This is a genomic window from Streptomyces olivochromogenes, from assembly GCF_021538895.1.
GTDB lineage: Bacteria > Actinomycetota > Actinomycetes > Streptomycetales > Streptomycetaceae > Streptomyces > Streptomyces olivochromogenes_A.
In genome coordinates, this window is the sequence record NZ_JADDRL010000020.1 from 1 (window position 1) to 108,205 (window position 108,205).

Consider the following 108,205-nt stretch of genomic DNA (forward strand, 5'->3'; position numbering starts at 1 on the left):
GACCGCGCCGTACGACGTGCTGAACTGGGAAGACTGTCCGGCCTGCCGAATCCCAGAACTCCTGCCGTTACCACCGGGGCTTCTACGCCAGGCCCGATGCCGCGGATACTGACTTCGGCATTTCAGGGTTACGGCGGTGGGAGGCCGAGCGAGAGCCCGATGAAATCCACCGCCTCGAAGCGCCAAGTCAGTAAGGGCCCCTCGCTCACGGCCGAAGAGCGAAGGGCCGTCCCATTGCCCTCGTCCTCTACGGCAGGCCGGTGCGGTTCGCCATCACGCGCAGCGCCTCATCCAGCGCTGTTCGTTGCTCCTCCGTCAGCCCGGCCACGACCTCCTCGTCCAGGGTCCGCGCGATGGACGTGCAGCGGTCCAGCAAGCCTTGCCCCTCCTCGGTGAGTGTCAGTACCTGCCGTCGGCGGTCCCGCGGATCCCGGACCCGCTGAACCGCGCCGAGACCCTCCAGGTAGTCGGCCAGCGACACCATCAGGCTGGGCGCGACGCCCATCCGCGCGGCCAGTTCCTGCTGGGACGCCACGGCAGCAAGGCTGAGCGCGGCCATCAGGCCGACGTGCTTGGGTTTGAGGCCCAGCCCCTCAATCTCCCGTGTGAACCGGTCGGTGACCACCGTGCCGAGAGTGCCGAGCCTGAACACCACGGTCGAGGTCAGGCCCGAGGCATCGTCGGCCATCGCCCCATTGACATCGCTCATGCCAAAAATGATAGCTTCAAGAAATCATTCACAATCAGAATGATTCACGGGGAGATGTAACTATGAGCTCGTCCACCGTCCAGGCCATCCTCATTGCCGCCAACGGCCTCGCCTCCCTCACCTCGGCTGGCTTCTGCATCGCCGGAATGGCTAGGCCCGGCCTCGCGCTACCCAAGGGCATGGCCGTCAACGGGGGCACACATCTCTACGCGAACGCCTACGGAGCCCGGGCGATCCCCCTCGCCGCCGTCACCCTCGCTCTGTTCGCCATGGGCGACCGGTCTACCGTCGCCCCCGTTCTCGCCATCGCCGGACTGGCCCAGATCGGCGACTCCGCGATCGGCGTACAGCAGCGCAACAAGGGCATGGCCATCTGCGCCAGCCTCTTCGGTTTTCTTCACCTCGCGTCGGCGTGGTGGTTCCACAGGCACTGAACGCTCCGCGGCCTGCGAGATCCTTTCGCTATCGGCTTCTCGGGGCTCTGGATTGGTGCTGCGTGGCGGCCGCTGGGTGACCCAACTCAGGGGGTGGGCCGACGTAGTCGAGGCCGTAGCCGACGACGAACTCGTTGGGGATGTCGAAGCCAACCCATTCCACGTCGATGGCGACCTTGGCGGCGTCGGGCTTGCGCAGCAGCGTGCACCGGCCCCGTCCCACCAGCCCCAACCGCCTTGCTGGCCCAGGGCCTTACGAGCCATCCGTTCCTGGCTCACCCCCGCCATCACCCTCAACCGGTGGTGGTAAGCATGGACGGACACGGACCCACCCTCCGAACTCCAGGCCCTGATCGACGCGGTCACCACCGGACACGGCATTGACCTCTACTGCAGGATTTAACGAACTACCGGTAGCTGGAGATGCGGCGTGGGCTGCGGGCGGTGTCGGGGTGGCGTTCTTCGGCGATCCACTGGGCGAGGGCTGCCAGTGTGGTTTCGGCGCTGTCCGCCATGTAGTCGCGCAGTGCGTCGAGGTCGGCGGAGGTGGTGCCAAGCACCGGGTCGAGGCGCAGGAGCTGCCAGGACTGCTGGACGAGGGTTCCGCGTCCTCGGGGCTCGAAGGTCCAGCTCCATCGCACGATGCCGTCGTCGGCGCCGCCGACGATGAAGGTGAAGGCGGTGCCGGGTTCGGCCCGCGTGATCTGGGAGCGAGTGGTCCACTGCTTGCCGTTCCTGTGGTTGCGGCCGCTGAACCAGGCGCCGACCAGGGGGCCGGCGTTCTGGTCGTAGGCGACGTCGGTGGCGTTGGGGCTCCACCGGTGGATGGCGGACACGTCGCTGATGAGGTCGTAGACCCGTGCGGGGGCGGCGCCGACCCATGCGCGCCTGGTGAAGGCGAAATCCGACGCGTTCAGGATTTCGAAGCGGTCGTGTTCGCGGGTCGTGCTGCTCAAGGCGTTCCTCCTGTACGAGTGCGGGATGCGGTGGACTCAGCTCATCGCCGCTCGGGCCGGGGAGCCAGTCCCGCTGGTGCCTATCCCCGGCGGGGAGAGGCTCTGCGTCGCGGGTCGGCACATACTCGGTGCCATGAACGGGACATCACAGCTCGGGGACTTCCTGCGGACGCGGCGCTCCCAGCTGCGCCCCGAAGAGGCCGGCGTGCCTACCTACGGGGAGCGCCGGCGGGTGCCCGGTCTTCGCCGCGAGGAGCTGGCACTGCTGGCGGGGGTGAGCGCCTCCTACTACGCCCGCCTGGAGCAGGGGCACTCGCTGGGCGCCTCGCCCGAGGTGCTGGACGCGATCGCCCGAGCTCTGCGCCTGGACGAGTCCGAGCACCGGCACCTGCACGACCTGGCCCGACCGGCCAAGCCCCGTAGCGGGCGGCGCCCCGCGCCGGAGCGCATGACGGAGGCGACCGCCCAACTGCTGGACGCCCTCGGGGACGTTCCCGCTATCGTCATCGACCGGCGCAGTGACGTCCTGGCGTGGAACCGGCTGGGCCACGCGCTGTTCGCCGGGCACCTCGACCCCGGTGCACCGGACGTACCGGCGCAGCGCCCCAACATGGCCAGGCTGGTATTCCTTGACGCCCATATCCGAGACCTGTATGCGCACTGGCCGGACAAGGCTAGGGCGGTGGTGGGGAATCTGCGCCTGGTGGCGGGCCAGTACCCGCAGGACGCCGCGCTGCACACCCTGCTGGGTGAGCTGAGCACGAAGAGCGAGGACTTCGCCTCGATGTGGGCCGACCACCGGGTCAAGGCCTGCGCGGTAGCCAAGTACGAGATGCGTCACCCGCTGGTCGGCTCACTGACCGTGATGCAGCAGACCCTGAGCCAGGGACCGGGCCCCAGCGTCGTCGTGGCAACCACCGCGGCGGACTCACCCTCGAGAGCCGCCCTGGAACTCCTCGCCCAGGCCACCACCCGGGACGCCCCTGCCCGTTCGGACAGTCGGCTCAGCACCGGCTGACCCCGTATCCCTCCCTCCCGTCGGCACCCGCGCATGCTGGTCCCGGCCGGGCATCTTTCCACCCTCCGTCCTCATGCGTCGGCGTGCCGCTGCCGCATGCCCGAAAGCAGTGAAGGAACCCCGTGTTCACCAAGCTCTCCAAGTCCGCCGTGTCGGCCGCCGTCCTGGCCGCCGCGGTCGCGATGGCCGCTCCGGCCCCGGCGTCGGCCGCCTCCGACCCGCTCAGGTGCGCGCGTACCGTCGTGCACTTCGACCTGGCCAAGGGCCAGACGCCGGAGAATATCGCCCTGGGCCCGGACGGCACCGCGTACGTCAGCCTCGCCAAGGCCCGCCAGGTCGCCGCGGTCTCCCGGCACGGTGGCGTACGGATCCTGGCCACCCTGCCCGCACCCGCCGACGGCGGCATCCACACCCCGGCGCTGGGCTTCCCGCTGACCACCGGCGTCGTCCGGGCCCAGGACGGCACCTTGTACTTCCTGTACGCCACCGGCACTGCGGACCTGACCGGCGTATGGCGCCTACGCCCGGGCGGCCGGCCGCAGCGCATCGCCGCACTGCCCGCCGCCGGCCTGCCCAACGGCCTGGCCCTGGACACCCGTACCCGCACCCTGTACGTCACCGATTCCACCCTGGGCACCGTCTGGCGCGTGCCCGCCTCCGGCGGCACTGCAACCGCCTGGTCCACCGACCCGGCGCTGGCCCCCGCCGGGTTCCTCGGCGCCAACGGCCTGAAGATCCACAACGGGGCGCTCTGGGCCACCAACCTCGACAAGGGCACCATCGTCCGTATCCCGACCCTGGCCGACGGGCGCGCCGGCACCGCCCGGGTCGCCGCCACCGGCCTGACCGGGATCGACGACTTCGCCTTCACCGGCCACGGCGACCAGATCATCGCCGCCCTCAACACCGTCAACCAGGTCGCCCTGATCCGGCCCGACGGCACCCGCACCACCGTCCTGACCGCCGCCGACGGCCTCCAGGGCCCGACTTCCATCGCCCTGCGCGGCAACACCGTCCACGTCGCGAGCGCCGCCTACCTCACCGCGAAGGACCCCAACCTCGTCCTCGCCCACCTGGGCGGCTGAGCCCCGCTCAGCACAACGCCCGTCAGCGCACCCCGGCCCGGGGAGCACACCTCCCCGGCCGGCACCGATCAGCCCGCACCCTACGGAGAACCCCATGCCCGACATGCACGAGACCATCCTGGGCGACGTCACCGTCACCCGCGTCGAGGAAATGCACGGGCCGATCATGCCCGCCGACCAGTTCTTCCCCGACCTGCCCGAGCAGGCGTGGAAGGACCACCGCGAGCCGCTCGTCCCCGATCACCTGGGCGCGGACGACGCCATGGTCCACGTCGCGATGCAGACCTGGCTGCTGCGCAGCGAGGGCCGCACCATCCTGGTCGACACCGGCGTCGGCAACGACAAGTCCCGCCCGACCGTCGCGGCGTGGGACCACTTGCGGCTGGACTACCTCGGCACCCTCGCCCGGGCCGGCGTGCGGCCCGAGGGAGATCCGGAGCTTATCCGGGGTCCATAGCCAAGGGCTGTCCGTGAACACCACGGGATCGCAGGACGGGTCCAGGATCCCCAGCCCGTTCGACAAGCCGATCCACCCCTACAGCTCACTGCGGCGGCCCGTCTCCTCCCGCGCCCAGGTTGTAAAACTCGGACCCACCGCCCGTGTCAGGGCGCGGCCGACGCAACTTCATCCGAGCCTCGCGCCATATATGCGCCAAGTGACGATGTAGGCACCGCCGGCTAGCGGTATGGCAGCCACCCACACCAACAACCGCGCAACCGTCCACCACGTCGTTTCTGCCGACCCAATCCAGCTCAGCTGACCCAACCGAAACAGGGAGGCTAGAACGCATGAGAACGGGGGTCGTGCGTCGATGGCGTCAAGGCTGCCGAGGGGCAGGGGAGCCGAGGCCGTCCGAACGGCAAGTGTTTGTCAGATGAGGTCCGGCGCACCCCGGTTGCCGAGGTTACCGGTGAGTTGTTTCACGGGCGGGTGTTCGATCGTCAGCAGAACCGCAGGCGGGGCATCCGTCGTGACCTACTCACGTCGAAGACCACCGGCACTGCGCCGGACTGATCCAGGGGGACAACCACTCATGCGTCTGCGTACTGCCACCTTTGTGACGGCCGCTGTATTCGTCGCCAGCCTCAGCCTTACGGCCTGCAATTCGGGGACCGACGAAGCCAAGACCGAAGACACCTCCAGCCCGGTCGCCACGGCCTCGCCGACCTCGAAGGCCTCTGCCACCGCCGGCACGTCCACAGGCAAGACAGGCGGAAGCCAGGCCTCTGCGACTGCGGCCGGCTCGGCCGGCTCCGGGTCCGGCGGAGGTGCTGTCAGCGCGTGCACCACGAAGACGACCACCGTCCAGTTCATCGCCTCGGCCGCACACGCCAGCGAGTCGGAGCCCGCCACTGCCACGGTCAAGGTCACCAACACCTCGGGCAGCACCTGCACCATCGTGGGCGCGACCTCCCTGACCGCCAAGGACGACCAGGGCAAGGCCGACCCCATCGAGACCGACAACTCGGCTGCCGGCACCGACTCCGTTGACCTCGCCCCCGGCGCCTCCGCCACTGCCGACGTCCTCTACACGGACCTCAACTTCGACGGCAGCCAGTCCGCCCGCGAGGTCTGCGCAGTACAGGCCTCCAAGGTCGAGATCGCGCTCCCGAAGGACGTCGCACGCACCGTGAAGGTCACCAAGGCAAGCGGCTCGACCGGGATCTTCAACGTCTGCACCCAGGACGTGAAGTTCGGCTCCTTCCACTCCTAGGGCGTGTGATGTCGTGGTCGATCTTGCCGATCCGGATCCGGTAGGAAGACGGTCATGGCGCACAGGCAACTCACCTACCAGCAGCGGAAATTGTTCGAGCCGTTCCTGCCGATAGGCGAGTACGCCTCAGCACCACGACCACGAACACCGCTCAGGGCGTGGTCGCCGTCAACCGCACCCGCAACAACGTCAGCTGACTCCGGGCACCCCGCCCGGTCCTCGCCTCACCGCGACCCGCAGGCGGGCGAGGACCGGGAAGGCTTCGTTGGCCTCGCGGGATCCTTGGCCCAGCTCGCATCGCTGCCATCGCATCCAGCAGGGGCCAGGCGCCAGTCGTCACCGAGCGGTCAGCGGTCCCTCTTCCGGAAGATTAGTAGTGCCCGCTCTTGATCTGCGTCGACGGTGTAAGTACTCATCCGGTCCAGCTGCCAGCCCTCTTGCTCGACCAGGTGGATCGCCTGAGACACCTGATCCTGTACCGCCCTCTTCGGGTCCACGCCCTGCCACCCGATGCCGCGTCCGATGAGGGGGACGATCGCCGAGTAGATGGTGCAGTCCGTCAGACGCTGCCGACGGGCGCCTTCCGCAATGGCGTTGATGATCGGATCAAGCACGCTGCCTCCTCGCCCCGGCACCGATGGTAGGTGGCCTTCTCCGGACTACGTCTTGGGGTGCACCGATCTATTGCATCGCGGGCGTCCGGCGTCGCGATTTACGATGATCGGATGCTGAGGTTCACCGATGTCATTCTCGACTGTCCCGACCCCTGGAAGCTGGCCGAGTTCTATGCCGAGCTGCTGGGCTGGGAGATCAACACGGACATCAGTCAGAAGGACTGGGTCAACCTGCGCAATGACGGCGTCGAGCTGTCGTTTCAGCGGGTGGAGAACTACCAGCGGCCCTCCTGGCCGGGTCAGGAGCATCCGCAGCAGTTCCACCTCGACTTCGAAGTGGACGAGTTCGAGCCCGAACAGCGCCGGGTGATCAAGCTGGGCGCCACCTTCCAAAAGAGCTTCGTCGGCGAGTCCGGCTACGGCTGGCAGGTCTACACCGACCCGGCCGGGCATCCCTTCTGCCTGTGCCGCAACCGTCCCCAGCCCTGACCGCACACGACGAGAAACCGCCCCGGCCACGGATGGAGCCGGGGCGGCTGCTTATCCCCGCACGAACTGGGTGTTGCGCATGAGCATCGCCGGAGGTGACAACCGTCCAGGTCACGAAGGCTCCGTCGATGCGGCCACTGCAGTGGTGCGAGCAACGATCTCCCGGAAGGCGGGAATTCCCCAGTTGGCGGACTCCTGCTGCCGGGAGATCTGCGCGTCGAGGTGGGTGAGCTTCTCCTCGGCGTGGGTCAGGCTGTTCTGCAGGCCTTGGATCTCGCCGAGCCAACCCTCGCGTTCGGCTTCCAGGATGCGCGCGAGGAGGTTGCCGCGGATGCCAACGAGCCGCGCTGCTGTTCTGTCGCGTGACGCTGCCCTGCGCGGATACTGAAGGGGCCTTGCCTCGGTGACGCCAAGGAGCGCGTGCCGGCTTGTGCGCCAGCTTCATCCACACCATGCAGTCCCGGGCGTCCTCCCGGGTTGCGCGGTCCCCCTCGATCCCGAGTCCCCACAAGAACCGGAACCAGGGCAGCAGATCCATGCCGTACGAGCGTGGCGTCAGCGGCAAGCCGTCTGTCGCCATCACTTCCTTGAGGTACAGCACGGTGGGCTCGACCGGTCTCCCGACCGAATCGAGGACCCTGTACGGCTCCCCGGGGTTCCCGTCTCCAGTAGCCGGCCCAACTCGGGCAGGACGAAGTCCCTCGGATCCCTTCCGGGACGTTGCTCATCAAGAACGTCGACAGCTCGCAGACACCCCATCTGATCTGCGAAGACTCATGAGTTAGTTCGGTCAACAGGCCTGGACTGCCACGACGGCACCCCGGCAGACCCGGGCAGTTGCCGCTCCCCCCGCGGACGCCCCGGCCCGGGGAAGGTCGTCAGCCCACGCGATGTATGCCCGGACACCGGCCTGGCCCGCTCTCCTACGGCCAGGCCCGCGCACTGCTGAACGAGCACACCGCCGTGCGCGGGCCAGGAACCGGCTGGGACCTGCACGAGTACCGCCACTCCGCCCTCACGCACCTCGGTGAACAGGGCGCCTCTTTACTAATGCTGATGGCAAAGTCGAGGCACAAGAAGTCGGAAAACGTCCGCCGCTACTTCAAGCCGTCCCCCGAGGCGATCTCGGAGCCGACAAGCCTCCTCGCCCCTGGTGACGCGCGGCGCTGAGTCACCCGTTCAAATCAAATGCGCGAACTAGAGCCCTTTCAAGTCAACTTGAAGCGGTCTTACTGTCGCCATTGCCCCTCGCCGCTCAGACTGTCATCGGCCACTGCTGGGGTGGCCCTGGCAAGCCGGGCGGAGCGGGTCAATGGCGTCCCTGGACATTTCGAGGATCGATCGTCGTGTGCGGGATGAGGTGAAAAAGCGGGGCTTGTTCCTCGTCTCACCCGACGAGATTCCTGGCGGAGTGGACGTCTTCGTCTTCGTGTGTACCGACCCGAACCCGAAAGACTGCGGGTTCACGAGGGTGGGGCAGGTGGTCGGGACCGGGACGTCGGGCAATTTCTTCCGCCCCTACGTGATGGACGGTGTGAACACGAAGCCGGCGGTGTCGCTCACGAGGCTCCAGGGGTTCTTCACAAGCTGGGAAGACGGGATCAAGGCTGTGCTCGTTGCGTACGACGATTGGCACTGACGTGGGCCACGACTTCGACCTCACAGACGCCACGTTCGACGGCGGAGACCTCTCCGGCGCGGTGTTCTCCGGCGGCACGGTCAGCTTCATCGGCGCGCAGTTCTCCGGCGGCGGGGACAGCGCGGTCGACTTCGTCGGCGCGCGCGGTATGGCGCCGACTCACCTGGTCCCGCCGAGGGGGTCGCCCTTGCCGACCGGGCTCAGCCTGCCTCCTGCGTGGTACCCCGCCCCAGTCTGAGAAGGCCTATCCCGGGGGCATGAGGCTGGCGGACTACAGCTGCGGGGGCTGGCCGTACTCGCCGGCGCCCGGCTCGGGGCCGTCGTGCTGGGTGATTAGAACAAAGTGGGAGTCTCGACCGCAGCGGCGGCAGGCACGTCTTCGGGGAGCTCGTCCTGAATGGCGAGTGCGTCGGCTGCCGGAACGTGGACCATCGAGCAGGGACACAGCACCCGAGCGCGGGGCGTGCGCTTGTGGGCGATGCCCCGTAGGTCCGGTCATATCTCCTCTCCGTCCTGCTGCTGGTCTTGCCGCAACTCCGCGAAAACGATCACCGGATCGTGTCACCCTCCGCCTGTCCCTCTCATCAGGGTTTCGTTCGTGAGGAGTTCCCCATGTCCCAGCCTCCGGCTCACGTCGTCTGGCGGAAGAGCAGCTACAGCAGCGACTACACCGGCAACTGCGTGGAGGTCGCCGCGCTGGGTGCGTCCGTGGGCATCCGGGACTCGAAGCAGTCCCGTGGTCCCGTCCTCACGGTTCCGCGCAAGGCATTCGCCGTTTTCGTCGCCCACGCCGTGCAGGACGCGTAGCTACCGGTCAGCGTCTGTTGCCCCCCATTGGGCCCAATGGGGGGCAACAGGGTTCAGCGGGACTGGCCTTGCTGCCGAGCCTGGTCGGTCGTCGGCCCCGGGGCGAATGCCGATGGCCCGGGCGCGGGGCCTAGGCCGGTGCAGCCGCCCGCTAGCGACGACTTCTCTGTCAAGTCCAGCGTGTTGAGCAAGAGCTGACCGAACCCTCTGACCTGACGGGGGCGCTGAGCATGATCACGGCTTGGACCAGTGCATGACGCTGCTCACGAGCCGTGGTGCGTGGTGAGCAGTCGCGTCTCTTGGGCCGCTCGTTCCCTCTGCCGCCAGGTTCCGGGCGGTTCTCCGTGGTGGCGGCGGAAGGCAGCGGCGAAGGCGAAGGGGGAACCGTAGCCGACGGCGTCGGCGATCTGGGGCAGAGTGAGATCATCGGCGCGCAGGTGGTCGCGGGCGATGGTCATGCGCCATTCGGTCAGGTACTGCATGGGGGCCTGGCCGAGTGCCTCCCGGAACACCCGCGCGAAGGCGGCCCGGGACAGGCCGCTGATCTCGGCGAGTTCGGGGACCGTCCACGGGTGAGCCGCGTTGTCGTGCATGGCTTGGAGCGCGGTACCCAGCCGCGGGTCCGCGGATGCCCGGTACCAACGTGGTGCGGTCGTGCTGCGGCGGAAGTCGCTGCGGATGGCCAGGACGAGGAGCAGGTCCAGGAGGCGGTCCAGGACAATCTGCTGGGCGAGTTCGGTCCGGACCAGTTCCCGGGACAGCAACGTGATCACGTCCCGTAGGGGATCGTCGTCGGCCGCCGAGAGGGTCATGACCTGGGGCAGTGCGTCCAGGAGCCCGCTGCCGACGTCGCCGGAGAATTGGTAGGCGCCGCAGAGGAACACGGTGGCCTGCGGGTTGTCCCCGGGGCTCATCTGGGCGTGGCGTGCCCGGAACTCCTGGGGCTCCAGGCATTCGGCGCCCGGCTCATGTCCGATGTAGTGGTTCGGCCCGCCGCGTACCAGCGTGACGCTTCCTGGTATGAGCTCCACGGTGCTGCCGGGGGTGTCCAGCCAGAGGTAGCCGCGGCCGCGGACGACCGTGTGCACCGACAGCTGTATCGAACCACCCAGCCGCAGTCCCCACGGCGGTTCGGCGACCGTCCGCGCGAACACCGCGCCGGTGGCGCGTGCCCGCACCAGGTGGTCGGTCAACAGGTCCATGGGGTCAGCTTGACCAGCGCGAACACCCAGGGTCAAGGTGTGAGAGCTTCACGTAAAAAGACAAGCGAATCACGCATGGAGGATCTCGCTCCGAGCTTCGAGCATGGAGTCATGAACAACGAAGCCTCCACCGCACTCATCCTTGGCGGAACCGGCCGGACCGGTTCCCTGCTGGCCGACGCGCTCGCCCAGCGAGGAAGCATCACCCGTACCGCGGCACGTAGCGGAGCGGACGTCCGGTTCGACTGGGACGACCCGGCCACCCACGCGGCCGCTCTCGCCGGAGCTGACCGTCTCTATCTGGTGACACCCACCATGCGCGTCAGCTACGCCGACCAGGTCGGCGCCTTCCTGGACCTCGCCGAGGCGGCCGGCGTGCGCCACGTCACCTACCTGAGCGTCTACAACGCCGACCATGCGCCGACGGGGACCGACATCGCGGCCGTCGAGGCCGATCTGGCATCCCGGGGCGGCATCACGCACTCGGTCCTGCGCCCCTCGTGGGTGATGCAGAACTTCGCCGACGATCACCTCCCGGTCATCGACGGAGTGATCACGGCCCCGAGCGCAGGCGGAAGGGAAGCCTTCGTCGACGCGGCCGACATCGCGGCGGTCGCGGCCGAGACGCTGCTGGACCCCGAAACCCACGCCGACACCACCTACTCGCTCACTGGCCCGCAGGCCCTCACCTTCCAGGACATCGCGGACGCCATCGCCTCCGTGAGCGGCCGCCCCGTCACCTACCGCGACATCGACCAGGAGACGTGGATCAACGGCGCGCTCGCCATAGGCGTCCCCGCCGACTACGCGGTGATGATGCGCTGGCTCACCGGTGCCATCGTCGCCGGCAACGGTGCCACGCCCACCGGCGACACCGAGAAGGTCACCGGCCGGCCGGCCACCACCTTCCGCGAGTTCGCCGAGCGCAACGCCCACGCCTGGACCTCGGAGGCGAAGTGACCAAGACCGTCAGCGACGACACTCCCCTGGTCGGGGCGAACAGCCCGTTCTTCCGCATCATCAAGCAGGGGCTGGATGGCCTGGCCGACGGGGACGACTACTACGACCTGCTGGCCGAGGATGTGGTCTTCGAATACGTGATCACCGTGCCGGGCTACCCCCGGCGGGTCGAGGGACGCCAGGCAATCACCGACCTGTACAGCGACTACGGCGACTACGTGACGCTGCACGGTGCGGACAACCTGCGCGTCCACCGGGACCCCGAGACATCGGTGGTGGTCCTGGAGTACGAAGTGCACGGCACGTCGGTCCAGACGGGGCGGCCGTACGACAACCGCTTCGTCTCCGTCGTGACCATCAAAGACCGCAAGGTGACGCACTGGCGCGACTACCTGGACCCCATCGCCGTATTCGACGCCCAGGGATGGCCGCAAGTCCGCCGCTCGTAACAGCCAGCGCACCCGCCGAGGCCGCTGTCACCCAGGCGATCCGCCTTCCTCGCCAAGGCGCTGACGCCTGCGCCCTTCGCACGCCCGCGTCTGCTGCAAGCCGACGCGGGCGTGCGGCCTTCAAGTGACACCGAGTCACTCAACCGCGCGCATCATCTCCTGAACGGACCGGAGATATCCATGAGGCACAGGTGCTTCCGACCGCTCTCGGCCGCGGTCCTGGCTCGGGCAGGCATCAGGATGGAACTGACGGTGCATCAATCGGGCATCGGATGCGATGCCGATGTGCTGTCGTCGCCGTACGGCGGCGAGGGTCCTGCTCAGGCCGACCGGTGGTGTCGTGGACGCTGCGGATGGGGCCACAGCCGGTCTGGGAGCGTCCCGGCTGCGGCCCGGGGCCGCCTCACTTGCCCGCGCGAGGCGGGGGCTGCGGGGTCAGGGAAGGAGGACGACCTTGCCCTCGTTGCGGCGGGCTTCGATGTCGGCGTGGGCCTGCGGGGCCTCCGCCAGGGGGTAGGCCCGCCACACCGGGACGTCGAGCTTGCCTGCGGCGATCAGGCCGGCCAGCTGCGGCAAGGCCTCGGGGAACCGGTCGGCGGGGTCCATGCCGGTGAAGCGCACCCCGTGCTGGGCGAAGGACGGGTCGGCGATGGTGATGACCTGGCCGGCGTCGCCGGCCAGGGTGACGGACTCGGCGAGCACGCCCGCGCCGGAGGCGTCGAACACGAAGTCCACCCCGTCCGGAGCGGCGGCCCTGACCCGCTCCACCCAGCCCTCGCCGTGGCCGACGGCGGTGGCGCCGAGGCCGCTGACGCGCTCGATGTCCTGCTCAGCGACGGTGCCGACCACGGCGATGCCGCGGGCGGCGGCCAGCTGCACCGCGATGGTGCCGACGCTGCCGCCCGCACCGTGGATCAGCAGGGTCTGGCCCGCCTCGACCCCCAGGTGCTCCAGGGCGCGGTAGGCGGCCTCGCCGACGGTGATCAGGCCGGCTGCGGTCTCGAACGACAGCTCCTTCGGCTTGGCGTACGGCCGGTCCAGTAGCGCGTATTCGCTGTAGCCACCGACCGAAGCGACGCCGAAGACCTCGTCGCCGACCGCGAAGCTCGCGTCCTCGCCGACCTTGTCGACCACACCGGCGACGTCCCAGCCCGGGATCATCGGGAACTCGACGGGGAAGACGCCCTGCATCATCCCCGCGCGGATCCGCACGTCGATGGGGTTCACGGCGGCGGCCCGCACCCGGACGCGGACCTGGCCCGGGCCCGGCTCCGGCGCCGGGACCTCCGACAGCGTCAGCACGCCGGGCGCGCCGTACTCGGAGAAAGTGATCGCAGTGGACATCAGGAACTCCCACAGGGAAGGGAAACTGCACACATCCTGAATCATTCAGTGCGTGTGATTACCCTTCCTGTGTATCACACGTGACGTGTGATTAATGAAGGCCGGCGGCCGTGACCCTCATCACACGCCATGTATGATTCTTGGGTAGGATGGCCTCATGTCCTCCACGCCCGTCCACCGCCGCCAGCCGGCCCTGAGCAACCCGCGAGTCCAGCGCACCCGCGCCCGCATCCTCACCGTCGCCCGTGAGCTGCTGCCCGAGGTCGGGCCGACCGGACTGACCTACGCGCTGCTGGCCGAGCGGGCCGACGTCACCCGCCAGACCCTCTACCGGCACTGGGCCAACCGCGCCGCCCTGCTCTTCGACCTCATCCTCGAAGGACCCGACCTCGGCGCTTACCCCGAGCCGGGCAGCGACGTGCGCGCCGTGGCCACCGCCTGGCTGAAGAGCCTGCGCACCGGCATCAGCGACCCCGCCATCCGTACCGCCGTCCTCGCCGTCACCGCCCAGGCCGACCACGACCCCGACAGCGCCCAGGCCCTCGTCCGCATCGGCGAAGACCGCCACGCCGCGCTGAACAAACTGCTCGAACCCTCCGGCGTCCAGATCAGCAACGACGAGTACACGATGCTCTACGGGCCCGTCCTCGCCCGGCTCTTCCTCGACCGCGGCCAGGTCACCGACACCTTGATCGACACCGTCGTCACCCAGTGGCTCACCACCCTCGAACACCCAGGCGCACTCCCGCAGCCACACCCCCCGACCAGAGCCTGATCACAGAGCACCACCCGGACCTAGCCGCCGCACTCCTCAGAACGGCTGTCCGCGTCGGGCAGATCGCAGAGCAATGGACCTCAGGGAGGGGCATCACGCTGGCAGTGTCGGTTTCTTCGGGAGTCTTTTTGCGGCGAGCATCAAGATCAATCTCAGTGACTCTTAATGTCCCTCAGGTGCTGCGGCGCCGCCCGCTTGGTCGTGATGAGAGCCGGGACATCCCGTCAAGGGCATCCGGGGTCGGTCCACGATCGTGCGGCGGATCACGGGCTTCGGCTCAGCGCCGCGATACGTCCGCACCGCATGCCCACACAAACCCGACGGGTACTTCCTCGGGCGAACCTCAGGCCCTGATGCCACCCGAACGACACTGTGAGGTTCCTCGGTGCATCGATCTTTTCGTGATCAACTCTGACCGGACAAGCGGAAGTCACGCGGCCGGAAGTGCCGTATTACCCGCGATCGGCTAGGAGTGTCTCGGCATGCGTAATTTCGGATTGCTCGGTCGGAGTTCCGTGGCAGCCTTGAGTGCGGTTGTGTTCTCCGCTCCCCTGGCTTCAGCTGCTGCCGCCTCATCCCTGGCCGACGGCCAACAGGGCGAGCAGGTGCTGTCACTGATCGCGAAGACCACTCAGTTCACACCGAACGGCTCGGGCGATGCCCAGGGCAACGGGTTCACGCTCGCCAACGACCTCTACCGCGACGACCAGAGGGTCGGCTCCGGCGCCGGAGGCTGCACCATTGTCCGCCTTGAGGCAGGTGCGAGCACCGGCACCTTGCAGTGCCTCATCACCTTTGCCCTCAGCGACGGTGACATCACGGTCCAGGGCTTTGCTCCCTACGCCCCGCCGCCTCGCGACTTCAATCTATCGATCAACGGCGGCACGGGGAGCTACGCGGCAAGCCGGGGCTACGTGCACGGGCACACTGTGGACGACACGACCACCGAACTCACATTCCACATCACGCCCTGAACGACGCGCTCACCCCGGAAGCCGTGACGCCGAGCCTGAACAGGCGGCGGATGTGGGACGAGGTTGATGAGGCGCAGGCCGCGTTTATCCTCGGCGCAGCCTCCAGGATGATGAGGTCTGCAAGACTTGGCGGGCGCCGCAATCCGAGCGCGCCCCCTCCCGTGTGGCGCTCGGTCAGCTGGCCTGGGCTTGTTCGGCTTGGGCCTTGGTGTGAGCGAGGCGGTAGGACTCGCTGCCGGTCTGGATGCTGGCGCCGTTGAAAGTCGGCCGGTCGACGATGGCCGCGGCCAGCAGCTTCAAGGCCTGCCGGATGTAGTCGAGGCCGGAGGAACGCAGGATGGTGCGTCAGGGCCGGCGGGGTGGCGGTTCGATCGCCTCGATGCGAGCTGCCAAGTCGCTGTAGAGGGCTTCCAGCCTTCTCACCCGCTCGGCAAGGTCTGCTTGTGGTTCGCCTTCCGTGTGTTCGGGGCCAGGATCGAGAACGTACGTGTCCCGGTACTCGTCATGCAGTTGCAGGAGCCCGGCCCTGCGTAGCTCCCGGATTGCGTTGCCGATGTCGTCCTCCGGTACCCCGTATTGGTCCCGCACTTCGGAAACTGTCGGCAGAACGTCACCGAAGACGTAGCGGCGTTGCGCCAGGCCGTCCCGGATGTGGTGGACGAACTCCTCGCGTGCTTGTTCCCTCTCGCTCGTCGTCGGCCCCGGCAGACGGATCGTCTTCAGCTGCGAGGGCCGGTCGTACTTCCTTTCCGGCATCGTTCAAAGCCTCCCCCTGGTCGTCGACACCCTGCCCCGCTCCAGCGTCTCGGTTACGGCGCACTGCGGGTCAGGGAGCGGGCGATGAAGGCCCGCGGATGACAATCGGTTCTTCGGCCTCGGCGCGGGCGCGGGCCATAGCGCCCTCGACCTCGTCGCGGGTGACTTCCTTGTAGAAGCGTTCCCCGTGGGCGTCGGTGATGTCGATGACGATGCTGGTCCATTCCTCGGCGGGCTCCTCGGGTACATGCCCGAGCTGGTATTCGGCATCCCGGAGCAGTTCCTCCGTCACCCGAACCCCGGTCAGCCGCTCGGCGAGAGCGAAGACCGCCGCCTTGGTGTCGACGCGCCCGCTCGTCTCGCCCTCGTCGTCGGCAAGTTGGAATCCGACCTCACGCATCACCGAGTTGAGGGCATCGGGAGTGCTGCCGTCCCTGGCTGTGGGCCACTCGAAGGTGGTCCGAAGTACCCCGTCCTCATACCAGTGGAAGAAGTGCATGGGCTTGCCTCCATTGCTGGAGTGCACCACGGCGCGCCCGCCCGCGGACAGGGCCTCCAGGAAACGCGGCTGCATCCCCATGCCGCCGTCTCCGACGTGCAGGACGAGCGTCCAGTCGCCGCCTTCGCCCGGGACGGTGAACGCGCCGGCGATGAAGGACTCGTCCCAGTAGTCCGCCGGGTCGAGCAGTTCATCCCGCCGCTCGATCAGCGCGTCCGCGCCTGTGCACGTGCCTTGGGGTTCCGCCTGCATCACCCGTAGTACCTCCGTCGGGGCGACGCCTCGCACCAGGGTCAGGGTGTACCCGGTCTCCAGCGCGTAGCGGAGCAGCGGGGAGGACCGTATCCAGGCATAGTCATGTGCGGTCGCCGACGTCATGCGTCACAGTCTGTCTGCTGTCACTGACATGGCCGTGAAACAGGCGGGGCGCCGGCGCAGCCCGTGCCTCGTGGTTCGGGACGCAGGCCCGCACTCACCGGCCCTGACGACTGGCCACATAGGTGAGATCGGAGAATGTTTGTAGCCGAGTGCGAGAAGCGTTGGCTCGCCGTCGGAGCTTGGGGCACGCAGCAGCCAGCAGGACAGGAGTGCTCGGTGGGGACGATCCTCAAGGGGATGAGCCGCGTGCGGTGGCACGAGCTGACGCACGCCTACGGATCCGCACAGGACGTTCCGGGCCAACTGTCGAGGGTGGCGTGGGGCGACGCCAGGACGAGCGAGGATGCGCTGGGCAATCTCGGCCTGTGGCTCGGTGAGCTGGCTGTCTTCGACGCGACCGTCGCGGCGGTTCCGTTCCTGTGGGATCTCGCTGTCGCCGGGTCGGTCACCAGCCGGCCCGGAGTGATCGAGCTGCTGCAGGCGATCCTCGAACACGGCAATCAGCAGATCGAGGTGCAGCGTGCGGCACATCAAGCCGTGATCAGCGCCAGGGACACTGCGAACGTACTGGCCACCGACGAGAACCCGGCGGCACGGGCAGCGGCTCGCACCCTGGCGGCAGCGATCGACAGCCACACCTGCGATGCGTGCCATCCAGCCTGACTACCGTTGGCAGGCCCCGGCCCGCTCATGCCTCAGGCGGGAACTGGCCGCCAGTAGCTCCGGATACGGTCGGCCAGACGGGCTGCGGTGAGGGCCTATTCCCGGAGTGATCGGCCACTGTTCACAGCAATTGGTGACTTTGTGCCGAGCCCGGGAGACGGCACCTGCCGGAATCTGGCCGAGTGCTGGCACAAAGCCTCCAAACGTATCGAAGAGACGCCGCCCAGTTGATCCCGGCGGGCCCCGTATCTGACCTAGCGCCGGGCCAGCGCCAGCACACTCAATCCGAACATCAAGCAGCCCAGGGGGAGATGGACCGACGGGACGTGCGCGATGCCGAGTACGACCTGGACCGAGGCGAGTGCGAGGAAGCCTGTCGCGTGCCAGATGGGTCGGGGCGAGCCGCCACCCGGCTTCCACGCCAGCACCGCCGCGAGCACGTACAGCATCGTCGCCCCGTACATCACTCGGGCTCCGACACTGTGCAGCGTCTCTCCGTAGGACGCGGTCAGCAGCAGTCCGGCGGAGACCGCTTGAAGGAAGATGGTCAGGGTCTGCAGGGCGATCGCGATCTGCAGGAACGAGGAGCTGCGCTGTGCGTTTGCCGTCGTCGTCAGCTCAGTGGCCATGTCACAGTCCCCTTTTCCCGCCCTCGGGCAGTAGATCGATAAGGTCTCACCAGCCCGACGACGCGGGCCTGCGAAAGGTAAGGCGGGGGCGGCCGGAACCATGGGGACTGTCGGGACCAGCACGGATGAGATAGCCGGCGAGCGACGCCAACTGATCAATGTCGCCTATCGGTTGCTCGGTTCCGTGACCGAGGCCGAGGACGCCGTACAGGACGCCTACGCGCGCTGGTACGGGCTGCCACCGAGCCGGCAGGAGGAGATCCTGTCCCCCGGCGCCTGGCTGACGACGGTGACCGGCCGTATCTGCCTGGATCTGCTCGGGTCGGCGCGGGCCCGCCGTGAACGCTATGTCGGCGCGTGGCTGCCCGAGCCGCTGCCCGACCGTACCGAGTGCGAGCACGCGGACGGCGCCAGGCCCACCGGCCCCGCAGACCCCGCCGACCAGATCGTCCAGGACGAGTCGGTGGCCATGGCCTTCCTCGTCGTCCTGGAGTCGATGACGCCCGCCGAGCGGGTGGCGTTCGTCCTGCACGACGTCTTCCGGTACCCGTTCGCCGAGATCGCCGGCGTTCTCGGCCGGACCCCTGCGGCCTGCAAGCAGCTGGCGGCCTCCGCCCGGCGGCGGGTGAGTCCCCCGCGCGCTCCGGTGACGGCGACCGGCCAGGCCGACGTGGTGCGGCACGTCAAAGAGGCATGGGAGACGAAGGACATCGCAGCCCTCGTGGGTCTCCTCGACCCGGCAGCCGTGATGACCGCCGACGGCGGCGGCATGGTCGGCACCGTCCTGCGCCCGGTCGAAGGCGGCCCGCGCATCGCCCAGTACATGCTCGCCATCGCCGACAAGGCTCCGGGACTCGAACTCCTGGAACGGTCGGTCAACGGTGTGCCGGGCCTGGTGGCCCAGAGTGCCGGCGTCGTCATGACCGTAGCCTCGTTCGATGTCTCCGAAGGGCGCGTCACCCGGATCTGGGCGGTCCGCAACCCGGAGAAGCTGCGGCCGTGGGCGCGGGAGGGCTACTGAGGTTTTCGGTCCAGGGTGACGTCGTGGCGGGACGCGATCAGCTCGCCCTCCTTGTAGGCCACCCCTCGCAGAACGCCCACCGGTGGTGCTGCAACGTCCACGTGAGAGTCAAGTGGTGATTACGCTGTGGCCGTTGATCTACGTTGCGGTTGGGGCCCGCTTGGGGTGTGAGCGGGTGGGGCATCACTACGACGTCCGGAGGGTGCTGCAGGATGAAGGGTGATCCCAGCCGCGCCGGCAGCTCGCGACGTCGGGCGTCGGTGGCGTGCGGCCTTGTCTTGATCTTGAGTCTGGCCATGACCGGTTCCGTGCCGGCAACGAGCGCCGAGCAGGGTCCCAGGCCGCGGGGATGGGCCCGGCTCTGCGACTCGTCGTTGAACGGGCCTGCCTCTGAAGCTCTGGTACGCCTCACCGGGCGCAGGCACGTGCAGGAGTACCCGGGGATGCACGCCTCGCTCGCAAAGGCTGCTGACAGTGTGCGGGGATGGGATGCGGACGGCTTCGGTATCTGCACGCTCTACACCCGGAAACGGTACGCTCCGGCAGAGTTGGAGATGGCCGCCGACGTCTGGGTCGGCACAACCTCGTACCCCGTGACGAACAGATCGGGCGAAGAGGGTTACCTGTATTTCGGTATGGGAGAGACCACCGAAACCTTCGCTGTCGCCGGAGCTGTCGCCGGCCGGTCTGGGCGTCGCGCATGGCTCGACTTCCACTGTCAGGGCATGGGGCGGGACTCGGTACGGATGGCACTCACGGTCCACTCGACCTTTCGCGGCGATGCCCGCCGGCAAGCTGTCGACATGGTGACCGTGGTCCACTCCGTGGCCCTGAAGTTCAGTGAGGAGCTGGGGTGCGGCCCGGAGACGGAACTACCGGCAATGCCGCCGACCGAGCCGATCGAGGAGGCCGCACCCTGACATCACCCGAGCCGAAGTCCTCCGCGAGCGGCTGCCCCAGCGCATCAGGGATCATGCGGCATGCGCCCGGATGACTGGCACCTCACCGAAGACGTCCACGACTTTCTCGCCCGAGCCGGAGACTTCCTGTGCTCGCGCCCCGTCATGCACAACACGCCGCTGACAACGCTTGAGAAACTGCGGACGCGTGGTGCGGACGCATACGGCGCCGAAGCCACCGTCTTCGGCCGGCTGGAGTCAGGGGGCGAGGTCCGCGCCATCTTCTACCGCCTTCCGACCCAACGTCTCACCCTCACCACCCTCTCCCCCGAGCAGGCCGACACCCTCGCCGCCCGCCTGGCCGGCCTCGGCCACTCCTTCTCCGGCGTCACCGCGGACCACGGCACGGCCACCGCCTTCGCCGGGGCATGGCAGCGGCGCACGGGCGCGGCGCCGGTACGCGACTGGCGGGGCCGTCTCCATCGGCTCGGCACGCTCACCCCGCCGCGGCCGCATCCGGAAGGTCAAGGTCGCGTCCTGGGCGAGCAGGACCAGGAGCACCTCATGCGCTGGTGCCGTGAGTTCGCCGCGGACGTCGGGGAGGCCGTATCCCTCGACGCCGCGTCCTGGGCTGGCACGCGCTTCGCCGAGAAGCGCTATACGTTCTGGGAGACCCCGGGCGGCATGCCCGTCTCCATGGCGGGCGTGAACCCGCTGGTCGGTGGCCAGGTCCGGGTGGACCCCGTCTACACCCCAGCCCACCTCCGCGGCTGCGGCTATGCGGGCGCGGTGACGGTCGAGGTGAGCCGGGCCGCGCTCGCCGCGGGCGCCAAAGAGGTCGTGCTGTTCACGAACCCGGCCAACGCCACCAGCAACGCCCTCTACCAGCGCCTCGGATACGTCCCGGTCGCCGACTTCACCGGGTACACCTTCTCGTACGACGCACCAGAAGCCGACTAGACGGGTGTTCCTGCCGGGACGGCTCTCAACAGCGACTCAAGCGACCGAGGAAACGAATTGGCCTACCTGGCCAAAAATGGGCAGTTCGGGGGTGCGATGCCTACATGCCGGTTCAGGACAGGCGGCTGAAATACTCTGGCCATGGATGCCGGGGGATGAGCGGTACACGATTGGTGCTGCGTTCTGCGGTGGCGGCGGACATCGAGGTGATCGCGGAGTTGCGGGCCAGGGTCATGCCTGCGGACCTGGAACGCCTCGGGCGCTATGACGAGGACCGGGTACGGCAGCGGTCAGGGCCGAGGATCGGGTCCGCTGTGCTGCGCACGATCCTGGAGCGAACGGACGCGCAGGGCATGACCTGGGACGGTGCGACGGCCTCGGCTCGGTCCGCGAGGCGGTCTTCCTTGAGTACGCGAGCGCGCCAGTAGTCTCTTGACCCTGCCACCGTGTGAGGGCCGACACTCGAAGGCGTCATGTTCACCATCGGAGACTTCGCCAGGCATGGACGTGTTTCTGTTCGCATGCTCAGGCACTACGACGCCATCGGTCTGCTGCGCCCCGCGCATGTCGACCAGTCCAGCGGCTACCGCTTCTACGAGGCAGCCCAGCTGTCCCGGCTCAACCGGATCGTCGCGCTGAAGGGCCTCGGCTTCACGCTGCAGCAGGTACGGACGATCCTCGACGAGGACATCAGCGTCGAGGAGTTGCGCGGAATGCTGCGACTGCGGCGCGCCGAGCTGCAAGCGGCCCTGGCGGAGGCGGCGTCGGGCCTGGCCCAGATCGAGGCGAGGCTCCGGTCGATCGAGAACGAGGGTTCCATGCCCCAGGAAGACGTCGTCGTCAGGCAACTTCCCGCGGTCCAGCTGGCTGAGCTGAGCGCGATGGCCACGAGCTTCAGCCCTGACGAGACCGGCCCGCTCATCGGCCGGCTCTTTGACGAGCTGCGCCTACGGCTCAGCTCTGCAGGAGTCGCTCCGACCGGCCCCCGCACCGTCTACTTCGAGACCCCTGACGAAGACGACTACGGGATCGTCGTGCACGTCGGCCTCCCTGTCCCCGCGGGAGTCACCGAACACGCGGACCTCCAGGTCGTATCGCTGCCCCCGGTGGAGTGCGCCGCCACGATCGCGCACCGCGGTATGGCGCACGGCTTTCTGAGCACCAGCCAGCTACTCGTCCGCTGGGTCGACGCGCACGGCTACCGGTTCGACGGGCATGCGCGGGAGGTCATGCTCAACTCCTCCGAGAATCCGGACGAGTCGGTGGCCGAGCTGCAAGCGCCCGTCGTCGCGATCTGACCTTGGCCACTGCCACGTCGCCATCGTCAAAAAGGCTGCCCAATCCGGTGCGTGGCCTCACGAAAGCCGCCCCGCCCCAGGACAGGTGAAGCACTAGGCCGTCCGGCCCCTCTGATTGCCCCTATAGCGCGATGATCGTCAGGGCTTGTTCGGGCGTTGACGACTCATTGGATAGATATGGCGCGCTAGATGATCACGTGGTCGGAGGAGCAGGCATGAAGGTTCGCAACGGTGTGATGATCTCGGTCGCGGCGATCGGGGTCGTCATGGCCACAACTACCCCTTCGACGGCTGCCGATACGGTGACCACCTTCACGGTGACCGCAACAACAGGTCTCACCATCAGCGCGCCCGGAACCGCATCGCTTTCGTCGGCCGCTCCGGGCGGCTCGGCGACCGGCTCGATCGGCCCGGTGACGGTCAACGACCAGCGCTCCCAGCTCGGTACCACCTGGACCGCCACCGTGGCGCTGAGTTCCGCGTTCACGACGGGTGGAGCCACGGCCGCCGAGACCATCACGGGCAGCAGCGTGACGTACGACCCCGGCTCGGCAACCTCTGAGACGAACCCGCCGCACACCGCCGGTAGTGCGGGGACCCTGGCCAGCGCCCGCACCGCGTTCTCCCGGGCCAGTGGCGACGGCGCCAACTCCGTCACCTGGAACCCCACGTTGACCGTGGCCGTGCCGGCATCAAAGGTATCGGGTAACTATTCAGGGACCGTGACGCACTCCGTGGCCTGAGGCCGAAGCTGTGCACAAGTCAAAAACATCGTCCCTTCGCGCCGTGACCGCGGCCGTGGTCGTCCTGGCGGGTTCCGTCGCCCACGCGCCGACGGCGGCCGCCACCGCGGACTCGTCGACCGATACCGGGTACGTCGGTTTCCGGCTGCTCGAAGCCCCCGTCGTGCGGCATGACGACCCACGGGCGTTGAAGTACATCGTCGACCATCTGAAACCGGGAACCGTCATCTCACGCCGGTTCGAGGTGGCCAACAAGTCCAACACCGGACGGGAAGTGCAGCTGTACTCGGGTGCGGCGCGGATCAAGCACAACAGGTTCGTGTTCGCCGAGGGCAACCGGCCCAATGAACTGACCCGGTGGACCCGGGTCAGGCCCTCGATCGTCAGGCTCAAGCCGTGGGAGAAGGCCGAGGCGAAGGTCACGATCAGGGTGCCGGATGCAGCGAGGCCGGGAGAGCGCTACGCCGTGGTGTGGGCGCAGAGCGAAGCGGCACCGGATGCCGAGCACAACGTCGGCTCCATCATGCGCGTGGGCACCCGGGTGTATCTGGACATCAGCAACAGCGGGGAGTACGCCGACTTCCGGATCAGCAAGATCATCGCTCTGCGCGACAAGAAAGGGGTGCCGAGTATCGTCGCCCATGTCCACAACACGGGAAAGCGGGCGCTGGATCTGAGGGGGAAGTTCAGCCTCTCGGACGGCCCCGGCGGGCTGAGCGCCGGTGCGCGTCCGGTCACCGAGGGCACCACGCTGCCTCCCGGCGGTTGGGGAACGGTCAGGGTGGACGGTCTGGACAAAAGTCTGCCCGCCGGACCGTGGACGGCGCGCATGGAATTGGAAAGCGGAATGGTGCGCCACAGCCTTTCCGTCCGCCTGACGTTTCCGAAGCCGGGCGGTTCGTCCGTCTACGACATTGTCATGTCGTCCGACCGCAGACTCTGGGCGGCCGGTGCTGGAATTATGCTGGCCGTCAGCGCAGCCTCCATGTCGTTCGTGCGATACCGGCGCCGACGCGCGGCCAGAAATCGGACGTGAGTTCTCCGTACGTCCTCTCGGGAGTGAATCTGGCGGAGCCAATTGAAGATGGCGGCGGACGGCGCCTTCCGCTCGTCGAGAATGCAGCGAACTCGTCGGGTGAGTAAAAGGAGAATGAGTGGGTTCGCGATCCCTCTCATGGCCGCGCGTCTCTTTGCGAATCGGCATCGGAGGAGTGTTGGGTGCGACCGGTCTGATTCTGCCTCCGGGGGAATCTCAACAGGCAGAGGCCATGACGACCACCGCGCTGTTCACGATTCCCGAGGCGCTCCTTGCCCCCGCGGTCACGGCTCCGGCGTCGGCCAACATCGGGTCGGCGCAGCCGGGAAACACGACGACCGTGCAGATGGGGCAGGTGAAGGTCACGAGCAGTGGCGTGATGCGCTGGACCGCGACGGTGTCGGCCACCAACTTCACCACCGGAAGCGGTCTTCCCAGCCAGACGATCGCGCGAGGAAACCTGTCGTACTGGTCCGGTCCCATCGTGACGAAAACGGGGCCCGGAACCCCTGTTCCCGGTCAGCCGACCAGCGCCGACAAGGTGGCGCTGGACACGGCCCGTACGGCGTTCACGTACAGCACGGTCAACACGAACAGCAGCACGGTGATCTGGCAGCCGACGCTGGTCATGACGGTGCCCGCCAGTGCAGTGGCGGGCACCTATACCGGGACTGTGACCCATTCCGTCGCCTAGCTGCCGTACAGCAGACCGCCGGGCGACGCCGGCGTCACGGGGTCGTGGTGTTGAGCAGGACGGACACCGTGTCATCGGTGTAGTTGGCAGTCGTCACGTCAGGGCGCGAGTCCTCGTCGAAGTCCCCCACGGCAACGCCGAACGGCGCCTCTCCGACGGCGAAGTCGGCCTTGGTGTCGAAGGTGCCGTCTCCGTTGCCCGGCAGCACGGAGACCGTGGCGTCGGCGGTGTTGGTCGCCACGAGGTCGAGGTTGGTGTCGCCGTCGAAGTCCGCCACCTCCAGCGAGACCGGCGCGTTGCCCACCGTGTAGTCGACCTTGGAGTCGAACGTGCCGTCGCCGTTGCCCAGCATCACCGACACCGACGCGTCGTCCAGATTGGGGACCGCGATGTCGAGGTTGGTGTCGCCGTCGAAGTCCGCCACCTGGACGCGGGTGGGTTCGCCCCCGGTCCCGTAGTCGGTCTTGGTGTTGAACGTGCCGTCGCCGTTGCCCAGCAGCACCGACACCGTGTTGTCGCTGTCATTGGAGACGACCAGGTCGAGGTTGGTGTCCTTGTCCACGTCCTTCGACACGATCGAGAACGGAAAGCCTCCGGTGCCGTAGTCGACCTTGGTGTCGAACGTGCCGTCACCATTGCCCAGCAGCACCGACACCGTGTTGTCGGCGGTGTTGGAGGCGACCAGATCGAGGTGACCGTCCTTGTCGAAGTCACCGGCCTCCACCTTGTAGGGGGCCAGTCCCGTGCCGTAGTCGACCTTGGTGTCGAACGTGCCGTCACCATTGCCCAACAGCACCGACACCGTGTCACCGCCCAGGTTGGCGACCGCCAGGTCGGGATCGGTGTCCTCGTTGAAGTCACCGACCACGACACCGGCCGGATAGTTACCCGTGCCGTAGTCGACCTTGGTGTCGAACGTGCCGTCGCCGTTGCCGAGCAGCACCGACACCGTGTCGTCCGCCGAGTTGACCACGGCCTGGTCGACGTGGCCGTCCTTGTCGAAGTCGCCCACGCGCACCGCCTGAGGTGTGTCCCCGGTCGCGTAGTCGGCATGGGTGGCAAAAGTCGGGGCGGCGGCCCACGCGGTGCCCTGAGCCGTGAACAGCACGGTCACGGCAGCCAGAACGGGGAATAGGTACCTTCGGTTTCTCCGGGCCTGCTTGACGGGTCTCTCCTGCGGCATTTCTTTCTCCTTCGCCTGCATACCAGTCCGGGAGCAACGACCCGAGTCGTACCGCAGTGCTGACGACCCACCAGGCTGCTCGATTCCCGGCCTTCAGAATGACATTCATGCACCTCCGCCCGGCAGCAGTAACACAATCCGAGAAAAGGCAGCCCGTCGGCGCAGAGAATTGGCAGCGGCCGGACTTCGCTGAAGGGTCCCCCGAGGGAACAATCCGCCACTCTGAAAGCCCTCACACGGTCCCGCACCACTGACATACCGTCAATGGAAAATGAACCGCCCAAAGGAGCGAGTTGGCGCACGAAGACATTTCGCGAAGGTGGTGAGAAACTCCTCGGCGCGCGCCGGAGCGGACAACGCGGGCGGCACGGCCCGGGGCATGAGCGAGTACGCCCGAGGACAACCGGTTCTGGAGGATTCCGCAAGGAGCGCGAGGACGCCGGCCAGCAGGATGAGCCCGGCGCCGTACATGGCGTACTGCGCGACGTCGAGCAGTCGGCGCACCAGGTCCGGAGTCGGCCCAGGCTGGGGTGGGGAGCCGCAGTTGCGGGCCCTCCGGAGGAGTACGCGCGGCCGTCGCGCCGCGGTAAGTGGTCGCGCGGGACCGGCGGTGGTCCTGCCGCTCTACCCGCCTACCGCGATCCGGGCTTCGCGGATCGGTCGCGCAGCAGGTGCGTGGTGAGAAGTGCCAGGTCCGTTGCCAGGGCGACAGCGGCCAGGGCCGTCTGCCAGGCCGGGCCTTCGGATACGACGTTGGACACCAGGTAGCCGAGGAGGATGACCGCGAGGGCCGTCGCCTGGACGTCGTTGCGCGTCCACCACTGTGCGCGGGGGGCCGACTCCTCCTCGGCGAGCTTGAGCGCGTACAGCTCCGCGGGCCCGAATTCGTCCTCGGGGTCACGTCCGGTGGCTATGAGGTGCTGGGCCGCCTCCCGGGTGAGTTCGGCGGACCGGGCACGGGAGAGTCCGTGCCGTTCTTCGAGCAGGCGGGGCAGGTCGATCAGCCAGTTCTCGGGGTGGGTCCGGCAGTTCATGGTGGGCCCTTCGCGGTCGGCGGTCGGTGAGAAGCGGGCGGCTCCCCAGAGCAGCAGGACGCCCAGCACGCACAGGGCCGGGGCGGGGAGCCGGCCGAGGGAGGTGGTGGGCAGGGTGGTGAAGGCCGTGGCCGCCAGAACCAGCGCGGCAAGGGTGGCCGCTCCCCAGCCGGCGGCGCCGCGTGCTCGGGAGCGTGCGAGGCTCGCCGTCAGGCAGGCGCTCAGCAGGGCAACGCCGGTGAGCGCAACACCGGTTGTGCCGGCGAGGGTCAGGGACAGCATGGTGCCGTATCCGGCCCACAAGCAGGCGCCGGCCAGGACGGCGGCGATGCCTGTCCGGGTGACAGCCGCGAAGGCGTGGTCCGCGCGGGTCAGGCCGTCCCAGCGTCGGCCCGTGCGTTCCTCGGGCGGAATGCGGTCGCGGACGACCGCGGCCGCGTACTCCTCCGGCTTGCCGAATGCGTCCTCGGGTGTCTCACCGCTGTGTGCGCAGTGCTGCTCCACCTCGTCGAGGACCAGGCCGGCGGTGGCCCTGTCCAGCGACTGCGCCGCCAGCGCCAGCCTGGCTTTCCAGCGGGTGTCCGTATCGGTCACGGCTCCTCCTTCGTTCCCTGCCGCAAGAGTTGGTCCATCGAGTCGGAGAACCGCTGCCAGTCGGCGGCTTCTTCGAGCAGTCGGGCCCGTCCGGCGTCGGTGAGCCGGTAGACCTTGCGGCCCGGTCCGCCCTCCCCGGGCTCCCAGCGGGCCTCCACCAGCCCGTCCGTCTCCATCCGGCCGAGCACCGGATACAGGGCGCCGCCGCGGATGGTGCCGAATCCGTGGGCCGCCAACTGCTGCACCAGCGCGTACCCGTGCTGGTCGCCCTGCGCCAGTACGGCGGCGAGCGCCAGCGGCAGCACGCCGCGCAGCCAGCCGGATGAGGGTTCCTGCACAGGCATCCCCGTACTCTCTCCTGCTCTCTACTCCAAAATCTTGACTAGTTCGGATTCAGAGTAGTGGTCTTGTCGATCTCGTGTCCAGGCACGGCCGGTTCGGGGCGTGGCGCGCACACGAACGGGGCGGCGCACTCCGACGGGGTGTCGGTGTACGCCGCCCTCGGGTGGGACGGGCTGCGGGGGTGGCCCGCGTCGTCACGGCGGTTACTTCGGGTCGTTGTCGAACTTCGCGGTCGACCAGAAGTAGCCGAGCACCGCGAGGCCCAGGCACCAGGCGACGGCCAGCCAGCCGTTGTTGCCGATCTCGGTGCCGAGCAGCAGGCCGCGCAGGGTCTCGATGGCGGGCGTGAACGGCTGGTACTCGGCGATCGGCTGGAACCAGCCCGGCATCGAGTGGAGCGGGACGAAGGCGCTGGACAGGAGCGGCAGCAGGATCAGGGGCATGGCGTTGTTGCTGGCGGCCTCGGCGTTCGGGCTGACCAGGCCCATACCGACCGCGATCCAGGTGAGCGCCGTGGCGAACAGGACGAGCAGTCCGAACGCCGCGAGCCACTCAAGGACGGTGGCATCGGTGGAGCGGAAGCCGATGGCCACCGCGACGGCGCCCACGAGGACCACGCTCATGACCGACTGCAGCACGCTGCCGACGACGTGCCCGACGAGCACCGAGGGACGGTGGATCGCCATCGTGCGGAAGCGGGCGATGATGCCCTCGGTCATGTCGTTGGAGACGGAGACCGCGGTCCCGATCGTGGTGCTGCCGATGGTCATCAGCAGCAGGCCCGGCACGATGTAGGCGATGTACTTGGCGCGGTCCGGTCCGCCGCTGCCGATGCCCGCGCTCATGGTGTCGCCGAAGATGTAGACGAAGAGCAGCAACAGCATGATCGGGGTGAGCAGCAGGTTCAGCGTGAGCGACGGGTAGCGCCGGGCGTGCAGGAGATTGCGGCGCAGCATCGTGGAGGAGTCGCGTACGGCCAGGGCGAGCCGGGTCGGGCGGGCGGGAGCCAGGGGGGTGCTCATCGGACGGCCTCCTTGGACTGGTTGGGGATGCCGGCGCCGCCGCCGGTCAGGGCGAAGAAGACGTCGTCGAGGTCGGGGGTGTGCACGGTCAGCTCGTCGGCCTCGATGCCGGCCGAGTCCAGCCGGTCGAGTACGGAGCGCAGCTCGCGCTGGCTGCCGTCGCTCGGGACCCGCAGGGCGAGGGACTCGTCGTCCCGGGAAGCCCCGGGCAGGGCGGAGGCCGCGCCCTGGTACGCGACCGGGTCGGTGAAGCGGAGCCGGACGTGACCGCCGGGGACGATCCGCTTCAGTTCCTCGGCGGTGCCCTCGGCCGCGATCCCGCCGTTGTTGAGCACGGCGATGCGGTCGGCGAGTTCGTCGGCCTCCTCCAGGTACTGGGTGGTGAGGAAGACGGTGACGCCGCCCGTGACGAGCTCGCGGATGATCTGCCACATGTTGTGCCGGGAACGCGGGTCGAGGCCGGTGGTCGGCTCGTCGAGGAAGATGATCCGCGGGTTGCCGACCAGGGTCATGGCGATGTCGAGGCGGCGCTTCATGCCGCCGGAGTAGGTGGTGGCCGGCTTCTTCGCGGCCTCGGTGAGGTCGAAGCGCTCCAGCAGCTCGGCGGTGACCCGCCGCCCCTCGCGCTTGGAGAGGTGGTGCAGGTCCGCCATGAGGAGCATGTTCTCCTCGCCGGTGATCAGGCCGTCGACGGCGGAGAACTGTCCGGTGACACCGATCGCGGCGCGCACGGACTGCGGGTCGGCGGCGAGGTCGTGACCGCCGACGCGGATGGGGCCGCCGGCCGGATCGGGCGAGATGAGGGTGGAGAGGATCTTGACGACGGTGGTCTTGCCGGCGCCGTTCGGACCGAGCAAGGAGAAGATCGTTCCTTCCTCGACGGCCAGGTCGACGCCGTCGAGCACGGTCTTGTCGCCGTAGGACTTGCGCAGCCCGTTCGCCGCGATGGCCAGGTCGGTCATGAGTAGTGCCCCCTCTTACTGACTGCGGATTTACAGGCTGCGAGCGGTGATGTCGCCGTGCGAGGTGGTGGCGCGGATGTCGAGTTCGGCGGTGCCGTCGTTCTTGAGGGCGTTGCTGATACGGCCGTGGCCGGTGCCGGCGTCCAGGGCGGCCGAGACGCCGGCCGCGGCGCCGACCGAGATGCTGCCGGACTGGGTGCGGAGCACGACCGTGCCGCGCACGGCCTCGGCGATCCGGATGTCACCCCGTGCGGTGCTGATCTCCGCGGGCCCGCCCAGCCGGCCGACCTCGACGTCGCCGTCGACCGCGGTGAGGCGGACGCTCGCGGCCTCGTCGATCTTGACCTGGCGGTACGCGCCTTCGAAGGCGACGTCGCCCAGGCGGCCGACGCCGCGGAGCTCGGCGGCGGCGGTCCTGGCCTCGATGCGGGAGCCGGCGGGCAGCTGGATGGTCACCTCGACGGATCCCGAGTTGCCGAGGATCCGGTTCTTCGTGGCCGGGGCCTCGACCCGCAGGACGCCGTCGCCGTAGGCGACCTCGATCTCCTCCGCCGCCTTCACGTCGCGGCTCTTGGAGGCATCCGCGGGCAGTACCTCGACCGTGGCGTCGGTCCGGTCGGCGGCGATGAACCGGATGCGTCCCGCGGGGATGTCGAGGACGGCGAAGACCGGGGCGGGGGTGTCGAACTTCTGCATCGTGCGCTCCTTGAGCTCGTCGTTTCCGATGACGGAAAAGCTACGTTGCATTCATAGATTCGGCAACGCCGTCGTTGCGCAAGATTGCCATCATCGCAGGTGAACGCATGGAAATCGTTGCAACGGTTTTGAATCTAACGCAACAGCCTGCGCGTTGCTCGTTGCAATGGATTGGGAGTGAACGCTATGCTGGAGGCACCAGGAACCAGGGAAGAGCACGAGGGAGACCGCGATGCCGGGAGGCAGACTCACCCAGCCGGAACGCCAGCAGATCGCGCTGGGACTGGCCGACGATCTCGCCTACGCGGAGATCGCCAGACGCCTCGACCGGCCGACCTCGACGATCACGCGCGAGGTCATGCGCAACGGCGGCCCCACCGCCTACCGCGCCGACCTGGCCCACCGCGCCACCGAACGCCGCGCCCACCGCCGCAGGCAGACCACGCCCCGGGACCCGAACACCCCCGCACAGGCCCACGGACGCGACGCCGACGCCGTACGCGAGTACGAGGAGGCGTTCACCACCCTCCTCGTGCAACAGGGCCTGCCCAAGATGATGTCCCGGGTGCTGACAAGCCTCTACACCACCGACGACGGCAGTCTCACCGCGTCCGAACTCGTCCAGCGCCTCCAGGTCAGCCCGGCGTCCATCTCCAAAGCGATCACGTTCCTCGAAAGCCAGGGACTCATCCGCCGGGAACGCGACGAACGCCGCCGCGAGCGCTACCTCGTCGACAGCGACGTCTTCTACCAGTCGATGATCGCCGCCGCCCGGTCCAACGCCCAACTCGCCGAGACCGCACGGCAGGGTGTCGGCGTCCTCGGCCGCGGCACCCCGGCCGCCGCCCGCCTCGAGAACATCGCCCGCTTCGTCGACTTCGTCTCCGAGAGCCTCGCCCGCGCCGCGGAGCAGGCCCGCGACATCCTCTACACGAAACCGGAAACGACCCCGGACAGCACCGACTGAGCCGCGTTCAGATGAGGACCTGGGGGACCGGAACCATGCCGCACAGCCATCGCGCCTCGTTCCGGGGTCAGCGCACGAGGGTGTGGACCGGGCTGCGCCAGAAGCGGCTGGAATCTCCCCCAGGGGGAGGTTCTACCGTCCTGACCGACCGCACGGGCGATGCTTCGAAAGAGGTCTGTCATGACGACGTTTCTGCTGGTCCCGGGGCTTTTCATGGGTGGCTGGGCCTGGGCGGCGGTGGCCGCCGAGCTGACCGCGCGAAGACACCGGGCGGTTCCGGTCACCTTGCCCGGGCTGGCCGAGCGGGCGGGTGAGGACCCCGTCGGCGTCGGGCTGGGCGAGCACACCGACGCCGTGGCGGCGCTGCTCGACGCCGAGGGCCCGGGAATTGTGCTGGTGGCGCACAGTTACGGCATCTTCCCCGCCCTCGCGGCGGCCGACCGGCGCCCCGGACAGGTCGCCCGGGTGGTGTTCGTGGACACCGGCTTCCCGGAGCCGGGTGAGTCGGTGGTGGCGCAGATGCCGCAGCTCGGCCTGCTGGACCGCGCCCTCGACGGCGTCGTCCCGGTGCCCGAGGAGATCCCGGCGGTGCACGCCGTCCCGCCGGCGGAGCTGGAGCGCTACCACCGCCTGGCCACCCCGCACCCGGTCCGGACCGTCACCGAACCGATCGAGCTGACCGGCGCCTGGCTCAAGCTCCCGACCACCGGGGTGTTCTGCCTCGCGAACGGTCTCAGCCTGGAGTTCGCCCGCACGCTGCACGACACCGGCCTGCCGCGGTTCGCCAAGCTCGCCGAGCCCGGAGTCACGTTCTTCGAACTGGCCACCGGCCACTACCCGATGCTCTCCACCCCGGTGGAGCTGGCCGACGTCCTGGTGCGCGCTGCGGCCGGCGAGGGTGTCGGCCTGTACGAGGGCCGACCGTCCGCCATCTAGAACAAAAATAGACCCAGTTGTTTCCTATCGTCGCTGTTGTCAGCCGACTTCAGCGAGAGAACCGCGATGCCCGAGCAGACCAGCACCGCGCCGGAGGGCTACACCACCGTTGCTCCCTGGGTCGTCACCGACGACACAGGGGCCCGGGGCGGCGTCATTCAGGGGATCTGTCCGGTTTGATCACGTGACGCCCAGCGTGGCGAGTGGTGGGGTGACGTCGCGGGCGTGGTGGCGGAGGCCCGCGGCGATGTTGGTGTGACCGGTGAGCCGGAGGGCTCCGATGGCGAGGTTGCGTAGGGCGGCCGAAGGGGGTGCGGGGGATGTTATGTAGCAGTGGAGCAGGCGGTGCGGACAATGATGCGGACGCGGGTTTCGTGGAGACCGAGCAGCACTGAGTGCTGCGCTGAGGGTCGAGGGGAAGCCGGGAAGGCAGAGGAGCTGGCGATTGAGGCGACCCGGCCTCTGTGGATGCCGTCAGTTGCCGGCCAGTCCCTCGGCCGCGTTTCGCCCAGCGTCGGCGGTACGGCGGAGGAAGTCGGCGAGCCGTTCGAGCGCGGCGTCGTCGAAGTCGGCGCAGATCTGCTCCACCGCGGAGTTCATCCCGGCGAAGAGCTCCAGCAGTTCGGCGTTGCGGTCGCGCAGGGCTCGGACCAGGAAGGCCCGGCGGTCCGCCGGGTCGCGGTCGCGGGTCACCCAGCCGGCGCGTTCGAGCCGGTCGAGAACCCCGGTCGTCGTGGCGGCGTGCAGCCCGGCTCGTCGCGCCAGGGCGGTCGGGCTCAGCGGACCGTGGGTGTTGATGAGGTCGAGGCAGTCCAGGTCGATGTCTTTGAGCCCGAGGCGGGTGCTGACCCGGCGGTTGAGCAGAGTCAGCTCGGCGCCCAGCTCGCGCAGTCCCTGCTTGACCTCGACCGTGGCCCGTCGACGGCGAGCCGCATCCCCAGATGCTACGGGAACCATAATGTACGCCTCTCAAATCAATATGCTACGGTTCTCGTATATTACGGCACTCGAACGACGGGGCCGGAGCGAGGGGGCATCGACATGATCGTGGTGATCGGAGCGACCGGGAGCGTCGGACGTGAAGCGGTGAACCTCTTGCTGGAGGCCGGCGAGAAGGTGGTGGCGGTAACCCGCGATCCAGCCGCCGCCGTGCCCGGTGGTGCGCAAGTAGTGAATGGGGATCCGTCCAGGCCGGACAGCCTCACAGCATTGCCGGACGGCATCGAGGCGGTCCTGCTCAGCCCGCGCGCTGTCGGTGGAGCCGCCGCTGAGCTGCTGTCGCTGGCCGCGGCTCGGGGCGCGCGACGGGTGGTGGTGCTGTCAGCCGCGACCCTGGAGCACCCTGCCGGCCACCGGCGGTTCGCCGACGAGTTCAGGGCGGTGGAGGAAGCCGTCAGGGACTCCGGCCTGCAGTGGACGTTCCTGCGGTGCGCCGACTTCGCCGCCAACGCGCTGGCCTGGGCTCCACAGATCCGCGCGACCGGCGTCGTGCGTGGCGCCTACGGCGACGCGGCGACCTCGCCGATCCACCAGCGCGACATCGGTGAGGTGGCCCTACGGGCACTGGCGGGCCCCGGGCACGCAGTGCACGCGGGGCGCGCCTACCTGCTCACCGGCCCACAGTCACTCGACCAGCGGGACAAGGTCCGCATCATCGGCGAAGCCATAGGCCGGGACCTGTCCTTCCAGGAGCTTGCTCCCGAACAGGTCCGCCAGGCCATGCTCGCCCAGGGCCTGGCCGAGGACATCCCCGACCGGCTTCTTGGCTCCCTGGCCGACTATGCGAACGCGCCGGGCCCGTCCACGGGCACCGTGGAGCAACTCCTGGGCCGCCCCGCACTCACCTTCGCCGCGTGGGCCGCCGACAACATCGCCGCCTTCGCGGCCCCGACCGGCTCATGAGCCCACGGCCGCGACAGGGAGGAACAAACGTGCCGAACAGTCCGGTTGCCAAGGTCGCGCGGTGGGCCAGCCTGTTTTTCTCGGGCGTCTTCGCGGGCTTCCTCGTCGCCGTGCTCGTCCTCGAACTGTCCCTGCGGGGCTTCGACCGTCACGTGTACACCCAGGTCCGCCAGGTCGAACTCGATTCGCTGGACAAGCTCGCGGTCGTCACGCTCCTGCCGGCACTGATCACCACGGCATTGCTCGTCGCCTTCACGTTCAAGGCGAGAGGGCTCACCCCCTGGTTGACGCTGGTGGCCCTCACCTTGCTGATCGGGATCCTCGCCCTGACGCTCGTGATCAACATGCCCATCAACGCCGACCAGCTCGACTGGAATGTGCAGGCGCCGCCCGCGGACTGGGCGACCGTACGTGATCACTGGCAGATCGCCCACGGCGTGCGGACAGGCGCGGCCGTGCTCGCGTTCGGAGCCTTGATCGCCAATGCGACGGGAACATCGCACGGCACCCACCAGGCGACACCGACGTCGCCGCACCACGGACTCCCCGCCGCATCAGAAGATTCCCCGCTGCACCGACGGAAATGAGGGAGATCGACATGAGGGAGATCGAACTGTCCGCCGGGACAATCGAATACGAGGACACCGGCGGCGACGGCCCTACGGTTGTGCTCCTGCACGGGCTGATGATGGACGCCTCGCTGTGGGACGGACCGATCGCCGACCTGTCCGCCGACCACCGGTGCGTGGCACCGACGCTGCCGTTCGGCGCGCACCGTCGTGCGATGCACGCCGACGCCGACCTATCGCTGCCCGGGGTGGCACGGCTGGTCACGGAGTTCCTCGACCGCCTCGATCTCCACGACGTCACCCTCGTCGGCAACGACACCGGCGGAGCACTTGTCCAACTCCTCATGTGCGACGACGCTGCACGCGTGGGACGGGCTGTGCTCGTCTCATGCGATGCGTTCGACAACTTTCCGCCAGGACTGACAGGCAAGACGCTCGTGCTCACCGGCAAGCTCCCGCCTCGGATGTTCGGGCTGTTCATGCAGCAGATGAGGCTGCGGCCGCTCCGGCGCCTCCCGATCGCGTTCGGGTGGCTGACCCTGCGCGGAGACGCCGCCACCGCCCGGTGGACGAAGCCGGTCATGAAGCAGCCCGAGATCCGCCACGACGCCGTACGAACACTGCGAGCCGCAGCGGCAGACACCAACCTCCTGCTTGCCGCTGCCGAACGTCTGCCGAACTTCAAGTACCCCGCCCTCGTGGTCTGGGCAAGCGGAGACCGCGTGATGCCACCCGAGCACGGCCGACGCCTCGCCGAACTCCTCCCCCACGGACGGCTGGTCGAGATAGCGGACAGCTACACCCTCGTCCCCCTGGACCAGCCGGCAAAACTCGCACAACTCATCCGGGAGTTCACCCACGCATCCGACGCAACCTAGGACGGAACCGCAGCCGCGTAGCCCGACTTTGTACCTGCCAGTCAAGAACCGATTCTCAACGCACATCGGTGCAGACAGGAGCAAATAATCATGGTCAAGGTAGGACTCTTAGCGGCCTGGATCCGGTAAGCGCGCCTGGATCAAGGCTCGCTCGCGCCGCAGGGCGGCGTGAATGACGCCGCCCTGCACAGGGGCCCTCCTCGATTTCATCGCACAGGCGTTCGACGGTGAGGAGCTCGGGCGGGTGCTGACCGAGGACGGCTTGATCGGGCATGGTGAGATCCGGGTCGGCGACACCGTTGTTCTGGCCTTCGACCGACACGCTGACTGGCCCGTCATGCCGAGCCTGCTGCGCGTGTTCGTCGCCGACGCGGACGAGGCGTTCTCCCGAGCCCTCGCGGCCGGCGGCCAGGTCGTCACTTCCCTGGCGGACAACGCCTTCGGACAGCGCGGAGGGCGTATCAAGGATCCCTTCGGCAATATCTGGTGGGTGGTCAGCCACGTCGAGGACGTCGCCGAGGAAGAGATGTGGCAGCGACTGCAGGACCCGGCATACGCCGAGGCCATGCACGTGGCTCAGGAGACCCTCGACGCCGAGCTCAGCGGTCGACGCCACGGACGCAGCAGTGCACCCGTCAGGACGACCGGCTGACCCGATGACCCTGGTCCGACCCGGCTGAACCGGGCCTGCTGCCCGACCGTGACCGCGCGTTCCGGCGAGCCGCGGCCGCCTGGTCGACGACCCTGTCCTCCGTCGGGCGCGGGTCGGCGAGGAGGCGCGCAGTCGGACAATTGGTGTGGGTTATTAATTAAGAAACGCTCTCACCAGCGTTTATCCTACGCCAGGGTCACTCATTTGCCGCGCATCTGGAGGAGGGGAAGCGGTGTTATCGAGGTATGACCAAAGAATGGCCCCACGACTTGCCTCGGCGCGGCGCGAGGACGGACAGCCCGCTCGCGAGCCGCGATATGACAGCAGGTAAATATACTTACACGCCTGGCGTGGCCTATTCGGCGCTCGGGGCCCGCGGCATCCTGCGGCGGGGGGACGGCGCACGGGTCGAGCTCTCGGTCACCGAGCCGCTGCTCCGGGAGTTCCTGACGCTGCTGGAGTCGGCCCAGGAGGAACTGAATCAGCGGTGGAACGGTCAGGGGACGCCCGGCCGCCACGTGGAACACGCGTAACGGGGGCGGATTTCCATGAACCACGAGTATGCGGATCCCCTCTTTGTGCGGCGTGATTTGTATTCCGATGCGTACTCTTACGGGCCGGGCCCGGAATGGCAGGGCGGTCCCGGCAATGCCGTGCACTCGGGGACCCCGTTGGTACCACCCGACTCGGGCTGGGACCCGGTCGAGGAACTCGCCTATCTCCTCCAGGAGGCCGGGCCGACGGAGCAGGCGACCACGGTTCCGCCGCTGCGCAGCGAGCCGTCGCAGGGCGTCGACCTCGACGACCCGATGGAGAACCTGGCGCAGATCACCGCCCAGTTGCCGCCCATCCGACATTCCTCTGCCGGGCACCGGAAGGTTCGAGTCCGGAAACTCCGCCAGGTCGGGTGGCTGCAGACCGGGAGCTACATCATCGTAGCCATCGTCGCCGTCATCGTCGCCATGGTGAGTGTCTTCGGCGGCATGGTGGCCTACGCGCCGTTGCAGAACATCCCCGCCGGTTCGAAGACCGGGGACGTTCCCTGGTGGCCTCTTCTCGTGTACGGCCCCTGGATGGTCGCCTCTTTGTCCATCCTGCGAGCTGCCCTGCATCAGCGGCGAGCCATGCATTCGTGGTTCATCGTTCTGCTGTTCTCGTCCGTCGCGATGATGCTGTGCGTGGCCCAGGCCGAACGGACCTTCACCGGCGTCGCCGGAGCCGCCCTGCCGTCACTCGCGTCTCTCGCCTGCTTCCAGCAACTCGTCCGACAAATCACACTGACCCTGCCGCCACGACAGAGCACGCGTTCCCACCGGCGGTAGCCCGGAGTCGAGGACTCAGCTCTGCAGGAGTCGGCCGGCATGCTCGGCCTCGTCGTCCAGGACGCGGCCGCGACGTGCGCTGCGCAGCCGCCAGCGGGTGGTGACTCCGTCCGGGCCGTCGAAGCCGGGCTGGGACAGGGCCGCCTCGATCCGGCTACGGACCTCGGCCTCGGAGACCGGTTCGGCGACGAACAGCACGCGCAGCCGCAGCTCGTCGCCGGAGCGCGTCGCGCTGGTGTGGTGCGGTGCCAGCGGACACGGCGGCTCATGCTCCCAGTGCCCGCACAACGCGACCGTGACAGCCGCACCGGGCGCGCCCACGTCGCCGCCCGGTTCCATCAGCACCACCGCTTCGTGGACGAACGCCTGCCGCATCAGGTCAGTATTCACCCGGCCTGCCCGCCCCCGCACCGGCGAAGCGTGGTCAGGCTGGGGCCTGGGCCGCGAGTGCGGTTCTCAGGTGCCGCAGCGAGTCGCGGAGGGTTGCCCGCAGGTCCGACGGGGACGCGGTGGTGGTCCAGTGGGCGTAGGCGACCTTGAAGACGGCGATGCCCGTTTCGGCGGTCAGGCTCGCGGTGAGGTCGGGGACGCCTCGGGCGCGCAGGGCGTCGGCCATCGTCGTGACCAGGGCGGCGAGTTTGGTCAGCTCGCGCTCTCGCAGGTCCGGGTTGGCCGAGACGATCGCTTCGCGGAGTCTGACGCGCTCGGGGTTCTCCTGGAGCACGGCGGCGAAGGCTTCGAGGGCGGAGGTCACCACGTCGACCGGCGGAGTGCCGGGGGGTGCCTCGGCGACCGTGCGGGCCAGTAGGTCGTGGGCCATTTCCGTGCCCGCGAAGAGGACTTCGCGCTTGTCGGCGAAGTGCCGGAAGAAGGTGCGCTCGGTCAGGCCGGCCCGTGCCGCGATCTCCGCCGCCGTCGTCTTCTCGAAGCCCTGCTCGGCGTAGAGCGTCAGCGCTGCCTGTGCCAGGCGGCCGCGCGCGTTCGGCTCCCATCGACCCATGCGGTGATCATACGTGATGACAGTTACTGACATCAGAGCTATGGTGATGACAGTTACTGACGTCATCGGTCGGAAGGTTCTGTCATGCGCGTATTCGTCACGGGTGCGTCCGGGTGGGTCGGCTCGGCGCTCGTACCCGAACTCATCGGCTCGGGGCATCAGGTCCTCGGGCTGGCCAGGTCGGACTCCTCGGCCGCCGCCGTCGCCGCCATGGGAGCCGAGGTGCTCCGCGGCGACCTGGAGGACCTGGATGCCCTGCGTGCCGGGGCGATCGGCTGCGACGGGGTCGTCCACCTCGCCTTCATCCACGACTTCACCCGGTTCGCGGCCTCGATACAGGCCGACGCACGCGCCGTCGAGGCGATCGGCGCCGCCATCGAGGGCTCCGGCAAGCCGCTGGTCATCGCCTCCGGCACGCCGGCCGTACCCGGCAGCGTGGCGAGCGAACGCGACGAAAGTGCGCCCGGTTCACCCGCGGCGGGCCGGGAGGCGACCGCCAGGGCGGTGCTCAAGATGGCGGAGCGCGGTGTGCGGTCGTCCGTCGTGCGGCTGCCCCGTACGGTGCACGGCGACGGCGATCACCACGGCTTCATCGCCCGATTGATCGCCACAGCCCGTGACAAGGGCGTGTCCGGCTATGTCGGCGACGGGAGCGGTCGCTGGCCCGCGGTGCATGTGCTGGATGCCGCGAGCCTGTTCCGGCTGGCGGTGGAGCAGGCCCCGGCGGGATCGGTGCTGCACGCGGTCGGCGACGAGGGCGTGCCGGTTCGGGAGATCGCCGAGGTCATCGGGCGGCACCTGGGGCTGCCCACGGCTTCCGTGCCGGCCGAGGACTTCGGTTTCCTGGGCCAGGTCCTCGCGGTCGACCAGCCGGCGTCCGGCGCGCTGACCCGCGAGCTGCTCGGGTGGCGGCCGGCCCGGCCGGGACTCGTCGAGGACCTGGACAAGGGCCACTACTTCGGCTGAGGAACTGATCCTTCCGGATCTCTTGGCGATCACTCGTCCGGCTGTTTGACTGCGCGGATGACGAGCTTTCTCTGCGGTCTTCTGAGCGTCTTGTTCGGGGCGCTGTACCACCACAGGCGAGTGCGGCGAGCCCTGGCTCGGGCCGATGAGGGGCGCATGGTTCGCTTGCCGGTCTCGGCCAAGCGGCCGGGGGCGGGTTTCCGGTGGACCATCGGCTGGGTGTGGGCCAACGCCGGGGAGTTCGCATGGGAGCCGCGCTGGCCGTGGGCGCGGCTTCGGGAACTCCCGGCGGATCTGCGCCCTGTCCGGACACGCCAGGCTCAGGGGTTCGAATCGTGGGTGATCCCCTACGACGCCGTGGTGATCGAGTGCGAGTCCGGCGAAGGACCGACCTGGCTGGCGGTCCTGCCGATCCAGGTGGACCGTACGCTCGCGATGATCAACCGCGGCTGACCGCGGATCCTGTGGTTCGACCACGGATCCGTGGTTCAGGTGGGCTGCGGCCAGGTGCGCAGTTGGGCCGCGATCCTCGCGGCGGTGCAGGACGGGTCGCGCAGCAGGTCGCGCAGGGCCACCGCGTCCTCGCGGGTGGGCTTGACCGGGATGCCGGAGGCCTCCAGGTACATCACGCCCGTCGCCGCGGCGACCGCCATGTTGGAGCGCTCCAGCCAGCGGCAGCGGCCGAGGACGTGCACCAGGGCGGCGGCTCTGGCATACGGCCCGTCGTAGACGGGCTGGTCCAGCAGTTCGGCCTGGTGGCAGGCGACCGCGGCCACCGGTACCCCGTAGTCGTCGGGGGACGGATCGCCCGCGCCGGCGATCTCCGCGACCTGGAGGATCCAGGGGACGTCGATGTGAAGGTCCATCAGGCGGCGTGTGCTCCCGGGGTGTGGCGGTCGGCGTCCTCGGCCTCGTCGAAGACCGCCTGGTGCTCGTCGAGGAAGCGGCGCGCGGCGTCCAGGCCGCGCTGGCGCAGGCCGTCGGTGTCGTCCCGTACGAGCGAGGCGATGTAGTCGCCGACGCTCAGTCCGCGGTCCTTGGCGCGGGCCTTGGCGAGTTCCGCGATCTCGTCGTCGACGCGTGCGCCCAGCTGTGTCTTCGCCATGGCCCGATGGTAACAGCTGTTACCAGGCGGCGGGAGGCCCGCGGACGGCTCACAGCAGGGCCGTGAGCCGTTGTACGTTGCGGTCGCCCTCACGTCGTACGCCCAGGGGGATCAGGGCGGCGCGGGGCGGCAGCCGCACGCCCCCCGTGAACGCGACCCGGGTGCCGGGGCCTTCGGGCGTGGCCGCCACGCCGATCAGCAGGAACCGGCTCTGCAGCCAGCACCAGCCCGGCCGCTGGACTCCGCGCAGCCGGGCCCGCATCCCGTACCTGCTGCGTGCCAGCGCCTCGACGCGTTCGCCCTGCCGGCGGACCACGCGCAGCCGTTCCATGTCGGTCACGACCTGTCCGAACCCGCCCTCCAGATCGCCCAGCAGGGACCAGACCCGCTCGAAGGGCGCGTCGACGTGTGCCTCGGTCACGTGGGCGCCGCGGATGCCGGCGGCGAGGGCGTGCAGGCGGCGTACGGGGTCGAGGTCGGTGGTGGGCCAGAGCTCGTTCATGACGTCCACGCCTTCCGGAAGGTGTCGCGGGCCCGGTGCAGCCGCGACTTGACGGTGCCGGTGCGCACCCCGAGCAGGGCGGCGGCGGTGCGCTCGTCCAGGCCCTCCAGGTCGCGCAGCATCAGCACCGCACGGTGCTCGGGTGACAGCCGCGCCAGTACGTCCCTGATGTCGGCGCCGAGTTGGGGGTCGCCGCGGGCCGGGAGCGCGCTGAGGTCGGCCGATACGGTGCGGGCGGCGCGGTGCGCGGTGCGGACCGCCTCGCGCACCGCGATGGCACGGACCCAGCCGTGCAGGGCGGCCGGCTTCTTCAGGGTGCGCAGCGACTTGAAGACCGCGACCAGGGCCTCCTGCGCCGCGTCCGGCCCCTGGTCCAGGGCGATGGGCGTGCAGACCCGGACCACGAACGGGGCGAGGAGGTCCAGGAGTTCGGCCATGGCGAGGGTGTCGCCGCGCTGGGCGCAGCGCACGAGCCGGACCGTTCGGTCGTCGGGTCGCTCATCGGGCACGGGCCTGATCCTTCCACCGCGCCACGCGCAGGGCGGCCACGGCCAGGACCGCGCACAGCGGGGTGTAGAGCGCGAGGTTGAGCCAGTAGAAGGCGGTGCCGGTCTCCTTGGCAAACAGCCAGTAGATCCCCGCGAGGGCGCGCAGCGAGAGGCCCGCGGCCACCGCCAGGGTCCCGAGGCGCAGGATCAGGTGGCGGGGGCGGCGGGCCTGGGCGAGGACCAGGGCGGCGGCGGTGAGCAGGAGGGCGACGAGCGGGAGCAGGATCGGCGGCGTGAACGGTACGTCCGTACCGAGCACCGCCCGGGACAGGCTCCCGTCGTCGGCCGCGGGCCAGGTGGCCCCCGTCGTCCAGTACAGGTGGAGCAGGGCGTCCACGGTGAGCACCGAGGTGACGAGCGCGGCGGCGCGGGTGGGGGCGGGGGTGTCGGGCCGGTACGACATGGGTCCTCCTGCGATGGCTTCGGGAATCCGTCGCCCTCCAGAGGAGCCGTCCGCGCGAAACGTTCCGTCGGGTGCGCGAATTCTTCCGAGGCCTGCGAGCCCGAAATGATCGCCCGGACAGGGCCCGGCTAGACGACGAACGCGCCGAACAGGGTGAGGACACCCGCCAGGCCGATCGCTCCGAGCGTGGTTCCGGCGACGGCGGTCCCCATCCTGCCGATGCCCTGGCGGGCGTAGTGGATGCCCGCGGCGCCGAAGGTGATCGCGAGGCCGCCGGTGATGATCGACCACGGGAGCATGAAGAGGGTCAGCGTCGGCCAGGTCCCCAGGGCGGCGACCACTCCGAGGATCAGCGCGAGGGGGCCCAGTGCGACGGCGGGTGTGTCGTCGTGGTGGTCGTGGTGGTGTCGGGGTGTGGTCGTTCCGGACATGCGGTTCTCCCCCTGTGTGGATGTTCCACGTGAACGTCCCATGCGGACGCCTGATTTGAACGTGTTCAAATCTCGTGATCGATCGTAGCAGGGGATGCGGGTGGCTGTACGGCGGCGGCGCGCCTCCCCCGTGAGGGTGGCGCGCCGTCGGGTAGGTCCGCGGGTCAGCAGGTCAGCAGGTCGGTCGGTCAGTGCCGGCCGTCGTCGCCGTGGCGGCGGTCACCTTCGTAACGGCGGTGGTCGTAGCGGTCGTCGTCGTAGCGGCGGTGGCTGCCGTCGTAACGGCGGTTGCCCCAGGACGTGTCGTCGACGAAGCCGCCGCGGGCGTTGCGGAGGGTGGCCGTGTCGGCGCTGTCCCAGATCTCGCGGCGGCGGTCCTGGTACAGGTCCCTCTCGGTGTCCGTGCCGAAGCCGGTGTGGACGCGGACCGAGCTGCGGGCGTCCAGCCAGTAGTGGCGGAAGATGTAGCGGTGGCCGTCGTCGTCCGACAGGACCCAGCCGTCCAGGTTCATGTCGTGGTGGCTGTTGTTGGTGAGCTCGACCCATTCCCGGTTCAGGGAGCGGTTGGAACGGTCGTCGCGGCCCGGGGAGTGGTACTGCACGCCACTGATGACCACGCGGTCGCGGTCCCGGGTCGCCGAGTGGTGGTCGGCGGCCGACGCCGGCAGTGCCACCGCCCCTACGACGGCGGCTGCCACGCCGGCGGCAGCGGTCAGACGGCGGACGGTCAGGGGAATGGAAACGGACACGGGGTCCCCCTTTGCAGGGTGAGGGCACACCCCCGGGCGTACGGCGTCCGAGCCGCGGGCCACCGGTGGTGTGTGGTGCGGGTGGCGGCCGGGTGGCCGCACAGCCACACCCTCCGGCCCGAGCGCCGCGTCGAGCGCGTGACTCGGGCTCTGTTACCAATCGCGCACATATTTGTGAAGCTTGCCTGCAAAGCCCATCTATGTGCTGAATGTTCCATTTTGGTGTCCGGTGAGGGCGGGTTGCCCCCGTGGGCGGCCGGGCCCTCACCCAAAAGGGAGTAACAGCCCGGACTCCGCGTCAGCGCTCGGCCCGCGCCTTGAGGTTGTGGAGCCAGGCGTCCAGGGAGGCGTCCAGTGCCGCCTGGAGCGCGGCGGTGTCGGACTCGACCGGGGCGCCGGACCAGGACTCCTCGGTGTGGACGTGCACTCCGTCGCGCGCCCGGGTGAAGGTCCACACGTGCACGGCGGTGATGCCCTGGGCCGGGCCGCCCCAGACGATGCGGTGTCGCGGGCGGACCTGCTGGACGGTCGAGGTGATGTCCTCGAGGCCGTGCACCGACCAGACGAACACGGAGCCCGCGCGCAGCGGACCCGGGGTCTGCTTGGTCACCTCGGTGACGTCGGGCTGCCAGGCGGGCCAGGCCTCCACGTCGGTCTGGATCCTCCAGACGCGCTCCAGCGGGGCGTGGATCACGATGTCGTCGCGGGTGATGACGGGGGCGTCGGGGTCGATGCCCGTGGGGTGGTGGGGTCCGGCCGTGACGGCCATGACGAGGGCGGCGGGGACGGCGGCGGCCTTCGCGAGCAGGGCGGCGAGCATGGTGAACTCCTGGGCGGGGGTGGGGTACGGGACTACGGGACCAGGACGACCTTGCCGCTGACCGTGCCGGACTCGGCCAGGCGCAGGGCGTCGGCGATGTCGGCGAGGGGAAGTACGGCGGCGACGGCCGGGCTGATCTCGCCCCGCTGCAGGGCCGTGAAGACCTGGGTGAGGTCGGTGCGCAGACGGGCGCGGAAGCGGTTCTTGGAGAGGGCCTTGCCGGCCCAGACGTTGAAGAAGTAGGCGTGGCGGCCGTTGGGCAGGGCGTTCCACATCCAGACGCGGCCCAGGAGCTTGAGGACGGGCCACTGCTTGGAGCCGGTGTCGTCGCGGGTGGCGGCGCTGCCGTACGAGACGAGGGTGCCGCCGCGGGCGAGGAGGCCCCAGGAGTCGGTCACGCTGCGGCCGCCGACGTGGTCGAAGACCGCGTCCACGCCGCCGGGGGCCAGTGCGCGCACCCGGGCCGGGATGTCCTCGGTGCGGTAGTCGATGGGCGTGACGCCCTGGGCGCGCAGCGCGTCGTGGTGGCGGGGCGAGGCCGTGCCGATGACGCGGGCTCCGGCGGCGAGCGCCAGCTGGACGAGCAGGGAGCCGACGCCGCCGTTGGCGCCGTGGACGAGGACCGTGTGGCCGGGCCGCACGCGCGCCTTGCGGTGCAGCATCTGCCAGGCGGTGATGCCGTTGACCACGGCGGTCTCCGCCTCGGCCGCGCCGACTCCCGCGGGCACCTCGACCACGTCCGCCGCGTCGAGCACGACGTGGCTGGCCCAGCCGCCGGTCTTCGTCAGGGCCGCCACCCGGGTGCCGACGAGGCCGGGCTCGACTCCGGGGCCGGCCGTCTGGACGGTGCCGACGAGGTCGTAGCCGGGGACGAACGGGAACGGCGGCTGGTCGTAGTAGCGGCCCCGGCGCATCTGCTGCTCGGCGAAGGACACGCCGGTCGCCTCCATGCGGACGACGACCTGACCCGGGCCGGGGGCGGGGACCGGGCCGCGGCGCAGCTCCAGCTCCTCGGGCTCGACCGTGCCCGGCAGGACCACCTCGACGCGCTCCACTACGTTCATCACAGCCTCCGTTATACGCATTTTCTTGAGTTAGAGGTTCTAACTGGAAGGTGTGACCAGACTGCGGGTCGAGCCACCACCCCGTCAAGGGGTGGCGAGAACTTTTTTTAGAGGGTCTGATGATAGTGATAGGATCTAACACCATGGAGTCGTGTCGGCCGGCCGAGGCCGACGAAGGCCTGCCCAGAAAGAAGGTGGTGACCGTGGCGCGGAACGCGGCGTCCCCCCGGGACCGGTACCGGGCTCAAGTCCGTACGGAGATCAAGGAGCACGCCTGGCAGCAGATCGCCGGCGCGGGGGCCTCCGCGCTCTCCCTCAACGCCATCGCCAAGCAGATGGGGATGACCGGTCCGGCCCTCTACCGCTACTTCGGCAGCCGCGACGAACTCATCACCGAGCTCGTCACCGACGCCTACCGCAGCCTGGCGGACACCTTCCGCGCCGCCGCGGCGGACGGCGCCGACCTCGCGGGGCTCGCGCACGCGCTGCGCGGCTGGGCGCTTGCGGATCCCCAGCGGTACTTCCTCATCTACGGCACACCCGTGCCCGGCTATCACGCGCCGGACGACGTCACCGCGATCGCCGCCGAGATCATGGAGACCCTGCTCGACGCGGCCGTGGCCGTGCCGGCACGGCCGGCCGGGGCGGCCGGCGCCGGCGAGGGGGCCGAGAAGGGTGCGCACGAGAGGTCGTACGAGAAGTCGTTCGAGGCGCATCTCGCCGAGCACCGGAGCTGGGACGGCGGCCACCGCGCCACGCCCGCGGACCTGCGGCGCGCGCTGGCCTTCTGGAGCCGGCTGCACGGGGTCGTCTCGCTCGAACTCGCGGGCCACTTCACCGGCATGGGCTTCGATGCCGCCCAGTTCTTCGCGGCCGAGCTGGACGGGCTGCTCGACCGCTGAGGTGCCGCCGCCCGCGGCGAGCGGCACCGGTCAGTCGGTGTCGGGGAGCCAGTTGCCGTGGAAGCCGAAGGGGACGCGGGCCGGCAGGTGGATGGTGGCCGCGGGGGGTGCCGAGAGGTCGTCCGCGTCCAGGACGACCAGGTCGCTGCGGTCGGTGCCGGCGTCGTGGACGTAGGTCATGAGCCAGCCGGGGCCGCCGGCCGTGCCGGTGGCGGGGGCGAAGGCGGCCTCGCCGGGGGTGCGGTCGGGGCCGAAGTCGTGCGCGGTGGTGGCGCCGCTGGTCAGGTCGTAGCGGATCAGCGCGTTGTCGCCGGTGATGTGGCCGTGGGCGGCGGGCAGGCCGGTCAGACGGTCGTCGGTACGGGGGAACTCGCCCGGGCGGTCGTCGAGTTGCTCCTCGCGGACCGTGCCGGTCGCCGGGTCGATCGTCCAGGACCACAGCACCGCGTCCTGGGGCGGGCTGATGCCCTGGTCGGTGCGGCGCCAGATCTCCGAGTAGCGCATGACGTGCAGGACGATGCGGCCGTCGGGGGTGTCGTGGGCGTTGAGGATGTGGAAGACGTAGCAGGGGTCGATGTCGTACCAGCGCACCTCGCCGTGCGGGTCGTCGCGGCGCAGGACACCGAGGCGGGCGCCGTAACCGTCGTCCCAGCGGTACGGCATCGACCGGCCGGTCATGGCGAGTTCGAGGTCGAAGACGACCGGCAGGTCCAGGAAGACGACGTGCCCGGCGGTGAGCGCGAAGTCGTGGAGCATGGTCGGGCCGGGGACCTCGATGGGCCTGCTGAGCACCAGTTCGCCGGTGGCGTCGGCGCGGTGGTAGGTCAGGTGCGTGGGCTCCAGGACGCCGTAGCCGAAGAAGTGCAGTTCCCCGGTGGTCGGGCAGGTCTTGGGGTGGGCGGTCATGGCGGTCTGCAGCCGGCCGCCGAAGTCGTACGGGCCCTTGGTGTCCAGGTCGCGGGTGAGCTCGTAGGGCAGGGCCGTCTCGACCAGGGCCAGGGTGCGGCCGGCGTGCCGGACGACGTGGGTGTTGGCGGGGCCGGCCGTGAGGTCGCGGTGGCCCTGGTCGTCGTACATGCGGGCGCCGTCGGTGAAGCTGGTGGTGCGCACCCAGCGGTTGCGGTACGACACCGCCCGGCCGTTCTCGATCCGCAGGCCGTGGATCATGCCGTCGCCGAAGAACCAGTGGCCGGAGTCGGCGTCCGCCGGGTTCGGGCCGTTGCGCAGGTACCAGCCGGACAGCTCGGGCGGGATCGTGCCGGTCACCGGCAGGTCGTGCGCGGTGAGTTCCTCGGTGACCGGGGCGTAGTTGCCGGCCAGGTGGCGCGGGATCGTCATCGGGCCACCTGGCCGGCCTTGGCCTGGACGTAGGCGATGTAGCGGACGGTGAAGACCATCGGGACGACGAAGCCGGCGATCTGGATGACCGTCGCGGTGGTGGAGTGGGCGTCCCCGGCGTGGGCGACCAGGGCGAGGACGACGGCGGTCAGGGCGAAGGCCGCGGTCCATACGGCGGTGATGATCACGTTGGTGCGGACGAACGGCTTGAGGTCCCACAGCTCGCGCGGGGTGGTGCGCTTGGCGATGCCCAGCGTGAACGGCTTGCCGATGGCCAGCGAGACGCCGGCGATGACGGCCAGGGTGCCCGAGGAGAGGGCCGCCGAGTAGTCGTGGACGCCCGAGTGGGGGTCGGCGAACGCGATCACGGTCAATGCGGCGAAGAAGACCGCCGAGCCCAGCTCGATGATCAGCGCGTCGAAGCCGGTGCCGGCCCTTACCTGCTGGGCTATGACCGCCACCGCGACCACCAGGGCGGCCAGGGCTGCCCACTGCCAGCTTCCCGACGGGAGGACGGCGAAGACGATCCACGGCAGGAACGTACGCAGGTAGGACATTGATCTCTCCGTTCGGGGTCCCTCTGCTGACATGTCAAAAGTAGAAGGTCTACTAGTGACATGTCAATGTTGGAATGTAGAGTGGAGGCATGAGCCTCAGACACGCACTGCTCGGACTACTGACGGAGCGGCCCGCCAGCGGGTACGACCTGCTGAAGCGGTTCGAGACCTCACTGGCCAATGTGTGGCCGGCGACGCAGAGCCAGATCTACACGGAGCTGACCAAGCTGGCCGGCACCGGACTGATCACCGTGGCGGCCGAGGGGCCGCGCGGCCGCAAGGAGTACGCCCTCACCGACGACGGCCTGGCGGAGCTGCGGCACTGGCTGACCGAGACCAAGCCCCAGCGCAACACGCGCAGCGACGTGCTGCTGCGCGTGTTCTTCCTCGGGGTGCTCAAGCCCGAGGAGGCGCACGAGTACCTGGCCGAGCTGGCCGGCCTGTCCGAGCAGGGCTACGAGGAGCTGCACCAGCTGGCCGAGGCCGTCGACTGGGACGACGACGACCTCTCGGTCTACGGCCGGATCGCCCTGGAGTACGGCCTGCGCTTCCACGCCATGCGCCGCGACTGGGCCAAGTGGGCGGCGGAGCAGGTCGGATAGGGGGCGGGTGCGCGGCGACCCGAAGATGGGATACAGTGATCTTGCGCTTGTCACCCGGAACCCCGGGTGGTGGGTGATGCGTTGGTGGTCCAAGGAAAGACGTCCCGCTTCCTGCGGGGAGATGCAGGTGCAAGGCCTGCCCGGCGCTCGAACAGAACCCCTCTCCTGATTCAGGAGGGGGGTTCTCGCATGTCCGGGGTCGGGATGGGGCCGCCGTTGGGGTGACGTTCGCGGGTCGGCTCGAAATGTTCGGTGCGCGACAACGGCGCAGGTCAGACAGGGCGCCCTGGTGACGTTCGCGCGCGGTTTCGAGGAACTTTTTCCTGGAACCGCGTTTTTAGCTAGAGCTAAAGGTGGCATCCTGGAACTACGGACAGTTCAACAGACCTTGCTGTCCGCCTACTTGGGGGTGACACCATGGGCTTCTTCGCCGGAAGTGAGAACCAGAGCCGCACGGACTTAGCCGGGGCGCAGCTCGCGCGTCAGGCCACCGCGTCTCTCGCGGGCCTGCTGGCCGGGCTGGGAAAGACACGCTCCGACCTGGCCAAGGCCATGGGAGTCAGTCCCGGACGCGTCAGTCAGATCATGTCCGGAGACGCCAACTTGACGGTCCGTACGCTGGCTGCCGCCGCGGAGGCGCTCGGCGCCAGCGTGGAGATCACCTTCCGCCCCTGCCCACAGCCCGCGCACGGGCCGGGCGGACACAGCGACGGCAGTGGGGACCCATCGGCGGCGCGCGACAGCGACCTCACGTCCCACCGGTAGCCGCCGGCCGGTTCCCACTGCGGCCCCGCTAGGAGCGGTTGCCGAGGAACCGGAAACGTCGGCCCTGCCTGGGGAGCGCGGAGCTGTGGTACGTGTCGCGCCAGAGCGCCTTGTCCCGCAGTTCCTCCAGCTGAGGCCGTTCCGAGCGGCGGCCCTGCACGTAGGCGATGAGCAGCAGATGTCCGCTCTGCGCGCGTGCCTCGGCGAACGATGACCGGCAGTCGTAGCGCTCCTGGTCGGTGGGGTCCCGCGGGGGCAGCCAGGACACATCGCCGCGGCACGCCTCGTCGGTTCTCGTCTGTACGTCGAGAGCCTTGTCGATCGCCCGCTCCGCTTCCTCGTAGCAGGCATGGATCGTCTTGCAGACGGCGGACTGGCGATGGCGGTCCAGCAGGTACTGCTTCAAGTCGTGGTTGAACATGCGCAGCTTCGCCGACTCCGTGAAGTCGGCCAAAAAAGCGTCGCACCAACTCTGACCGTCCGTGTGCAGCCGGTAGTCGAGCCGCTCCATGAGCGAGGCGACGCCCAGAGTCAGGATCTTGACATACTGCTGCGTGCCTTCGTCCTGCTTCTTGCGGGGCAGCGCCGCGGCTCCGGTCGCGACACCCGCCGTCACCGGCGGCAACGCGGCCAGGTGCGGCAGGAGATGCGCCGTACCGACGGCGGCCGCGCACATCAGTGCCATGACGGAGAGAGACAGGGCGGCCGAGCGCGCCGTGCCCAGAAGCCTGCCCTTGCAGTGGAAATGCCGCAGCAGGCCGAACCACGCGATGACGGCGCAGGCCGCCGCCGGTAACGCGTAGTCGGTGCACCATGTCTGTTGATACCAGCTGCTCATCGACGGCCCCATGCGATACGCGGACAGGAAGGACCGTCGCCAGTGAGCAGAGGTGAGGCGGGCTCCCCCTCGGCGTTCATGCGCCCAGCCCTGCCCCACGGCAGGCCCGTACGCACAGGACTGCCGCAAGTGCGCTTCGATAATCCCACCTGGTCCTGCCTGGCGGCCTTACTTTGCGCAACAACCGGGCCGTCGGCTACGCGAATCCGGCCACCCGCCTGCCTTCGGAGCGCCGCCGGGTGTTCAGCGGAGTGTGTCTATCCAGGTCTGCAGGCGGTGGCCCTGGGTGGTCATCAGGTCGGGGTCGCGCAGGGCGTTGGTGAGGACCGACATTCCCTGGTAGGCGGCGACGAGTTCGACGGCCAGGGCGGGGGCGTCGGGGCGGCCCAGTGCGGTGAACTGGGCCGCGGTCCAGTCGAGCAGGGCGCGCATGACCTTGGCGGCGGACTCGTCCAGGCCGTCGTCGCGTTTGTCGAGCTCGGTGGTCAGGGTGCCGAAGGGGCAGCCGAAGCGGGCCGCCGTCTCGCGCTGGTCGACCCAGCCGGCGATCAGGGCCTTCAGGCGGGCGGCGGGGTCCGGGAGCTCTTCCAACTGAGCCGTCAGGGCGACGAGTTGGGCGTGGTGGGCGGCCACCACGGCCTCGACCAGCTGGTCCTTGGTCTTGAAGTAGTAGTAGACGTTGCCGAGCGGGACGTCGGCCGCGCCGGCGATGTCACCGAGGGTGGTCTTCTCCACGCCCTTCTCGTGGAAGACCCGCACGGCGGCCTCGACGAGGCGTTCGCGCTTGCCGCCACGAGGGGTCCGGGGGGCCTTGGCCGCCGCGGCGGCTTGTGAGTCAGTCACCTGACTGAGGATAGACAGCGGGGAGGTGGACCGCTAGCGTGTGAGTTAGTTAGCCAACTAACCCAGTCGAGCAGGGGGAAGTGTCGTGATCGTTGTTACGGGTGCCACCGGGAACGTGGGGCGGGCTCTGGTCGGGATGCTGGTGGCGGCCGGCGAGGACGTGACCGCCGTGGCGCGCGGGATCGGGGGCGGGGACGTTCCGGCGGGGGTGCGGGCCGTCGCCGCCGATCTCGGGGAACCGGAGAGCCTGGTGCCCGCGCTGGAGGGGGCCAAGGCGCTGTTCCTGCTGGTGGCAGGCGAGGACCCGGTCGGGATCCTGGAGCGGGCCGCGGCGGCCGGGGTCGCCCGCGTGGTGCTGCTGTCCTCGCAGGGAGTGGGGACCCGGCCGGGGGTCTACGCGCATGCCGCCCGGTTCGAGGCGGCCGTCGCCGACTCCGGGCTCGCCTTCACCGTGCTGCGGTCGAGCGGGATGGCCTCCAACGCCCTCGCCTGGGCCGGGCCGGTGCGCGAGCACCGTACGGCCGCGGCCCCCTTCGCCGAGGTGGGGCTGCCGTTCGTGGACCCGGACGACGTCGCCGCGGTGGCGGCCGCGGTGCTGCGGGAGGACGGGCACGACGGCGCCACCTACGTACTGACCGGGCCCACCGCGACCACACCTCGGCAGCGGGCCGCGGCCATCGCGGAGGCGATCGGGGAACCGGTGCGGTTCGTCGAGCAGACGCGCGAGGAGGCGTCCGCGCAGCTGGCCCGGTTCATGCCGCCCGCGGTGGTCGAGGGCACGCTGGCGATCCTCGGGGAGCCCACCGAGGAGGAGCGGCGGGTCGGCGGCGACGTCGAGCGGGTGCTCGGGCGGCCGGCCGCCGCGTTCGGGGCGTGGGCGGCGCGCCATGCCGGCGCTTTCCGGTGAGGGGGGTCAGGCGCCGGTCGGGCTCATGACCGTGCGTGCTCCACCTGGGGTGCGGAAAGGAGAGCGGGCCAGTCCTGGGCGGCGGCCCAGGCGGAGAAGGTGTGCCAGCCGATCTCGGGGTGGTCGCGGCGCAGTCCGCGTACGTCGACGTCGAGGCCGGTGGTCGTGAAGTACTCGAACATGGCCGCCAGGTCCTCGGAGTGGGTGCGGACGTAGGACAGGGGCACCTCCTGGTGCGCGATCGGGTCGCCGATCGCCGTCGTCAGGATCTCGGCCATCTCGGCGGGCGTGCGCTCGTCGGAGGCGATGTCGATGCGCTGCCCGGCGAAGTCTTCGCGGCTCTGTAGGGCCAGCGCGGCGAACTCGCCGATGTCGGTGGCGGGGATGAGGGTGAGCGGACGGTCGGCGGGCATCGGCCAGGCGAAGGTGCCGGTGCGCATGCCCTCCAGGGTCCAGCCGCTCGCGTAGTTGTCCATGAAGGCCGCCGGGGCGATCACCGTCCAGGGCACACCGGAGGCGCGCAGGTACCGCTCCACCAGGTACTTGCTCTCGTAGTGCGGGATGCCCGTGCCGCGGTCGGCGTGCGCGGCGGAGGTGAGGACGACGTGGCCGAGGCGGGCCGAGACCGCCGCGTCGACCAGGGCGTGGCCCTGCCGGGTCTCGACGTCCGTGTCGGTGCCGAAGGGGGTCGTCACCGCGAACAGGGCGTCGGCGCCGGTGAGCGCGGCGTCGAGGCTCGCCCGGTCGTCGAAGTCGGCACGGTGGATGTCGGCGCCGAAGGCACGCAGGGCGTCGGCGGCGGGCGAGTCGGGGTGGCGGGTGAGGGCGCGGACGCGGTGCCCGGCGGCGAGCAGGGCCCGAGCGGTGGCCCCGCCCTGGGCGCCGGTGGCGCCGGTTACGGCGATGGTGAACATGGGGTTCCTGTGGGTGCGTGAGAGAGGGATGCGGAGGATCGGCTCCGCTTGATTGCGTGACGCATTAGCTGCGCCGCGCAAAAGAATACACGGACTTCGCTGCGCCGCGCAGATAATTTGGATGCGGTTGCGGGTGCGGGGATGCGGGTGCGGACACGGGCGCGGGCGCGGGAGGCCGTCCGTGGGGCGGGCAACGGCGCCCCGGCTCTTGGTCGTTGGGTGGAAGCCGTGAGATCGTCCGCAGGTGATCGACGCTGCTGGGGAAACGATTTCGGCGCGACCCGACGACCGCACCGCGTCCGTTCTGCGCTTCGCCGTGGAACTCGTCGCCTGGGTGGCGACCCCCTGGGCGCTGGCCGGCCACTCGTGGCTGCTCGCCGTCCTGTCCGTGGTGCTTCTGATCGGCCTTCCCACGTGCTTCTCCACCCCGGGTGACAAGGCGAACGTGATCAACGCGGTACCGGGCTGGGCCACGATCCTTCTGGTGCTTCTCCAGCTCGTCGCGGCCGTGGCTTCCTCGTGGCTGGCCTGGCCCGTGTGGGCAGCGGGCCTCGTGACCCTGATGGCCGTCGTCACCCTCGTCACGGAACGCCGACGCTGGCGGTGGCTGGCCTCCGGCGCCTGAAGCGCTCAGCCGCAGGAGGCGACCGAGCGACGCGGGTACGCGGTCGTCAGAAGTCCAGGTCCAGTTGTTCGATGTCGGTGAACTCCACGTCCAGGCCCTGGGCCCGGCGGCCCCGGTCGCGGAAGTACATCTCGCCGAGGCCCTCGGCCAGGATGGCGCGGAGTTGGGTTTCCGTGGCGCCCGCGTCCTGGGCCGTGAAGAGGCGGGCGGCGTATGCGGGGGGCAGTGCCTGGTTGAGGTGGCGGACCCGGGGGTCGTCCGTGGTGCCGGGTGCCGCCGTGAAGCCGAAGCGGGCGCGTGTCGACATGAACAGGCCGTCCGTAGTCGCCGCCCGCTGCCGGGCCCGGGCCCGGATTCGGGGCTGCCAGCGGTGGCGGACCTCGCGGTGCATGCGGTCGGCCAGGGCGGGACGCGGGTGCTTCAACTGGCCCTTGAGATAGCGCTCCACCGTGCGCTGGGAGATCCCGAGCAGGTCCGCGACCGCCCTGGTGCCCTTGAGCTGCCGTACCAGAAAGCGCATCTGCGCCTGCGCCGACTTCGGCAGCGGGCGGGTGAAGTGGCGCGCATCCGCCTCGTCGAGACTGTCGTTGATGTCCGCCATCGTGTGGTCCGTCCTGCCCGGTGCGCTGCGCTGTCCGGCGGCCTTCGGTTCCGGCCGCGGGTACGTCGTACCCCGTTGTACCAGGCGGGTTCGCGGCGCCGGACGCGCAGGTGGCGGGCGGCGCCTGCGCTCGCCTCCTGTCCGCCTCCATTCGCGCTCCATCGCCGTTTCGGGGCGGGGTGCCACGCTGACCGGCACGGACTTACCAGGAAGGCGGGGGACAGCCGATATGAGTGGTCAGCGTTTGGCTCTGACATTTCCCGGCCAGGGTGCGCAGCACCCCGGGATGGGTCGCGCCTGGGTGGCCGGCGCGGGCTGGTCCCTGGCCAAACGGGCCGCCGAGATCACCGGCCGCGACGTGGTGGACCTCCTCCTGCACGCCGACGAGACGCATCTGCGGCGCACCGACAACTCCCAACTCGCCACGTTCACCCTGGAGATGGTGATCTTCCAGGAGCTGAGCGAGGTACTGCCGACGGCGGTCCACCCGCTGGTGTGCGCCGGCCACAGCCTGGGTGAGTACTCGGCGCTGGTGGCGGCCGGCATCCTCTCCTTCGACGACGGCGTCCGTCTGGTCGCCGCGCGCGGAGCGGCGATGCGCGCGGCCTGCGCGGCCGAGCCCGGCACGATGGCGGTGATCCTGGGCCCGGCGGTGGAAGACGTCGAGGAGGCGGCCGCGTCGGTGCGGGCCGAGGGCGGCCGGGTCTGGGTGGCCAACCTCAACTCGCCCCAGCAGTCGGTCCTTTCCGGCGCCGAGGACGACCTCGCGCGCTGCTGCGGACTGCTCGGCAAGGCCAAGATCGTGTCGATCCCGGTCGGCGGGGCCTTCCACACACCCCTGATGACGCCGGCGGCCGAGTCATTCCGTCAGGTCCTCGGCACCGTCGAGTTCCGGCCGGGCCACGCCCCGGTCGTGGCGAACGTCGACGCCCGTCCGCACCAGGGCGGCGAGGAGTGGCCCGCGTTGCTGGAGCGGCAGCTCGCCTCGCCGGTGCGGTGGACGGAGTCGGTGCGCACGATGGCCGACGACCTGTCCTGCGACACCTTCGTCGAGGTCGGCCCCGGCCGCACCCTGTCCGGTCTGGCCAAGCGGATCAGCCCGCAGGTCGAGCGGCTGACGGTGAACGACCCCGAGCGGCTGCCGGCGCTGGCGCAGACGACCACGAGGGACGCGGCGTAGCCGCACGCTCCGCCCCGGCGCCCACCGCGTGCTCCATTCCATTGCCCGGCGTGCGCTCCCTCCCGCGGTCGAGGGGCACTTGAGGGTGGGTCGAGTGAGGGCCGAGAAGTGCTTTGGTGCTGGTCGAGCCGGGGTGGGGCGGGGCTTTCAGGAGCCGCACGGGAGTGAGCGCTGGGGCATGCTGGTGGCGGTCTCCTGCGGACGCTTGCCTGAGGGGCCGGGTGCCGGGGCGTGTCCTGCTTGCGTGCCGGATGCGCCCAACCCGGGTCTCGGCAGTGGTTGTTCGGGTCTCGGCGGAGGTTTTTCCGCTCGCCGGTCACATTGTCGCCCTCCGGCTCGTCAGTGCAGTGAGTAGGCACCCAGTGATTAGGCACCCCGTGGATCTTGGAGGAACCATGACCGCCCGCATCCCCAACCCCGCCATCGCCGCCGGCCCCGACACCCTTCCCGCGCTCCTGTCGTTGGCGGAGGCCGTGAAGAAGACCGGGCTGTCCGACACGCTGATCAACCTCATCTACCTGCGCGCCAGCCAGATCAACGGGGCCAGCTGGAACGTGAACAAGCACTCCAGCGACCTGAAGGCGGCCGGGGAGAGCGACGAGCGGATCTTCACCGTCGCCTCGTGGCGTGACGCGCCGTTCTTCACCCCGGAGGAGCGTGCCGCGCTGGCCCTGACCGAGGCGGCGACGCGTCTGGCCGACACCGTGGACCCGGTCTCGGACGAGGTGTGGGCCGAGGCCGCCAAGCACTTCAGCGACCAGGAGCTCGCCGGAATCCTGCTCGCGGCCGGCCTGAACAACCTGTGGCACCGGCTGATGCCGACCACCCGTCAGCCCGCGCAGCCGGTGGCCGGCTGAGCGTCGGTAATTTCCGGCCGGATACGGAGGCCGCGCATGCGCGCGGCGTCCGTATCCGGCCGTGCGCCGTTTTCCGGCCGGTGTCGGCGTCGGGCGGGAAACGGTGATCAAGATGGTGTGCGGACGGAGCTCCGGAAGGAGTGCGATGGACGAGCTTGAATGGCTGGCCGACCGTTTCGAGGAGAGCCGGGGGCATCTGCGGGCCGTCGCCTATCGGATGCTCGGTTCGACGGCCGAGGCCGACGACGCGGTGCAGGAGTGCTGGCTGCGGCTGAGCCGCTCCCACAAGCGTGACATCACGAACCTGCAGGGCTGGCTGACCACCGTCGTGGGCCGGGTGTGCCTGGACATGCTGCGTCAACGCCGCTCGCGCCGGGAGGACTCCCTGGAGGAGCTGGTCCCCGCGGTGGCCACCTTCTACGAGGACGAGGACAGCCCCGAGGAACACGCGCTGCTGGCCGACTCGGTGGGACTCGCGCTGCTGGTGGTGCTGGAGTCACTGGACCCCGCCGAGCGGCTCGCGTTCGTGCTGCACGACCTGTTCGGCGTGCCCTTCGACGAGGTGGCGCCGATCGTGGAGCGCACCCCGGCCGCGGCCCGGCAGCTGGCCAGCCGTGCCCGGCGCCGGGTGCGGGGCGAGGCGCCTGCCGCGGATTCCGACACGACACAGCGGCGGGAGATCGTGGAGGCCTTTCTCGCCGCCGCGCGCGACGGCGATCTCGACGGGCTGGTCGCCGTGCTGGACCCCGACGCCGTGGGCCGGTCCAACGGCCTGCAGGTGGCGCGGGGGGCCCTGGCCGTGGCCCGGGGAGCGGCTACGTTCGCGCCGTTCGCGCAGGCCGCGCAGCTCGCGCTCATCAACGGATCGCCGGGAGTCCTGGCGCAGCAGGCGGACGGCGGGTCTCGCGCGATGACCTTCGAGATATCGGGCGGGAAGATCCTTGAGGTCGACGTGATCAGCGACCTGGAGCAGCTGCGCCATCTGGAGCTGGCTCGCCTGGACTGAGTGCGGCCGGAAGGCCACCGCACCGCGGACGGGCGGGGGAATTTCACCGTCGTACGGTGCGGTGGCCGCACCGGGCGGCCCTCATCTGTCTGACGAACGGCGCGGCACATGTGTGACCGCAACGATCTCTCCACCGGTTTTGGACTCAAGTGCGCGTCAAGCGCTCCTGCAGAGAGCGTCCGGCCGTCTTCCGCCGACTTCCTGCACGCTGGCGCCCGGGGGAAGGAGGACCGGTCGGCAACGTGCCGCGCCATGCCGTGCCGGCTGGCTCCGGTGCCGTCCTGTCGACTGCCCGTGGTCACCTTCCCGATGCCGCCCGGCCGGCGGTCGACGCACCCGCCGCCCCTGCTCCGCGGCAGGGTCGAGAGCCCGCGCGGTACGCCGTCCCGGGCCACCGACGCCGAGAAGCACCCACACCGGCGCTCCCGCCGGGAGCGGCTCGCGAAAGGACGAGGAAGCCATGACACGACCCGTGGTGGCGCTGACCGCCGACGCGACGACAGTCAACTGGAACATCTGGGGGGATGTTTCGGTCGCACTGCTGCCGCAGGCCTATATGGACAAAGTGGCGGCCGCCGGCGGAGCGCCGGTGCTGCTGCCGCCGATCGCGGAAGCCGTCGAGGCGGCGATGGCCGGGGTGGACGCGCTGCTGATGAGCGGCGGCGCGGACGTCGACCCGGCGCTGTACGGAGCGGAGCGGGAGGAGTTCACCTTCCCGCCGCACAAGGCGCGCGACGCCTCCGAGTTGGCCGCCCTGGCCGTGGCCGAACGGCGCGGCATCCCGGTGCTCGCGGTGTGCCGGGGGCTGCAGCTGATCTCCATCTCGCGGGGCGGCACCCTGAACCAGCACCTACCCGAGCACTCGCCCGCCGTGCCGGGCCGCTACGAGCCGCGCACCATCCAGGTCAAGCCCGACTCGCTGCTGGGGGCCGCACTGGGCCCCTCCCCCACCGTGTACTGCCACCACCACCAGGGCATCGACAAGCTCGGCGCGGGGCTCGTGGCCACCGCCTGGTCCGACGACGGGATCATCGAGGGCGCGGAGGCGGCGGATCCGTCGGCGCCCTTCCTGGCGGGTCTGCAGGCGCACGGCGAGCTCGGCGAGGACACCGTCGGGCTGTTCGAGGCGTTCATCGAGGCGGCGCGGGCGGGAATGCGGCGGTGACACCGCGTTCCTGACGGCACGTCGTCGAGGGCGAGGGGCCCGCCCGTGCGGTAGTCGTATGGGCGGACCCTTTGTTCGTCCTACGGGTGCTTGTCGGACCGCGAGGTGGCATGGGAGAGGCCCCACGCCTCCCGAGGCGCCACCGGGGCCGCTGGGCGCTGCGGTCAGGGCTTGGGCGGGATGATGAATCCTCGCACCGGCTTCGGCTCCGGGTCACGTGCGTCCGGCTGCTGCGCGCGCTTCCACGCCGCCACCATTTCCGCGTACCGCGGGTCGATCCACTCGGCCATGGGTCACCTCCGCCGTCAGCCTACGACGGGAGGCTCCGGCTTCGGCATGGGGCGGATGGTGCACTCCGGGGCGTGCTGGCACTTCGCCGCCACCGATACGAGGGTCTCGTCCGACGGCGGCCCCCACAGCTGCGGGTCTGCATCCCATCCGAGTTCCGCGATGGCCTCGCGGGTGCGGTCGAGGATCGGCGGATCGTAGGTCGTCGGGTCGTAGCCCGGGTAGTGGTGGACGAACGCGCCGCCCAGCTGCTCGCACAGCTTCTTGTACATGGCCGTGTGCAGGAGCAGGGCATGCCAGCCCTCGTCGACGATCCGCGACGGCGCTAACCCGACACCGCGGTTGTGCGAGCAGGCCGCGACGAACTTCAGGGCCTCCTCGACGATCCGGCCGGCCATCTCCCCGGGCATGTCCAGGTTGGCGTCCATCACCGTGAGGCAGCAGCTGGCGAACCGCTCGTCGGTGATGAGCATGCGAGCCAGTGCCGGTATGGCGTCCGGCGGGGTGGGTCCGGGAGGTATGGTCACTGCAACTCCTTCGCTGGTTGCGGATGGGGACGTGCGCCCGAACCGGGCTCTTCGCGGGATGCCGGTCCGGGCGTTCCTGCTACCGGGGCGCGTCGTGGCGCAGGCCGGTGACAGGGGTCTGGGAGGACGCCGGGCCGATACCGTCCGGCTCGGCCGTCTGGACGGCGAGCTGCTGGTGCCCGGCGGCGATGAGGCGGGCAACACCGAGCGGAGCGCAGAGCATCGCCGGAGAGTCCATGGGCACGGACCAGTAGGACTCAAGGTCACGGCGGCCCTGATCCATGTCCAGCCGCGGCACTCCCAGGTGGGTGCCACGGTCGAACACCTCGACGTCCGCTGTCCGCCAGTCCTCGACTGCGTGCTGCCACGTCCTTGGCACGCCAGCAGGGACCAGAGCGTAGTACCGCTGCCGGCGCCGGTCACAGATCACGGGGCCACCCTGCAGGGCTTCGCCGAGGACGGCGGCGGTGTCCGCCGGTGTGGTGCTCGCGGCGACAGCCTGGACGAGCGGGCCGGGGAGGCGGACCGCGGCGAACAGAGTGCCGAGCGGCAGCAAGGTGATCCCGTGCTCCTGCCACTCCATGCGTGCGCGTCCCGGCCGAAGGCGGGGAGGGTCGACAGCAGCCAGTGCTGTACGGCCAGGCGGCGCTCTGACCGGGTGTGGACGAGCACGCCGGCGACCGTGCCCGGGGCGTCCTGCGGACGTGGTCCGACCGGTGTGTCTGGGGATGTGCGGTTCGGCACGTCGACTCCTCGCAGTCGGCCATGCCCCTGGAGGCTCCGCCGCCTCGCCGGGGTCTTCACGTACCTGCCGAAGCTAGGAGCGTGATGTGCCAGGCGACCAGCAATGTGCAGATGTTTGCAGGCACGCTGACCATCCGCGTGGCTGTCGCAATCACGCCCTTGACCGGCGCTCAGGCCCGAGGCAACGGTGGTGCAAAGAACTGCACATAACGTAGACGGAGCAGAGCGTGACACTACGGTTCATCGGGATCGACCCCGACACGAAGACAGCGGACTCTCCCACGGTGTGGGTCGACCAGGAGAAGAAGGAACTCGTCTTCCAGGGCTGGAAGGCGAGTCCCGAACTGCAAGCAGAATGCGCAGCGTTCGAGGTTCCGGGGCATGCCGTCGGCATCCCGGCCGACGAGGCAGTGGTCCGGATCCCCGCGAGGATGGCGCAGATGATCAGGGAGGCGTGCGATGTCGTCGAGCGAACCGACGATCGCTGAACTCATGGCCCAGTGCACGCGCTCAGCCGTGCACCTTGAGATGCGGGACCACTACGGCGTCGCCCACGAAGCCGCCGACTTCAAGGCCTGGCTGGAGACCGGCCAGCTCGACACCGACGCTGCCTCGCCGGACTGGGCGCCCTGGGTAGACCTCGTCTCGCAGGCCACCGCCCGCGGCGTTATCGTGCGCCGAGCCCGTATCGTGTCCGAACCCGTCTCCGACTACATCCGCTACGAGCACGCGTCCACCGTCGTCAACCTGCGGGCGGGCGAGGACGTGCGATGGCTGCCTCGTCGGCATGCCTCGGACATAGCCCTGCCCGGCAACGACTTCTGGCTCTTCGACGACCGCCTGATCCGCTGGGGCTACTTCTCCGGCAACGGCGCCATGGTCGGGCACGACGTCTCCGATGACCCCGCCATTGCGAAGCTGTGCTCGGAGGCCTTCGACGCCGTCTGGTATCGCGCCATCCCCCACACCCAGTACGAGATCCACTGACCAGGAAGCACCAGCAGCCAGATCATGCCCGCCTCGCCGTCCTCCTCAGCCCAGGCCGCCCGTGAAGCCGTGGCCCACCGGCTGCGCGACCTCCGTAAGGGAGCCGGCCTGACGGTCGTGCAGTTGGCTGCTGCGTGCGGCTGGCACTACTCCAAGACCTCCCGTATCGAGAACGCGCTCACCGGGCCATCGGCAACCGACATCCGCCGCTGGTGCGCCGCCACCCACGCCGAGGGCCAAGCGCAGGATCTCGTCGTCCAGTCCATCAACGCCGAGTCGATGTACCGGCAGTGGCGCGACCAGGTCCGCGCCGGGCTCCGGCACCTCCAGGAAAGCCGCGTGAAGGCGTTCCGCGAGACCGAGTGCCACCGGCTGTATTCCGCCGGCCTCGTGCCCGGTCTCCTGCAGACCGAGGGCTACGCGCTCGCCGTCCTCGGGATCGCCGCGGACGTTCACAGCCTGCCGGCCGACGACACCGCCGAGGCCGCACACGCCCGCATCGAGCGCTCCCGCATCGTCCACGAGCAGGGGCATCGCTTCGTCGTGGTCATCGAGGAGTCAGTGCTGCACTACCGGATCGCGGACCCGAACGCGATGGCCGCACAGCTCGGCTATCTCCTCACCGCTGGTGCGCTGCCTGCGGTGTCCCTCGGCATCGTCCCCACAGCGGCCCGGCGAACGCACTGGCCCGAGGAGACCTTCCACATCTACGACGGCTGCCTCGTGTCAGTCGAGTTGGTGCCAGCCGAGGTGAGCGTGACCCAACCCGACGAGATCGCCCAGTACCTGGAGACGTTCGAGCGGCTCCGCTCCATGGCGGTATACGGCGCTGAGGCACGCGCCCTAGTCCTCAAGGCCATCGACGCCCTGAGCTGACCCCGAATGCACGAAAGCGGCCCCGCCCCTCCCGGATGGGAGAGGCGGGGCCGTAGTGCGGGGTGGTGCGGTTGGTGACGTCGGTTCAGCGCTCGGCGTCGGTGGCCAGGACGGCGCCCTGGGTGGGAGCCGCCTCGGCCTCCGCCGGGGCGGGCGTGGCGTTCATCGACCCCTGACCGCGCGGCATCAGGAAGGTCACCACCAGCAGGGCGACGAAGCCCAGGCAGGCCGCCGAGAAGAAGGCGTGGTGGTTGGCCGTCTCGTAGACCTTGGTGATCGCGTGCGGGTTGCCCTTCGTGTCGGCCATCTTCGTGGCCATGCCGTTGTAGGCGATGGTGGCGACGACCGCGAGGCCGAGCGCGCCACCGGCCTCCTGGCTGGTGTTGATCAGGCCGGCGCCCACACCCGCCTCCTCGGGGGAGACCCCGACGAAGGCGGCGATCTGCAGGGTCACGAAGACCATGCCGCAGCCCAGGCCGAGCAGGATGAACGGGGCCAGCAGGTCGGCCGCGTAGCTGCCGCCCTCCGGAGCGTGGACCATCAGCAGCAGGCCGCCGACGGTCAGCGCCAGACCCATCATCACGACGGGGCGTGCCGCCATCTTGGTGACCATGCCGGAGGCGATGCCCGCACCGACCGCGACGGAGACGGCGAGCGGCACGTAGGCGAAACCGGCCTTCAGCGGGGAGTAGTCGTAGACGTCCTGCATGAAGAGGCTGGCGAAGAAGAACAGGGCGCTGAAGGTGCCGAACACCAGCACGGCGGAGAGGTTGGCGATCCGCATCGTCTGCAGCCGGAAGAACCGCAGCGGCATCATCGGCGACTTGACCCTGGACTCGATCACCAGGAAGGCCGCGAGCAGTACGACCACGCCGGCCAGCGAGCCGATGGTGCGGAAGGTGCCCCAGCCGACGTTGGTGGCCTCACCGAGGGTGAAGATCAGCAGGAGCAGACCGCCGGTGAGCGTCGCGGCGCCGAAGGTGTCGAACTGACCGCGCTGTTCGGCCTTGCTCTCGGGCAGGATGCGCGGGGCGAGCAGAGCGGCACCGAGGCCGATCGGCACGTTGATCCAGAAGATCCACTCCCAGCCGGGACCGTCGGCGAGCACACCGCCGAGGATCACACCGACGATGGACGCGATGCCGGACAGGGAACCCCAAAGGCCCAGCGCCTTGTTGCGCTCGGGGCCCTCACGGAAGGTGTTGGTCAGGATCGCCAGCGCGGCGGGGGTGACCATCGACGCGCCCCAGCCCTGGAAGGCGCGCGAGACGATCAGCATGCTGCCGTTCTCGGCGAGACCGGAGGCCAGCGACGCCAGCGCGAAGACGGCGAAGCCGAGCTGGATCATCCGCCGGCGACCGAAGGTGTCCGCCAGTCGTCCGCCGAGCAGCAGGAAGCCACCGAGCACCGTCGCGTACGCGGTGACGATGTAGTTCAGGCTGACGTCGGACATGTCGAGGCCGTCCTGGATGGACGGCAGTGCGAGGTTCACGATCGACACGTCGGTGAAGACCATGAACTGGCCCATGCACACGAAAGCCAGGATCGCCCCGGGGTTGAAGCCCGCCCCGAGGCCTGACCGGCTCGTTGTTGAGTCGGGGGCAGCCATTGTGAAACTCCTCAAATATGCGGGATCAGGTCATCAAGAGCGGTCCCCGACAAGGTCGGGCGCCCCATGGATGGTTGGGAGCGGACACGCATGACCGGCCGGCCGGTTGTCCCCGACCTGCCGTCGGGCGACCTGCTCGTGCCGGTGCCCGTACTGCCGTACGTGTCTGCCATCGGCGCTCCCGTTCGTGGCGACCGGGGCACAACCCCGGCCTCTGTCCCTGCGGTCCGCACACAGGACGCTGCGGTCCGTCACGGGCCACGGAAAGTACACAGGGCTCCGGCTGAGAACGACTCGAACGTGACTTGAGCGCCCTGTGCTATGACCGGGCCTTCGTGATCGCCGAAACGGGCTCGGGCCCTCTGCCAGGCCTGCTGTGATCAGCAGCCTGGGACGAGCGGCTCAAGCCTGGCTCGAAGGGCGGTCCAGGCCGAGGTGGCGCAAGGGGCCGAGGTGGTATCCGGGGTGTTCCTGGAAGCGGGTGGTCAGAGATCCGCACCGGATCGCGACCGGGGCCCGTGAGGAACAGGGGGATCCGGTCGTAGCAAGGATCCGGTCACGGGCGGGTCCGGCCACCGGAAGGATCCGGTCAGGGTACGGGCCCGGACGTGAGGCGGATGGTCATCGTTCCCGTCGCCCGGCCGGGCACCGGACCGGTGCCCGGCGGCCGCGGGGACGGGGTCCTGGGGAGAACAGAGCTTGGACCAAGGCTTCTGAGGCGGCATCAGCCCCAGGTCGCGCCGGCCGGCTCCTTGATGGTGATGTTGATGCGGTTGAAGAAGTTCGTCGTGGCGATCATGAGGATCAGGGCGGACAGCTGAGCCTCGTCGTAGTGGTCGGCGGCCGCGTCCCACACCTCGTCCGACACCGGGTTGGAACGGTCGGTCAGCAGGGTGGACGCCTCGGCCAGCTCCAGTGCGGCCCGCTCGGCGTCGGTGAAGAAGTCCGTCTCGCGCCAGGCGGCCACGGCGTGCAGCCGCTCGTCGGTCTCACCGGCCTTCTTGGCACTCGCCACACCGGAGTGGACGCAGGCGCTGCAGCCGTTGATCTGGCTCACACGCAGATGAACCAGCTCAAGGGTGGTCTGCGGGAGGCCGCCGCGGTGCATCGCCTTGTACAGCAGCGGGATGCCCTGCATCGCGTCGGGGAGGACCATCGCCGGGTTCTTCATACGTGCAGCCATTGTCTTGCTCTCCTGTGCTGGGTGGTGATCCGTTGTGGTGTCTCACTGCACTGACGGATCCCGGCACAGGAATGTGACGGCCGCTGCGAAGAAAATTTCAGGCCAGTCCCGCGGTGGCCAGTTCCGCCTCCACGTCGTAGCGCTGTACCCAGGTCACGTCACGCACCAGCTCCTCCATGCCGGCCCCGCCCGGACGCGGCGACGAGGACGGAGAAGGGGGTGCGGGCGACGCGGACGCGGGCGGCGCGTCGGTCGTCGACAGCCGCTGCGATCCGCCGCCGAGCGACCCCTGCCGTACCCGGGAGGTGTGCTCCAGGCGCAGTTCCTCGTAGCGGCGCAGCGCCGGTGCCGGGCCGGACGGGCCGGTGCCGAGCCGGGCCAGGCAGGCGGCGAGTGTCACCGCGTCCTCGATCGCCTGGCTGGCGCCCTGCCCGTGGTGCGGCAGCATCGGGTGCGCGGCGTCACCGAGGAGGGTCGTGCGGGCGGTGCTCCAGCGGGGCAGCGGCTCGCGGTCGTACAGAGTCCAGTGGCCGGCCTCGGAAGCGGCCTCCACGAGCCCCCGGACGCCCGGCTCCCAGTCGGCGAACGCCCGGCGCAGCGCCGCGGTGTCGGCGGGCCGGCTCCAGGAGTCGCCGCCGTCGGTGGGGTCGGCGACGACGGCGACGAACGCGGTCTCGCGTCCGCCCCGCACCGGATGGGCCAGCAGCCGGCCGGCCGGGCCGACCCAGGTGAGCAGCGCGTCCCGGGGCAGATCCGGGCAGGCGGCGGACGGAACGACCGCGCGGATGGCGGCGGTTCCGGAGAACACCGCGGGCTCGTCCCCGGCGATCGGCCGGCGCAGCAGCGAGTGCACGCCGTCCGCGGCGACGACGACGTCCGCGCGCACGCTCGCCCCGTGCGCGAAGTCGATCCGTACGCCGCCGACATCCTCGGTGACGGCGACCGCCCGGTGGCCGACGTGCACCAGGTCGGCGGGGACCGCTTCGGCCAGCAGCCCGTGCAGGTCGGCCCGGTGCAGGGTGTAGTGCGGGCCGTCGAACCGGGCCTGCCAGGCATCGCCCATCGGCTGCCGCACGACCACCGCGCCGGTGTCCCAGACCCGCACCTCCATCGCCTCGGGCCGTACGGCGACCTCGTCGAGCCGCTTGCCGAGGCCCAGGCGCACGAGCAGGCGGCTGCCGTTGGGTGCGAGGTGGATGCCCGCGCCGATCTCGGACAGTACGGGTGCCTGCTCGTAGACGTCCACGCGCAGTCCGGCCCGGCGCAGCGCGATCGCGGCGGTCAGTCCGCCGATGCCCGCCCCGACGACGGCGACGTGCGGCTGGTTCTCGCTCATCTGTCCCCTCCTCCTCGGGGCCGGTGCCCTTGTCCGGCCCGCACAACGCGAAAGGCGGCGCGGCCACCGCACGTACTGCGCGGTGGCCGCGCCGCCCGCTCCCGAACCCGGTCAGGCCGGCCGGCGAGGACGGTGCAGGGGCGCGGGTGCGCCGGCGTCCAGATCCCTGTCCTCGTGCGCGGCTCTCGGGGGCTACGACGATAGGGCCGCCCCGGCTGCCTGGGGCGGCCCTGTCCAGTGGGGCTCAAGCAGCCCCGAACCAGCGCTGCAGCGCCGGCTTGAGGGCCGCCTCGTCGGGGGCGGCCCAGGCGATGTACCCGTCGGGGCGCACCAGGACGGCGTGCGGCGCGTCGGGGCGCGCCGTCTCCTCGTCGCTGAAGTCCCCGGTGACGACGTCGACCCGGCTCGCCCAGGGCGCCGCCGTCTCGCGCAGTTCGGCGGCGTTCGTGGCGGCGGAGGTGATGATCAGCACGCCGCGGGCGCTGCGCAGCAGCTCGGACACCGAGGAGGGGCTGCCGTCGGCGAGCTTGAGCGGGAGGTCGGGCCGCAGCCGCAGGCCGAGCCGCGGGTGGCTGCCCTCGCCCATCTCGTAGCGGATGTCGAGACCGCTGACCTGGCCGGCCAGGTGGCGGGCGACGTCGGGGTCGGCGACAAGCTCCTGCATCACGGCACGCAGCGGCTCCATCTCCTCGCCGCTGAGGTAGAGCTTGGTCTGGGCACGGGTGTTGCGCATCAGCTGCTGCCCGACCGGGTGGCGCTCGGAGTGGTAGGTGTCCAGCAGCCCCTCGGGGGCCCAGCCGTTCACCGCGGCGGCGAGTTTCCAGCCGAGGTTGGCGGCGTCCTGGACGCCCACGCTCATGCCCTGCGCACCGGCCGGCATGTGGATGTGGGTGGCGTCACCGGCGAGGAAGACGCGGCCTTGGCGGTACTCGGCGGCCTGCCGCGTGGTGTCGGTGAAGGAGCTGATCCAGCGCACCTCGGCGTCGTGGAGCCGCTCGCCGGTCATCTCCTCCCAGGCGTCGGCGATGACGGAGAAGGTCAGACTGCTCTTGTCCTCCGGGGGCCGCAGGGCCTCGTTGTGGATGACGATGCGGTCGACGCCGTTCTGCAGGTTGAAGGACATCACCATGCCGCCGGGCACGCGCTCGCCGATGGGCCGCCGTCGTACGTCGGCGCCGACGAGGTCGGCCATGTACATCCCGCGGGTGGGCTCCCAGCCGGGGAAGTCGATGCCGGCCAGCCGGCGCACCAGGCTGCGCGCGCCGTCACAGCCCACCAGGTACTGGGCGCTCAACTCGCCGTGCCCGTCGGGGCCCTGGTACTCGACGACGACGCCGTCCTCGGTCTCGCGGAAGCCGAGGACCTCGTGCGAGCGGCGGACGTCCACGTCGAGTTCGTCCAGCCAGGCGCAGAGGATCTCCTCGGTGTGGAACTGCGGGATGCCGCGCACGCTGAAGTGGTTGTCCTCCAGTTGGGAGAAGTCGATGCGCACGCCGCCGAAGTGGCCCTGGGCCCATTCGACGTCGCCGAATCGCGCGAGCAGCCCGCGCTGCTCGAACACCTCGGCGGCGCGGCGGGTGAAGCCGACCCCGCGGGACTCTCCGCTGGGGGCGGGCAGCTTCTCGAACACGGTGACGTCGACGCCACCCAGGCGCAGTTCGCCGGCGAGCATCAGCCCGACCGGCCCGGCGCCGACGATGATTGCGCCCTTTGACATGTCGTACTCCTCAAACAGCTGGCCGCCGCCGGCGGGCGGCTGCCAGGTCGACTGTGGTCAGCACAGGGTCAGGGGGTTCGAAGCGGCAAGGCGCGCCGGTCGTCGTCCGTGGGGCGGCTGCGGCCGCGCTCCGCTCAGGCGGCGAAGGCGGCCGCGTTCTCTTTCGCCCACTCGCTGAAGGGGCGCGCGGGGTGACCGGTGAGGGTCTCGATCTCGGTGCTGAGCGGAACGGGCTCGGTGGAGGCCGCCCACAGCTCCAGCAGGGCGCCGGCGATGTCGTCCGGCATGAAGTCCGGCTTGTTGGCACGCCACACCTGCGGCGGGACCGGCCGGACGGGGATGTCGCGGCCGACGGCCTCGGCGATGACGGCGACCTCCTCGCGGAAGCTCAGGGCCGCGGGCCCGGTGAGGTGGTAGGAACGGCCGCGCAGCTCCGGCCGGGTGAGGACGGCGTGGGCACACTCGGCAATGTCCCGCTCGTTGACGGGGTCGGCGTAGCTGTCGGGGTACGGCAGCGGGATCACGCCCTGAGTCCTGAGGGGGAATGCCCAGGGGGCGGCGTTGCTGGCCAGCGCCCCGCAGTTGAGGGCGGTGGAGGTCAGCGAGGAGGCGGCCAGGGCTCGTTCGACCACCAGGTGCGGGGCGGCGATCGGGTTGGTCTCGGCGTCGGGGCGCAGCACTGCGTCCGCGGACATCACCACGACGTGTCCGACACCGGCGGCCTCGGCCTCGGCGACGAACGCGTCGATATGGGCGGCCTCGCAGTACAGGAAGACGGAGTCGATGCCGTCGAGGGCGCCGGCGAAGGTGGCGGGCTCGTCCAGGGCGAGCCGTACGGACTGCACCCCCTCGGGCAGTGACAGTTTCCCGGGGTCGGCGGAGCCGGCGCGGACGGGCACGCCCTGCTCGCGGAGAATGCGCGCGAGCTGGGAGCCGACCTTGCCGCGGCTGCCGGTGACGAGGACGGTCATGGTTCCTGCCTTTTCTTGAGGACGCGGGTGGCGGTCTCCGGCGGTGACAGCGCGGCACGGTCGGCGGCTGCCGACCGTGCCGCGCCGTCACCGGTCATGCGGCGGCGGGCCCGAACCAGCGGGTGAGCGCCTGCCGCAGGTCACCGCCGTCGGGGGCGGTCCACACGACATGGCCGTCGGGCCGCACCAGCACGGCGTCCAGGGTGTTGTCGGCGTCCTGGTCGGCCCAGGTGCCGGTGACGACGTCGACGCGGTCCGCCCAGCCGACGGCGGTCTTCGCCACGGTTTCGTCGCCGTCGGTGACGATGAGCACGCCACGGGCGGGGTGCAGCAGCTCGGCAACCTTCACCCGGCTGCCGTCGCCGCGCTCCAGCGCCCGGTACGGGGCCAGCCGCACGCCGAGCAGGGGGTGGCCAGTGGCGCCGACGTCGTAGCGGATGTGCAGGCCGCTGACCCGGCCGGCCAGGTGGCGGGCGGCCTCGGGCAGTTGCACCAGTTCGCGCATGACGGCGCGCAGCGGCTCCATCTCCTCGCCGCTGAGGTACAGCAGCGACGCGGCCTGCACGTCGACCATCAGCTTCTCGCCGATCGGGTGCCGCTCGCTGTGGTACGTGTCGAGCAGCGCCTCAGGCGCCTGGCCGCGCAGCACGGCGGCGAGCTTCCAGCCGAGGTTCGCGGCGTCCTGCAGGCCGACGCTGACGCCCTGGGCGCCGAGCGGGGCGTGGTCATGGGCGGCGTCGCCGGCCAGGAGGATCCGGCCCTTGCGGTACTGCTCGGCCAGGCCGGAGGCGTTGGTCAGGGCGCACATCCAGGAGGCGTCGGCGTGGTGGATGTCCTCGCCGGTCATCCGCTGCCAGGCGTCGGCGAGCTCGGCGAAGGTCAACTCGCCCTCGCCGTGGTGCGGGCGGACGCCGGGCTCGTGGATGACGATGCGGTCGACGCCGGGCTCCAGGGTGACCGACAGGACCATGCCGCCACCGGGGATGCGCTCACCGATGGGCCGCATGCGCAGATCGGCGCCGACCACGTCCGCCAGGTACAGGCCGCGGGTGGCCTCGTCGCCGGGGAAGGCGATGCCCGCCAGCCGGCGCACGGTGCTCTTGCCGCCGTCGCAGCCGACGAGGTAGGCGGCGGTGGCCTCCACCGGGCCGTCGGGTCCCTCGAAGCACGCGACGACGCCGTCCTCGGTCTCGGTGAAGCCGGTCAGCTCGTGCCCTCGGCGCACCTCGACACCGAGCTCGGCCACCCAGGCGCCGAGCATGTCCTCGGTGACCGACTGGGCGAGGCCCATCACGCCGAAGTGGCTCTCCTCCAGCAGCGAGAAGTCGATGCGGACACCGCCGAAGTGGCCCTGCTTGCCCCAGCGGATGTCGCCGAGACCTTCGAGCAGGCCCCGCTGGTCGAAGACCTCCGCGGTACGGCTGGTGAATCCGAGGCCGCGCGACTCACCGCTCGGAGCAGGCAACTTGTCATAGACGACGACGTCCGCGCCGCCGAGGCTCAGCTCGCCGGCGAGCATCAGACCGACCGGGCCGGCTCCCACGATGATCGCACCGTGTGCCATGTCGACTCCTCACGCAGGTGGATGGGCACCAGGAAAGCCCACCGTGGTCGACGGGCAATGCAGACTGACTCAAGCGCTTTCGAGGGCGTACGGGCACCGCCACGGGGCATGCCGGACGCCGGAACAATGCGCCTGAATACGGGCACGGAACGGCCCCGCCGGTCGGGGGGCGACGGGGCCGAGGTCCGCGGGCCTGCGTGGGGCAGGCGGCACGGATGCCGGTGACCGGACGTCGGTCGAAGGACGCCGGTCGGGAGAGGTCAGTAGTGGACGCTGACCAACTGGCCTTCGCCGCCACCGCTGTTGTTGGTCACGTAGATCTGGCCCTGCCGGCCGAGGGCGAGGCCGGTCGGCTGGTTCAGCTGGTCGCCGGTGGGGATCTCGGTGATCGCCTTGGTCTTCCCGTCGATCTTCGACAGCGTGCCCGGCAGCGGCGGACCCGCCTGGAAGCCCTTGGTGTACGACAGCGCCACCAGGTTGCCCGAGCAGTCCACGGCCAGGTCGACCAGGTTGGACAGGCCGGTGACGAACACCTCGGGGGTGCCGCCCGGCGGGATCTTCCAGATGCGGGCGGAGCCGGGGACGGTGCCGCTCATGTCGCTGAAGTAGACGGTGCCGTCGTGGGCCTTGACCATGCCGGTGGGCACGCCCTCGGCGGGGCGGGACGGCGTCACATTGATCGGCACCAGGAATTCGAGGGAGGTGGAGCCGTCGCTCTTGGTGCGCACGAGGGTGTTGGCGCCGGCGTCGGTGACCAGGAAGCCCGAGCCGCTGCGGACGAGCGACCACGGGTTGGAGTGGACCTCGCCGCCGTCGGGGTTCTGCCGGGTCTCCAGGTCGGCCAGGTCGCCCAGGACCTTGCCGTCACGGGTACGGAAGACCGTGCCCAGCGTGGCCGCGTCCGGGCCCAGTCCGGCACGGTACTGCGTGGTGCCGCCGAGGCCGCTGACGACGTCGTAGCCGCCGTTCGGGTCCGCCAGTACATCGGTCGGGCCGGTGACGTTGGCCGGACCGTTGGCCGAGCCCTGCGCGGTGGAGGCGAGCCCCGTCACGACGCGGCCCTTGAAGCTGCCCTTGACCTTGTACACGGAACCGGTCCTACCGACGCACTGCACTCCGTCCGCGCAGCCCGGAAGGCCCTGGCCGGCCTCGGCGACGACGACGGAACCGTCGGACAGCACACTCACACCGCGCGGGTTGTTCAGGTGGTCGGCGAGGACCTCCAGCGTCGCCGTGGTCTCGGCGTGCGCCGGAACGGCCAGCAGCGGTGCCGCGACTATGCCGGCCGCGCCCGCCGTCACCAGGGCCCTTCTCCAGGAACGTGAAATCGACATGACTCTCCTAGCTGGCTGTGGGCTCCCCCGTTTTCCGGAGCAGTCTTGAAATCGCCACCAGACTAAGAGGGGAAACCGACTCGCATAACCGTTGAAAACAAAACCCATGCCGAATACCGGGGATATTCGAGCGCGACTCCAGACGTATTTCGGTCGCGACTCCAGGAATATTTCGGCCGAATTCCGGGAGAGGTCCGTCGTCTTTTGCGAGGGGCGGTCAGGCGGTGCGGCCCAGCGCCCGGTCGACCAGTGCCCCCGCCACGCCCGTGTAGCCGGCCGGGTCGAGCAGGTCCGCCAGCTGCCGGGGCGTCAACAGCCCTCGTACCTCGGGGAGTTCGGCCAGTACCTCGGCCAGCGGCCGAGACGTCTCGGCCGCCGTCAGCGACGCCCGGGTCAGCAGGTCCTTGGCCGCCGCCTTGCCCAGGTGCGGGGCGAGGGCGGCCGAGACGCGCTCGGAGGCGATCTGCCCGCCGGTCGCGGTGAGGTTGGCGCGCATCCGCTCCGGGTGGACGGCCAGGCCCCCGACCAGTTCGACGGCGGTGTGGGCCGCTCCCCCGGTCAGCCGCAGGCATTCGCGCAGCGGCTGCCACTCGGCGTGCCAGCCGCCCGCCGACCGCTCGTCCTCGGTGATCAGGCACTGCGCCAGTACGGCGGCCAGGGCGGGCACCTGCAGCGCCGCGGAGCGGATCAGCGTGGCCAGGACGGGGTTGCGTTTGTGCGGCATCGCCGAGGAGGCCCCGCGTCCGGCCACCGTCGGCTCGGCCACCTCGCCCGTCTCCGTGCGGGTCAGCACCAGCACGTCGGCGGCGATCTTGCCGAGGGCGCCGGCGGTGTGCGCGAGGGCCGCGCCCAGGTCGGCGATCGGTGTGCGCAGCGCGTGCCAGGGCAGGACGGGCACGGCCAGGCCGGTCTCGGCGGCGAAGGCGGTGACGAGGTCGCCGAGCACCTCCTGGCTGCCGGCGTCCTCGCCCGCGTACTGCAGATAGCCGGCGAGCGTTCCGGCCGCGCCGCCCAGGGACACCAGCAGCCCGCCGGCCAGGATCCGCTCCAGGCGCTCGGCGGCCTCCAGGACCAACTGCCGCCAGCCCGCCGCCTTGAGACCGAAGGTGGTGGGCACGGCGTGCAGCGCGAGGGTGCGGCCCGCCATCACCGTGTCCCGGTGCTCGGCGGCGAGGACGGCCAGGGAGTCGGCGACCGTCCGCAGGTCGGCGACGATCAGCCGCAGCGCCCGCGCGGCCACCAGCATCGCCCCGGTGTCGAAGACGTCCTGGCTGGTGGAACCGCGGTGGACGTACTCGACGGCCTCGGGCGCCTCGGCGGCGACGACCGCCGTCAGGGCCTTGATCAGGCCGACGACCGGGTTCGCCGTCTCCCGGGCGGCCAGCGCCAACTGCCGTACGTCCAGCCGCTCGGCGCGCGCGGCGGCCGTGATCGCCGCGGCCGCGGCCGCGGGCACGGTGCCGCACCGGGCCTGGGCGCGGGCCAGGGCCGCCTCCGCGTCGAGCATGGCCTGCAGCCAGGCCGCGTCGCCCACCGCCGCCTCGACGGGCGTGCCCGCGCGGACCGGGGAGAGCAGTCCGGCGTCCAGGTGGGCGTCGAGGGCCTGCGCGAGGGCCGGCCGTTCGTGAGCGGTCGTCATGCCGCCTTCCTCGCCGTCGTGGTGGTGCCGAGCGCCGTACGGGCCGCCGCCCGGGCGGGGGCGTACACCGGCGTCGCTCCGCCGGCCGCCCCGGGGACGGCGGCTGGGGCCGGCAGGGCGAGGACCGCCCCCGCGATGGCGTCGGAGTCCTCCAGCGTGACCGAGCCGACCCCGGGCCGGATGCCGGCCGCGGTGACCCAGTGGACGGACTCGGTGGGCACCCCGTAGGCGAAGCGCCGCGGATGCGGCACGCCCCGCCCGTCCAGCAGCCGGTAGGGCCGCTCCGCCACCGCGAGGCCGCCCGTCTCGTAGTCCGCGGCGACCCCGGGGCCGCTGCCCGCGATGCGGTAGGGCCGGCACTGGCCGGTGCGCAGCAGCCGGCTCATCAGCGGGTCGGCGGTGCGCCGCAGGTCGATCTCGGGCAGCCGGGCCTCGATCAGGACGCGCGCCCGCACATGGACGTCCCCGATCTCCCCGGACGTGCCGACGAAGCAGCCGTCGTCCGGGTCGGCGTCGACGCGGAACGCGGGGCCGGTGACCTCCAGGATCCCGGCGTCCATCAGCGCGGCCATCTCCTCGATGCGGGAGGCGGGCGGGCCGATCGACAGGTACGCGTTGAGCGGGGTGTACCAGCGGTCGAGCTCGTCGCGGTGCGAGTCGGCGTCGAGCCCGCCGTGGTCGACCGCGAGCCGCACCTCGTTGCGCAGGTCGCGCAGCACGTCCAGGGCCGCCTTGAACGGGCCGCTGACGTTGCCCTGCCGGGCCTCGCGCAGGTCGTCGTCGAGGTAGCCGCGCAGCCAGGCGCGGAAGGCGGCCAGGTCCTCGAAGCTGCGGCGGCCGTAGGGGCGGGCGACCAGCTCCCAGTCCCAGCGCTCGGGCTCGCCGACGCCGGCCTGTGCGAGCAGCCGCTCCTCCTCCGGGCCCGGGGCGGCGCCCAGGTAGCGCCGGGCGAACTCGGCGACGCGGGCCGGGTGTTCGCGGGTGGCCAGCAGCGTCTCGTAGTAGACGCACTGCACCTCCTTCGCGATCAGCGGCCACAGGTCGGTGCCGAAGCGGACCGGCCTGGAGCGCGCGCGCAGCGTCGCGATGTACTCGGCGGTCAGCAGCCTCGGGAAGTAACGGCCGTGCGGGCCCTTCTCGTTCTCGCCGCGCGCCTGGTAGGGCACGCCGCGCCGCGATCCGGCGTACAGGCGGGGCTCGCGGCCGGAGGGGCGGTAGACCAGGCGGCCGTCGGCCTCGCGGGCGAAGACGCCGCCGCGGGCGTGCGTGAACAGCGACATGTAGTCGAAGAAGTTGAGGCCGAGCCCGCGCAGCAGCACCTTCTCGCCCGGTGCCACGTCCGACAGGTCCACGTCGGCGGGGTTGGAGGGGGCGACGTAGGTGAGGTCGTGCCCGACGGCGAAGGCGGCCAGGTCCCGCTCGGTGTCCGTCGGCGTGAGGGGCACATGGCCCTGCGCCAGCACCACCGCGCCCAGCCCGGTCAGCCGGGTGCCGTCCTCCAGCACCACGGTCTGCGGGCCCGTCCCGGCCGGGTCGTCCTCCTCCAGGGCGACGGCCCGCACCGGGTGCACGTGCACCGTGACATGGGCCGGCGCGTTCGCGGTGACCTGCTGGAACACCCACGTCAGGTACGCGCCGTACAGGGCGCGCGTGGGATAGGTGTCCGGGCCGAGGTCGCGGGCCTCGGCGAGTGTCTCGTCGTCGTGCGCCAGACCGGTGCCCGGGGTGAGCGCGCTCGGTCCCAGCGCCTTGGCCCACTGGTACAGGCTCGGGCCCTCCTCCAGCGGTCCCTCGATGGTGACGCTGGCGTCGGTGTAGACCGTGACCTGCGAGGCGACGGTGTTCATCAGCAGGTGCCGGGACTGCGAGGGCCGCCACACCATGCCCGAGCCGGCCGGGCCGGGGTCGACGACGTGCACGACGAGGTGGGGCCAGCGGGGCGACTTCCGTTCCTGGGCGCAGAGCCGTTCCAGGACGGACAGTCCGCGCGGTCCGGCGCCCACGAGGCACACTTCCATACGTCCGCTGCTCACAAGGACACTCCGCTCGGCAGTCGGGGACGGCGGGGCCGCGGCGTCGCGTCGACGGCTGTGGCGGCGATGGCGCGTCGGGCGCCGCCCCCGAAGGTCTTGGTGGGTTCCCGAAGTTCCGGGCAGAACAGAACGGCCGCCGTCATCGGCGGCCTCGTGAGGATTGCAGTGACCGGCGGCCCAGCAGGTCCTGCGGGCGCACCGTCGCGGTGACCTCCGCGCGTACCGTCCACAGCGCCTCCTTCCTCCGCCACCGTCGGCCGGAGCGCTCAACCAGGGCTGGGATCCCGCTGGAGGGCTCCGGTGCTGTCGTGGCATGGGGGCACGCCGGTGCCCTGCGGAGAACGGCGGGGCGGGGTCGAACGGTCAGGAGAAAAGGCTGAACAGCCGGTCAGCTCCGTCGAGGGCCAGCGCCAGCAGGTCGTCGGTCCGGGGCGCGTGTCCGGCGCCGCCCCAGGTGGCGATCCGTACGAGCACGGTGAGGGCCACCAGCAGCAGCGCGGCGCCCCGGTAGTCGGCGCGCGGCGCGCCGTCGGGCCGCGGCGCGGGCGGCAGGGCCGCCGCCAGGAGGAGCGCGAGGACGCCGAGCGGCAGCAGGACGGTCACCGCCCAGTGCCGGCCGAGGTGTTCGGTGATCGTGCCGTCCGCGACCGGGCCGCCGGTCATGGCGAGGGTGGTGGCACCGACGAGGACGCCCTGGTAGGAGGCCCGCTCCTGGGCGGGCACGCGTTCGGCGAGGAACGCCACGACGGCGGCGGTCACGCCGCCCGCGCCGATGCCCTGGAGCGTGCGGAAGGCGACCAGCGTGTCGGGGGCGCGGGCCGCGGCGCTCAGCGAGGCTCCGGCCAGGAACACCATGAGCGCGCCGACCAGTACGCACCGCCGTCCGCGCCGGTCGCCGAGCCGGCCGAGGGCGGGCAGGGCGGCCGCGGTGGCCAGCGGGTAGGCGACGGCCTCCCACGGCGGGCGGGGTAATCGGCCGCCGTGCGCGCCGAGTGGCGCGCCGGTGCTGTCGATCTGGGACAGCAGGACGGCGAGCACCAGCAGGGACGGCAGCAGACGCACGGCTTGGCCGCGCAGTCCCCGCGCGGTGCCGGCCGTCTCGTCGATGGTGGTGGTCACAGCCGCCCGTCCCGCTCGCCCCGACGTGTGGTGCAACGCAGTACAGCAGCCGGCGCTCAAGCACCACTGGGGGCCGGATGGGCACCGGGTCGAGGCCGCGGCCTTTCGGTCACCCGTTGCCGAGCCGGAAACCCACCCCCCGCACGGTGACGATCCACCGGCTGTCGCCCAGCTTGCCGCGCAGGCTGCTGACATGGGTGTCGACCGTGCGCCGCGACCAGGAGTCGCCCCACACCTGCTGGAGCAGCTGCTTGCGCGGGATGACCGTGTCCGGATGCGAGGCCAGCAGGCACAGCAGGTCGAACTCCTTGCGGGTCAGGGCGACTTCGACACCGTCGACGGTGACCACCCGGGAGTTGACGTCGATGCGCAGCCGGCCGTGCCGGATCTCCTGGACCACGGCCGGCTGCCACTGGACGCGGCGCAGGACGGCTTCGATACGGGCCATCAGTTCACGCAGCCCGAACGGCTTGGTGACGTAGTCGTCGGCGCCCGCCTGCAGGCCGAGGACGCAGTCCAGTTCGGACTGCCGGGCCGTGACGATGATGACGGGCACCCGGCTGACCGAGCGGATGGCCCGGCACACCTCCAGCCCGTCCAGGTCCGGCAGTTCCAGCGCCAGCAGCACCAGGTCGACGTCCGCGTGCGCCTGCAGGGCCGTTCCGCCGCGCTTGACCCCGATCGGCTCGTGGCCGTGCCTGCGCAGCTGGGCCACCAGGGAGTCGATGCGGTCGACCTCGGGATCCACCACCAGGATGCGCCGCTTGGGCGTGGCTGCGGAGGAACGTGGGGTGGCGTGCGGTAGGGCGTCCTTCACCAGCCGGAAGGGCGGCGGGACGGGTGTGCGGGGCTCCATCAGCGGCGGTGCCGACATGTGCGTCATGCCTCCCCCAGGATCCTGACACGGCCGTGTGCGGTGGGTACGTGAGCCGGATGGACGCGGGCCGGGCCCGGCCACGGCCCCTCACTTTCGGCCACGCCCCGCCTCGAACGTACAGACATGCGGTCGAGTCCCGATCCAGCGCGGGGCTCGACCGCGTCGAACACGGCCGTTGGCCGAACACGGCCGTTGCGGGCTGAGCACGGCCGTTACGGGTTGAGCACCCACGCCGACTGGTGCTGCGTGAACCCGATGCGCGGGTAGTACTGCGTGGCGGCGGGCGCCGACAGCAGCACGATCTTCGCGGTCGGGGCCTCCTTCTGCGTGGCGTCGATCAGGGCGCGGCCGATCCCGGAGCGCTGGTGGGTGCCGGCCACGGCGATGTCGGACAGGTAGGTGACGTAGGAGAAGTCGGACACGCTGCGGCAGATGCCGAGGAGCGTGCCGTCGGCGTCCCGGGCGACGAGCACCAGGTTGGCGTTCTCCACCATCGCGGCCATCCGCTCCCGGTCCGCCACCGGGCGCCGCTCCCCGAGCCCCGAGGAGCGGTACACCTCCAGCACCTCGTCCAGGTCGAGGCCGGCGCCCTCGACCCGCTCAATCGTCCAGCTCACGAAGCTTCTCCAATCGGCTGTGAATGACGTCGTGGTGGGTGAGGAAGCGCTCGGGTTCGAGCTTCCCCAGGTCGATGCCCTCCTTGGCGAGGGAGGTGCCGAAGTGTTCGCCGGTGGCGATGGTGTGGTTCGCCGCGGCCTGCACCGAGCGGTAGGCCCGCTCCCGCTCCATGCCGTCGCCCAGCAGGTCGGCGAGGACCGACGAGCTGTAGATCAGGCCGTCGGTCTGGTCGATGTGGGCCCGCATCCGCTGCGAGTTGACGGTGAGCGCCTCGACCAGATCGGCCGCCCTGGTGGCCTGGAAGTGGCCCACGGACAGGCTGTCGGGGAGGATGACCCGCTCCACGGACTGGTGGGCCAGGTCCCGCTCGTGCCACAGCGCCACGTTCTCGAGCGCCGTGCCGGCGTAGCCGCGCAGCAGCCGGGCCAGGCCGCACAGCCGCTCGCTGGTGGTGGGGTTGCGCTTGTGCGGCATGGCGCTGGAGCCCTGGTAGGCGACGGCGCGGTGCTCCTCCACCTCGCGCACCTCGGTGCGCTGCAACAGCCGCAGTTCCAGGGCGACCTGCTCGATGCAGGCGCCGAGCGCGGCCACGGCCTGCAGCAGCTGGGCGTGCCGGTCGCGGGCGACGACCTGGCTGGGCACCGGCTCGACGCCCAGGCCGAGGGCCTCGCACACGTACGCCTCGACGAACGGGTCGATCAGGGCGTAGGTGCCCACCGAGCCGGAGATGGTGCCGACGGCGACGGCGTCGCGCGCCGCGGCGAGCCGCTTGATGGAGCGGTCGACGGCGAAGGCGTAGCCGCCGAGCTTGTGCCCGAACGTGGTGGGCTCGGCGTGGACGCCGTGGGTGCGTCCCACCATCACGGTGTCCCAGTGCGCCAGCGCCTTGTCGGCCAGCACCCGGCGCAGCCGGCTCGCGGCGCCGGTCAGCAGGTCGGTGGCGCGGGCCAGGGTGTGGCCGAGGGAGGTGTCGACCAGGTCGTAGCTGGTCATGCCGAGGTGCACCCAGCGGGCGGCGGAGTCGGGGATGTCCTCGCAGTACGCGGCGAGGAAGGACAGCACCTCGTGGTCGCGTTCCTTCTCGATCTCGGCGACCCGGGCGGCCAGCGGTACGCGGGCCCGGCGCATGTCCTCCAGGGCCTCTTTCGGTACGCGTCCGAGCTCGACCTGGGCCTCGGTGGCGAGGATCTCGACCCTGACCCAGGTGGCGTAGCGCGACTGGTCGGAGAAGAGGTCGGCCATCTCGGGCAGCGTGTAGCGAGGAATCATGAAAGGGCCTTCGTCCGTGGGCTGATGAGGGGCTGTGAGGAGGGCCCGGTGCGGTGACCTCCGCCGCACCGGACCCTTGTTTCGGGGCGCTCCCTCAGTACGCCCCGAAGTACTCGCGCTGCTCCCACTCGGTGACGCGGCCCGGCGCGGGGGCGGCCTGCACGCACCACGCCTCGAAGCGGCTGAGCTCGCTCTCCTTCAGCTTGGCCAGGCACGCGGCGAGCGGCGTGCCGAGGACCTGCTCGGCGCGGCCGGCGCGGAAGGCGTCGAGCGCCTCGCCCAGGGACTGCGGCACGACCTGGCCGGGGCCGTCGCCCGGCTCGCTGCCCGTGGACGGGCCGGACGCGCCCGTCGCGGGGGCCGCGGTGATGCCGTCGAGGCCGGCGAACAGCTGGGCCGCGATGTTGAGATAGGAGTTGGCGCAGGGTTCGCCCATGCGGTTCTCGATGTGGGCGCCGGCGCCGCTGCCGACCACCCGGAGCATCGCGGTGCGGTCCTCGAAGCTCCAGCCGACCCGGGTCGGCGCGAGGGCGTGCTCGGCGGCCAGGCGCCGGTAGCCGTTGATGGTGGGCACCGACAGCAGGCACAGCTCGCGCGCCCAGGACAGCAGGCCTTCGGCGTAGGCCTTGCCCTGCGGGGACAGACCGCCGGACAGGCCCTCGGCGCTGAAGATGTTGCGGCCGGTCGCGCTCTCCACGACGGACTGGTTCAGGTGCCAGCCGCTGGGGTCGGCGGCGTCCAGCAGCGGCTGCGACATGAAGGAGGCGTGGTAGCCGCGGCGGGCGCAGAACCGCTTGGTGTAGGTGCGGAACAGCAGCATCGCGTCGGCCACGTCCAGCGCCGACATGGGGCTGAAGGTGGTCTCCACCTGGCCCGGTCCGGACTCGTGCTCCATCGACCTGAGCGGCAGGCCCAGCTTGAGCAGCTGCATCGCCAGCTGGTCGGTGAGGGGGGCGACGGTGTCGTACGCGGCGTCGAGGTTGAACTGGTAGCCGGCGTTGACGGCGGTCACCCGCGGCGCCTGGCCCTGCAGGCCGAAGCCGTTGCCCTGGTTGCCGGGTTCGTCGTCGAGCCGGCGGGTGAGGTACCACTCGACCTCCAGGCCGATCACGGGCGCGAGCCCCTGGTCGGCGTAGCGGCGAAGGACCCGGCGCAGCGCGGCCCGTCCGGACAGCGGGTGCGGGCTGCCGTCGCGCAGGTACTCGTTGCCGATCACCCAGGCGGTGCGCGGCCCGCGGCCGGGCAGCACCTGGAAGGTGACCGGGTCGGGCACCAGGATGAAGTTGCCGGCGCCGGCGATCTCGTCGACGCCGATGCCGTGGTCGCCGAGGAAGTCGACGGCGACGGCGTGCCCGGTGTCGAACAGGAACGGCCCGGGGCTGAAGTTCATGCCGTTGCGCAGCACGCTGCGGAACGCCTGGACGGTCAGCGTCTTGGAGCGGGCCAGCCCGTGCGGGTCGCCGAAGGCGACGCGGACGAGGTCGACGCCGTCGAGGGCGGCCTCGACCCGCTCGGCTGCGGCGAGTTGCTCGGCGTCCCAGAGCCCGTGGTCGGTGACGAACGAGGGCCGCCCGACGCTGCCCTCCGCGGAGGGGGTGGACCATGACCTGGCATACATGGTTCAGAGCGTCCTTTCGCCGGAGGTGACAGGGATGAGGTCGGCCGCGGGCGGGTGCGGCAGCGGCTCCAGCAACGCCTCCAGGCGGCGGGCCACCGTCAGGACGAGATCGTCGGCGCCGACCGGGCCGACGAGTTGCAGGCCGGCCGGAAGTCCGGCGCGGGTCAGACCGGCGGGAAGGGACACGGCGGGCTGGCCGGTCATGTTGTAGGGGTACGAGGCCGGCGCCCACGACAGCCACATCAGGTCGCGGGGGTCGGCCGCCCAGGCGGGGCCTATCGCGTCGGCCTCGAAGGGCTCGACGGGCACGGTCGCCATGGCCAGCAGGTCGTAGCGGTCCATGACGGAACGCAGCGTGGCGCGCAGGTTCTGGCGCACCTCCTCGGCCTGGATCACCCGGACGCCGCTGAGGGTGCGTCCGTGGCGGACGATCTCCAGCCGGCCCGGGTCGCACCAGGCCTCGTGCTCGGGCGGGGTGCCGGCGGCCTCACTGGCGGAGAGGATGTCGACGACGGCCGGGTAGAGGTTCTGGCAGCGCACCTCCACATCCTCCACCCGGTGTCCCTCGGCGATCAGTACCTCTTTGCCCTGTTCGGTGACGCGGCGGATCTCCGGGTCGGTGCCCTCGTACTCGATCCAGCCGATCCGCAGGGCGCGCACGTCGCGCGGGGAGTCCAGCGAGCCGAGCCCGGAGTCGGGGTCGGTGGGGTGCGGGCCGGCGATGACCTGGCCGAGCAGCCCGGCGTCGGCGACGGTGAGCGCGAGGGGGCCCTGGTGGGCGAGACGGTCGGCCCCGTTCGGGAAGTAGGGCACGCGGCCGTAGGACGGCTTGTAGCCGACGACGCCGCAGAACGCGGCCGGGATCCGGATGGAGCCGGAGCCGTCGGTGCCCAGGGAGCCCTCGCACAGCCCGGCCGCGACCGCGGCGCCGGCCCCGCCGCTGGAGCCGCCCGCGGTCAGCCGCGCGTCGTAGGGGTTGCGGGTGGGCGGGGCGACCCGGCCCACGGTGGAGGCGCTCCAGCCGAACTCGGACGTGGTGGTCTTGCCGACGACGATCCCGCCGGCCGCGCGCACCCGGGCCACGGCCGGGGCGTCCTCGCGCGGACGGTCGTTGGGCAGCAGCGAGCCGCGCGTGGTGGGCAGGTCGCGGGTCTGCAGCAGGTCCTTGACGGAGACCGTGACGCCCAGCAGCGGCAGCTCCCACCAGGCCTCGCGGCCCTTGTCCCGGATGAGCGCGTCGGCCCGTTCGGCGGCCCGCAGGGCCTCGTCGCCCGCGACCGCGACGTAGGAGTCCAGGGTGTCCCGCTCGCGGATCGCGGTCAGGACGGACTGGACGTGCTCGACGACGGTGAGCTCTCCTCGGGACAGGAGTTCCTTGATCTGACTGATGCCGCGGGCGGTCATCGGCTCTCCTTCAAGAGCGCGCCGAATACGGAACGGGGCGGGGCCCGCCGTGCGTGTCAGGACGCACGGCGAACCTGCCCGGGGGCGGTGCCGGCCGCCGCGGGTACGCCGCCCGTGATGACCGACCAGTGCCAGGGTGAGTCGAACGCGGTGACCTCGACGGGCCGGCCGGCCGCGGCCATGCCGGCGGCCAGGCCGGTGGCGCGGGCGACGAACGCCGAGACGCGGTGCGCGGCGAGCAGGTCCTGCTCGTCGAACGGGACGCCGTCGCTGCGCAGCAGCCTGAGGTCGATGAAGCCGTTGAAGCTCCGTCCGTCCACCTCGACGGCCTGCGGGGTGCGGATGGAGAACCGCACCTTGTTGTTGACGTGGCCGTGGTGGTGCTGGTCGGAGTAGAACGCGACGTCCGGGATGGTGGGCGGCACGAAGTGGTCGCGGGCCATCACCTCGGTGGAGCGGGGCAGGTTGCCCGCGATGAAGTGCCAGGAGTTGTACTGCATCCGCGAGGACATCGCCCAGGCGGCGTCGGCGAGCGCGGAGATCGAGTCGCCGAAGTGCCGTGCGGCGGAGGGGTGCGGGACCACGCAGCAGAAGAAGCGGGTGATGTCCCAGTCGCAGATCTCCGCCCAGCGCTCCTCGCGCAGCGCCGAGACGAGGGCGGGCAGCGAGCGGATGCCCCGGCTCATCGTGAAGTCGGCCTCGAACACGTCGGTGGTCGCGGCCACCGTCTCGTACACGAGGTGCTCCAGGCCGGTGCCGAAGTCGCCGTACGGGGCGGCCAGCCAGTCCGGTGCGGCGGCCAGGCCCTCGCCGAGCTCCGCGAGCGTGGAACCGGTCACCGGCAGCGCGTCGGTGAGCCGGGCGCACAACGCGTCCTCGCGGGCCAGGGCCCGCTCGCCGGGCGCCTGCGCCACGCGCTCGATCTTGTGCATGAGGGCGCCGTGGATCTCGCGGTACAGCTGGGCACCGCGCAGGGCGTGCTGCCGGCGGGCGCGCAGGGCGACGGCGAGTTCGTCGAGGGCGGCGACGGTGTGCGAGGCGGGCGCCGGGACCGGTTCGCCGCCGGGGATGCCGTTGTAGCCGCGGCGGACCCGCTCCAGCATGTAGGCGACGTGATCGACCGTCAGCTGGGTGCCGTTGGCCTCCTCGACCCGGCCGGCGCCGGCCGAGCGGATGAGCAGGATCAGGCAGACGAGGAGTTGTACGTCGCCGTCCGACCACAGCTCCAGCGGCAGGCCGCGCAGGCTGCTGAGCGCGCAGTCCGGGTGCCCGGGCCACAGCGTCTTGCCGGTGAGGTTGTTGGCGGCGCGGAAGTTCGTGTACTGCTTGTCCTGCTGGTGGAGCACGAACGGCGCGGTGCGCAGCGCCGCCTCGGTGGCCTGTTCCAGCAGCGCGTCGCGGCCCTCGGTGCCCTGCGCGGCGAGCCAGCGCCGGCAGTCGGCCACGGAGTCGGCCAGCCGGGCGGCGGCGCGCTCCGTCTCCTGCCGGTAGGCGTCCAGGTCCTGGCGCGTCCAGGGGATCCGCCGGACGCCGCCGACGAGGGTGCCTTGGGCGAGCGGTGCCTGGGAGGGGACGCGCAGCACGATGCGGCCGGAGGTGGACAGGCCGATCTCGCCGAGGAAGGCGGGCTCTTCGTCCTCGCCGCCCTCGCCGTGCTCGGCGGCGGGCGCGTCGGACGCGGCCTCGCCGGTCTCCTCCTCGCGCCAGGTCAGCCCGCACGCCGAACGGACGGTGCCGGTCTCGCCGTCGTCGTCGGTGCGCCAGGTCACCCCGCACAGCACCTTCAGCGCGGCCTCCTCGGGCGTGCTGAGGGCGCGCAGCTGGATGTCGGCGGGGACGTGGCCGTCGAGGGTGAGCAGCACCTCCACGAAGGAGCGGAGGTCGGTGCTCTCCTCGGCGCTCTGCCAGGTCCGCGTCAGCAGGCCGGGGAAGCCGGCCTGGGGGTCGAACGTGCGGTCCGGTGTGACCGTGCCCGCCGGGATGCCGAGGCGGCTCGGGCGGCGGCTGATCCGCTTCCGGGCGTTGGCGGCACGGCGGGACTCACTCTGATCGGGCAGGCCACTCATCACACGTCCTCGGCGGTGAGTTCGATGTGGTTCCACATCGGCTCGTCGGTCGGGGTCCATTCCTCATCCACGTAGATGCAGTCCACGGGGCACTCCAGTACGCACTGGGGGCAGCCCGAGCACAGCTCGGGGATGATCACGACATCCAGGCCGCGGTCGAAGATGGCCCCGAACTCCTCCGGGCAGCTGCGCAGGCACGTGTCACAAGTGATGCACTCTGACTTCTCGATGCGGCGCGGCGGCTTCTTCCAGGTGTCGGGGCGGGTGCGCTCCTCTATTCGCTCGGCCCGCCCGGACAGCGCTGCCGACGAAGCGATCTTTTTCACGGGCAGGGACCCCTTATGTGAGTCTTCTCGGCCACAGCCGGAAACCGGACGCATCCGATGGTCGGACCAGCGTCTCGACCGGGCCCGGAGCGTCGGTGGGGGGCGGGTTGAGCTCCAGGGACCGTCTCAGGCGGTGGTGGAGGCCGGCTCGCGCGGCGGCCGAGTGCCGTCACCGCCGAGCCCCGCCAGCTCCAGCAGCAGCCCCTTCACCTCCGTGGCCGCCACCCGCCCGGCCGCCGCGCCGGGCGCCGAGCACAACAGCAGCGGACCCTCCTCGTCGCTGCCGGGCAGCCGGCCGTGGCTGCCGCGCACCGGGGACGGGTCCAACGGGACGACGGCCATCCGGTAGCGCAAACCGAGCTTCTTGCGGGCCAGCGCGGAGGCGGCCCGGACGCGGACGTAGGGGTCGGCCGGGTCGAGGAAGAGTTCGGCGGGGTCGTAGCCGGGTTTGCGGTGGATCTCGACGAGCTGCGCGAAGTCGGGCGCGTGGGCGTCGTCGAGCCAGTAGTAGTACGTGAACCAGGCGTCCGGCTGCGCCACGGCGACGAGTTCGCCGGAGCGGGGATGGTCGAGGCCGTGTGCCTTCTTGCCGGTGTCGTCGAGGAGCAGACCGATGCCGGGCAGGTCGTCGAGGACCGCGCGGGTGGCCGGGAGGTCCTCGGGGCGGCGCACGTAGACATGGGCGATCTGGTGGTCGGCGACCGCGAACGCCCGGGACGCCAGCGGGTCGAGGTACTCCATGCCGTCCTGGGTGTGCACCTGAAGCAGGCCGGCGCGGCGCAGGGCGCGGTTGATGTCGACGGGCCGGCGGGCGGGCGTGATGCCGTACTCGGACAGCGCGACCACGGTACGGCCCTGCGCGCGGGCGTCGTCGAGCAGCGGGGCCAGGGCCGCGTCCAGGTCGGCGGCGGCCCGGTGCGAGCGGGGGTCGTCGGGGCCGAAGCGCTGCAGGTCGTAGTCGAGGTGGGGCAGGTAGGCCAGGGTCAGGTCGGGGCTGTGGGCGGTCAGCACGTACCGGGTGGCCTCGATGATCCAGCGCGAGGAGGCCAGGCCCGCGCCCGGGCCCCAGTAGCTGAACAGCGGGAAGGTGCCCAGGCGTGCGGTGAGTTCGTCGTGCAGGGCGGCGGGCCGGGTGTAGCAGTCGGGTTCCTTGCGGCCGTCGGCGCGGTAGACCGGGCGGGGGGTGACGGTGAAATCGGTGTCGGCGCCCATCGCGTACCACCAGCAGATGTTGGCGACGGTGTAGCCGGGATGCGCGCGGCGGGCCGCGTCCCACACCCGCTCCCCCTCGATCAGGTGGTGGCTCTGCCGCCACAGCAGAACCTCGCCGAGGTCGCGGAAGTACCAGCCGTTGCCCACGATGCCGTGCTCGGCGGGCGTGCGGCCGGTGAGCAAGGTGGCCTGCACCGAGCAGGTGACCGCGGGCAGCACGGTGTCCAGGGCCGCCCGTGACCCGCGCTCGCCCAGGGCGCGCAGGTGGGGCATGTGGGCGAGCAGTGCCGGGGTGAGACCGACGACGTCGAGGACGAGCAGGGGCACGGGTCCCGCGGGTCGGGTCATGGCAGTTCCTTCAGGCCGTGGTCGGTCAACAGGTCGCGGGCGAGGGCGAGTTCGGCGGCGATGCCGTCGGCGAGCTGCCCGGCGTCGCGCGGGCGCAGCGCCGGCGGCAGCGCCTGCCAGGTGTACGTCTCCACCTCCAGGTGCCTGGTCAGCGGCCGTTCGCCGCCGACCAGGGCGGCCACGGTCCGGCGCAGGACGGGCAGGGTGGAGGTCAGGGGCTCGGCGGGCGGCGCGTGCAGCGGGACGTGGAAGTGGGCGCGCCACGGCGTGTCCGTCGGCAGTGTTCCGCCGGCCAGGGCGGGCCCGAGGTCGTCGGTGCCGAGCAGTCCCGAGCCGGTGGTGGCACGGGTCTGGTGCAAGAAGCGCGGCTCGTCGAACGCGGCCAGGGCGGCGCGCACCTCGGGCCGGTCCGGGTGCTCGGCGTGCAGCGCCGCGGACAGCTGGCACTTGACGACCTCCACCCCGGCGCCGGTGAGGGCCGCGAGGGCGGGTTCCGGCTCCTCGAAGGACGTGGCCAGATGGCAGGTGTCGACGCAGATCCCGAGGCGGGCGTGCCCGACGGAGGTCAGCGGGCCGATCGCGTCGGCGCAGGTCTCCACCACACAGCCGGGCTCGGGTTCCAGGGCGACGCGCACCGAGCGGCCGGTCGCCGCGTGCAGGTCGTCGAGCCGGCCGACGAGTTCGGTGAGGGCCGCGTGGGCGCGGGCGGCGCGCGGTGCGTCGTGGGCAGTGCGCCAGGCCAGCGGCAGGGTGGAGATGGTGCCCTCGGCGGCGTCGTCGGGCAGCAGCGCGGCGAGGACCCGGGCGAGGGCCAGGGTGTACGCGAGCCGCTCGGGGTCGGCCCAGTCGGGCTCGTACACCCGGTACTTGACCTCCTCGGCGCCGAAGCCCTGGTAGGGGAAGCCGTTGAGGGTGACGACCTCCAGACCGGCCCGGTCCAGGGCGGTACGCAGGGTGCGCAGCGCCCGCGGGTCGGTGTCGAGGGTGTGGGCGGCGTCCCGCGCGAGCCACAGCCCGATGCCGAGCCGGGGCACGCCGAGGCGCTCGCGCACCGCGGTGCAGTGGGTGTCCAGCTGGGCGAGGACCCCGTCGAGGGTTTCGGCCGGGTGCACGTTGGTGCAGTAGGCGAGGTGGACGACGCTGCCGTCCGGATGCCGCAGGCGCACGGCTCACGCCCCGGCGGCCACGGGATGCGCCGCCGTGCCGGTGGCGGGGGCGCCGCGCAGGATCGAGTTGCCCTCGTGGGTGGGCCCGGTGGCGGGCGCCGTCAGGCGCAGCCGGCCGCTGAGGGAGTAGAAGGCCACCGGGTTGCGCCACAGCACCAGGTCGACGTCGTCCTCGTCGAAGCCGGCGGCGAGCATGGCGTCGGCGACCTTGCGGGTCTTGAGCGGGTCGCTCTTTCCCCAGTCGGCGGCGGAGTTGACCAGCACCTTCTCCGGGCCGAACTCCCTCAGCACGGCGACCATGCGCCGCTCGTCCATCTTGGTGTCCGGATAGACGGAGAAGCCGAGCCAGGCGCCGCTGTCCTTGGCCTCCTCGACGGTGGTCTCGTTCAGGTGGTCGAGGAGCACCCGCTCGGCGGGCAGCGCGGAGGCGGCGACGGCGTCGAGGGTGCGGCGCAGCCCGGCGAGCTTGTCGCGGTGCGGGGTGTGCACGAGGGCGGGCAGGTCATGGTCGGCGGCGAGCTGGAGCTGGTGCTCCAGGGCGGTGTCCTCGGCCGGGGTCATCGAGTCGTAGCCGATCTCACCGACCGCGACGACCTGGTCCTTGACCAGGTAGCGGGGCAGGTCGTCGAGGACCGGTGCGCAGCGCGGGTCGTTGGCCTCCTTGGGGTTGAGGGCCAGCGTGCAGTGGTGGGTGATGCCGTACTGGGCGGCGCGGAAGGGCTCCCAGCCGAGGAGGGAGTCGAAGTAGTCGTGGAAGGAGGCGGGCGAGGTGCGGGGCTGGCCGAGCCAGAAGGCCGGCTCGACGATCGCGCGGACACCGGCGGCGTGCATCGCCTCGTAGTCGTCGGTGGTGCGGGAGGTCATGTGGATGTGCGGGTCGAAGATGCGCATTACCGCTCCTCCTCGGTCAGGGCGAGCACGTGGTGCAGGTCGTCGGGGACCGCCCGGCCGGCCGCAGTGCGCTCGGCGGCGTACGCGCGCAGCATCCGGGCCAGTTCGCCGTCCCCGCGGGAGCGGCTCGCAAGGCCGGCGACCCGGCTCACGGGCACACCGGTGAACAGGCACTTGAGGACGGCGTGCCGCCAGGTGTGCGCCTGAAGGTGCCGGGCGGCGTAGTCGCCGAGGGCCGCGGCCAGCAGGCTGGTGTCGTTGGTGCGCAGTGCGTCCTCGACGAGCGGTACGCCGTGCGCGGGGTCGGTCTCCAGCAGGGGCAGCGCGAGCAGTACGGCCCGGCGCTCGGCGGCCGTGCCCTGGCGGTACAGCCGGGTCAGGTCGGCCGGGTCCGGCCGGGCCGCGGTCAGCAGCAGCACCCGGGCGTCGTCGGCGGGCCCGCAGCGGCGGCCGGCCTCGGCGAAGCGCGGCTCCCATCCGGGTGCCTGCGCGGCGGCCTCGGCGCGGGCCTGCTCCAGCCAGCGCCGCGCGTCCTCGTCGAGGCCGGCCGCGAGGGTCTCGGGCCGGGCCGCGCCGCCCTGCCCGGTGTCCGGGCCGGCGTGCACAGCGGTCATCTCGTGCCTCCGTTTCGCAGGAAGTCCAGGGAGCGGGCGGCGAGTTCGGGTCCGGCGTGGGAGTGGCGGGGCAGTTCGACAACGGTCAGTCCCCGGTAGCCGCTGTCGGCCAGGGCCGCGAGGACGGGCGGGAAGTCGATCTCTCCCTCGCCGAACGGCAGGTGCTCGTGGACGCCGCGCCGCATGTCCTCGATCTGCACGTGCCGCAGCCAGGGCGCGGCCTGGCGCACGCAGTCCTGCACGGGGGCGGACTCCAGGCACTGGCAGTGCCCGATGTCGAGGGTCAGGCCGAGCGGGGCGGGGTCGCCCAGGTCGGAGCGCAGCCGGTGGAAGTCGGCGAGGGTGGCCAGCAGATGGCCGGGTTCGGGTTCGACGGCGAGCGGGATGCCCGCCTCGTCCGCGGCGTCCAGCACCGGGTCCAGGGCGCCGGCCAGGCGCTGCCAGGCGGTGTCGGCGTCGACGCCGGGCGGGCCGACGCCGCTGAAGCAGTGCACGGCGTGGGCGCCGAGTTCGGCGGCGATCCGTACGGCGCGGACCAGCAGCCGGATGCGGGTCCAGCGGGCGTCCTCGTCGTCGTCCAGCAGGCTCGGGCCGTGCTTGCGGCGCGGGTCGAGGACGTAGCGTCCGCCGGTCTCCACGGTGACACCGAGGCCGAGCTCGCCGAGCCGCTGGGCGAGGCGGGTGGTGCGGGCGGGCAGGTCGCGGGCCAGGGGGTCGAGGTGCATGTGGTCGAGGGTCAGGCCGACGCCGTCGTAGCCGAGGTCGGCCAGCAGAGCGAGGGCGTCCTCCAGGCGCAGGTCGGTCAGCCCGTTCGTGCCGTATCCCAGGCGCAGCCCGTTCACGTGGTGCTCACCCTGCGCGCCAGCCGGGCCGCGACCGGCGCGAGCGCCGTGGCCAGCAACCCGGTCCCGGGCGCGCCGGCCCACGCCGCCAGCGCCCCCTGAAGCGCGATCGTGGCCCGGATCCCGGCGCCGACCGCCCGCTGGGTCAGCACGGGAGAGGGATTCAGCACGGCATGCGCGAGGGGCCGCGCGAAGGTGACCCCGTAGCCGAGAGCGAGCGCGCTGCGGACGGCGCCTTCTCGGGAGACGTCGGCGCCACGCAAGACTTTGGCCCCACGAAGGACCCCGGCCCCGCCGGAGACCGTCGTCGCCACCGCCGCTGTGGCCACCAGGGCGACGAGCGGGGCGGTCGTCGAGCCGCCCTCCGCCTCGCGGCGGGAGACCAGGGTGACGGCGCAGGTGTGACTGCCCAGCAGGGCGGCCGGGGCGAGCGCCGGGCGCAGGGGGCCGTCGGTGGCGGCCGCGCCGAGCAGCAGGTCCAGGGAGCGGGCGGCGGCCATGGCGACCGGGCCCGCCGGTGTGTGCTTCAGCTTCAGGTCGTACGCCCACACGGTGGCCGCCAGCGGCGCGGCGACCGCGAACGTCCGGCGGCCCGCGCAGGCGGCCAGGGCCAGGCCCGCCACGCTCAGCGTGCCCGCCGCCGCAAGGGCGGCCCGTGGCCGGATGCGGCCCGAGGGCAGCGGCCGCTGCGGGCGCTGCACCGCGTCCTCGTCCCGGTCCGCCCAGTCGTTGAGGGCCATGCCCGCCTCGTACAGGCACACCGAGGCGCCGATCGCCAGGGCGGTGGACCGCCCGGCCCGCGCCCCGGCGGCCGCCGTGCCGGCGAGCACGTCGCCGGGCACCGTGAACACGGCCGGGATACGCAGCAGTTCGGCCCAGGCCCGCGCCGTGGCCGCGGCGGAGCGCGGCGGGCGCGCGGCGGGCGCTCCCCCGGCGGCGGTGGGCAGGGTGCGGGCCCCGGACGGCGCGGCGGGCGCCGAGGGCTGCGGCGCGGGGTGGAGGTGGCGCGCCCGTGTCCGGGCGGAGCCGGCGGGACGGGCGGCGGTCACCGGGGCTCCCGCAGTCGTTCGCCGAAGGCCAGCAGGGCCTCGTACTGCTCGGCGAGGGAGGCGCTGTCGCCGTAGGGATCCTTGAAGTAGAAGCCGAGTTCGGGGCGCGGCCCGCACAGTCCGCGCTCGTGGGCGCGGGCGAGCAGCCGGACCAGGTCCAGCACCAGCGGCGCGGCGAGCGCGGAGTCGCAGCCCTGCCAGATCGTCTGCAGCACCATGCGGGTGCCGAGGAAGCCCTCGAACGCGACGTGGTCCCACGCCGTCTTCCAGTCCCCGAGGGCCGGTACGTCGTCGATGTGCACCTCGCCCTCGGGCGCCGCGTCCAGGTTGTCGACGAGCACCCGCTCCTTGCCCGCGTTCTTCGCCGCCGCGGTCGCCGGGTCGGCGAGCGAGGCGCCGTCACCGCCGCCCAGCAGGTTCGTGCCCGACCAGGCCCGCACCTTCAGGGCCCGCTCGCGGAACATGGGGGCGAGGACGGACCGCAGCAGCGTCTGCCCGGTCTTGCCGTCGCGGCCCGCGTACGGCAGGCCCGAGACGGCCGCGGCGGCGGTGAGCTGCGGGTGGTGCAGCCCGGTGGACGGGGTGAAGTTGACGTAGGCGCAGCCCGCCCGCAGGGCCGCCGCCGCGTACAGCGAGCTGGCCGGCCACGCGCCGTGCTCCGGCGTCGGTTCGGTCGAGGCGACGTTGACGACGACGGCGCGGGCGACGCCGGTCGTGTGCAGGAACTCCCGCATGTCCGCGGCGAACACGCCGATCAGTTCCTCGGTGGCGCGGTCGTCGCCGGGCAGCGGGCCGCCGGGGCGGATCAGTTCGTCGGCGGCGGTCAACTCGCCCTGCACGGCGGCGGGCAGCCAGTGCGGCAGGACTCCCTGGGCGGCGAGTTCGTCCGCCCGCTTGGCCAGCGGGGTGCTCGCCGGGTCGTGTCCGCCGAAGACCAGCGAGGACAGCGGCGGCAGGCCGCTGCCGGCGAGCGCGGGCGTCTCGGTGACCAGGCCGGTCGGCGGCAGCAGCCCGGCCGCCAGCGCCGCGCAGCCCGTGACCACCGTGGTGGCGACCGAGCCCCGGGCGCCGACCAGCCACACACCCGTCCGCGCCTCATCGGCGGGGGTCTTCGCGTGAAGTGACACGGGTAGCCTCCAGGAGCGTCGGACCACGTGGTCGGCAAGCGGATCTCCGGCCAGAATGCCGAGCCGCCCGGCGCCCGGGCGCCCTGCTCCGGCGGCTGTCGAGTGGCCGCCGAGCCGTTTCCCACCGAAAGCCGGTGCCCGCCCGGCGGGCGTGCGCTGAACTGGGGTCATCCGCCCCACGGCGGCGGCCTCTTTCCGCGTCCGACGGGCCGTGGACGGTTCCGGTGCGCGAAGAGGGACGACTTTTCCTTTGTCAAACAGGCGGATCGAAATCCCACCGGAATTCAAGTGCCCCTCAAGGGCATGCCGAGGCTTTTCCATACCGTTGTAGTCCGGGTCCCTTCCGGCGGTTGGGACACATGTCGCGCTCCTGCCATGGAGGAATCTCATGCCCGAATTGCCGCCCCCGAGCGTGGTCCGGGAAGCGGAAAAGACCCGTGCGGATCTGCAGCGGCGCAGTCGTGAACTCGCGCCCCCGCCCTTCGCCCTGCTGGAGCTGGCGATGGGGTCCATGGTCACGCAGGCGCTGTACGTGGCCGCCCGGCTGCGCGTCGCCGACGAGCTGGCGGAGGGCCCGCTGAGCCCCGCGGAGATCGGGCGGCGCGTCGGCGCGAACGCCGAGGCCGTCGACCGGCTGCTGCGGCTGCTCGCCTCGCAGGGGGTCTTCGAGGGTCACGAGGACGGCACGTACGCGCTGACCCCGATGGCCGACGCGCTGCGCTCCGACCACCCGATGTCGATGCGGGACATCGCCGTGCTGATGGGCCACCCCACGCACTGGGAGGACTGGAGCCACCTGCTGGACTCGGTGGTCACCGGCGAGGCGGCCCTGCCCAAGCACCGGGGCATGGGCGCCTTCGAGTACCTGGAGCAGAACCAGGAGTACGGCGAGGTGTTCATCCGCGGCATGGGCAACATGTCGGACACCGAGACCTGGCCCGTGCTCGGCGCGTACGACTTCTCGCAGTTCGAGACGGTCGTGGACTTCTGCGGGGGCCGCGGCGGGCTGCTCGCCGGCATCCTGCAGCAGGCGCAGCAGGCGCGCGGCATCCTCTCCGACCCGCGGGTCGAGGGCAACGGCGCGGCCGAGTTCCTCGCCGAGAACGGCGTCGTGGACCGCTGCACCACGCACGCGGGCGGCCTGTTCGACCCGGTCGTGCAGGGCGGCGACGCCTATGTGCTCAAGCACATCGTGCACGACTGGCCCGAGGAGCAGGCGCTGCAGATCCTGCGCAACATCCGGGCCGCCATCAACCCCGGCGGCAAGCTGCTGCTGGTCGAGATGGTGCTGCCGGAGGGCGGCAACGAGCCGCACTCGGGCAAACTCGTCGACCTGTGGCTGATGCTGCTGGTGGGCGGCAAGGAGCGGAGCACCTCCCAGTACGCCGACCTGCTCGCCCGCGCCGGCTTCAAGCTGGAGCGCGTGGTGGAGACGGCCGCCGCGGTCTCCGTCGTCGAGGCCATACCGGTCTGATCCGGCACCCCGGATCCGGCTCCCCCGTACCCCGACGGCCCCGGCCGTACGTCGTGAGGACGTACCGGCCGGGGCCGTCGCCGTGCGCCCACGGGCCTGGCGGGGCGAGCCGGGAGGCGTGTGTGCCGGTCCCGCCCGGCGGCACGCGGAAGTGGTCCTCGGCTCTGCCCGCGCTGTACGCATGACGGGTGGGGCACTGTTGATCACATGACGGGTGTGCCGTCACGGAGGTACAGCGGTTGTCCCGCGTCCAGTGCCGTCAGGGCGTGCCCGAACCGGCGCCGGATGCGGTCCCGGAGGCGACCGGCGGCTTCGGCGGCCGTGACGAAGGCGGCTTCGGACAGCTCGTCGTCTCGTGGTCGTAGCCGGTCGGCCCGGTCCTGGTCCAGGGTGCCGCCGTCAAAGATGAACGCGAGCTGATCGTCCCAGGGGCCGTGCGGGGCCACCCAGTCCACCACCAGCAGCCCCAGCAGCGTGACGCGGACGCCGAGTTCCTCCATCAGCTCACGGCGTACCGTGTCCTCCGGCGGCTCGTTGGCCTCCGCCATCCCGCCGGGCAGGTCCCACCCCGGTTTGTAGGTGGGATTCACTAGGAGCACACGGCCGGACGGGTCCCGCAGCAGCACATCGGCTGCCACGCGCTTGCGGGCCTGCTTCGCGTTGCCCTCCGCGAGGTACGCATTCCACGCCTCGGTGTCGGCGGGATCGGGTGCTGTGGGCCTCATGCGGTGGTGCCTCCCGGGGACGGCGGGATCAGATCGGCCAGCAGGAGCATTCTGGCGCGGCGTGCATCATCGAACCGCGCCAGGTACTCCCGGACTGGCCGGTACCCCCGGTGCGGCTCCAGCAGCCGACGCAGCCCGTCAAGTTGCTGCACCACCCGGACCGAACCGAGAGTCGGGCTCGTACTGAGCAGGTCGTGGCCGACACTCACCGCGGCGTCCAGGTCACCCCGGCGCACGTGGATGTCCACCAGGCCGATCCGGCTGAGAGCCAGGGACCGCGCCCGTCCGGCCTCGCGCAGCGCAACAGCTTGTTCGGCGTGCGACAGCGCCTCGTCGTACTGCTCCAGGTCACGCAGGATCAGAGCTGACTCGCTGGCCAGCGCGGCGGCGTCGAACGAGCTCAGCCACGGGTGATCAGCAGCGGGCAACACCTGCAGGTCACGGTGCGCGGCCGCCAGCGCGTGGGCGGCCGGGGCACGCTGAGACGCGACCGCCAGCGCACGCGCCTGCATGGTGTGCAGCCGCGCCGTCAGTGCGGGAATCCGTGGCCCCTGCGCGGCCAGGTCGAGCCCGGCCCGCGCCCAGCCCACGGCCCCGGCCGCGTCCCCGGTCTGAAGGGCAAGGTGGCTGGTGCTCGCGGCAACGTGCGCGGTCAACGGAAGATCACCCGAGGTGCGCGCAAGGGGGAGAGCGCGGGCGAAGTGCTGGGCTGCGCGGTCGTCGTGACCGGAGTCGTGCGCCATCCACCCGGCCATCTCGGTCAGCGCGGCTGCTGCGGCGAACACCTGCGGGCCGCTGCCGATGTCGACCAGCCGGGGCGCTACCCGGTCCGACAGGTGCCGGACGACAGCCCCGTACAACCGGCCGCCGCCGGTCTGCCGGTCAGCGCTGCGGAAATGATCCATCGCCATCAGATCGTCACCGTCCGGCGGCGGCCGGTCCGCCCGCTCGTGCTCGGTGGCCGCCGGCGCGGGCTCCCACGAGCGTCGAGCCAGCCCCAGCAGATGGCCGGAGATATGGAAGGCATCGGCGATCTGCTCGAACAGGGTCAACTTCTCTACCCGGCTCTTGCCGTTCATGTAGTCGTACAGCCGCCCCTGCGTGATGTCGACAGCGGCAGCAATGCGCCGCGTACTGACACCGCGCGCGTTGAGCATCCGGAACACCGCGCCCATGTCCCGCTCGGCGCACGCATTGATCAGGCGTTCATCCCCGAGCAGACCGGCGACGACCTCACGCGGGTCCGGTGACAGACGGTCCATCTGCAACTCCCCCGAGTAGCGAATGGAGCCGATGCTAAGACCAACGCCGATGACCTGACTCCGTGTTGGAGTCACCTTCTGGAGTCTCCCCATCCCCTTCTCCACGCGTTGACTGGCTGTCAGCCGCCAGGAGGCGCACCCGGGAACGCACCTCGGCGCCGCCCCGCCCGCAGGTTTCTCCCCCGAGGCACGCGGGCGGGGCCTCCCCCAACCACCCAAGCCAAGGCGTGACGATGACCATGACCAACGAGCGAGTGAGACCAGGGCAATACCCGCGCCAGAGCGTCACCCTCGCGAGCGAGGCCGCCACCGTTCCGGTGGCGCGTCAGATAGTCCGCGAGGCGTGCGCGGAGTGGGGCATGGACCAGGACACCGCCGACACCGGCACGCTCCTGATCTCCGAAATCGTCACCAACGCAGTCCGCCACGGTCACTCTCACAGCGTCCGGGTGATCGCCGAGCAGCCGCGTCCTGACCGGCTGCGCGTCGCCGTGGTCGACAAGTCCCGCCGCTTGCCCGAGCTGCACATCGTTGGGCCGGACGCCTTCGGCGGCCGTGGCCTCCTTCTGGTCGATGCCCTCTCCCACCGCTGGGGAACCGATCTCCTTCCCTGGGGTAAGCGGGTCTGGGCTGAGATCGCGATCAAGGACGGTGACCAATGACGGCCGCCACCGCATGCTGGAAGCCGACGGGGCATCCGCCGGCACCGGGCTCCTGGGAGACGTCGCCGTCGGGCTCGGGCTGGTGGTGTCCATGGTCTCCAACGAGGTCCGCATGGAGTCTGCCCCGACTGCGTACTCCGTTCCCGACATGGAGTCGCACGCAGCGGCTCTCGCCGGGGACCAGACCGCCCCCACAGCCACCCCTGCCGGTGTGCGCAGCGCCACAACCCCGGAACCTGTCTCGGGGCCGGAGTCCCGGCCAGGGCGCCACGCTCGTTCAACCCGACTGTCCCGGCCGAATCCCTTTCGCCGTCCGAATCCCCGGGCGGAGGCCGCCACTGTTGGATTACCGAAAGATGAGGAGACTCATGCAGCAGCCCTTGACGTCATTGGATCAGGTCAAGCCCTGGGGGCTCTCCCGCATGCGGCCCTACCCGGCTCCGGCCGTGCTACCTGCCGCCCGTCCGGTCCTCAACCCGCACACGCAGGTCCCCGCGTGGGTCGATCCCGACGGCACCCCGCTGACGGTGGAGGCCAAACACAAGCGGTCGGAGACGTCGCAGGAGACGAGCACGAAGACCAGCCTGGACGGCACCCCGGACCAGGGAAGCGACCAGAACGGGGACTCTGACTGATGACCCCGGGTGGGCCGCCCGTCCTCATCGTCACGCGCCTGGACGACGCGACTGCGGATGAAGTGATCACCGAATTGAACCGGCGCCGCGTGCCAGTGGTCCGCCTGGACCCCGGCGACTTCCCCACGGACATCACCCTGTCCGCCACGGTCGACGGCTTCGGCATCGGTGGCACCCTGGCCACCGCATCCCGAACCCTCGACCTGGGGAATGTCCGCTCGGTGTACTGGCGGCGGCCCACCCCCTACACCGCCGACCTCGCCATGGACGAACAGACCGGCCGATGGGCCATCGAAGAAGCCCGCTACGGCCTCGGCGGCATCCTCGCCGCTCTCCCCGGCGCGCACTACCTGAACCACCCATGGCGCAACCGGGATGCCGAGTACAAGCCGGCGCAACTGGCCACGGCCGCCGCCTGCGGCTTCACCGTGCCACCCTCGCTCATCACCAACGACCCCGACCGCGCGCGCACCTTCGCCGCCGAACATGGGCCGGTCATCTACAAGCCGCTCAGGGAAACCGAGTACACCGACGCCATCGGCCGCGCGCTGACCGTGTGGATCGAGGACGTCAGCCCAGGTCAGCTCGACAACCACCTACGCCACACTGCACATCTGTTTCAGCAGCGCGTCGGCAAGTCCGCCGACATCCGCCTTACCGCCGTCGGCGATTTCCTCACCGCCATCCGCATCGACGGCTCACTTGGCGTGGACTGGCGCCGCCATTACGACCGGCTCACCTACACCCCCGTGCCCGTCCCCCCGGCCATCGTCAAAGGCGTGCGCGCCTACCTCGATGCCTTCGGGCTCACCTTCGGTGCCTTCGACTTCGGTCTGGACCGTGATGGCGTCTGGCACTGGTACGAGTGCAACCCCAACGGTCAATGGGCCTGGTTCCCCGACCACATCACCGCTCCCATCACGCACACCATCGCCGACCGCCTACAGCACGGAGCCCCCGCATGACCGACGCCGCAGACCTGCGCCGCCAACTCGCCGTCGCAGTCCCCGTGGACGACCCGGCATGGCGCACAGCCCTCGAAACGGTGCCCCGCGAACTCTTCCTCGGCAACGGCCTGTTCCAGTTCGACGGCCGCCAGTGGACCCCCGTGCACCGCGACCGGATCGACCCCGGAAAGTGGCTGGGGCTCGTCTACCAAGACACCACCTGGGTCACCCAGGTCGACGGCACCACCGCCGCCGACGCCACCGGACCCGTCACCGGCCGCCCCACCTCGTCCAGCACGCTGCCCTCCCTGATCGTGCGCATGCTCGACATCGCCGGGATCAGCGAGGGTCACAAGGTGCTGGAGATCGGCACCGGCACCGGTTATTCCACCGCCATCCTGTGCAGCCGCCTCGGTGACAAGAACGTGTACTCCATCGAGTACGACCCGGGCTTGGCCGCCGCGGCGGCCGGCCACATCCACGCCGCCGGGTATCACCCCACCCTGATCACCGGCGACGGCCTCGCCGGACACAAGGACGACGCCGAATACGACCACATCGTGGCCACCTGCGCCGTCCGCCACATCCCCCCAGCCTGGCTCCACCAAGTACGCGCCGGCGGAACCATCACCACCACCATCAGCGGATGGATGCTCGCCTCCGGACTCGTCCGCCTCACCGTCCACGACGACGGCACCGCCACCGGCCGCTTCCACACCGACCAAATCAGCTACATGCTCGCCCGCCCCCACGAACGCCCACCCCGACCCACCTTCCACCAGCGCCCCGGCAACACCCGCGCCACCCACGTGAACCCCGCACTCCTGGAAGACTGGACCGGGCAATTCCTCGCCCAGCTCGCCGCACCGTCCGCCGAACTCATGACCACCGGCACCGGCGTGATCCTCGTGGACGTCGCCACCGGATCACAGGCGTGGACCGAACCGGCCGGAGGCGGCTGCACCGTGCATCAGCACGGCCCCCTTCGCCTCTGGGATCAGGTGGAAGACGCTCTCACCGTCTGGCAAGGCGCGGGCTCACCCCCGCACTCCGATCTCGGTCTGACTGCAGACCCGGACGGCACCCAACGCGTCTGGCTCGGAACCCCCGACGGCCACTCCTGGAACCTGCCGGTCTGACCTACGGATCACAAGACGGCACACCGCACGAGCATCGGCAATGACCGCTGCCACGTCTCCCAGGAGGGCCACGGCCTTGAAGCGGGCCCTTGCGGCCGGAGTCAGAGGCAGAAGTCCGGCACCGAAGAGGGCCCCGGTGTGCAGCCTCCGAATTGACCAACAGCATCCGGAAAAGGCGAGCCCGAACAGGCCGCCGCAGCGGCTCAGCAGGCCCTCGACGAGGCGGCTCGGGTCAACTCCACCCTGGTCGCCTCCCGCCTCAAGACCCTGCTGGAAGCCGCCCGCCCGTATCGCACTGCCGACGTGGACGAGGTCCGCACCCGCGCGCAGGATCTGGCGGCAGCGCGCCCCACGCCAGTCGCGGCCTGAGACCATCGCGACCATGGGCAAGCACTCCCGACCCGGACCGCCGAACCAGCCGTCACGCGCCGTCCCCCGCGTCGACGGCGGTGACCCGCTCGCGGCCTACAACAAGCGGCGCCGCCCGCCCCTCGACCAGTACCGCCGGCATCGTCCGCTCCACGGCGGTGGCGGACACCTCCGCCCCGACGAACCGCGTGCGCTGGAGGAGTGGAGCGGATTTTCGTACGAACCCGCGGGCGCGGCGCCGGACCTCGCGGCGGCACAGCGGTGGGTGAACGAACAGGTGTCCGGCGAATGCGGCGACGAGTCCCCCTCTGCCGCGTGACGCTCGTCGAGCTGCCGCGAACGGGCATGTAGCACAGCGCGACGACCGTCACGAACGGTCATTCTCGTAAATGACCATCTGTGAGAGTTCTGCGAGAGCCAGGACCTTGGAGCGCACCCTCGCGGCCGGGATCGGCGCCAGGAGCCCGAAGCCGAAAAGGGGCCCCGGTGTGCAGGCTCCGAATTGACCAGCAGCATCCGGAAGTCGCACACCGGGGCCCCTTGTGGAGGGGGTGTCAGCGGGCGGGGCCGAACCAGTGCTCCAGCGCCGCGTCGAGGCCGTCCGCCGAGGAGCCGGCGAAGGCCACGTATCCGTCGGGGCGGACCAGCACGGCCGTGGTGTCGGCCAGCGGGTCGGGCCCCTCGACGGGCTTGACCAGGACGGTGGCCACCTCCACCCGGTCCCGTCGGCCCTGAGCCGCGTTCCGCACGGCGTCGTCGTCGGCCAGGTCGAGCAGCACCCCGCGGGCGGGGTGCAGCAGCCGGGCGATGCGGGTCTCGCCGTCCGCGCCGACCAGCAGCCGGGGCGGCATCCGGCGGCCCAGCAGCGGGTGGGGCGGCTGCGGCGCGTCGCCCAGGTCGTAGCGGATGTCCAGGTGGCTGACGATGCCGGCGAGGTGCCGCTTGACGTCGTCGTAGCGGATGAGCTCGCCGAACAGCTCGCGCAGCGGGTCGGACTCGGCGCCGCCGAGGTAGACCATGCCCTGCGTGCGGGTGTTCATCAGCAGGCGGCGGCCGACCGGGTGCCGCTCGTCGTGGTACGTGTCGAGCAGGGCGTCGGACGCGTCGCCGCGGACCGCCGCGGCCAGCTTCCAGCCCAGGTTGGCCGCGTCCTGCACGCCGGTGCTCAGCCCCTGTCCGCCGGCGGGCAGATGGATGTGCGCCGCGTCGCCGACCAGGAACACCCGGCCGCGCCGGTACTCGGCGGCCTGGCGAGTGGCGTCGGTGAAGGAGCTCACCCACGAGGCGCCGCCGCCGCTGATGTCCTCTCCGGTGATGTGCCGCCAGGCGTCCGCCACCTCCTGGTAGGTGACGGTCCGCTCGCGGTCGTGCGCCGGGGTGCCGTCGGGGCAGACGATGATCCGCCAGATGTTCTCGCTGAGCGGGGCGGACATCACCATGCCGTTGGGGAGCCGCTCGCCGAGGTGGCGGGCGCGCAGTTCGACGCCGGTGATGTCGGCGAGGTACATGCCGCGACCGGCGTCGGTGCCGGGGAAGTCGAATCCGGCCGCCTTGCGCACCCGGCTGGACCCGCCGTCGCAGCCCACCAGGTAGGAGGCGCGCAGCGGGCGCTCCTCCCCTTCGGGGGTGCGTACGGTGATCTCGACAATGTCACCGTCGAGGAAGCCGTCGGCGAGGGACACGAACTCCCAGCCGCGGCGGATGTCGGCACCGAGCTCGTCCGCCCAGTCCTCCAGCACCGCCTCGGTCTGGCCCTGCGGGATGCCGCGGGCGCCGAAGTGCGCGTCCGGCAGCACGGTGAAGTCGAACTGGGTGCCGCCGAAGTGCCCCATCGGGCTCGTCGCCAGCGTCTCGCCCTGACCGAACCGGGGCAGCAGCCCCCGCTCGTCGAACGTCTCCATGGCGCGGGCGGTGAAGCCCAGGCCACGAGACTGCCCGGTGGGGGCGGCCAGCTTCTCGATCACGACGACGCGGGCTCCGCCGAGGCGGAGTTCGCCCGCGAGCATCAGTCCGGTCGGGCCGGCACCGACGACGAGGACGTCGGTGTCCGTCGCTGACCCATCCATGGTTGTCCTTCCTGGCTGTGGGGATCTTCGCCGCCGGGCGTGGGGGCGTGGTTCACCGGCGGATGGGCGGCCGCCGGCCGGATGGTGCGGCGGCCGAACTCAGCGGGGCGGGCCGAACCAGCGCTCAAGGGCGTCGTGCAGCCCCTCGTCGCCGGCGCCCTGGTCGATCCAGACGACATGGCCGTCCGGTCGTACGAGCAGACGGTCGATGCCGTCGAGATCACTGCCCGGCTCGGCGACGGCCGCCAGCCGGGTCACCCGGTCCTCCCAGCCGGCGGTGGTGGTGTCACCGGTCGGGGTGCCGGGGCGCAGGTCGAGCAGGACGCCGCCGCCGGAACGCAGCAGCCGGGCGGAACCGACGCGGTCCTCGCGCACCCGCACCGTGGTGCACGGCAGCCGGGCGCCGAGCAGCGGATGCGCGGGGCCGTCCACCTCGTACCGCACGTCCAGTCCGCTGATCATGCCCGCCAGGTGGGCCCGCACCTCCTCGGAGGTGATCAGCTCGGTGAGCACGGCGCGCAGCGGCTCCACCGAGGGCGGGCCGAGCAGCAGCATCGCCTGGGCGCGGATGTTGGCGAGCACCCGCCGGCCCACCGCGTGCCGCTCGGTGTGGTAGGTGTCCAGGAGTTCGGCGGGGGCCTTGCCGCGCACGTGCAGCGCCAGCTTCCAGCCGAGGTTGAAGGCGTCCTGCATGCCGAGGTTGAGGGCCTGTCCGCCGATCGGCATCTGCCGGTGGGCGGCGTCGCCCGCGAACAGGATCCGGCCCTGCCGGTACTGGGTCAGCTGGCGGGAGGCGTCCCCGAAGGCGTTGACCCACAGCGGGGTGCCGCCGCTGATGTCCTCGCCGGTGACCCGCTTCCAGATGGTGACGATCTCCTCGAACTGGGCGTCGCCGGTGCGCTCCTGCGCGGACGAGCCGAACTCGTGGACCATCACCCGGGTCACGCCGTCGGGGCGGCGGGCGGCGATGGCCAGCCCGCGCTCCAGGCGTTCGAAGCGCCGGTTGGGCACCTCGATGCCGGCGACGTCGGCGCGCAGCAGTTCACGCCCGGCGTCCTGGCCCGGGAAGTCGGCGCCGATCAGCCGGCGCACGGTGCTGTCCTCGCCGTCGCAGGCCACCAGGTAGCGGGCGCGGATCTGCCGCCGTACGCCGTCGTAGCCGATGGCCTCGGCCTCGACCCGGTCCCCGTGGTCCGTCACGGCGACCAGTTCGTGCTTGCACATCAGCTCGGCGCCCAGCGACAGCGCCCACTCCTCCACGACCGCTTCGGTCTTGGTCTGCTGGACCTTCCACTGCCCGGGGTGCGAGCTGGGCAGGGTGAGGTCGAGGGGGATGCCGCCGAAGTGGCCGCGGGGCTCGTTGGGCGGGTTGCCGAAGTCGGGCAGCAGGCCGCGGTTGTCGAGGATCTCCATGGTCCGGGCGTGCAGGGTGGAGGCCCGTGACTCGGTGTTGGGGGCGCGCCGTTTCTCCACGACGACCACGTCGACGCCGCCGTGGGCCAGTTCCCCGGCGAGCATGAGCCCGACGGGACCGGCCCCGACGACGACGACGTCGGTCCGCACGCTGTCCGCCGGCACGGTCAGGCCTTCTTCTGCTCGGTGTAGGCCTTGGCGTGGGACAGCGTGGCGCAGCTGTTGGTGGACAGCGCCGTGTGCACGTACTCGCGGGCGTCGGCCACGGTGGCGTCGGGGCCGAGGATGCGCGCGACGTTCTCCGTGTTGATGGTCACGGTGTGCTGGGAGGAGGCGGCGGTGCCCTCCTCGTTCTCGACGAAGGTCCACTCACCGGTGTGCAGGGTCATCAGCGCCGGCAGGGTGACCTGCTTGTAGGCGATCCGGTGGTGCGGGAAGACGACCCGGTAGGACTTGGTGGTGTGCGTCGAGCCGTCCTTGGCCCGGGTGTCCATCTCCAGTTCCTGCAGGCCCGGGGTCTCCTCGGTGAGGCGGACGATCGCCACGTGCGGGAGCCGCTCGGCCCACAGCTGCGCCTCGTTGATGAAGTCGAAGGCGTCCTTGGCGCTGCCGGCGATCTGCACGGTGTCCGTGAACGAGAAGGTGAGCTCCTCGGTCTCGGCGGCGTGCGCGCGCTCGACGTTGACCTTGAGCGCGGCGAGTTCCGCGGTGCTGTTCTTGTCCACGGCCCGCTCGATCCACAGCAGGTCGTGCGGCTCGTCGTCGATGGCGCTGTAGTCGTGCAGCAGCCGGACCCGGGACTCCTGCTCGCCCTGCGGCTCGATGATCCAGGTGCCGCCCATGTGCTTGACGGGCGGTGCCGGGATCTCCTGGCGGAAGGTGATGGTGAGGGACTCCGGGTCCAGGGTGCGGCGCGAGGTCCAGTCCTTCGGCTGGCCGTTCGCGGTGGCCCAGATGCGGATCCGCTCCTCGTTGCCCTGCGCCTCGATCCGGTCCACGTGGATGGTGGGCGGGAAGATCCGGGGCCAGTTCGTCACGTCCGCCAGCAGCTGGTAGACCGCGGCGGCCGGTGCGCCGATGGTGATGTCGTGCTCGACCTCACGCGTCGTCATGGCGGCTTTCTCCTCGGTGGTGTCGGGTGGTGGCGGATGTCAGAAGTTGCCCAGACCACCGCAGACGTTGAGGGCCTGCGAGGTGATGGAGGCGGCCGTGTCGGAGGCCAGGTAGCCGACGAGGCCGGCGACCTCCTCCGGCGTGGAGTAGCGGCCGAGCGGGATCTTCGACTGGAACTTCTGGAGGATGGCGTCCTCGGTGGTGTCGTAGGCGTCCGCGTAGCCCTGGCGCACGCGCTGGGCCATCGGGGTCTCGACGTAGCCGGGGCAGACCGCGTTGACGGTGATGCCGGTCGGCGCGAGCTCGTTGCCGAGGGCCTTGGTGAAGCCGACGACGCCGTGCTTGGAGGCCGAGTAGGGGGCGCCCAGGACGACGCCCTGCTTGCCGGCCGTGGACGCGATGTTGATGATCCGGCCGCGGTTCTTGTTGCGCATGCCGCCGGTGTTGAGGACCGCGCGGGTCATCCGGAAGACGCTGTGCAGGTTCGTCTCGATGACGTCCTCCCACAGCTCGTCGGTGAGGTCGGCGGTCACACCGCCGCCGGACCGGCCCGCGTTGTTGACCAGGACGTCGATCGTGCCGAAGCGGTCGACGGCGGCCTGGACGAACGCGTCGACGGAGGCGGTGTCGCGGACGTCGACCACGCCGCCGTCCACGCTGAGGATCTCGGCCTGCAGATCCTTGACGGTCGAGGCGATGTTCTCGGCGTTGCGGGCACCGATGAAGACCTGGTGGCCGGTGGAGGCCAGCAGGCGGGCCGTGGCCAGGCCGATGCCGCTGGTGCCACCGGTGATGACGGCGACCCTGGGCGTGGCGCTCTGCGTCATGTCCGTCTCTCCCCTCAGGCTGCCTGGGCGGGCGCGAGCTGCGTGTTGACGACGTCGATGAAGGCGCGCGGCGTGTTGGCGTCGCCGACGGCCTCCTCGTCGAGGGAGATGCCGTACTCGCGCTCGATGAGGCTGCCGGCCTCCAGCAGCGCGAGCGACTCGTAGCCGATCACCTCGAACTCGGTGTCGAGGATGTCGCCGTCCAGGTCGACGCCCTCGGCCACGCCCGCGGCCTCCCGCAGGGTGCGCTTGAGGTCATCGAGGGTGAACGCCTTGGTGGCCATGGTGGTTCCTTTCATCGGTGGTGGTCTGTGCTGGTGAGGGCGCTAGGCGGTGGTGCGCACGACCATGGCGGAGTTGAATCCGCCGCTGCCGCGGGCCAGGACCAGCGCGGTGCGCACCTCGGCCTGGCGGGGTTCGGCGAGGACCAGGTCGAGCGGGTAGTCCGTGCACGGCTCGATGTGCACCGTGGGCGGGATGACGCCGTCCCGCATCGACAGGAAGGCGGCCGCGAGGTCCAGCGGCGCACCGCCGGAGTACAGCCGTCCGGTCATCGTCTTGGGCACGGTCACCGGGACGCCGCGGTCACCGAAGACGTCGCTGATGGCCTCGGCCTCGACGCGGTCGCCGGCCGGGTCGCCGGCGCCGTCGGCGAAGACCACGTCGACGTCGACGGTGTCCACTCCGGCGTCGGCGAGGGCGACCTGGATGGCCCTGCGCAGGCCGGGTTCGCGGTCGATGCCGGGGCGCGGGTCGATCGTCGCGCCGTATCCGGCGATCTCGCCGTAGACGCGGGCGCCGCGGGTGCGGGCCGCCTCGGCGTCCTCGGTGATGAGGATGGCGCCGCCCTCGCCGGGCACGTAGCCGTGCGCCTCACGGTCGAAGGGCAGATAGGCGCGGGTCGGCTCGTCCCGGGTGGACAGCTTGCCGGTGGCCAGCTGGGCGACCCAGCCCCAGGGGCAGATCGAGGCGTCGACGGCTCCGGTGACGATGAGCGAGGTGCCCTTGCGGATCTGGCGGCGGGCCTGCGCGACGGCGTCCAGACCACCGGCGCCCTCGCTGACGACGACCCCGGCGGGACCCTTCATGCCGTTGCGGATGGAGATCTGGCCGCTGTTGACGGCGTAGAACCAGGCGAAGGACTGGTAGGCGGAGACGTACTGGCTGCCCCGGCTCCACAGGTTCTGCAGCTCGCCCTGGCCGAACTCGAAGCCGCCCGCGGCGGACGCCGTGATGACGCCCATGTCGAACTCGGGCAGGTCCTTGGGGTCGGCGCCGGCGTCCTTCAGGGCCCAGTCGGTCGCGACCAGCGCGAGCCGGGTGACCCGGTCGGTCTGCGGCAGCAGCCGGCTGGGCAGGTGCTCCTCGGGCACGAATCCGGGGACCTCGCCCGCCAGACGGGCGGGGTAGTTGGTCGGGTCGAACCGGGTGACGCGGCCGATGCCGTGCTTGCCGCCCAGCGTCGCCGACCAGTAGTCCTGGGTGCCGAGGCCGTTGGGCGCCGCGACGCCCAGGCCGGTCACCACGACCGAGGTGGTCATACGAGGCTCCTCTCGGGGCTGGCCAGCACCATGGCGCTCTGGAATCCGCCGAATCCGCTGCCGACCGTCAGGACCGCGTCGATCAGCTGATCGCGGGCGACGACCGGGACGTAGTCGAGGTCGCACTCCGGGTCCGGGGTCTGCAGGTTGGCGGTCGGCGGTACGACGTCGTACTCCATGGCCAGCGCGGACGCGGCGATCTCGATGGAGCCGATCGCGCCGAGGGAGTGCCCGACCATCGACTTGATGGAGCTGACCGGGGTCTGGTAGGCGTGATCGCCCAGGCTGCGCTTGAACGCGGCGGTCTCGTGGCGGTCGTTCTGCTTGGTGCCCGAGCCGTGGGCGTTGATGTAGTCGATCGCCTCGGGGTTCAGCCGGGCCTCGGCGAGGGCCAGGTTGATGGCCTCGGCCATCTCCACGCCGTCGGGGCGCAGGCCCGTCATGTGGTAGGCGTTGGAGCGGGTGGCGTACCCGGCGATCTCGGCGTAGATGTGCGCGCCGCGCTTCTGGGCGCTCTCCAGCTCCTCCAGGACGAAGAAGGCGGCACCCTCACCGAGCACGAACCCGTTGCGGGTCGCGTCGAAGGGACGCGAGGCGCACTCCGGGTCGTCGTGGCGCGGCGTGGTCGCCTTGATCGCGTCGAAGCACGCCATGGTGATCGGCGAGATCGGGGCGTCGGAGGAACCGGCGATCACCACGTCCGCCGAGCCCTCGCGGACGAGTTCGACGGCGTAGCCGACGGAGTCGATGCCGGAGGTGCAGCCGGTGGAGACGACGGTGCTCGGTCCCTCGGCGCCGACGGCCCAGGCGACCTCGGAGGCGAACGAGCTCGGCACCATGAAGTCGTACAGGTGCGGAACCGCGTAGGTGTGGTCCACGGCTTCCAGCCGGCCGCCGTCGCTGACCACCCGGTACTCCTGGTCCAGGCCCATCGTGGCGCCGACCGCGCTGCCGACGGTGACGCCGACCCGGTAGGGGTCGACGGCGCCCAGGTCGATGCCGCTGTCGGCGACCGCGCCGCGGGAGGCGACGACGGCGAACTGGGCGGCCCGGTCCAGGCGGCGGACCTCCTGGGGGCTCAGGCCGTGCGCGTAGGGGTCGAAGTCGGCCTCGGCGGCCACCCGGGAGCGGAACGGACTGGGATCGAAGAAGGTGATGCCGCGCGTGGCCGTGCGGCCCTCGCTCAGCAGGTCCCAGAAGTTGTGCCGGCCGACACCGCCGGGGGCGATCACCTCGATTCCGGTGATGACAACACGTCGCCGGTTCACGCCGACGCCTCCCAGTTGTAGAAGCGGGTGGCCATGGCATCGGCCGGGGAACGCCAGGTCGCCGGGTCGTAGGCCTCGATGAACGGCTTCAGGTCGTCACTGATGCCGACGAAGCGCGGGTCGCTCTTGGCGGCCTCGATCAGCTGACCGCCGTTGTCCTCGTCGAAGTCCTGGAGGTGGAAGTACAGGCCCCGGTAGGAGAACAGCTGGCGGCGCCGCGTGCCCATGCGGTGGGGCATGTCCGTCGCGTCGAAGTCGGCGAACAGCCGCGCCACGTCGTTGCTGGAGACGGCCGCCATCCGGGCGACAATCAGCGTGCTGTGCATAGGGTTCAGCTCCTCGGCGGTTGCGTGGGAGGGTTCGCGAAGCAGACGGGGCGGCACGGTGGGCCCGGGGCACCTCCATCGACCTCGACGGTGCGGCCCGGCGATAGCGCCCGGCACGGGGAATGCCTGAGTCCGGCCGGAGCCACCGGCGTGTACCGGCGAACCGGTGCATACGCGCACGCCTCCGGCCGCCCGGTCCCAGCTCGGGAGCAACGGGCGTCCGGAGGCGTGCGGAGGCGTGCGGAAGTGTCGCGTCGCCTGTGGCGCGTTACTCGCCGACGGAACGCGTGTGCACGACGTTGTAGGTGTTGAGGTCGACGAAGGTGGCGACGGCGCGGGTCCGGTCCTGGGCCTTGGTGCGGCCCTCGGATTGCTGGTCGGCCGGGATGGCGCGGTAGGCGTCGAACGCCTCCTGGCTGTCCCACTGGGAGTAGGAGGCGACCCACAGGCCGTCCAGGCCGCGGGCGCGCAGGCCCTTGAGGACGATGTGCGCCTGGAACCCGGGGACGTCCGCGAACCAGTTCTGGCCCTCGCCGAGGGCGTCGACCAGCTCGTCCTGGTTCTCCGGCGCGACACCGAAGATGGTGATGA

Annotated in this window: 120 protein-coding genes and 5 pseudogenes (1 of these 125 cut by a window edge); 53 read left to right on the forward strand and 72 right to left on the reverse strand. The window is 70.9% G+C overall.

Annotation, left to right across the window (positions count from 1 at the left end; translation table 11 throughout):
• Positions 1-247: 247 nt before the first annotated feature.
• Positions 248-709: a MarR family winged helix-turn-helix transcriptional regulator gene (locus IPZ69_RS12545; protein ID WP_235454161.1), complete on the reverse strand. Its 462-nt coding sequence runs from the start codon at positions 707-709 to the stop codon at positions 248-250.
• Between the two features lie 62 nt (positions 710-771).
• Here IPZ69_RS12545 and IPZ69_RS12550 point away from each other — a divergent pair, with 62 nt between their 5' ends.
• Positions 772-1,143 (forward strand): hypothetical protein, encoded by a 372-nt coding sequence (locus tag IPZ69_RS12550; RefSeq protein ID WP_235454162.1) that lies wholly within the window; start codon positions 772-774, stop codon positions 1,141-1,143.
• Between the two features lie 28 nt (positions 1,144-1,171).
• On the opposite strand, the pseudogene IPZ69_RS12555 reads toward IPZ69_RS12550, so the two are convergent.
• A pseudogene (locus IPZ69_RS12555) lies at positions 1,172-1,351 on the reverse strand (hypothetical protein); the annotation flags it as partial.
• Positions 1,352-1,362: 11 nt separating this feature from the next.
• Here IPZ69_RS12555 and IPZ69_RS48065 point away from each other — a divergent pair.
• A pseudogene (locus IPZ69_RS48065) lies at positions 1,363-1,527 on the forward strand (IS701 family transposase); the annotation flags it as partial.
• A 23-nt stretch (positions 1,528-1,550) separates the two neighbouring features.
• Here the strand turns inward: IPZ69_RS48065 and IPZ69_RS12560 are convergent.
• Entirely contained in the window at positions 1,551-2,099 is a 549-nt protein-coding gene (locus IPZ69_RS12560; RefSeq protein WP_235454163.1) for an SRPBCC family protein, read from the reverse strand.
• Positions 2,100-2,232: 133 nt separating this feature from the next.
• On the opposite strand from IPZ69_RS12560, the gene IPZ69_RS12565 reads away from it, so the two are divergent.
• From IPZ69_RS12565 to IPZ69_RS12580, 4 genes are all read left to right on the forward strand, one after another.
• Positions 2,233-3,117, forward strand: coding sequence for a helix-turn-helix domain-containing protein (locus tag IPZ69_RS12565; protein WP_235454164.1), 885 nt, complete (start codon positions 2,233-2,235; stop codon positions 3,115-3,117).
• Between the two features lie 122 nt (positions 3,118-3,239).
• A complete protein-coding gene (locus tag IPZ69_RS12570) occupies positions 3,240-4,202 on the forward strand; it encodes an SMP-30/gluconolactonase/LRE family protein (protein ID WP_235454165.1) in 963 nt (320 codons plus the stop codon).
• A 94-nt stretch (positions 4,203-4,296) separates the two neighbouring features.
• Entirely contained in the window at positions 4,297-4,659 is a 363-nt protein-coding gene (locus IPZ69_RS12575) for a hypothetical protein (RefSeq protein WP_235454166.1), read from the forward strand.
• Positions 4,660-5,236: 577 nt separating this feature from the next.
• Positions 5,237-5,917: a DUF4232 domain-containing protein gene (locus IPZ69_RS12580; RefSeq protein ID WP_235454167.1), complete on the forward strand. Its 681-nt coding sequence runs from the start codon at positions 5,237-5,239 to the stop codon at positions 5,915-5,917.
• Between the two features lie 347 nt (positions 5,918-6,264).
• On the opposite strand, the gene IPZ69_RS12585 is transcribed toward IPZ69_RS12580, so the two are convergent.
• A complete protein-coding gene (locus IPZ69_RS12585; RefSeq protein ID WP_235454168.1) occupies positions 6,265-6,531 on the reverse strand; it encodes a hypothetical protein in 267 nt (88 codons plus the stop codon).
• Positions 6,532-6,642: 111 nt separating this feature from the next.
• On the opposite strand from IPZ69_RS12585, the gene IPZ69_RS12590 reads away from it, so the two are divergent.
• The 6 genes and pseudogenes from IPZ69_RS12590 (at position 6,643) to IPZ69_RS12615 (ending at position 9,466) form a co-directional block, all read left to right on the forward strand.
• Entirely contained in the window at positions 6,643-7,020 is a 378-nt protein-coding gene (locus IPZ69_RS12590) for a VOC family protein (RefSeq protein WP_235454169.1), read from the forward strand.
• 222 nt (positions 7,021-7,242) lie between these two features.
• Positions 7,243-7,386, forward strand: coding sequence for a hypothetical protein (locus tag IPZ69_RS12595; protein WP_235454170.1), 144 nt, complete (start codon positions 7,243-7,245; stop codon positions 7,384-7,386).
• A gap of 490 nt (positions 7,387-7,876) precedes the next feature.
• A pseudogene (locus IPZ69_RS12600) lies at positions 7,877-8,190 on the forward strand (site-specific integrase); the annotation flags it as partial.
• A 142-nt stretch (positions 8,191-8,332) separates the two neighbouring features.
• The gene (locus IPZ69_RS12605; RefSeq protein ID WP_235454171.1) at positions 8,333-8,659 is read left to right on the forward strand and encodes a hypothetical protein; all 327 of its coding nucleotides are present in this window, start codon (positions 8,333-8,335) and stop codon (positions 8,657-8,659) included.
• Between the two features lies 1 nt (position 8,660).
• Positions 8,661-8,897, forward strand: coding sequence for a pentapeptide repeat-containing protein (locus IPZ69_RS12610; protein ID WP_235454172.1), 237 nt, complete (start codon positions 8,661-8,663; stop codon positions 8,895-8,897).
• Positions 8,898-9,271: 374 nt separating this feature from the next.
• Positions 9,272-9,466 carry a DUF397 domain-containing protein gene (locus IPZ69_RS12615; RefSeq protein ID WP_235454173.1) on the forward strand — a complete coding sequence of 65 codons (195 nt, stop codon included), beginning with the start codon at positions 9,272-9,274 and terminating at the stop codon, positions 9,464-9,466.
• Between the two features lie 263 nt (positions 9,467-9,729).
• Here the strand turns inward: IPZ69_RS12615 and IPZ69_RS12620 are convergent, their stop codons facing one another.
• Positions 9,730-10,668, reverse strand: a complete 939-nt coding sequence (locus tag IPZ69_RS12620) for an AraC family transcriptional regulator (protein WP_235454174.1) — start codon at positions 10,666-10,668, stop codon at positions 9,730-9,732.
• Positions 10,669-10,779: 111 nt separating this feature from the next.
• Between IPZ69_RS12620 and IPZ69_RS12625 the strand changes: the two genes are divergently transcribed.
• Both IPZ69_RS12625 and IPZ69_RS12630 read left to right on the forward strand, forming a co-directional pair.
• Complete coding sequence (locus IPZ69_RS12625) at positions 10,780-11,628, forward strand: NmrA family NAD(P)-binding protein (RefSeq protein WP_235454175.1); 849 nt, start codon at positions 10,780-10,782, stop codon at positions 11,626-11,628.
• Positions 11,625-12,077 (forward strand): nuclear transport factor 2 family protein, encoded by a 453-nt coding sequence (locus IPZ69_RS12630; protein WP_235454176.1) that lies wholly within the window; start codon positions 11,625-11,627, stop codon positions 12,075-12,077. The genes IPZ69_RS12625 and IPZ69_RS12630 overlap by 4 nt, the downstream gene beginning before the upstream one ends.
• A 435-nt stretch (positions 12,078-12,512) precedes the next feature.
• On the opposite strand, the gene IPZ69_RS12635 is transcribed toward IPZ69_RS12630, so the two are convergent.
• Positions 12,513-13,421, reverse strand: a complete 909-nt coding sequence (locus tag IPZ69_RS12635; RefSeq protein ID WP_235454177.1) for an NADP-dependent oxidoreductase — start codon at positions 13,419-13,421, stop codon at positions 12,513-12,515.
• Between the two features lie 157 nt (positions 13,422-13,578).
• Between IPZ69_RS12635 and IPZ69_RS12640 the strand changes: the two genes are divergently transcribed.
• On the forward strand, positions 13,579-14,196 hold the full coding sequence (locus IPZ69_RS12640) for a TetR/AcrR family transcriptional regulator (RefSeq protein ID WP_235454178.1): 618 nt from the start codon (positions 13,579-13,581) through the stop codon (positions 14,194-14,196).
• A 482-nt stretch (positions 14,197-14,678) separates the two neighbouring features.
• Entirely contained in the window at positions 14,679-15,170 is a 492-nt protein-coding gene (locus IPZ69_RS12645) for a hypothetical protein (protein ID WP_235454179.1), read from the forward strand.
• A gap of 174 nt (positions 15,171-15,344) precedes the next feature.
• Here IPZ69_RS12645 and IPZ69_RS12650 read toward each other — a convergent pair.
• The 3 genes and pseudogenes from IPZ69_RS12650 to IPZ69_RS12660 form a co-directional block, all read right to left on the reverse strand.
• Positions 15,345-15,461 (reverse strand): annotated as a pseudogene (locus tag IPZ69_RS12650) (IS21-like element helper ATPase IstB); the annotation flags it as partial.
• A 54-nt stretch (positions 15,462-15,515) separates the two neighbouring features.
• On the reverse strand, positions 15,516-15,926 hold the full coding sequence (locus IPZ69_RS12655) for a GntR family transcriptional regulator (RefSeq protein ID WP_235454180.1): 411 nt from the start codon (positions 15,924-15,926) through the stop codon (positions 15,516-15,518).
• A 70-nt stretch (positions 15,927-15,996) separates the two neighbouring features.
• Positions 15,997-16,803: a DUF6461 domain-containing protein gene (locus tag IPZ69_RS12660; protein WP_235454181.1), complete on the reverse strand. Its 807-nt coding sequence runs from the start codon at positions 16,801-16,803 to the stop codon at positions 15,997-15,999.
• Positions 16,804-17,019: 216 nt separating this feature from the next.
• Here IPZ69_RS12660 and IPZ69_RS12665 point away from each other — a divergent pair, with 216 nt between their 5' ends.
• Complete coding sequence (locus tag IPZ69_RS12665; RefSeq protein ID WP_235454182.1) at positions 17,020-17,466, forward strand: hypothetical protein; 447 nt, start codon at positions 17,020-17,022, stop codon at positions 17,464-17,466.
• A gap of 254 nt (positions 17,467-17,720) precedes the next feature.
• Here the strand turns inward: IPZ69_RS12665 and IPZ69_RS12670 are convergent, their stop codons facing one another.
• Entirely contained in the window at positions 17,721-18,095 is a 375-nt protein-coding gene (locus IPZ69_RS12670) for a hypothetical protein (protein WP_235454183.1), read from the reverse strand.
• 100 nt (positions 18,096-18,195) lie between these two features.
• Between IPZ69_RS12670 and sigJ the strand changes: the two genes are divergently transcribed.
• The 7 genes from sigJ to IPZ69_RS12710 all read left to right on the forward strand — a co-directional run bounded on the left by sigJ (position 18,196) and on the right by IPZ69_RS12710 (position 24,746).
• Positions 18,196-19,116, forward strand: coding sequence for an RNA polymerase sigma factor SigJ (sigJ, locus tag IPZ69_RS12675; protein ID WP_235454184.1), 921 nt, complete (start codon positions 18,196-18,198; stop codon positions 19,114-19,116).
• Between the two features lie 443 nt (positions 19,117-19,559).
• Positions 19,560-20,036 carry a hypothetical protein gene (locus tag IPZ69_RS12680; protein WP_235454185.1) on the forward strand — a complete coding sequence of 159 codons (477 nt, stop codon included), beginning with the start codon at positions 19,560-19,562 and terminating at the stop codon, positions 20,034-20,036.
• Between the two features lie 60 nt (positions 20,037-20,096).
• The gene (locus tag IPZ69_RS12685) at positions 20,097-20,975 is read left to right on the forward strand and encodes a GNAT family N-acetyltransferase (RefSeq protein ID WP_235454186.1); all 879 of its coding nucleotides are present in this window, start codon (positions 20,097-20,099) and stop codon (positions 20,973-20,975) included.
• Between the two features lie 473 nt (positions 20,976-21,448).
• Positions 21,449-22,273 carry a MerR family transcriptional regulator gene (locus IPZ69_RS12695; protein WP_235454187.1) on the forward strand — a complete coding sequence of 275 codons (825 nt, stop codon included), beginning with the start codon at positions 21,449-21,451 and terminating at the stop codon, positions 22,271-22,273.
• Between the two features lie 215 nt (positions 22,274-22,488).
• Positions 22,489-23,016 carry a hypothetical protein gene (locus tag IPZ69_RS12700; RefSeq protein ID WP_235454188.1) on the forward strand — a complete coding sequence of 176 codons (528 nt, stop codon included), beginning with the start codon at positions 22,489-22,491 and terminating at the stop codon, positions 23,014-23,016.
• A gap of 43 nt (positions 23,017-23,059) precedes the next feature.
• Positions 23,060-24,052 (forward strand): peptidase, encoded by a 993-nt coding sequence (locus IPZ69_RS12705; RefSeq protein WP_235454189.1) that lies wholly within the window; start codon positions 23,060-23,062, stop codon positions 24,050-24,052.
• A gap of 232 nt (positions 24,053-24,284) precedes the next feature.
• A complete protein-coding gene (locus tag IPZ69_RS12710) occupies positions 24,285-24,746 on the forward strand; it encodes a hypothetical protein (protein ID WP_235454190.1) in 462 nt (153 codons plus the stop codon).
• A gap of 34 nt (positions 24,747-24,780) precedes the next feature.
• On the opposite strand, the gene IPZ69_RS12715 is transcribed toward IPZ69_RS12710, so the two are convergent.
• The 6 genes from IPZ69_RS12715 to IPZ69_RS12745 all read right to left on the reverse strand — a co-directional run bounded on the left by IPZ69_RS12715 (position 24,781) and on the right by IPZ69_RS12745 (position 30,579).
• On the reverse strand, positions 24,781-25,860 hold the full coding sequence (locus IPZ69_RS12715; protein WP_235454191.1) for an FG-GAP repeat domain-containing protein: 1,080 nt from the start codon (positions 25,858-25,860) through the stop codon (positions 24,781-24,783).
• A gap of 701 nt (positions 25,861-26,561) precedes the next feature.
• Positions 26,562-27,557 (reverse strand): hypothetical protein, encoded by a 996-nt coding sequence (locus IPZ69_RS46940; protein WP_268834526.1) that lies wholly within the window; start codon positions 27,555-27,557, stop codon positions 26,562-26,564.
• Positions 27,554-27,901, reverse strand: coding sequence for a PadR family transcriptional regulator (locus IPZ69_RS12730; RefSeq protein WP_235454193.1), 348 nt, complete (start codon positions 27,899-27,901; stop codon positions 27,554-27,556). The genes IPZ69_RS46940 and IPZ69_RS12730 overlap by 4 nt, the downstream gene beginning before the upstream one ends.
• Positions 27,902-28,102: 201 nt before the next feature.
• Positions 28,103-28,921, reverse strand: coding sequence for an ABC transporter permease (locus tag IPZ69_RS12735; RefSeq protein ID WP_235454194.1), 819 nt, complete (start codon positions 28,919-28,921; stop codon positions 28,103-28,105).
• Positions 28,918-29,883: an ATP-binding cassette domain-containing protein gene (locus tag IPZ69_RS12740; protein ID WP_235454195.1), complete on the reverse strand. Its 966-nt coding sequence runs from the start codon at positions 29,881-29,883 to the stop codon at positions 28,918-28,920. Before IPZ69_RS12740 ends, IPZ69_RS12735 begins: the two co-directional genes overlap by 4 nt.
• Positions 29,884-29,913: 30 nt before the next feature.
• Positions 29,914-30,579 (reverse strand): DUF4097 family beta strand repeat-containing protein, encoded by a 666-nt coding sequence (locus IPZ69_RS12745; RefSeq protein ID WP_235454196.1) that lies wholly within the window; start codon positions 30,577-30,579, stop codon positions 29,914-29,916.
• Positions 30,580-30,811: 232 nt separating this feature from the next.
• On the opposite strand from IPZ69_RS12745, the gene IPZ69_RS47750 reads away from it, so the two are divergent.
• The 3 genes and pseudogenes from IPZ69_RS47750 to IPZ69_RS12770 all read left to right on the forward strand — a co-directional run.
• Positions 30,812-31,546, forward strand: a complete 735-nt coding sequence (locus tag IPZ69_RS47750; protein WP_374293265.1) for a GbsR/MarR family transcriptional regulator — start codon at positions 30,812-30,814, stop codon at positions 31,544-31,546.
• Between the two features lie 180 nt (positions 31,547-31,726).
• On the forward strand, positions 31,727-32,482 hold the full coding sequence (locus tag IPZ69_RS12765; protein WP_235454197.1) for an alpha/beta fold hydrolase: 756 nt from the start codon (positions 31,727-31,729) through the stop codon (positions 32,480-32,482).
• Between the two features lie 36 nt (positions 32,483-32,518).
• Positions 32,519-32,626: pseudogene (locus IPZ69_RS12770) on the forward strand (VOC family protein); the annotation flags it as partial.
• Positions 32,627-32,956: 330 nt separating this feature from the next.
• Here IPZ69_RS12770 and IPZ69_RS12780 read toward each other — a convergent pair.
• Positions 32,957-33,439, reverse strand: a complete 483-nt coding sequence (locus IPZ69_RS12780; protein ID WP_235454198.1) for a MarR family transcriptional regulator — start codon at positions 33,437-33,439, stop codon at positions 32,957-32,959.
• A gap of 84 nt (positions 33,440-33,523) precedes the next feature.
• Here IPZ69_RS12780 and IPZ69_RS12785 point away from each other — a divergent pair, with 84 nt between their 5' ends.
• From IPZ69_RS12785 to IPZ69_RS12810, 6 genes are all read left to right on the forward strand, one after another.
• The gene (locus IPZ69_RS12785) at positions 33,524-34,384 is read left to right on the forward strand and encodes an NAD(P)H-binding protein (protein WP_235454199.1); all 861 of its coding nucleotides are present in this window, start codon (positions 33,524-33,526) and stop codon (positions 34,382-34,384) included.
• Between the two features lie 29 nt (positions 34,385-34,413).
• Positions 34,414-34,971: a DUF1772 domain-containing protein gene (locus tag IPZ69_RS12790; RefSeq protein ID WP_235454200.1), complete on the forward strand. Its 558-nt coding sequence runs from the start codon at positions 34,414-34,416 to the stop codon at positions 34,969-34,971.
• Positions 34,968-35,831: an alpha/beta fold hydrolase gene (locus IPZ69_RS12795; RefSeq protein WP_235454201.1), complete on the forward strand. Its 864-nt coding sequence runs from the start codon at positions 34,968-34,970 to the stop codon at positions 35,829-35,831. The genes IPZ69_RS12790 and IPZ69_RS12795 overlap by 4 nt, the downstream gene beginning before the upstream one ends.
• Positions 35,832-36,003: 172 nt before the next feature.
• Positions 36,004-36,483 (forward strand): VOC family protein, encoded by a 480-nt coding sequence (locus tag IPZ69_RS12800; protein ID WP_235454202.1) that lies wholly within the window; start codon positions 36,004-36,006, stop codon positions 36,481-36,483.
• 350 nt (positions 36,484-36,833) lie between these two features.
• Positions 36,834-37,016 (forward strand): hypothetical protein, encoded by a 183-nt coding sequence (locus tag IPZ69_RS12805; protein ID WP_235454203.1) that lies wholly within the window; start codon positions 36,834-36,836, stop codon positions 37,014-37,016.
• Positions 37,017-37,031: 15 nt separating this feature from the next.
• The gene (locus tag IPZ69_RS12810; protein WP_235454204.1) at positions 37,032-37,805 is read left to right on the forward strand and encodes a DUF2637 domain-containing protein; all 774 of its coding nucleotides are present in this window, start codon (positions 37,032-37,034) and stop codon (positions 37,803-37,805) included.
• Between the two features lie 15 nt (positions 37,806-37,820).
• On the opposite strand, the gene IPZ69_RS12815 is transcribed toward IPZ69_RS12810, so the two are convergent.
• Together IPZ69_RS12815 and IPZ69_RS12820 are read right to left on the reverse strand one after the other, a co-directional pair.
• Positions 37,821-38,180 (reverse strand): hypothetical protein, encoded by a 360-nt coding sequence (locus IPZ69_RS12815; RefSeq protein ID WP_235454205.1) that lies wholly within the window; start codon positions 38,178-38,180, stop codon positions 37,821-37,823.
• Positions 38,181-38,229: 49 nt separating this feature from the next.
• Complete coding sequence (locus IPZ69_RS12820) at positions 38,230-38,805, reverse strand: TetR/AcrR family transcriptional regulator (protein ID WP_235454206.1); 576 nt, start codon at positions 38,803-38,805, stop codon at positions 38,230-38,232.
• A gap of 84 nt (positions 38,806-38,889) precedes the next feature.
• Here IPZ69_RS12820 and IPZ69_RS12825 point away from each other — a divergent pair, with 84 nt between their 5' ends.
• Both IPZ69_RS12825 and IPZ69_RS12830 read left to right on the forward strand, forming a co-directional pair.
• Positions 38,890-39,771 carry an SDR family oxidoreductase gene (locus IPZ69_RS12825; RefSeq protein ID WP_235454207.1) on the forward strand — a complete coding sequence of 294 codons (882 nt, stop codon included), beginning with the start codon at positions 38,890-38,892 and terminating at the stop codon, positions 39,769-39,771.
• Positions 39,772-39,927: 156 nt separating this feature from the next.
• Positions 39,928-40,224: a hypothetical protein gene (locus IPZ69_RS12830; RefSeq protein ID WP_235454208.1), complete on the forward strand. Its 297-nt coding sequence runs from the start codon at positions 39,928-39,930 to the stop codon at positions 40,222-40,224.
• Positions 40,225-40,259: 35 nt separating this feature from the next.
• On the opposite strand, the gene IPZ69_RS12835 is transcribed toward IPZ69_RS12830, so the two are convergent.
• The 9 genes from IPZ69_RS12835 to IPZ69_RS12875 form a co-directional block, all read right to left on the reverse strand.
• The gene (locus tag IPZ69_RS12835) at positions 40,260-40,637 is read right to left on the reverse strand and encodes a fic family toxin-antitoxin system, toxin component (RefSeq protein WP_235454209.1); all 378 of its coding nucleotides are present in this window, start codon (positions 40,635-40,637) and stop codon (positions 40,260-40,262) included.
• On the reverse strand, positions 40,637-40,876 hold the full coding sequence (locus IPZ69_RS12840) for a hypothetical protein (protein WP_235454210.1): 240 nt from the start codon (positions 40,874-40,876) through the stop codon (positions 40,637-40,639). The genes IPZ69_RS12835 and IPZ69_RS12840 overlap by 1 nt, the downstream gene beginning before the upstream one ends.
• A gap of 49 nt (positions 40,877-40,925) precedes the next feature.
• Positions 40,926-41,378, reverse strand: a complete 453-nt coding sequence (locus IPZ69_RS12845) for a hypothetical protein (protein ID WP_235454211.1) — start codon at positions 41,376-41,378, stop codon at positions 40,926-40,928.
• On the reverse strand, positions 41,375-41,887 hold the full coding sequence (locus IPZ69_RS12850) for an RNA polymerase sigma factor (protein WP_235454212.1): 513 nt from the start codon (positions 41,885-41,887) through the stop codon (positions 41,375-41,377). The genes IPZ69_RS12845 and IPZ69_RS12850 overlap by 4 nt, the downstream gene beginning before the upstream one ends.
• Positions 41,877-42,329 carry a DUF3995 domain-containing protein gene (locus IPZ69_RS12855; RefSeq protein WP_235454213.1) on the reverse strand — a complete coding sequence of 151 codons (453 nt, stop codon included), beginning with the start codon at positions 42,327-42,329 and terminating at the stop codon, positions 41,877-41,879. Before IPZ69_RS12855 ends, IPZ69_RS12850 begins: the two co-directional genes overlap by 11 nt.
• Before the next feature lie 128 nt (positions 42,330-42,457).
• Positions 42,458-42,760: a hypothetical protein gene (locus IPZ69_RS12860; protein ID WP_235454214.1), complete on the reverse strand. Its 303-nt coding sequence runs from the start codon at positions 42,758-42,760 to the stop codon at positions 42,458-42,460.
• Positions 42,761-42,948: 188 nt separating this feature from the next.
• Entirely contained in the window at positions 42,949-43,509 is a 561-nt protein-coding gene (locus tag IPZ69_RS12865; RefSeq protein WP_235454215.1) for a lamin tail domain-containing protein, read from the reverse strand.
• A gap of 298 nt (positions 43,510-43,807) precedes the next feature.
• Positions 43,808-44,329 carry an SRPBCC family protein gene (locus IPZ69_RS12870; protein WP_235454216.1) on the reverse strand — a complete coding sequence of 174 codons (522 nt, stop codon included), beginning with the start codon at positions 44,327-44,329 and terminating at the stop codon, positions 43,808-43,810.
• Between the two features lie 32 nt (positions 44,330-44,361).
• Positions 44,362-45,393 (reverse strand): medium chain dehydrogenase/reductase family protein, encoded by a 1,032-nt coding sequence (locus IPZ69_RS12875; protein ID WP_235454217.1) that lies wholly within the window; start codon positions 45,391-45,393, stop codon positions 44,362-44,364.
• Between the two features lie 143 nt (positions 45,394-45,536).
• Here IPZ69_RS12875 and IPZ69_RS12880 point away from each other — a divergent pair, with 143 nt between their 5' ends.
• A complete protein-coding gene (locus tag IPZ69_RS12880; protein ID WP_235454218.1) occupies positions 45,537-46,295 on the forward strand; it encodes a TetR/AcrR family transcriptional regulator in 759 nt (252 codons plus the stop codon).
• Between the two features lie 30 nt (positions 46,296-46,325).
• Here the strand turns inward: IPZ69_RS12880 and IPZ69_RS12885 are convergent, their stop codons facing one another.
• Positions 46,326-47,633, reverse strand: coding sequence for a carotenoid oxygenase family protein (locus tag IPZ69_RS12885; protein WP_235454219.1), 1,308 nt, complete (start codon positions 47,631-47,633; stop codon positions 46,326-46,328).
• Complete coding sequence (locus IPZ69_RS12890) at positions 47,630-48,190, reverse strand: hypothetical protein (RefSeq protein WP_235454220.1); 561 nt, start codon at positions 48,188-48,190, stop codon at positions 47,630-47,632. Before IPZ69_RS12890 ends, IPZ69_RS12885 begins: the two co-directional genes overlap by 4 nt.
• Positions 48,191-48,279: 89 nt before the next feature.
• Here IPZ69_RS12890 and IPZ69_RS12895 point away from each other — a divergent pair, with 89 nt between their 5' ends.
• Together IPZ69_RS12895 and IPZ69_RS12900 are read left to right on the forward strand one after the other, a co-directional pair.
• Positions 48,280-48,792 carry a PadR family transcriptional regulator gene (locus IPZ69_RS12895; protein WP_235454221.1) on the forward strand — a complete coding sequence of 171 codons (513 nt, stop codon included), beginning with the start codon at positions 48,280-48,282 and terminating at the stop codon, positions 48,790-48,792.
• Positions 48,793-49,209: 417 nt separating this feature from the next.
• Entirely contained in the window at positions 49,210-49,557 is a 348-nt protein-coding gene (locus IPZ69_RS12900) for a helix-turn-helix domain-containing protein (protein ID WP_235454222.1), read from the forward strand.
• A 28-nt stretch (positions 49,558-49,585) separates the two neighbouring features.
• Here IPZ69_RS12900 and IPZ69_RS12905 read toward each other — a convergent pair whose 3' ends face one another.
• Positions 49,586-50,395, reverse strand: a complete 810-nt coding sequence (locus IPZ69_RS12905; RefSeq protein WP_235454223.1) for a hypothetical protein — start codon at positions 50,393-50,395, stop codon at positions 49,586-49,588.
• 243 nt (positions 50,396-50,638) lie between these two features.
• A complete protein-coding gene (locus tag IPZ69_RS12910) occupies positions 50,639-51,238 on the reverse strand; it encodes a TetR/AcrR family transcriptional regulator (RefSeq protein WP_235454224.1) in 600 nt (199 codons plus the stop codon).
• 85 nt (positions 51,239-51,323) lie between these two features.
• On the opposite strand from IPZ69_RS12910, the gene IPZ69_RS12915 reads away from it, so the two are divergent.
• Positions 51,324-52,145, forward strand: coding sequence for an SDR family oxidoreductase (locus tag IPZ69_RS12915; RefSeq protein WP_235454225.1), 822 nt, complete (start codon positions 51,324-51,326; stop codon positions 52,143-52,145).
• Between the two features lie 23 nt (positions 52,146-52,168).
• Here the strand turns inward: IPZ69_RS12915 and IPZ69_RS12920 are convergent, their stop codons facing one another.
• Positions 52,169-53,059, reverse strand: a complete 891-nt coding sequence (locus IPZ69_RS12920; RefSeq protein ID WP_235454226.1) for an NmrA/HSCARG family protein — start codon at positions 53,057-53,059, stop codon at positions 52,169-52,171.
• Between the two features lie 244 nt (positions 53,060-53,303).
• Between IPZ69_RS12920 and IPZ69_RS12925 the strand changes: the two genes are divergently transcribed.
• Complete coding sequence (locus tag IPZ69_RS12925) at positions 53,304-53,684, forward strand: hypothetical protein (RefSeq protein WP_235454227.1); 381 nt, start codon at positions 53,304-53,306, stop codon at positions 53,682-53,684.
• Between the two features lie 46 nt (positions 53,685-53,730).
• Here the strand turns inward: IPZ69_RS12925 and tpg are convergent, their stop codons facing one another.
• Positions 53,731-54,285 (reverse strand): telomere-protecting terminal protein Tpg, encoded by a 555-nt coding sequence (tpg, locus tag IPZ69_RS12930; RefSeq protein ID WP_235454228.1) that lies wholly within the window; start codon positions 54,283-54,285, stop codon positions 53,731-53,733.
• A gap of 229 nt (positions 54,286-54,514) precedes the next feature.
• On the opposite strand from tpg, the gene IPZ69_RS12935 reads away from it, so the two are divergent.
• From IPZ69_RS12935 to IPZ69_RS12950, 4 genes are all read left to right on the forward strand, one after another.
• A complete protein-coding gene (locus tag IPZ69_RS12935) occupies positions 54,515-55,465 on the forward strand; it encodes an ACP S-malonyltransferase (RefSeq protein WP_268834528.1) in 951 nt (316 codons plus the stop codon).
• 395 nt (positions 55,466-55,860) lie between these two features.
• Positions 55,861-56,322 carry a carboxymuconolactone decarboxylase family protein gene (locus IPZ69_RS12940; protein ID WP_235454230.1) on the forward strand — a complete coding sequence of 154 codons (462 nt, stop codon included), beginning with the start codon at positions 55,861-55,863 and terminating at the stop codon, positions 56,320-56,322.
• Between the two features lie 145 nt (positions 56,323-56,467).
• Positions 56,468-57,328, forward strand: a complete 861-nt coding sequence (locus IPZ69_RS12945; RefSeq protein ID WP_235454231.1) for a sigma-70 family RNA polymerase sigma factor — start codon at positions 56,468-56,470, stop codon at positions 57,326-57,328.
• A 460-nt stretch (positions 57,329-57,788) separates the two neighbouring features.
• Positions 57,789-58,493 (forward strand): gamma-glutamyl-gamma-aminobutyrate hydrolase family protein, encoded by a 705-nt coding sequence (locus tag IPZ69_RS12950; RefSeq protein ID WP_235454232.1) that lies wholly within the window; start codon positions 57,789-57,791, stop codon positions 58,491-58,493.
• 164 nt (positions 58,494-58,657) lie between these two features.
• On the opposite strand, the gene IPZ69_RS46950 is transcribed toward IPZ69_RS12950, so the two are convergent.
• The 3 genes from IPZ69_RS46950 to IPZ69_RS12960 form a co-directional block, all read right to left on the reverse strand.
• Complete coding sequence (locus tag IPZ69_RS46950) at positions 58,658-58,783, reverse strand: hypothetical protein (protein ID WP_268834529.1); 126 nt, start codon at positions 58,781-58,783, stop codon at positions 58,658-58,660.
• Between the two features lie 15 nt (positions 58,784-58,798).
• Positions 58,799-59,254: a glycine-rich domain-containing protein gene (locus tag IPZ69_RS12955; RefSeq protein ID WP_235454282.1), complete on the reverse strand. Its 456-nt coding sequence runs from the start codon at positions 59,252-59,254 to the stop codon at positions 58,799-58,801.
• Between the two features lie 133 nt (positions 59,255-59,387).
• Positions 59,388-59,891 carry a hypothetical protein gene (locus tag IPZ69_RS12960; RefSeq protein WP_235454233.1) on the reverse strand — a complete coding sequence of 168 codons (504 nt, stop codon included), beginning with the start codon at positions 59,889-59,891 and terminating at the stop codon, positions 59,388-59,390.
• A 388-nt stretch (positions 59,892-60,279) separates the two neighbouring features.
• On the opposite strand from IPZ69_RS12960, the gene IPZ69_RS12965 reads away from it, so the two are divergent.
• From IPZ69_RS12965 to IPZ69_RS12975, 3 genes are read left to right on the forward strand one after another with little or no spacing between them, the layout of a single operon-like run.
• Entirely contained in the window at positions 60,280-60,540 is a 261-nt protein-coding gene (locus IPZ69_RS12965; RefSeq protein WP_235454234.1) for a hypothetical protein, read from the forward strand.
• On the forward strand, positions 60,512-61,039 hold the full coding sequence (locus tag IPZ69_RS12970) for a DUF6879 family protein (protein ID WP_235454235.1): 528 nt from the start codon (positions 60,512-60,514) through the stop codon (positions 61,037-61,039). The genes IPZ69_RS12965 and IPZ69_RS12970 overlap by 29 nt, the downstream gene beginning before the upstream one ends.
• Before the next feature lie 24 nt (positions 61,040-61,063).
• Positions 61,064-61,915, forward strand: a complete 852-nt coding sequence (locus IPZ69_RS12975) for a helix-turn-helix domain-containing protein (protein WP_235454236.1) — start codon at positions 61,064-61,066, stop codon at positions 61,913-61,915.
• A gap of 85 nt (positions 61,916-62,000) precedes the next feature.
• Here IPZ69_RS12975 and IPZ69_RS12980 read toward each other — a convergent pair whose 3' ends face one another.
• The 24 genes from IPZ69_RS12980 to IPZ69_RS13095 form a co-directional block, all read right to left on the reverse strand.
• Positions 62,001-63,524, reverse strand: coding sequence for an MFS transporter (locus IPZ69_RS12980; RefSeq protein WP_235454237.1), 1,524 nt, complete (start codon positions 63,522-63,524; stop codon positions 62,001-62,003).
• A 724-nt stretch (positions 63,525-64,248) separates the two neighbouring features.
• Positions 64,249-64,707: a carboxymuconolactone decarboxylase family protein gene (locus tag IPZ69_RS12985; RefSeq protein WP_235454238.1), complete on the reverse strand. Its 459-nt coding sequence runs from the start codon at positions 64,705-64,707 to the stop codon at positions 64,249-64,251.
• Between the two features lie 97 nt (positions 64,708-64,804).
• Entirely contained in the window at positions 64,805-66,043 is a 1,239-nt protein-coding gene (locus IPZ69_RS12990; protein WP_235454239.1) for an FAD-dependent monooxygenase, read from the reverse strand.
• Between the two features lie 244 nt (positions 66,044-66,287).
• Positions 66,288-67,760 carry an FAD-dependent monooxygenase gene (locus tag IPZ69_RS12995; protein ID WP_235454240.1) on the reverse strand — a complete coding sequence of 491 codons (1,473 nt, stop codon included), beginning with the start codon at positions 67,758-67,760 and terminating at the stop codon, positions 66,288-66,290.
• A 134-nt stretch (positions 67,761-67,894) separates the two neighbouring features.
• A complete protein-coding gene (locus tag IPZ69_RS13000; protein ID WP_235454241.1) occupies positions 67,895-68,731 on the reverse strand; it encodes an NAD(P)H-binding protein in 837 nt (278 codons plus the stop codon).
• Positions 68,732-68,825: 94 nt separating this feature from the next.
• Positions 68,826-70,295 carry an FAD-dependent monooxygenase gene (locus tag IPZ69_RS13005; protein WP_235454242.1) on the reverse strand — a complete coding sequence of 490 codons (1,470 nt, stop codon included), beginning with the start codon at positions 70,293-70,295 and terminating at the stop codon, positions 68,826-68,828.
• Positions 70,296-70,555: 260 nt separating this feature from the next.
• Positions 70,556-71,629, reverse strand: a complete 1,074-nt coding sequence (locus tag IPZ69_RS13010; RefSeq protein ID WP_235454243.1) for a ScyD/ScyE family protein — start codon at positions 71,627-71,629, stop codon at positions 70,556-70,558.
• Between the two features lie 217 nt (positions 71,630-71,846).
• Entirely contained in the window at positions 71,847-73,268 is a 1,422-nt protein-coding gene (pcaB, locus tag IPZ69_RS13015; protein ID WP_235454244.1) for a 3-carboxy-cis,cis-muconate cycloisomerase, read from the reverse strand.
• Positions 73,265-75,301, reverse strand: coding sequence for an FAD/NAD(P)-binding protein (locus IPZ69_RS13020; protein WP_374293267.1), 2,037 nt, complete (start codon positions 75,299-75,301; stop codon positions 73,265-73,267). Before IPZ69_RS13020 ends, pcaB begins: the two co-directional genes overlap by 4 nt.
• A 363-nt stretch (positions 75,302-75,664) precedes the next feature.
• Positions 75,665-76,420, reverse strand: coding sequence for an MFS transporter (locus IPZ69_RS13025; RefSeq protein WP_235454245.1), 756 nt, complete (start codon positions 76,418-76,420; stop codon positions 75,665-75,667).
• A gap of 109 nt (positions 76,421-76,529) precedes the next feature.
• Complete coding sequence (locus IPZ69_RS13030; RefSeq protein ID WP_235454246.1) at positions 76,530-77,294, reverse strand: response regulator transcription factor; 765 nt, start codon at positions 77,292-77,294, stop codon at positions 76,530-76,532.
• 215 nt (positions 77,295-77,509) lie between these two features.
• Positions 77,510-77,914, reverse strand: a complete 405-nt coding sequence (locus IPZ69_RS13035; RefSeq protein ID WP_235454247.1) for a GNAT family N-acetyltransferase — start codon at positions 77,912-77,914, stop codon at positions 77,510-77,512.
• Positions 77,898-79,184: an adenylosuccinate lyase gene (gene purB, locus IPZ69_RS13040; RefSeq protein ID WP_235454248.1), complete on the reverse strand. Its 1,287-nt coding sequence runs from the start codon at positions 79,182-79,184 to the stop codon at positions 77,898-77,900. Before purB ends, IPZ69_RS13035 begins: the two co-directional genes overlap by 17 nt.
• 94 nt (positions 79,185-79,278) lie before the next feature.
• Positions 79,279-80,802, reverse strand: coding sequence for a glutamine synthetase family protein (locus IPZ69_RS13045; RefSeq protein WP_235454249.1), 1,524 nt, complete (start codon positions 80,800-80,802; stop codon positions 79,279-79,281).
• Positions 80,803-80,805: 3 nt separating this feature from the next.
• On the reverse strand, positions 80,806-82,206 hold the full coding sequence (locus tag IPZ69_RS13050; RefSeq protein WP_235454250.1) for an amidase: 1,401 nt from the start codon (positions 82,204-82,206) through the stop codon (positions 80,806-80,808).
• Between the two features lie 56 nt (positions 82,207-82,262).
• Complete coding sequence (locus IPZ69_RS13055) at positions 82,263-84,272, reverse strand: hypothetical protein (protein ID WP_235454251.1); 2,010 nt, start codon at positions 84,270-84,272, stop codon at positions 82,263-82,265.
• Entirely contained in the window at positions 84,272-84,598 is a 327-nt protein-coding gene (locus IPZ69_RS13060) for a 4Fe-4S dicluster-binding protein (protein ID WP_235454252.1), read from the reverse strand. Before IPZ69_RS13060 ends, IPZ69_RS13055 begins: the two co-directional genes overlap by 1 nt.
• A gap of 126 nt (positions 84,599-84,724) precedes the next feature.
• Complete coding sequence (locus tag IPZ69_RS13065; protein ID WP_235454253.1) at positions 84,725-86,158, reverse strand: nucleotide pyrophosphatase/phosphodiesterase family protein; 1,434 nt, start codon at positions 86,156-86,158, stop codon at positions 84,725-84,727.
• On the reverse strand, positions 86,155-87,324 hold the full coding sequence (eboE, locus tag IPZ69_RS13070; RefSeq protein ID WP_235454254.1) for a metabolite traffic protein EboE: 1,170 nt from the start codon (positions 87,322-87,324) through the stop codon (positions 86,155-86,157). Before eboE ends, IPZ69_RS13065 begins: the two co-directional genes overlap by 4 nt.
• A 3-nt stretch (positions 87,325-87,327) precedes the next feature.
• Positions 87,328-88,215 carry a TatD family hydrolase gene (locus tag IPZ69_RS13075; RefSeq protein ID WP_235454255.1) on the reverse strand — a complete coding sequence of 296 codons (888 nt, stop codon included), beginning with the start codon at positions 88,213-88,215 and terminating at the stop codon, positions 87,328-87,330.
• Positions 88,215-88,829 (reverse strand): EboA domain-containing protein, encoded by a 615-nt coding sequence (locus IPZ69_RS13080; protein WP_235454256.1) that lies wholly within the window; start codon positions 88,827-88,829, stop codon positions 88,215-88,217. The genes IPZ69_RS13075 and IPZ69_RS13080 overlap by 1 nt, the downstream gene beginning before the upstream one ends.
• Complete coding sequence (locus tag IPZ69_RS13085) at positions 88,826-89,671, reverse strand: sugar phosphate isomerase/epimerase family protein (RefSeq protein WP_235454257.1); 846 nt, start codon at positions 89,669-89,671, stop codon at positions 88,826-88,828. The genes IPZ69_RS13080 and IPZ69_RS13085 overlap by 4 nt, the downstream gene beginning before the upstream one ends.
• On the reverse strand, positions 89,668-90,618 hold the full coding sequence (locus tag IPZ69_RS13090) for an SCO3242 family prenyltransferase (RefSeq protein WP_445330170.1): 951 nt from the start codon (positions 90,616-90,618) through the stop codon (positions 89,668-89,670). Before IPZ69_RS13090 ends, IPZ69_RS13085 begins: the two co-directional genes overlap by 4 nt.
• A gap of 98 nt (positions 90,619-90,716) precedes the next feature.
• Positions 90,717-91,847: an inositol-3-phosphate synthase gene (locus IPZ69_RS13095; protein ID WP_235454258.1), complete on the reverse strand. Its 1,131-nt coding sequence runs from the start codon at positions 91,845-91,847 to the stop codon at positions 90,717-90,719.
• 388 nt (positions 91,848-92,235) lie between these two features.
• On the opposite strand from IPZ69_RS13095, the gene IPZ69_RS13100 reads away from it, so the two are divergent.
• Positions 92,236-93,321 carry an acetylserotonin O-methyltransferase gene (locus tag IPZ69_RS13100; RefSeq protein WP_235454259.1) on the forward strand — a complete coding sequence of 362 codons (1,086 nt, stop codon included), beginning with the start codon at positions 92,236-92,238 and terminating at the stop codon, positions 93,319-93,321.
• 203 nt (positions 93,322-93,524) lie between these two features.
• Here the strand turns inward: IPZ69_RS13100 and IPZ69_RS13105 are convergent, their stop codons facing one another.
• Together IPZ69_RS13105 and IPZ69_RS13110 are read right to left on the reverse strand one after the other, a co-directional pair.
• Entirely contained in the window at positions 93,525-94,046 is a 522-nt protein-coding gene (locus IPZ69_RS13105; protein ID WP_235454260.1) for an NUDIX domain-containing protein, read from the reverse strand.
• On the reverse strand, positions 94,043-95,401 hold the full coding sequence (locus IPZ69_RS13110; protein WP_235454261.1) for a tetratricopeptide repeat protein: 1,359 nt from the start codon (positions 95,399-95,401) through the stop codon (positions 94,043-94,045). The genes IPZ69_RS13105 and IPZ69_RS13110 overlap by 4 nt, the downstream gene beginning before the upstream one ends.
• A gap of 140 nt (positions 95,402-95,541) precedes the next feature.
• On the opposite strand from IPZ69_RS13110, the gene IPZ69_RS13115 reads away from it, so the two are divergent.
• From IPZ69_RS13115 to IPZ69_RS13135, 5 genes are all read left to right on the forward strand, one after another.
• Positions 95,542-95,970, forward strand: coding sequence for an ATP-binding protein (locus tag IPZ69_RS13115; protein ID WP_235454262.1), 429 nt, complete (start codon positions 95,542-95,544; stop codon positions 95,968-95,970).
• A gap of 368 nt (positions 95,971-96,338) precedes the next feature.
• Positions 96,339-96,605 (forward strand): putative ATP-grasp-modified RiPP, encoded by a 267-nt coding sequence (tgmA, locus tag IPZ69_RS13120; RefSeq protein ID WP_235454263.1) that lies wholly within the window; start codon positions 96,339-96,341, stop codon positions 96,603-96,605.
• On the forward strand, positions 96,605-97,570 hold the full coding sequence (gene tgmB / locus IPZ69_RS13125) for an ATP-grasp ribosomal peptide maturase (protein WP_235454264.1): 966 nt from the start codon (positions 96,605-96,607) through the stop codon (positions 97,568-97,570). The genes tgmA and tgmB overlap by 1 nt, the downstream gene beginning before the upstream one ends.
• The gene (tgmC, locus tag IPZ69_RS13130) at positions 97,567-98,691 is read left to right on the forward strand and encodes an ATP-grasp peptide maturase system methyltransferase (RefSeq protein ID WP_235454265.1); all 1,125 of its coding nucleotides are present in this window, start codon (positions 97,567-97,569) and stop codon (positions 98,689-98,691) included. The genes tgmB and tgmC overlap by 4 nt, the downstream gene beginning before the upstream one ends.
• A 382-nt stretch (positions 98,692-99,073) precedes the next feature.
• The gene (locus tag IPZ69_RS13135; RefSeq protein ID WP_235454266.1) at positions 99,074-99,379 is read left to right on the forward strand and encodes a DUF6087 family protein; all 306 of its coding nucleotides are present in this window, start codon (positions 99,074-99,076) and stop codon (positions 99,377-99,379) included.
• Positions 99,380-99,614: 235 nt separating this feature from the next.
• On the opposite strand, the gene IPZ69_RS13140 is transcribed toward IPZ69_RS13135, so the two are convergent.
• The 9 genes from IPZ69_RS13140 to IPZ69_RS13180 all read right to left on the reverse strand — a co-directional run.
• Positions 99,615-101,126, reverse strand: coding sequence for an FAD-dependent monooxygenase (locus tag IPZ69_RS13140; protein ID WP_235454267.1), 1,512 nt, complete (start codon positions 101,124-101,126; stop codon positions 99,615-99,617).
• Positions 101,127-101,225: 99 nt separating this feature from the next.
• Complete coding sequence (locus IPZ69_RS13145) at positions 101,226-102,704, reverse strand: FAD-dependent oxidoreductase (RefSeq protein ID WP_235454268.1); 1,479 nt, start codon at positions 102,702-102,704, stop codon at positions 101,226-101,228.
• A gap of 2 nt (positions 102,705-102,706) precedes the next feature.
• Complete coding sequence (locus IPZ69_RS13150) at positions 102,707-103,651, reverse strand: aromatase/cyclase (protein WP_235454269.1); 945 nt, start codon at positions 103,649-103,651, stop codon at positions 102,707-102,709.
• A 39-nt stretch (positions 103,652-103,690) separates the two neighbouring features.
• Positions 103,691-104,479 (reverse strand): 3-oxoacyl-ACP reductase FabG, encoded by a 789-nt coding sequence (gene fabG / locus IPZ69_RS13155; protein ID WP_235454270.1) that lies wholly within the window; start codon positions 104,477-104,479, stop codon positions 103,691-103,693.
• Positions 104,480-104,493: 14 nt separating this feature from the next.
• Complete coding sequence (locus IPZ69_RS13160; protein WP_235454271.1) at positions 104,494-104,763, reverse strand: acyl carrier protein; 270 nt, start codon at positions 104,761-104,763, stop codon at positions 104,494-104,496.
• Positions 104,764-104,805: 42 nt separating this feature from the next.
• Positions 104,806-106,020 (reverse strand): ketosynthase chain-length factor, encoded by a 1,215-nt coding sequence (locus IPZ69_RS13165; protein ID WP_235454272.1) that lies wholly within the window; start codon positions 106,018-106,020, stop codon positions 104,806-104,808.
• Positions 106,017-107,288 carry a beta-ketoacyl-[acyl-carrier-protein] synthase family protein gene (locus IPZ69_RS13170; protein ID WP_235454273.1) on the reverse strand — a complete coding sequence of 424 codons (1,272 nt, stop codon included), beginning with the start codon at positions 107,286-107,288 and terminating at the stop codon, positions 106,017-106,019. The genes IPZ69_RS13165 and IPZ69_RS13170 overlap by 4 nt, the downstream gene beginning before the upstream one ends.
• A complete protein-coding gene (locus tag IPZ69_RS13175) occupies positions 107,285-107,614 on the reverse strand; it encodes a TcmI family type II polyketide cyclase (protein WP_235454274.1) in 330 nt (109 codons plus the stop codon). The genes IPZ69_RS13170 and IPZ69_RS13175 overlap by 4 nt, the downstream gene beginning before the upstream one ends.
• A 268-nt stretch (positions 107,615-107,882) precedes the next feature.
• On the reverse strand, positions 107,883-108,205 hold the final stretch of the coding sequence (locus IPZ69_RS13180) for an antibiotic biosynthesis monooxygenase family protein (RefSeq protein ID WP_235454275.1). Its footprint extends 376 nt past the window's final position; the window shows 323 of its 699 coding nt (coding positions 377-699); its start codon lies off the right edge, out of view; the stop codon is at positions 107,883-107,885.

Coding starts and splice junctions, on each gene's coding strand:
- IPZ69_RS12800 (WP_235454202.1), top strand. CDS start 36,004: ATGACGCCGCCCTGCACAGGGGCCCTCCTCGATTTCATCGCACAGGCG.
- IPZ69_RS12565 (WP_235454164.1), top strand. CDS start 2,233: ATGAACGGGACATCACAGCTCGGGGACTTCCTGCGGACGCGGCGCTCC.
- IPZ69_RS12815 (WP_235454205.1), bottom strand. CDS start 38,180: ATGCGGCAGGCGTTCGTCCACGAAGCGGTGGTGCTGATGGAACCGGGC.
- IPZ69_RS13030 (WP_235454246.1), bottom strand. CDS start 77,294: ATGTCGGCACCGCCGCTGATGGAGCCCCGCACACCCGTCCCGCCGCCC.
- IPZ69_RS12735 (WP_235454194.1), bottom strand. CDS start 28,921: ATGAGCACCCCCCTGGCTCCCGCCCGCCCGACCCGGCTCGCCCTGGCC.
- IPZ69_RS13160 (WP_235454271.1), bottom strand. CDS start 104,763: ATGGCCACCAAGGCGTTCACCCTCGATGACCTCAAGCGCACCCTGCGG.
- IPZ69_RS13135 (WP_235454266.1), top strand. CDS start 99,074: ATGGGCAAGCACTCCCGACCCGGACCGCCGAACCAGCCGTCACGCGCC.
- IPZ69_RS12950 (WP_235454232.1), top strand. CDS start 57,789: ATGACACGACCCGTGGTGGCGCTGACCGCCGACGCGACGACAGTCAAC.
- IPZ69_RS12955 (WP_235454282.1), bottom strand. CDS start 59,254: ATGCTCATCACCGACGAGCGGTTCGCCAGCTGCTGCCTCACGGTGATG.
- IPZ69_RS12640 (WP_235454178.1), top strand. CDS start 13,579: ATGTCCTCCACGCCCGTCCACCGCCGCCAGCCGGCCCTGAGCAACCCG.
- IPZ69_RS12945 (WP_235454231.1), top strand. CDS start 56,468: ATGGACGAGCTTGAATGGCTGGCCGACCGTTTCGAGGAGAGCCGGGGG.
- IPZ69_RS12795 (WP_235454201.1), top strand. CDS start 34,968: ATGAGGGAGATCGACATGAGGGAGATCGAACTGTCCGCCGGGACAATC.
- IPZ69_RS12655 (WP_235454180.1), bottom strand. CDS start 15,926: ATGCCGGAAAGGAAGTACGACCGGCCCTCGCAGCTGAAGACGATCCGT.
- IPZ69_RS12935 (WP_268834528.1), top strand. CDS start 54,515: ATGAGTGGTCAGCGTTTGGCTCTGACATTTCCCGGCCAGGGTGCGCAG.
- IPZ69_RS12895 (WP_235454221.1), top strand. CDS start 48,280: ATGAGCCTCAGACACGCACTGCTCGGACTACTGACGGAGCGGCCCGCC.
- IPZ69_RS13080 (WP_235454256.1), bottom strand. CDS start 88,829: ATGACCGCTGTGCACGCCGGCCCGGACACCGGGCAGGGCGGCGCGGCC.
- IPZ69_RS12810 (WP_235454204.1), top strand. CDS start 37,032: ATGAACCACGAGTATGCGGATCCCCTCTTTGTGCGGCGTGATTTGTAT.
- IPZ69_RS12590 (WP_235454169.1), top strand. CDS start 6,643: ATGCTGAGGTTCACCGATGTCATTCTCGACTGTCCCGACCCCTGGAAG.
- IPZ69_RS12975 (WP_235454236.1), top strand. CDS start 61,064: ATGCCCGCCTCGCCGTCCTCCTCAGCCCAGGCCGCCCGTGAAGCCGTG.
- IPZ69_RS13000 (WP_235454241.1), bottom strand. CDS start 68,731: ATGACCGTCCTCGTCACCGGCAGCCGCGGCAAGGTCGGCTCCCAGCTC.
- IPZ69_RS13045 (WP_235454249.1), bottom strand. CDS start 80,802: ATGTATGCCAGGTCATGGTCCACCCCCTCCGCGGAGGGCAGCGTCGGG.
- IPZ69_RS13005 (WP_235454242.1), bottom strand. CDS start 70,295: ATGGCACACGGTGCGATCATCGTGGGAGCCGGCCCGGTCGGTCTGATG.
- IPZ69_RS12745 (WP_235454196.1), bottom strand. CDS start 30,579: ATGCAGAAGTTCGACACCCCCGCCCCGGTCTTCGCCGTCCTCGACATC.
- IPZ69_RS12575 (WP_235454166.1), top strand. CDS start 4,297: ATGCCCGACATGCACGAGACCATCCTGGGCGACGTCACCGTCACCCGC.
- IPZ69_RS12605 (WP_235454171.1), top strand. CDS start 8,333: ATGGCGTCCCTGGACATTTCGAGGATCGATCGTCGTGTGCGGGATGAG.
- IPZ69_RS12995 (WP_235454240.1), bottom strand. CDS start 67,760: ATGTCAAAGGGCGCAATCATCGTCGGCGCCGGGCCGGTCGGGCTGATG.
- IPZ69_RS46950 (WP_268834529.1), bottom strand. CDS start 58,783: ATGGCCGAGTGGATCGACCCGCGGTACGCGGAAATGGTGGCGGCGTGG.
- IPZ69_RS12855 (WP_235454213.1), bottom strand. CDS start 42,329: ATGTCGTACCGGCCCGACACCCCCGCCCCCACCCGCGCCGCCGCGCTC.
- IPZ69_RS12580 (WP_235454167.1), top strand. CDS start 5,237: ATGCGTCTGCGTACTGCCACCTTTGTGACGGCCGCTGTATTCGTCGCC.
- IPZ69_RS12870 (WP_235454216.1), bottom strand. CDS start 44,329: ATGCTCGCCGCCCTGCTCGCGAAGGCCGCCGCCGTCCCCGCCGCCCTC.
- sigJ (WP_235454184.1), top strand. CDS start 18,196: ATGGGGACTGTCGGGACCAGCACGGATGAGATAGCCGGCGAGCGACGC.
- tgmB (WP_235454264.1), top strand. CDS start 96,605: ATGACCCCGGGTGGGCCGCCCGTCCTCATCGTCACGCGCCTGGACGAC.
- IPZ69_RS12960 (WP_235454233.1), bottom strand. CDS start 59,891: ATGGAGTGGCAGGAGCACGGGATCACCTTGCTGCCGCTCGGCACTCTG.
- IPZ69_RS12785 (WP_235454199.1), top strand. CDS start 33,524: ATGATCGTGGTGATCGGAGCGACCGGGAGCGTCGGACGTGAAGCGGTG.
- IPZ69_RS12545 (WP_235454161.1), bottom strand. CDS start 709: ATGAGCGATGTCAATGGGGCGATGGCCGACGATGCCTCGGGCCTGACC.
- IPZ69_RS13110 (WP_235454261.1), bottom strand. CDS start 95,401: ATGGGGAGACTCCAGAAGGTGACTCCAACACGGAGTCAGGTCATCGGC.
- IPZ69_RS13075 (WP_235454255.1), bottom strand. CDS start 88,215: ATGCGCATCTTCGACCCGCACATCCACATGACCTCCCGCACCACCGAC.
- IPZ69_RS13165 (WP_235454272.1), bottom strand. CDS start 106,020: ATGACCACCTCGGTCGTGGTGACCGGCCTGGGCGTCGCGGCGCCCAAC.
- fabG (WP_235454270.1), bottom strand. CDS start 104,479: ATGACGCAGAGCGCCACGCCCAGGGTCGCCGTCATCACCGGTGGCACC.
- IPZ69_RS12780 (WP_235454198.1), bottom strand. CDS start 33,439: ATGGTTCCCGTAGCATCTGGGGATGCGGCTCGCCGTCGACGGGCCACG.
- IPZ69_RS12860 (WP_235454214.1), bottom strand. CDS start 42,760: ATGTCCGGAACGACCACACCCCGACACCACCACGACCACCACGACGAC.
- IPZ69_RS12830 (WP_235454208.1), top strand. CDS start 39,928: ATGGTTCGCTTGCCGGTCTCGGCCAAGCGGCCGGGGGCGGGTTTCCGG.
- IPZ69_RS12980 (WP_235454237.1), bottom strand. CDS start 63,524: ATGGCTGCCCCCGACTCAACAACGAGCCGGTCAGGCCTCGGGGCGGGC.
- IPZ69_RS12765 (WP_235454197.1), top strand. CDS start 31,727: ATGACGACGTTTCTGCTGGTCCCGGGGCTTTTCATGGGTGGCTGGGCC.
- IPZ69_RS12845 (WP_235454211.1), bottom strand. CDS start 41,378: ATGAACGAGCTCTGGCCCACCACCGACCTCGACCCCGTACGCCGCCTG.
- IPZ69_RS13050 (WP_235454250.1), bottom strand. CDS start 82,206: ATGACCGCCCGCGGCATCAGTCAGATCAAGGAACTCCTGTCCCGAGGA.
- IPZ69_RS12620 (WP_235454174.1), bottom strand. CDS start 10,668: ATGGACCTGTTGACCGACCACCTGGTGCGGGCACGCGCCACCGGCGCG.
- IPZ69_RS47750 (WP_374293265.1), top strand. CDS start 30,812: ATGCCGGGAGGCAGACTCACCCAGCCGGAACGCCAGCAGATCGCGCTG.
- IPZ69_RS12625 (WP_235454175.1), top strand. CDS start 10,780: ATGAACAACGAAGCCTCCACCGCACTCATCCTTGGCGGAACCGGCCGG.
- IPZ69_RS12685 (WP_235454186.1), top strand. CDS start 20,097: ATGCGCCCGGATGACTGGCACCTCACCGAAGACGTCCACGACTTTCTC.
- purB (WP_235454248.1), bottom strand. CDS start 79,184: ATGATTCCTCGCTACACGCTGCCCGAGATGGCCGACCTCTTCTCCGAC.
- IPZ69_RS12820 (WP_235454206.1), bottom strand. CDS start 38,805: ATGGGTCGATGGGAGCCGAACGCGCGCGGCCGCCTGGCACAGGCAGCG.
- IPZ69_RS12730 (WP_235454193.1), bottom strand. CDS start 27,901: ATGCCTGTGCAGGAACCCTCATCCGGCTGGCTGCGCGGCGTGCTGCCG.
- IPZ69_RS12700 (WP_235454188.1), top strand. CDS start 22,489: ATGAAGGTTCGCAACGGTGTGATGATCTCGGTCGCGGCGATCGGGGTC.
- IPZ69_RS12740 (WP_235454195.1), bottom strand. CDS start 29,883: ATGACCGACCTGGCCATCGCGGCGAACGGGCTGCGCAAGTCCTACGGC.
- IPZ69_RS12635 (WP_235454177.1), bottom strand. CDS start 13,421: ATGTCCACTGCGATCACTTTCTCCGAGTACGGCGCGCCCGGCGTGCTG.
- IPZ69_RS12880 (WP_235454218.1), top strand. CDS start 45,537: ATGGAGTCGTGTCGGCCGGCCGAGGCCGACGAAGGCCTGCCCAGAAAG.
- IPZ69_RS12875 (WP_235454217.1), bottom strand. CDS start 45,393: ATGAACGTAGTGGAGCGCGTCGAGGTGGTCCTGCCGGGCACGGTCGAG.
- IPZ69_RS13010 (WP_235454243.1), bottom strand. CDS start 71,629: ATGTCGATTTCACGTTCCTGGAGAAGGGCCCTGGTGACGGCGGGCGCG.
- IPZ69_RS12885 (WP_235454219.1), bottom strand. CDS start 47,633: ATGACGATCCCGCGCCACCTGGCCGGCAACTACGCCCCGGTCACCGAG.
- IPZ69_RS13100 (WP_235454259.1), top strand. CDS start 92,236: ATGCCCGAATTGCCGCCCCCGAGCGTGGTCCGGGAAGCGGAAAAGACC.
- IPZ69_RS12835 (WP_235454209.1), bottom strand. CDS start 40,637: ATGGACCTTCACATCGACGTCCCCTGGATCCTCCAGGTCGCGGAGATC.
- IPZ69_RS12890 (WP_235454220.1), bottom strand. CDS start 48,190: ATGTCCTACCTGCGTACGTTCCTGCCGTGGATCGTCTTCGCCGTCCTC.
- IPZ69_RS12840 (WP_235454210.1), bottom strand. CDS start 40,876: ATGGCGAAGACACAGCTGGGCGCACGCGTCGACGACGAGATCGCGGAA.
- IPZ69_RS13175 (WP_235454274.1), bottom strand. CDS start 107,614: ATGCACAGCACGCTGATTGTCGCCCGGATGGCGGCCGTCTCCAGCAAC.
- IPZ69_RS13140 (WP_235454267.1), bottom strand. CDS start 101,126: ATGGATGGGTCAGCGACGGACACCGACGTCCTCGTCGTCGGTGCCGGC.
- IPZ69_RS12680 (WP_235454185.1), top strand. CDS start 19,560: ATGCACGCCTCGCTCGCAAAGGCTGCTGACAGTGTGCGGGGATGGGAT.
- IPZ69_RS12695 (WP_235454187.1), top strand. CDS start 21,449: ATGTTCACCATCGGAGACTTCGCCAGGCATGGACGTGTTTCTGTTCGC.
- IPZ69_RS12900 (WP_235454222.1), top strand. CDS start 49,210: ATGGGCTTCTTCGCCGGAAGTGAGAACCAGAGCCGCACGGACTTAGCC.
- tgmA (WP_235454263.1), top strand. CDS start 96,339: ATGCAGCAGCCCTTGACGTCATTGGATCAGGTCAAGCCCTGGGGGCTC.
- IPZ69_RS13055 (WP_235454251.1), bottom strand. CDS start 84,272: ATGAGTGGCCTGCCCGATCAGAGTGAGTCCCGCCGTGCCGCCAACGCC.
- IPZ69_RS12550 (WP_235454162.1), top strand. CDS start 772: ATGAGCTCGTCCACCGTCCAGGCCATCCTCATTGCCGCCAACGGCCTC.
- IPZ69_RS12615 (WP_235454173.1), top strand. CDS start 9,272: ATGTCCCAGCCTCCGGCTCACGTCGTCTGGCGGAAGAGCAGCTACAGC.
- IPZ69_RS13115 (WP_235454262.1), top strand. CDS start 95,542: ATGACCATGACCAACGAGCGAGTGAGACCAGGGCAATACCCGCGCCAG.
- IPZ69_RS12905 (WP_235454223.1), bottom strand. CDS start 50,395: ATGAGCAGCTGGTATCAACAGACATGGTGCACCGACTACGCGTTACCG.
- tgmC (WP_235454265.1), top strand. CDS start 97,567: ATGACCGACGCCGCAGACCTGCGCCGCCAACTCGCCGTCGCAGTCCCC.
- IPZ69_RS12990 (WP_235454239.1), bottom strand. CDS start 66,043: ATGAGCGAGAACCAGCCGCACGTCGCCGTCGTCGGGGCGGGCATCGGC.
- IPZ69_RS12670 (WP_235454183.1), bottom strand. CDS start 18,095: ATGGCCACTGAGCTGACGACGACGGCAAACGCACAGCGCAGCTCCTCG.
- pcaB (WP_235454244.1), bottom strand. CDS start 73,268: ATGACGACCGCTCACGAACGGCCGGCCCTCGCGCAGGCCCTCGACGCC.
- IPZ69_RS12985 (WP_235454238.1), bottom strand. CDS start 64,707: ATGGCTGCACGTATGAAGAACCCGGCGATGGTCCTCCCCGACGCGATG.
- IPZ69_RS13105 (WP_235454260.1), bottom strand. CDS start 94,046: ATGAGGCCCACAGCACCCGATCCCGCCGACACCGAGGCGTGGAATGCG.
- IPZ69_RS12660 (WP_235454181.1), bottom strand. CDS start 16,803: ATGACGTCGGCGACCGCACATGACTATGCCTGGATACGGTCCTCCCCG.
- IPZ69_RS13065 (WP_235454253.1), bottom strand. CDS start 86,158: ATGACCCGACCCGCGGGACCCGTGCCCCTGCTCGTCCTCGACGTCGTC.
- IPZ69_RS12645 (WP_235454179.1), top strand. CDS start 14,679: ATGCGTAATTTCGGATTGCTCGGTCGGAGTTCCGTGGCAGCCTTGAGT.
- IPZ69_RS12970 (WP_235454235.1), top strand. CDS start 60,512: ATGTCGTCGAGCGAACCGACGATCGCTGAACTCATGGCCCAGTGCACG.
- IPZ69_RS12920 (WP_235454226.1), bottom strand. CDS start 53,059: ATGTTCACCATCGCCGTAACCGGCGCCACCGGCGCCCAGGGCGGGGCC.
- tpg (WP_235454228.1), bottom strand. CDS start 54,285: ATGGCGGACATCAACGACAGTCTCGACGAGGCGGATGCGCGCCACTTC.
- IPZ69_RS12825 (WP_235454207.1), top strand. CDS start 38,890: ATGCGCGTATTCGTCACGGGTGCGTCCGGGTGGGTCGGCTCGGCGCTC.
- IPZ69_RS12940 (WP_235454230.1), top strand. CDS start 55,861: ATGACCGCCCGCATCCCCAACCCCGCCATCGCCGCCGGCCCCGACACC.
- IPZ69_RS13150 (WP_235454269.1), bottom strand. CDS start 103,651: ATGACGACGCGTGAGGTCGAGCACGACATCACCATCGGCGCACCGGCC.
- IPZ69_RS12710 (WP_235454190.1), top strand. CDS start 24,285: ATGACGACCACCGCGCTGTTCACGATTCCCGAGGCGCTCCTTGCCCCC.